Origin of the sequence: Mesobacillus maritimus, from assembly GCF_019749255.1 — a bacterium.
Taxonomy (GTDB): domain Bacteria; phylum Bacillota; class Bacilli; order Bacillales; family Cytobacillaceae; genus Mesobacillus_B; species Mesobacillus_B maritimus_A.
Genome location: NZ_JACWFH010000023.1, coordinates 1 through 84,641, shown reverse-complemented (window position 1 = coordinate 84,641; position 84,641 = coordinate 1). Strand labels below are relative to the sequence as shown.

The following is an 84,641-nucleotide window of genomic DNA, read 5'->3' as shown; positions in this document are numbered from 1 at the left end:
TTTTTCTTGTGTGTAAATACATTTTTTTGAAATTATGGGAAATTTTTAAACCCATGCAAGGCTAGTGGTCACCAAGCAAAGCAGGAGGAAAACAACAATAACGAGAATAGTAGAAGGTATATAGAGAGGAAAACATATTCCTATATTGGAATGATTGTTGGTTAAGGAAAGCATGAACAAAAGTAGGAGGGGTTTGGATGCCTGGTCCATTAGAAGGGATAAAAGTGTTAGAGCTATCAAGAACATTGGCTGGTCCGTTTTGTAGCATGCAATTGGCGGACATGGGAGCAGACGTTTTAAAAGTGGAACAACCTGATATTGGAGATGAAACTCGAAGTTATATTCCACCAGCCATAAATGGAGAATCGACTTATTTTATGAGTTTGAATAAAAATAAAAAAGCGATGACCTTGAACCTTAAAAGTGAGGAAGGCCAGGAGATTGTAAAAAAACTAGTGGCTGAAGCTGATGTGGTCATTGAAAACTTCCGCAACGGGACAATGGAAAAGTTCGGATTAGGCTATGAGGTTCTGAAGGAGATTAACCCTCGTCTCGTGTATTGTGCAGTAAGTGGGTTTGGAAGAACAGGTCCGATGAAGGATGAACCAGCCTATGATTTACTTATGCAAGGCTTCGGTGGATTAATGAGTGTCACTGGAGAAGCGGAAGGGTCGCCGGTGAAGGTTGGTTTTTCAGTAGTCGACTTGGCAACGGGGCTATATGCCTCACTTGGGGTTGTGTTAGCCTTGTTTGTGAGACAAACAACAGGAAAAGGTCAATATGTAGAATCCTCTCTTTTGGATACAATCGTGTCTTTGTCTAATTACTTAGGGCAAAGTGTGTTAAGTACAGGGAATGTACCAAAACGAATGGGGTCGGCACATCCGAACCTGGTTCCATACCAGGCGTTTGAAACAAAGGATGGGTACGTAATTATTGCAGTACCGAATGATGGGTTATGGAGAAAGATGTGTGATGCGCTAGATCTTCCTCATCTAAAAGATCATCACAAATATGCATTGAACGTGAACCGTGTTGCCCATCGGGACGAACTAGTCGAAATCCTAACAGACTATACGAAAAAGAGAGAATCAGCGGAAATCATCCAAAAATTAAAGGATGCAGGTGTGCCTAGTGGGCCAATCAATGACCTTTCGCAACTGTTTGCTCACCCACAAGTTCAAAGTCGCGAGATGATTCAAGAAGTCGAACATCCAACGGTTGGGTTGCTGAAGATGATAGGGGTGCCGATTAAACTCTCAGAAACACCTGGATCAGTTCGCAAGGCACCACCTTTGCTAGGTGAAAACACCGAAACCGTCTTAGCTGATTTAGGCTATAGTCCGGAAGAGATTGCTACTTTTAAAGAAAAAGGGATTGTTTAATGGGGAGGGACGTACCGAGACTACTGAAAAACAAATCATATGAAGACCGAAGTGGAGTGCTTAAGAAGACGAAAAGAGACTGAGGGGCATCCTAGGCAGATGAAGCCTAAATCTAGCTAGATACAACAAAAGAAATCCGCTTCATTAGACCGATGAAGCCGAAATCCAGCAAGGATACAATAAGAAACCCGCTTCATAAGGCTGATGAAGCCGAAATCCAGCAAGGAAACAACAAGAAACCCGCTTCATAAGGCTGATGGATCCGAGATCCAACTGGAAGTGACTTTTTCAGTGGGCTTGGACGTCCTTGCTTCTAATCTACTCGTGCCCGGGCACTGAATATCATTTCTTCATCGTTATGCTATTCCTATAGCCTTCGTGCTACTTGCATGTTTAGGAATGCGGTTGTTTTCGGGTGCAGCAATATGCTAAGATTTTATGAAAAAAATTTTGGAAGAAAAACAATGAGCAAGCTGGGGTCAATAATGAAAAAAGCTGAAATATACTTGGCGATACAATCACCAATGTATACTTCAGCTTTTATAAATAAATCAGTACACTGTCCTTACCAGATTACTGCCAGTTTGTATGGAAAACTCCCTCAACATCTCTGCGTTCATACGTATGAGCTCCAAAATAATCACGTTGTGCTTGTAATAGGTTAGCATTGGAAATGCCTTTACGGTAACTATCAAAATAAGTGAGGGAAGCACTTAAACATGGGAATGTGATTCCTGATTGAATTCCTTCAATAACCACTTTACGCAAGCCTTCTTGATAGCTTTGAATTTTCTCAGCAAAATAAGGAGAAATTAATAAATTCGCTAAATCAGATTGTTCTTGGTAGGCTTCGCTGATTACATTTAAAAATTCTGCACGGATGATACAACCGCCGCGGAAAATTAGGGCGATATCCTTCAATGGTAGATTCCACTCAAATAGCTCAGAAGTCATTTTATATTGAGTAAATCCTTGTGCATAGGCACAAACCTTTCCCATATATAATGCTTGTCTAATGTGATCAATCCATTCATTTTTATCCAAATTAGATTGTTCCATAGTTGGACCAGTTAGGATTTTTTCTGCAACTACTCGTTCCTCTTTTAATGCGGAAATATAACGAGCGAACAAGGACTCTGTAATAATGGATGTAGGAATTCCGTTATCAATGGCTTGAATACTTGTCCATTTTCCTGTGCCTTTTTGTCCTGCTTTGTCTAAGATGACGTCGATTAAAGGCAAGCCTGTTTTATCATCTTTTTTACGTAAAATCTCAGCTGTAATTTCGATTAAATAGCTCTTAAGCTCGCCTTGATTCCATGTTTCAAAGATGTCAGCAATTTCATCAACAGGTAACTGAAGCTTTTCTCTTAAAAAAGTATAGGCTTCAGCAATTAGTTGCATATCCGCATACTCAATGCCGTTATGTACCATTTTGACAAAATGGCCAGCTCCTTTTGGACCAATGTACGTACAGCAAGGCTCACCATTTACTTGTGCAGCGATTTTTGTGAGGATAGGTGCAACTTGATCATAGACATCCTTATCGCCACCAGGCATGATGGAAGGTCCGTTTAATGCCCCAACTTCACCGCCAGAAATCCCAATTCCTAAATACCCAATTCCATTTTCCTTCAAGTCATGATATCTACGTTCTGTATCTTCATAATGAGAATTTCCACCATCCATGATGATATCACCAGTTTCTAAATGAGGGATTAATGAAGAGATAACCGAGTCGACGGCTTTACCTGCTGTAACCATAAGGAAGATCTTCCTTGGAGTGGCCAAAGACTGAACAAAATCCTTTATTTCATAATAGGGGGAGATGGTTTGCCCATCTAATTTCTCGACAAGTTGATCTGTTAAATCTCTTGTGTAATTATAAACAGCTACATTTTCACCTTTATTCGCCATATTTAAGGCAATATTTCTGCCCATTACGCCTAAACCAATAACACCAATTGAATGATTCATTTATTCTTCCTCCAATAAAAATTAAGTTGAATGGAGCAGAAAAACCATCACCAAAAGTGATGATTTACTGCTCCTTATATAATTTATACAAATAAGCTTAGCAATAAAATAAATCCTAATCCAGCAACGGAAATAATTGTCTCTAGTAAAGTCCATGTTGCAAAGGTTTCTTTCATGCTTAAACCAAAATACTCTTTGAACATCCAGAATCCTGCATCGTTTACGTGAGAAGCGATTAAACTACCTGCACCAGTTGAAAGAACAACTAAAGCAAGATTTACGTCAGATTGTCCTAACATCGGAATGACTAAACCAGCAGTTGTTAAAGCGGCAACCGTTGCAGAACCTAAGGAAATACGTAGGATTGCAGCGATAATCCAAGCAAGTAGGATAGGAGATAAAGAGGTTCCTTCGAATAAATTCGCTACATAATCGCCTACACCGCCATCAATTAAAACTTGTTTGAAAGCTCCGCCTCCACCAATGATTAACAGCATCATGCCAATATGTGTGATAGCCGTTGTACAAGATGCCATCACAGTGTTGATCGGAATTTTTCTAGCGATTCCCATTGTATAAATAGCCACTAATAAGGAAATTAACATGGCTGTACCAGCTTCACCAATAAAGCGAATCGCCGCTAGCAAGGCATTATCGTCAAATCCCATTGTTTTTTGCAATAATGTAATAATCGTCGCGAATGACATTAAAATAACAGGAAGTAATGCGGTAAAAACACTGATTCCAAAACCAGGGGTGTCTTCAAGTTTAAACGTTTTTTGTTCACCTAAAGAAGCAATACTCCCAGTTTTCGTAAAGGAAGCAGGCACTAACTTTTTAGCGATTTTCGTGAAAACTGGCCCTGCTAAAAATACGGTTGGAATTGAAACAATAAAACCATAAAGAAGCACTTCACCAATGTTTGCTCCATATTCACCAGCAATAACGGTAGGTCCTGGATGTGGTGGCAAGAAACCGTGTGTAACGGATAAAGCCGCTGTCATTGGAATACCGAGATATAGGACAGAAACTTTTAATTCTTTTGAAATTGCAAAAACGATTGGAATTAATAACACTAAACCTACTTCAAAGAAGAGAGCGATCCCGATAATGAATGAAGCAGCAACGACTGCCCACTGAATATTTTTTTCGCCAAATTTCTTCACGAGGGTCATGGCGATACGCTGCGCGCCGCCTGAATCTGCAATTAACTTTCCTAGCATTGCCCCAAGACCAAAGATTAATGCTAAGTGACCAAGTGTTCCACCTAATCCGGCTTCAATTGTTCCAACAATTCCATTCAGTGGCATTCCAAGTGCTAAAGCTACACCGAATGAAACGACGATTAAGGAAATAAACGTGTTTAGTTTAAGACCCATGATTAAAAGTAATAAAGCTAAAATACCAATTGCTACAATGATTAACGGCATTGTAATTCCCCCAATGTTTGTCTAGTTGTCTTTGTTAATAATGCTTCTTTGATAATGCGCAATCTGGCTATATTCGTTTTCTAGTACTCTAGATAGGTTAATAAAGATCGGAAGGAGTTTCCGATAAGCGGTTACTGCCTTTTCATTAGGTGTGTGTTTGTAAGTACTGCCTATCATTTCAGATACGACTTCAAATGAATCAATTTTTCCAGTGGCATATAACCCTAAAATACAAGCACCGAGACACGAACTCTCATAGCTTTCTGGAACGATCACTTCCGATTCAAATATATCGGACATCATTTGCCGCCAAACATCCGACCTTGCGAATCCTCCAGTCGCTTGAATCCGGGTTACAGGGCCGTCCATGCATTCAGTTAAAGCTAAAAACACGGTATATAGGTTGTAAATCACACCTTCTAGTGCAGCACGAATCATGTGCTCTTTTTTATGTGACAAGGTTAAGCCGAAAAAGGAGCCGCGGACGTCTGGATTCCATAATGGCGCACGTTCTCCAGAGAGATAAGGATGAAATAACAATCCATCAGAACCAGGTCTTACCCGATCAGCGATCTTCGTTAATACTTCATACGGGTCAATGCCAAGTCTTTTCGCTGTTTCAACCTCTGATGAAGCAAATTCATCACGAATCCAACGGAGGACCATTCCACCATTGTTTACTGGACCACCAATGACCCAGTGATTTTCTGTTAACGCATAGCAAAAGATTCTTCCTTTTTCATCGGTTTGCGGTTGGTCAATAATGGTACGAATGGCACCGCTTGTCCCAATTGTGACGGCAATTTCACCTTTGTGGATTGCGTTCACACCTAAATTTGAAAGGACACCATCACTTGCTCCAATAACAAAAGGAGTGTCAGGGCTAATGCCCATCTTTTTGGCTAAAACAGGGTCACAGTCGGTGAAAATTTTGGTTGTCGGGACGAGCTCAGATAATTGATCTCGTGTGACACCCGCAACTTCTAGGGCCTCTTCATCCCATTCTAAGTTTTTTAAGTTCATCATCCCCATGCATGAGGCAAGGGAATAATCGACAACATATTGATTAAAGAGCTTTTTAAAAATATATTCTTTCATCCCGATATACTTTTTAGCGTGAGTAGCAATCTCAGGACGATCATTCACAATCCAGGCAATCTTACATAATGGAGACATAGGGTGAATAGGCGTTCCCGTTCTTTTGTAAATTTCATGCCCGTTCAATTCCGTTTTAATTGTATGTGCCCATGCTTCACTGCGATTATCTGCCCAAGTAATACAATTTGTCAGCGGCTGGTCATTTTCATCCATGGCAATTACGCTGTGCATTGCACTACTAAAGGAAACAAATGAAATGGCTTTTTCAGAATGATGTTTCGTAATCGATGAGACAGCTTGTAAGACAGCCTGGAAAATCTCTTCAGGGTCTTGTTCAGCTGTGGTTACATCCGGGGTATACAGAGGGTAGCCAATATTCTCTGTATGGATGACATCACCCTTGTCGGTAAATAACACCGCTTTCGTACTGGTTGTACCAATGTCTATGCCTAACATATAGTTACTCATTTTCTTGCACGACTCCTTTTGTTAGCACTTGTTGTGACCTCCAAAGGTCATCCACTTGGCCTTGAACATCGTCAAAGTTTTTGTGTAAAGACTCAATCATGAGGTTTCGATCTTTTTGATTAATGGCTTCAATATATAGCTTGTGATTATTCAAAATACGTGTAAAGTCTTCATACTTTTCATTGAAACGCACACGCATTGATAGGAGAATAAGGCTTTCCATTACTGGTTTTAAATTGTTCCAGATCATCAGAATATAGGAGTGCTGACTTGTACGAATAATCGTTTCATGAAATAAAACATCTTGATAGGAAAACTCATCGGCATCATGATATTTGATCGCGATTTCCATGATTTCAAGTCTTTTATGAAGGTCATTTACTAACTCATTTGTATCCATGGCTACAAGCCGTTCAAATACAAACGTTTCAATCAGTAACCGCACATCATATAGTTCTGATATTTCTTTTTCGGTTAATCCAATAACCACTGCACCCATTCTTTCTAAGCGAATCATATTCTCAGAAGCCAATATTTTGATTGCTTCACGAACGGGAGAGCGACTCACGTTAAAATCTGCAGCCAATTTGTTTTCAGAAAGGGTGGCACCGCTTTCAATTAGACCAGAGATAATGCGCATTCTAAGCTCGGAGGCGATTCGCTCTCCAGTGGAAGCTTTGGAAAGCCACTTTTCAGGATAAAGAAATTCCATTAATTCAATCAAACCACCTTCACCAAAGTTTAGGTATACTTGTATACAAGTATTATAGTATACATTTTAAAATGTTTGCAACCGTTTGAATGAAACTTATCTAGATTTATGTCGATATTTGTCGGCGGTTTTGTAGGGTTATCCCTGTTATGATGCAGGATAAAGAAGCCTCTCAATTAAAAATTTTTCTGCGAAAATTAGACATGGAATTTGTTGATAAGGTAATTTCTTTTCCATGTATTTCAGGTTCATCGACCCTGTGAGGCGGGTTTGTACCAGATTCCCACTTCGATTACGGTTCCATCGCCCCCATGAAGCGGGTTTGTACCAGAAAACCTCCATAATTACGGTTTCAACGACCATATTAAGCGAACCTTTCTAACTGCCAGAACGGATTAAGAAAAAGGGGAAAAGAATCGATTTATAATAGACAAGACATATTATTAATTGCATAATATTGAAAGAAAAAGATTTGTGTATAAAAGCGTTTTCATGCAGCAGGCTAGATGCTAAATGAAGAAAACGTTCCGCAAATCATCCTTTTATATAAATCATCGTGAAATATACAATTTGAGGGAGCATTATGTTAAATTTTATTAATCGATTTGAGCAGGCCTTTTTTTATTCTCCTATTGGAATGGCTTTAGTTTCATTAGAAGGAAATTGGCTTAAAGTAAACCCAGCGTTAACCAAAATTACTGGCTATACTGAAAAAGAGTTTCTATCGATGACGTTTCAAGATATAACTTATCCAGATGATCTGGAAGCAGATATCAGTCAGGTTGAGCAATTGGTTAAGGGGAAAAAAGATTTTTATGAAATGGAAAAAAGGTATCTTCATAAAAGCGGAAACCTTGTTTGGGCTTTGCTCTCCGTTTCCATCGTTCGAGAAGGAGATAAATCCTTATATCTTATTGCCCAAATTCAAGATATTACGGAAAGTATACGATTGAAGCTCCATTTAACCGAAAGTGAAGAGCGTTATCGACGCTTAGTGGAACATTCACCGTTAGGGATCTTGGTACACCAAAAAGGCATGATTCAATATGCCAACTCAACAGCTATAGAATTATTGGGATTCCAAGAAACAAAAGATCTTCTGGGGGTACACATTCATTCATTTGTTCATTTCGATGATAGAAGGCTTGTTTCAAGACGAATTGAAAGCATAGAAAAACATAACCAGATTGCTCCATCTATCTATATTAAGCTTATTCGGTTTGATGGTCAGGAAATCGATGCTGAAGTGATTGGATTACCGATTCAATTGAATGGTCATAGTGCTGTTCAAGTCGTTTTTCGGGATGTTACGGAGAGAAAGAAGGAAGAGGATTTAATACGATATCGAGCGTATCATGATACCTTGACGGATTTGCCTAACCGCCTTAAATTCCAAATCGACTTAGAAGAGGAAATCAACAAAGACACCACTTTTACGATTATGTATTTAGATTTGCATGGGCTAAAAACAGTGAATGATTCTTATGGCCATCAAGCTGGTGATGTTGCCCTTATAAAAGTTACAGCTCGATTAAGTGGAGTTCTCGGTTCGAATGGTTTAGTTTACCGATTAGGCGGAGATGAATTTGCGATTGTTTTGCCTGGACATAAAAATGACCAAGAAATAGCAGAAATAGCGAACAATATTGCGGAGGTCATTAAGCAACCGATTTATGTTGCTAATACCATCGTCCAAATAACAACCAGTATTGGAGTTGTTTTTTATCCTGATCATGGAGTAGAGATGGATCTGCTCCTTCGACATGCAGATATAGCCATGTATCATGCCAAGAAAATCAACACAGTCTTTAAGATTTATGATCAATAAGGACACGGGAACAAGTCCATTATCCCGAGGGCTAGAGGCGAAAATACATCGTTTTAGGACGAGGTACCTGTCCCTCTGTCCTATTGGGTCCACACATCATAAATACATAAAAAATGAGTGCCAAATTCCATTATCAATTTGGCACTCATTTTTATTAGGAAACATTTATACGCTCTAACATTATGATCCCTCGGGAAAAAAGAACAACACCCATAAAGCTTAGGGTGTTGGTTAACATGATAAAAGGTTTTTGAAAGCTATTTTTATAAAACGAATCTAGATACCACAATGTAAGAAGAAAAGATTTAAAGTCGCTTCTTCAAGGATGGAGATGAGCTAACCAGGTTGGAGTGATTTATATGAAACGAAATGGAAGGTTGGAGCGGAGGGAGATAAAGCTTTAAAGTAAAACTTCTGGAATTACTTCAAAAACCCTTTACCTTCCGATCGCTTTGCGGTTTTTATTTGTTGAACACAGGGGGCTGGTTCATACATGATTGAGAAGGGGGGATAGTATTGACACAAGTGAAAGAAATTGGGCGTTTTTGTCTAAGCGATTCAAATGGATATCTAGTAAATGATTCAAACTTAACGAATATTCAACCAGAATTTAACAAGGTGATTTTAGCGGCGATAGAAAAGTACCAAAGCCATTTAAGAGAAGACTTACATAGTATTTATATAAGAGGGTCAATTCCTCGTGGATTAGGGATAAATAGTGTTTCAGATTTAGATACAATCGCTATTACGAATAAACATCCCAATGAAATCGATTTATCATGGGTAGACGAGGCTGAGCAAGATATAAACAATCTATATAGTTGTATTAATGGAGTGGAATTAAGTTTCTATTTTATTGAAGATATAGTACAAACAACTCACTTTTCTATCATACCGTTTATGATCAAAACCCATAGTATATGTGTGTATGGAGAAGATATCAGTGGCCATTTGCCGATGTATAAACCAGATAAAACGCTAGCGAATGAACATCTTATGAACCTTAAAAAACAGATTCAACAAGCAAAAGAGGACCTTGGTGACAATGACGATCCTGAGGACATCTTGGATTGTTGTATATGGATTATGAAAATCATTGTTAGGGCGGGGCTTGCACTTGTTATAGAGGAAGAAGGCAAATATACAAGAGACTTATACCCCGCATATAACGTCTTTTCTCGACATTTTCCTGAAAAAGAACCAGATATGAAACAAGCAGTTACCTATGCGATTAGCCCGGTCGATAATCCGAGGGAAATACTTGAGTTTTTAGATGATATGGGCAAATGGATGATCCATCAGTCTGAAAAGTGGCTACAAATGTACAATCCTAACAAGATTAGGAATATGGAAATGTAGATACAAGAAGGGAGCTTTAGGTCCCGTACTTGTTAATGCATGCACGATTTTTCAATATAAATCATCTAGGCAATACGTTCTATAAAGATGATGTTCAGTTAAAATGGTTCTCATTTTTGTTGGTTGTCCAGGTATCTTGTTTTACCTATTAAAAAGACCTGTTTTGAATTAAATTTTTCCAGATTGGATAACATAAGCGAAATGCGGGAAAAGGAGATTCGTTATGACGACCGATAAAAATTTAAATCCAATGAATGTGTTGAAACCACTAAATATAAAACCGAAAATATTTGATGAGACCCAGCCTTTTACGTCTTTTGAAATGGGGAAACTATGGGCTACTTATATGGGGAACAGTATGTCGATTCAAATTTTAAGTTATTTTCTAGAGCATTGCGAGGACGAAGATGTTAAGCATCTTTTGGAAAATGGTTTAGCTTTATCAAAGGATTTTACGCAAAGGATAAAAGGATTTTTTGAAAAAGAAAATATTCCTATCCCAATTGGATTTACGAAAGATGATGTAAATCTAGGTGCTCCCCGTTTATATGCAGATCAATTTTACGTGCACTATTTAAAATATGCCGCTAAGGCAGGCATGAGTCTTTACGCTGTAGCTGTTCCCTTGATGATGCGAGAGGATGTAAGGGAGTTCTTTGTTTACTGTAATGAATGTACGGCCGTCTTTATAGGGCAAATTAATAGCGTTCTGGCGGAAAAAAAATACATTAACGTTCCCCCTAGCATCCCAATCCCAGATGGAATTGATAAAGTAGAACAACAAAGTTATTTAAATGGGTTTTTAGGAGATGTCCGCCCATTACAAGCAATGGAAATCATTCATCTTTGGGATAACATTGAGAATAACGTAACAAGTATGGCATTATTATTGGGATTTCATCAGAGCGTTCAGGATCAAAAGATAAAAGCTTTGTTTAAACGAGGGTTAGACATGACGGATAAAGCGGTAAAGCAATATAAAGAAAAAATGCATGCCGAACACATACAAACACCGGGGTATCTAGACCATTTGGTTCAACCAACTACATTTCCACCTTTTTCTGATAAAATCATGCTTTTCCACAAAGTGGACATGTTTGCCATGAAGATAAGGTCATTCGGAAACTCCATGGCGGTTACCGCAAGAAGAGATTTAAATTTCTTATATGGCAGAACACTTATGAGCATTGGCTTATTTGTTGACGACGGCATGAATATTTTAATTGAAAAAGGGTGGGTGGAATCACCTCCGACTGCGTATGATAGGGACTAAGTGCCCGATGCCGCAACTTTCGAGGGCTATGGAAACTTTGGAATGCTTTTTTTAGGATGCAGGTAGAGGGAAGGAACTTTATTTTTACTCCCCATTTGTTTCTTTAGCCCTACGAAAAAATTGTCTTTTGAAAAAGAAAAGCACCGCAACCATGTTTTTGAAGAATGAAATAATGCTACTATCTCACTCTGATAAATGGTGCATTGGCTCAATAAATTTTTTTTTATAGGATTTAGAGACGTACTTTTGAAAACGTATTAGTAGGGATAAGATCTGTTCTAACTCAGCCTGAAGGACTGGGTTTTGTTTTTGTTATTTTGATTAAGAAGATTGTATGTGTTTTTAATATGGAGGGTAAAGTGGGTTTAATGATTCCATTCTGCTTCTTTTTAAGAGTACTTTTCATTGACAAACTTCTTTTAACATGTTGCCCCAAATAGAGAGCCTTTCATGGGAAAATTCCCTTCAAGTTAGTATAACGATCTTTATTAACACACTGATGATATTCCACTTTCTTTTAATGTAGATTTAGACAATTTGTTGGTGAGAAATGAACTTCAGTGTACAAAAATGCCATTGTTATTCCTATAAGGATGCTTCTCTTTGTTTTCTTTAATTTGTAAAAAATATGGAAATTAATCGATCAAAAGGGGCAACCTACAAATAGCAAATGAGAGTAAAGGTAAATGGAGGAGACATCGTGAAGAATGGCCAACTAGAACGGATAGATCAGATTGTAAAAGCGGAAGTTGAGCAAAACAACAGATTATTTGAGTATTGGCATGAGTTCTCTAATTTCTCACATTGGCAGGTTTGGATTGTCCTTGCTATGTTGGTTATTCCACTTGTTATCCTGGTTCTCTTTATTGATCGAAGAAAAGCTTTCCATCTTGGATTTTATGGGTATAGTGTGCATGTATTTTTTGCGTACACCGATATCATTGGGACGGAAAAAGGAATATGGTTTTATCCATATAAACTTCTCGCGATCCTTCCTTCTAATTTTACGCTTGATGCTTCATTGGTACCGGTCATTTATATGCTCTATTACCAATTCATATTGAACAGAGAGAAGAATTATTATCTTTGGATGCTTCCTTTATGCTTCCTGCTAGCTTTTTTTATGAAACCACTTATGGTTGGGATTGGGTTGTTTCATTTTCCGGGAAAAGAGAATTTTTTATTGCTTTTTGCGGGATATGTGTTTGTCGCCTTAATCTCTAAATGGTTAACGGACTTTTTTATCTTCTTAAGTAAATCAACAAAATGGAGCTTTAGAGCTAAAACGGAATAGGGCATTTCCTTAGAGGCTATTAAGGGAGTAACCTCTTATAAAAAATGAATCCTATACAAGCCTTCTTGTGGGGGGAGGGGCCTAGTTTGCTAGCGTAGAGGATAGCTTTATACTTCTCGTTGCTCCTTATGGATGGATTGACACATTTCCGACAAGATGTTTTTAACAAATTGTGAACTAATTCACAATCCTAACATTTTCACCTTGGAAACTGATATATTATGAGTGTAATCAAACAAAAACAAATATTTCATTAAAAAGGGGAGCGTTCATTATGTTCGCAAATATGTTAAGAGAAAATAAAATCGCAGCTGGGATTCTAGCAGTCATTCGAATCTGGCTTGGCTATAACTGGATGACTGCAGGTTGGGGAAAATTAACCGGTGGAGGATTTGATGCATCTGGATTTATAAAAGGAGCGATTGCCAATCCTGTTACAGGTCCAGACGGAGCGCCTGTTTATAGCTGGTATGTAAACTTCCTAGAAACCTTTGCATTGCCAAACATTGAATTGTTCAACTTTATTGTCCCGCTTGGTGAGTTTTTAGTTGGCTTAGGCTTACTTCTTGGTTGCTTAACAACTGCTGCGATGTTCTTTGGACTTGTGATGAACTTCAGCTTTTTCTTAGCTGGGACTGTATCTCATAACCCAACAGATATCTTCTTTGGAGCGATCATCCTATTTGCTGGTTACAACGCAGCACATTATGGTTTAGACCGCTGGGTGGTTCCGTTCCTTCGCAAAACAGTTAACAAAAAGGGTGAAACTAACGTCAAAGCAACAGCTTAACCTTAAGAATCAAAAAATCCTGTAGGGAACCATTTCTACAGGATTTTTTTGCGTTTAGGTTTGGGACAGAGTGCCTGTCCCTATGTCCCAGCTGCAGCTGTTTTGTATCGTCTTTCTTGTAGCCATTGGTAGATCCAAATGACTGTAAACAGCCAAAATCCACTTGCTGCATAGGCAGCGATGACGTCTGACGGGTAGTGAACTCCTAGATAAATTCGACTCAATCCAATTAATAGGATCATCAAACTATTGAAAATGAGTAGTGTTCCACGGCCACCTCTAGATTTGATATGTCGCCAAAGCAGGAAGGTTAAAATACCGTATAAGGAAAAAGCGGCCATGGAATGTCCACTTGGAAAACTAAACCCTTCTTCGAAGACAAGTTGGTTGATATCTGGACGAGTTCTTTGGAAGATGTACTTCAGCAATACATTTAAGAGCGTCGAGCCTATCATTGTACTTAACAGTAGAAGAACTTCTCTTCGGTGACGGAGGACACGATAGAGAAAGAAGGCCGATAATAAGGTGATAACAATGACTGGGACAGTATCACCGATAAAACTAAAAAAGATCATAATTGCCGTTAAGTATTCTGCTTCAAAACCCTGTACAAACGAAATAATGTGATGATCAAAATGAATGAGCTTTTCCATTTCAACTAAATAGGCAATAGAGCTAAAACTTGCAATGAAAATTATAAAGACAACACCTAACCATGTTCGAATCATATATCCCTCCTAGCAGAATCTTATCTTTAGTTTTTACAGTTAGGCAAGAAATAAGACTTTTTACAAGAAAAAATCAAGGTTCCTAGAAAAACTCGGTCTATTCAAAACAACAGTGCTTGGTGCTATGCGCATTTTTCCTTATAGAATCGAAGGAACTTCATGTGTATAACAGATTCTCGAGCAGTGCCTAGCATGCGATGCCCTCGTTTGTAGTTTTTATGTGTGATTTTTGTTAAAATTTTAGGACACATGGCAAACGGGAGGCTAATGAAGTGGGGAATAGAAAAAATACGGAAGGCTGGGAAGAGGCGAAAAAGCGCTGTCGGCTAAACGAGGCTGATATTCAAATGGCGAAGGAACTGGGATTAACACCTAAGAGTCTACTTAAAAATATTCCTACACCTGATCAGAAATGGAAAGCACCAGTACATTTGTGGCTTCGAGAATTGTATGAAAGTAAGTTTGGGAAAAGAGTAACTGTAAAACCAACGCCTAATAAAGAGACAATGAAAAAGAAAAAAGTAGACAAATCGTCAATCATTCCTTTGGAGGATTTACCGTTCTGAAGAATAGATTGAGGGAGGAAATTTTCAATAGGTATAGAACGGTTAAGTAAGGAAAAAGGGGTCAGGTACATCGTCGCAGATTAGGTAGGTCTGTCAAACAATGAACCTGTTCCGCTGACTTTTAAGGAGGGGCTGTTTTGACAGAAAAGAGTCTAAGGGTCTGTGAAAAAGGACATCGGTATTATAAAAGTAGTGATTGTAGGAGTTGCCCTACTTGTGATAGAGAGAATAAACCTAAGAGTGGCTTTCTATCAAAGATAAGTTCGCCGGCCAGAAATGCCTTAGTTCACGAAGGGATTGATACTTTGGAAAAACTCTCGCAGTACACCGAAAAAGAAATTCTCAACATCCATGGCATTGGACCCGCTTCCTTGCCACCTTTGAGAACTTCCTTAGAAGAAGCAGGATTAGCATTTAAAGAGTAATCTTGTAGACAGTAAATAGTGAACAAATCAAATCAGCTAATTGTTTGTCAGGATGATTGAATAGATCAGGGCCTACTAGGCACTTAATCGATAGGAGGGTTACATGATCAATACATATGGAACGCTGCATAAAGGATTCGGTCGTTATGCTTTAAGGTTTGAACGATCTTTCACTCTTCCTCGTGAAGAGGTTTTCCAAGACATAACGAACCCTAGTATTTTCTCCCTATGGTATCCTTTTGCAACAGGTGAGATGGACCTAAGAATTGGAGGAAAGATTTTCTTTGATGACGGGGAAGGCTCCACATATGAAGGGATCATAACAGATCTTATTAGCCCCCATACCTTTGCGTTTCATGAGGTTGAGGATTTGGTCCATATTTCATTACGAGATGAGAATGAAGGATATACAATGGTTTTTACTCATACATTTGACGAAAGCGATATGGTGGTGTCTGTTGCGGCCGGATGGCATCGTTGTCTGGATGTCCTTCATCAGTTGGTCAACAAACAACCTGTTGAATGGAAGGAGAATGCACCTGAGTTAAGGGAGTATTATCGAGATGCATTTCATTTAAATTAGGTCGAAGGTATGGAATAAAATAGAGGAGGGGTGTTCATGAACAACCAAAGGATTTACACAATGAGCGTCGGAAAAGTCTATCCCCTTTATATTGCAAAGGCGGAGAAAAAAGGACGGACAAAGGAAGAAGTGGATGAAATCATCACTTGGTTAACAGGGTATAGTCAGGAAGAGTTAGAAGCTCAACTAGAAAAACAAACTGACTTTGAGACGTTCTTTGCGGAAGCTCCCCAACTGAATCCTTCGCGAGCATTGATCAAAGGTGTAATCTGCGGTGTCCGAGTGGAAGAGATCGAAGAGCCAACCATGCAGGATATTCGCTACTTAGATAAACTAATCGACGAGTTGGCAAAAGGAAAAGCGATGGAGAAGATTTTACGAGCATAATCATTCTGGAAAAAAAACTCGCCAATGCTAGCTCCTATCAAAATTAGAGGAGATAGTTGGCGAGTTTTCGTTTTTAGTGAATTGTATGCCTTTTAGTTTGAATCTATCTTCGTTCCATTACTGCAAAATAACTTTCTTCATTATCTGCAAAGTTAAATACTTTGCCAGATGGCATAGTAGTGATTTCTCCAACAGTGATATTTTTATGTGATAGGTCTTGGTGTAATTGTTCGAGGTTTTCTGTGTAAAACATTAAAGAAGGAGTGTCAAGATTTACACCAGGAGACATTTCCGCCACAAATTTCTTATCGTGCAGAATAATGCTAGTTTCGGCACCTTTCTGTGGCGTAATTTCTATCCATCTAAATCCCTGCTCGAGCTCTTCTTCAGCAATCACCACAAAACCTAATTTTTTAGTCCAAAAATCTACAGCCTCATCTTGATTATTGACATACAACATAATCTGACCGACTCTACTAAACACTTCTCTCAACTCCTTTTTAGGAGGAGTGACTCCTCACTCCATTCCTATTCATAGCTTAGAGAAAAACTTCTTCTTTTATTCCTATTTTTACACTAATAAACATAAAGAGATTGGCTATTTCAAAAGGGGAATGCATAATCGGTTTATTCTATAGGGTGGAATTAGCCATGATTGAAAGCTAAATCATACGTTTAGAGTTATTCTCGAAGTGAAGCAGCAGCAACTGTGCTCCTGATAACGATTCTACCAAATCCCAGTCATGTAGCATGATTGACACATTTCCGACAAGATGTTTTTAACAAATTGTGAACTGATTCACAAATGCAACATTTTTACCTTGGAAACTGATATATTATGAGTGTAATCAATCAAACAAACATTTTATTAAAAAGGGGAGCGTTCACTATGTTCGCAAATATATTAAGAGAAAACAAAATTGCAGCTGGCATTCTAGCAGTCATTCGAATCTGGCTTGGGTATAACTGGATGACAGCAGGTTGGGGGAAACTAACTGGTGGTGGATTTGATGCATCTGGATTTATTAAAGGGGCGATTGCCAATCCTGTTACTGGTCCAGATGGAGCGCCTGTGTATAGCTGGTATGTAAACTTCCTAGAAACCTTTGCACTGCCAAACATTGAATTGTTCAACTTTATTGTCCCGCTTGGTGAGTTTTTAGTTGGATTAGGCTTGCTTCTTGGTTGCTTAACAACCGCTGCGATGTTCTTTGGACTTTTCATGAACTTCAGCTTTTTCTTAGCTGGAACGGTATCTCATAACCCAACAGACATCTTCTTTGGATTTATTATCCTTTTTGCAGGGTACAACGCAGCACATTATGGTTTAGACCGCTGGGTGGTTCCGTTCCTTCGCAAAACCTTCAATAAAAAGGCGGAAGTAAAGGTAAAAACGGCTGCCTAACATAATCTATACAATCAATCCTGTAGGGAACAATCTCTACGGGATTTTTATTTTGGATAAAATTAGGTGGGACGGTGTTTCTTGTTCGGGAAAAAAAGAATACCATATACATAGAATGAAATAGAGTAGGGTGCCAGTGTGTCTTATCTATCCGAAAGAAGGGAACTCTAAAGAACGTAGATACTGTGTTAAGATTAAATAAACTATAAGAAAAAGCTTCTCTATCTTTTTTTCAAGGAAAAGACTTTATATTTTATTAATGGTGGTAAATAAGTAAAGGAACTTACTTTGGAGAATATAAGATTAATAGAAGGTGAAAATAATCAAAAAAGTTCTGGAGGTGGAATTATTCGGAATTCATCCTCGTATTTAATGTTTGTTGGAATATTTATGGTTGCGCTTAGTGGCAACTGGGTCTTAAATAATTATGATAGAGTGTCTGTTTATCCTAAAACTTCATACATCATCTTTGGGATCGGATTAGGTATGGTTGTTCTTGCTTATGTGATGAATAAGCTCTCGACCTACAAAGAGGTTCAAAATGTAGAAAAACGAGATAACAGAGAGTTTATCAATCTATGGGAACAACAAAGGATGCCTGTTGACAAAGTGCTAGTTGGAGTTGCGATTTTAGCATTGGTTTTCGCTGCATTTTACAGTTGGTCCCTAGTATTTCGTTTAGTTGAACTATTTCTTTTCATTGGGATTGTCTTCATCGGTTTTCTTTTTGTGATGAAAGGAGACAGAGTGGAAGAGCCTGATGATCTGGATTTTAAAGGGAAGGTGAAAAAGTTCCACGACAGGATTGATTATCGGCGTCATCCGTTTACGATTTCATTGATCATTTATGTTCTTGTGATTGGGAGCTTTTTGTTAAGTAAGCAGTGGGATATTCCACTATATATGGAAGTGAGTGGAAACCCAAGATATGTTACTTCTCTGCCAGATATAACCTTTATCATGTCAGGTTTGATGGTCATTAGTGCGTATATTTACATCATCAACAACGGCGATCTTTTTGGTATTCGTAAAGCCCAGCAAAATGGATTAAAAGTGCTGCAACTTCATTTTGCTGAGATTATTATTTGTGGTCCTACCTTTTTTATCTGGATTGTGGTTGTCATTGAGGCGCTGATCGTACATTTTTAGTGATAGAATGAACAGAAAAGGCTACTTGTTTTAAAACCAACGAAAGAAGAACCCGAGGGAAATCAATTGAAAAAAAGAGCAAAATCAAAATCAAAAAAGAGAAAAGCAGTCGACCTTTTTGAGGTAGAAACTGACGAGACCTTTTATTTTATTGCGGGGTACACAGAGGGTGGTGCACCTTTTGGAATTACTTGGGAAGAAATAATTGCCGGAGAATTGAAGCTAAGAGGTGCTGTGAAGAGTGATGCCAAGAAAGCTGTAGAACTGATTCATATCGCCATTAGCGATATTGCAGAGCAACTAACTGGAGAAACGAAAGAACAAAAAATCCGTGAAACACTATCTCAATTCTTTCGAGAGGAAAATAATCGTCTTAGTTTTCAAAATATGATGGTAGCCGATGTATTAGGCGAAGTAGCGGGAATCATCATTACCTATTCAGGAGAAGATGCTGCTCGTTTAGACCAGCCAATCTTGAAACATGTAAGAAGGAAAAGAAGCGATGAAGCAATTCTGTTTGATAAAGAAGCGGATGAACAGGATTTTTATATAGACACCTTATGTGTTGATGACAGGTTTAGGGGACATGGCATTGGCACAATGCTTTTAAAAGAAGCAGAAGAAATTGCACAGCAAAAAGGGGATTACAGAATTTCCTTAAATGTTGCGCATGATAATCCAATCGCAAGAAAACTATACGAAGGAATAGGCTACATGAAAGAGAAAGTCATTCAAATTAATCACCATCCTTATGATTATATGGTGAAGACCCTTAAAGCTGATGAAGAATAATTCCTATTTTTGTAGATGATTGTTAAAAAGATGGAGCCATTTATAAATAGAAATCAAGTGGAAGAAACGACGTTGCGATTCAGGGACGTCGTTTTTTTTGTTGAATGATTTTTTACTACTAGAACCCTCATAACCTTACGTACTCCCCCCCCTAGAAGCCTGTTCTTATCATGTTTGACACATTTCCGACAAGACTTTGTTACCGTATTGTGAACTTATTCACATTCATAACATTTTTACCTTTAAAACTGATATATTATGGGTGTAATCAATCAACCAAACAAACAAACAATCCATTCAAAAGGGGTGCGTTCATTATGTTCGCAAATATGTTAAGAGAAAATAAAATTGCAGCTGGAATCTTAGCAGTCATTCGAATCTGGCTTGGCTATAACTGGATGACAGCAGGTTGGGGGAAATTAACGGGTGGAGGATTTGATGCATCTGGATTCATTCAAGGAGCGATTGCCAATCCTGTCACTGGCCCAGACGGAGCGCCTGTGTATAGTTGGTATGTAAACTTCCTCGAAACTTTTGCATTGCCAAACATTGATTTGTTCAACATTATTGTCCCACTTGGTGAGTTTTTAGTTGGCTTAGGCTTACTTCTTGGATGCTTAACAACCGCTGCGATGTTCTTTGGACTTGTGATGAACTTCAGCTTTTTCTTAGCTGGCACAGTATCTCATAACCCAACAGATATCTTCTTTGGAGCCATCATCCTATTTGCTGGTTATAACGCAGCTCATTACGGTTTAGACCGCTGGGTGGTTCCGTTCCTTCGCAAAACATTCAACAAAAAGGCAGAAGGGAATGTAAAAGCGGCAGCTTAACCTATATTTATTACAAGATCAATCCTGTAGGGAATTCTCTCTACAGGATTTTTATTTTGTTTAAATTCTGGTGTTCTTGGTTTCCAAATAAAAGTCTCAACCTTTTTCGGCAGTTTCACCTTTTGTAGAAAATGGCTGGCTTTAAAAAAGAGGCTTTGAGAAATAGGAAGGCAACTAAGGAGGAGGCTGTTTCCATATGGATTAGAAGAATTGGTTCTGTTTTTTAAAAGTCATTTTATTGCCCTAATCAAACTATTATTTTTCAATAATATCGTTTTCATACATATAACTTAATCTGGTTAAATATACAAATGAAAGCGTTTAAACAGAAAAATATGAAAATTTAAATTGACTGAATTATAAAATTCTATTAATATTCTAATATATCTAATTTAGTTATCTGATATCCAATACAAATTAAAAGAGAAGTAGGGTGATCGTTATGTCACAGATGTTAGCTTTAGTTATTTTAACTCTTATTTTATTTATCGGAGACCTGGTCGCGGTTCGAACAAAAGCCTGGGTGCCTTCTATTTTTGTATGTGCTGTGTTGTTTTTAGTAGGATACTGGACCTTCTTCCCGAAAGACATCGTGTCGTTAGCAGGCGTACCGCCAGTTGTAGCCACGATGATGATGTACTTATTAATCACCAATATGGGGACGTTGCTTTCCCTTAAAGAATTGAAAAATCAATGGAAAACAATCGTGATTGCTCTTTCTGGAATCTTAGGAATTATCGCGATTTTGCTAACCGTTGGAACGCTTGTATTTGGCTTTGAGACGATGATTGTAGCGGTGCCACCATTAGTTGGCGGTGTTGTTTCTTCATTAATTATGTCAGAGGCAGCAAATGCAGCAGGACTAACCACTTTGTCGGTATTGGCGATTGTCATCTACGTGATGCAAGGATTTGCTGGCTACCCAATTACATCCATTGTTCTAAAAAAAGAAGGAAAACGCTTGTTAACTCTTTATCGTAACGGACAACTTGAAAAGATTGAGGATAAGCAGAGCGTCAAAGAAGAGGTCGCAGCTACAGTGGAAGCAGGTTCTAGCAGATGGAAAATGCCTGAAAAATACAATACGGAGTTTTTTAAGTTTTTCAAACTCGCCCTTGTTTCCTACCTTGCGTACCTTGTGTCGACAGCATTAGCGCCTGTTGTCAGTATCAGTCCCTTTATCCTTTGTTTATTATTCGGGGTGATTGCTTCTAGTGTGGGTTTCCTAGAGAGACAGATTTTGCAAAAAGCAAATGGATTTGGGTTTGCCCTGTTAGCGTTAATGTTGTTTATCTTTGATGGTTTGAACAAAGCTACACCAAGTATGATGGTAGAAATTTTATATCCACTTTTCGGTAGCATCGTGATTGGGATCATCGGAATGTACATCTTCTCCTTCATTGCCGGTAAATTTTTAAAGGTGAGCAAGAATATGGCGTTCGCTGTCTCACTAACAGCGTTATATGGTTTCCCAGCGGACTATATCATCACCAACGAGGTCATCAAATCATTGACAGACGATGAGAAAGAAAGAGACGTGTTAACGAGCCATATGTTACCGCCAATGCTTGTCGGAGGATTCATCACCGTAACGATAGTATCCGTTGTGTTAGCAGGGATTTTCGTTGGGTTCTTGTAATCAGAATATAATCAGCATGGATTTTTATTAAACAGAATTGAATTCCATTTTAGTAGATGTAATATTATCGGCGTAAAAGGGTTGAGTGGAAAAAGAGACCCTTTTATATAAAAATCGGACATATGCGAGGGGGTGGTTAATCCCTCGTATACGCTTTTATACAAGTACTCAGGATTAGGTGGAGGATTTCCGCTAAAAAAGGTAGATACAGGAGGGAATACTAATGAAGGAAATAAAAGAACGGATTGAACACCATATTGAAGAATTAAGTAAATATACGGCAACACCTGGAAATGGAACGACGCGATTATCTTATAGCGAAGAGGATTTAAAGGCACGAACGTACATTAAGCAACAAATGGAGGCATCTGGTCTGACTGTTCGTGAGGATGGCTTAGGAAACATCTTTGGAAAGTTGGGTGGCACAATGGAAGGAGCGCCTAGTGTATTGATTGGTTCTCACTTTGATTCGGTTCCAAATGGTGGTTCCTATGATGGTCCTGCCGGAGTGGTCGCCGCTCTCGAAGTCGCACAGCTTTTTCATCAAAACAACCTAAAACCTAAGTATCCACTTGAAGTAGTCGCACTTGTAGAGGAAGAAGGCGCTCGATTTGGCGGCGGGCTGATGGGGTCAAGGGGAATGACAGGATTGCTCAGTGAGGAAGAGTTTAAGAGTTTAACAGACAAAGATGGAATCTCAACGGTAGAAGCGATGAGGGAAATTGGTTTAGATTCATCACTTCCGAAAAGAAGAGATCCAAAAACAATGAAGGCCTTTCTTGAATTACATATTGAGCAAGGTCCGATTTTAGAAGAAAAAAACATTTCAATCGGCGTCGTGGAAGCGATTGTTGGCTTAACTCAGTATGAAGTGACGCTTACAGGGAAGGCGGGTCATGCAGGCACAACTCCGATGGACCGGCGTACGGATGCCTTAGTTGCTGCTGCGAAAGTGATTAGTCAATTCCCAGAGCTCGCGATGGAGGAAGGCAACGGAACAGTCATCACGACAGGGCGCTTGAATGTATTTCCAAACGGAGCAAATGTAATCCCAGATAAAGTAGTGTTTACCGTAGATATTCGTTCTGGAAAGGAAGCACGTGTGCAGAATGTGATTCGGAACATGCAAGAATTACTAGAATCTCACAATCAAAATGGAATAGAAATTGTAGCAGAGCAACGATTATACATGCAGCCAAAAGAGTTAAATCAAGGCATTATCTTGCTTTTAAAAGAAAGTAGCACAGAGATGAATATCCCGTACTGTTCAATCGATAGTGGGGCAGGGCATGATGCGATGGTGTTTTCTGATGTTACAGATGTGGGGATGTTGTTTATCCCAAGTAAAGCAGGTCTAAGTCATTGCCCGGAAGAATGGTCAGATAGCAGTCATATTGCTCAAGCAGTTGAAATTTTCTATGAGACAGCAAAGAAATTAACGGAGGTTGAATCAGCATGATCCATCAAAAGGTAAAAGAGGCCATCAATCAATATAGTGAAGAACTAACATCTTTACGAAGACAACTACATAGTGAACCAGAGCTTTCTTGGCAGGAAGAAAACACAACAAAGTTTGTTTGTGCGTATCTAGAGAAGCTTGGAATATCGTACCGGCGAACAGAGCCAACCGGGGTGATTGCCGAGATTAAGGGAGGCAAGCCTGGCAAAACGGTGGCGCTTCGCGGGGATATGGATGCCTTATCGGTGCAGCAACTTAACAAAGACTTAGCTTATGCGTCAAAAGAAGAAGGCAAAATGCATGCATGTGGCCATGATGCACATACTGCGATGTTATTGATTGCCGCAAAGGCCTTGAACGAGGTGAAAGAAGAGTTGCCTGGGAATGTTCGGTTGATCTTTCAACCAGCTGAAGAGGTGGCAGAAGGTGCAAAGGCACTTGTTGAACAAGGGGCAGTAGAAGGAGTGGACAATGTGTTTGGTATTCATATTTGGTCGCAAATTCCTACTCATAAGGTAAGCTGCAGCCCTGGTCCTTCTTTCGCGTCAGCGGATTTGTTTACGGTAACCTTTACAGGCAGAGGCGGTCACGGGGCGATGCCACAAGATTGCATTGACGCCGCAATTGTTGCCTCGGCGTTTGTAATGAACGTCCAGCCAGTGATTTCAAGAACCATTGACCCGCAGCAACCAGCGGTGTTAACGGTTGGCAAAATGACGGTCGGTACTCGTTTCAATGTGATTGCGGAAAATGCGGTGATTGAGGGAACCGTTCGTTGCTTTGATCCAAGTACGCGCGACCATATTGAAACACAGCTTACGCATTATGCCGACCAAGTGGCTGCTTTATATGGAGCAACAGCGAAAGTCGAATACACTCGCGGGACACAGGCAGTCATCAATGATGAATACAGTGCGAACCTTGTTCAAAAAGTCGCAGCCGAAGCCTTTGGAGAAGAAGTCGTCTATCACGAAAAACCAACAATGGGTGGAGAAGACTTTAGCTTCTATCTTGATGAAGTCCCTGGAAGCTTTGCGCTCGTTGGCTGTGGGAACCCAGAAAAAGATACAGAATGGGCACATCATCATGGCCGCTTTAATATCGACGAGGATGCCCTTGCCACAGGAGCGGAATTGTATGCACAATACGCTTGGGCTTATCTGAACGAATAGATTAAGATAAATTAAAAGGAAGGTGATAGGAGTTTCGAATAATATCGAGCGTGAAGTAAAGAGTGATAGAGGTAGTGGTATAAACGCCAAAGGCTACTCAAAGATGAACGGTTCGGGGGAATAGCCGTCATAAAAGACCGTGCCAACGCTCGGTGGTTCCATTTCTTTGCAATACATTCACCATAATAAAACTTGGGGCTAGTTTAAAAAGCCGCAGTCTAACCAATAGTAAACAAAAACTAATCCTGTAGGGAATCCACTCTACAGGATTTTTTTTGGCTGGGACAAGGGGAAGGTAGAGCTTCTCTTTTCTTTTGGTCTTTGAGACAAGGGACCTATGTCCTTATTCTATTTGTGTTTCAAGGTTTGCGGAGGTTCTTCCATCCATCCGTTCTTAATCATGATTTTCGCACCCTCGTGGGCGTATTCAAAGATATCCTTCATAAAAATAGAAAGTTTAGCTGGTAAATCGTTTCTTAAACTAAATGCAGTGCCAACAGAGTTTCCACCCATTGAAAACCCACAAAACAAACTTACACAATACATCATGATTTTATCAGAAAAAGGCGCAAGCTTAGAGTCGGTAATATTTCCTCCAGCGGTGTTCGGAACGTGGATATTATTTTGTAACATCACATCTCCCATTTCTTTAACGATTGATTTTGCCAACTCTCCGCCTTTGTTGAAAAACTTACTCACTTCTTTTTTTTCTGCGCATTGAGCAAACCCCAAAATCATTTTCATACCTACAACATTGGATTCAATCGCATGATAGATATTGGCAAGTTCTACAGTAGTTAAAGGTCTTTTCTCGCTAAAGGGATTTAAGCCACTTAAATAATTTTGGTCTTTGACAAACTCTACCTCTTTATCAATTGATACATAAGGTGACCGTGGCATTAGCCCTTTTTCAAGCAAATAGGTTGTACAGCGATGATAATACTTTTGGGTAATCATGGTAAGCTCTTTCATCATCATGACAATATCATCTCGATAGCTCACCGTAATATGTAAAGTGTGCATAGCCATACTGATTTCCTTAATCATCCGGATCATCATAATGTCGAATCCATTGTCGTATAATTTAGGGACCTCGACATTTACATCGTTAGAAGTGAATCCGACCGGAACCGGAACACCTTCAATCTTAAAAATATGAACAATTTTCTCGGTATAAGGATCGATTTCCTCATATAATTCTTTCATGATTTCCTTTGCTTTTTGGTCGTCTGCTTTTTCGATAAAATACTCTAACATGCGTAAAACCATCGTCTTTTGTTGGTATGTCATCCATAATGCCCCAATTTCAGAGGATGTAATAGATGGTGTTTCAGGCATATGTTTTCCCCCACTTTTAAGAATGAATTTCGTCGTCGTTCGATAATAAATCGGTATTAGTATGAACATCAGCCAATTATTCATTCAAAAAAATGTAAGGCATGTGTATTTAGTGGAATTACCAATTGGAAAAGGTTTGTTTATTTTTGAGCAGGGGATAGGGGTTATTGGCTAAAGAATATTTTCTTCTATTCATTTAAATGTAATATAATGGAATTATAATAAAAAGAAACTTACAGGAGGTTAGTAAAATGGCAGCTACACAAGGAATATTGGAGTGGACACTAATTTCTGAATGCCCAGTTCCAAATGATGTTCATGATTTGCTGGTAGAAGGAGAAGAAGCAGTTGCTGCTTACAAGACGATTCGGGATAGTGCTATTTTTACGAATAAGCGGCTAATCGTGAGAGATGCACAAGGGTTCACAGGGAAAAAGGTTGAAATCTATTCGCTTCCATATTCATCGATCAACATGTGGTCAACAGAGAATGCTGGAAGCTTTCTGGATGTAAATGCTGAAGTTGAGTTGTGGACAAGAGCGGGGCATATTAAAATTCACTTAAAAAAAGGCGTTGATATCCGAAAGTTTGATAAGTTAATTGCAGAAGCATTATTGTAATTCTTGAGGGGCAGGGGGGCATATCCCTAATCTTAAAATCATTAGAACAAGGAACCTTCTTGACCCAGAGGTGTAGATATAAGACTGGCAGAGCATAGTGTCCGTCAGTCTGAATATACCAATATTTTTGCCATAGCAAAAAGGGAAAGGACCATTTGGGTTCTTTCCCTTTTTTCATATAAAGCTGTTTTCCCTCAAAGATTGCTCAGAGTCCTAGAAGAAAAGGCATTCTCCAAGTTCTAATATTCTTTTGGGAAACTTCCGTTATGAATCATTGGATTGGTAGTTCAAACTAAATAATGGGAGGTGAAATCATTTCCAAAGTTTTATTTTTAAAAGTAGTAAAAGATAATGAAAAAAAGGAGTTCAATATGAAAAAAACGTTCGTTACTAAAGTATTAGAGATATTGGAAGACAAAATCCAACTGATTAAGACATCTAAAGGTGCTATTTACCTCGTAGGACCGATTAGACTTCCTGTGAATTTATATGGAGCAACGGTTGTTTTTCAGTGGTATTGCTGGCTGAATTGTGATGAGGTAACAGAAGATTATGAAAGGGTTATTGATAAATTATCTTCAGTAAACTTGGCAGAGCTACAACAATCCAGTGTCCTAGTGTATGGGGATTTTGAATATCACGATGATGCAATCATTCGATTCCACTCTATTTGTCATACAGGGGATATATTTGGAAGCAAGAGATGTGATTGTGGTTTTCAGTTAAAGCAATCAATGAAGATGATTACTGAACACGGGACTGGTGCGTTATTTTACTTAGCCAACCATGAAGGTAGAGGGATCGGCTTGTTCAGTAAGGCAATGGCATATATTTTACAAGAAAACGGTTTTGATACAGTTGAGGCAAATGAAGCACTCGGCTTTGTCGATGATTCTAGAAATTATGAGGATGCCATTCTTGTTCTGAAAGCATTACGGAAGAAACCAGTCACGCTCATCACAAACAATCCGAAAAAACTTCGAGCCTTAAAAGACGCTGGTTTAGAGGTATCAGGAAGAGAACCTTTATGGGGAGATATATCCGAATATAACGAGAAATATTTGCAAACAAAAGTAAACAAGTCTGGACATTTGGAGGAAGAAGGGACTTGTTGTAATGACTAACCATGATTTTTATCAATAATTAATCCCTTTAAATATTAAACCAACCCTAAGCTATTTGTAGGAGCGTGAGTTCTTCCTCCGTGTCGCTTTAAAATGCTGTCATTCTTTTTAAAAGAATGATCAATTGAAATTGATTAAAAATTCGATAAGTGGTAAAATAAAATTAACTTTAATGAAACGGAGGTGGGGTAGATGTTGAATCAAGCTGTTTTAGTGCGCGGATTTTGGAATGAATTCCTTTATTTTTGCCGTGCAAAATTTGCTGTTGCAGGTGTTAACGGGACACGTATGTCCTTTTTTAACAACTCAATAGCAAGCTAAAACGGTGAAAAACATCTCTTACCCCACATGTATAGGCGGTTAAAAGGAGGGCGTTTTCATGCCCTCCTTTTTTGCGTAAAAAAATGGAATGGTAATTTCAGGACGAGGTCCGATTACTTTTTCGATTAAAACCTGGCCATGGGAAGAACTGTCTTTCCATGGCCTTTTTGTATTTATTTTTAGGAGGAATATTCATGATTGTCTGTAGTGTTGATAAAATTGCGAAGATGTATGGAGGAAACTCTGTGTTTGAAGAGATCTCCTTTGAAATAAAAGAAAAAGAACGAGTTGGGTTAGTTGGCCGGAATGGGAGTGGAAAAACAACGTTAATTAAGTTGGTAGCAGGAGAAGAAACGCCTGATTCCGGACAAATCCACTGGAAAAAAGGAACAGCGATTGGCTATCTATCACAAATCCCAGATTATGAGGATAGCACTACCACCAAGGCTGTTTTAACATCTGCGTTCTCTCCATTATTAAAGATTGAAGAGAAAATGAAAAGATTAGAAACTAAGATGGGGATGGAGAACAACGCAGATACATTAGAGAAACTCATCGGCGAGTATGGAGACTTACAAGATCAGTTCACAATGAATGGCGGGTATGAAATTGAATCTAATATTGAGAGAATTGTCCATGGCTTAAACATTCAGCCATTACTTTGGCAGTCATTCTCTCGTTTAAGTGGAGGAGAAAAAACAAAAGTGGGTTTGGCGTTAATGCTCCTGAAACAACCAGACTTGTTGTTATTGGATGAACCAACGAATCATTTAGATTTAATGGCTGTAGAATGGCTTGGGAATTTTCTAAAAGAGTATAGCGGGACGGTCCTTTTGATTTCTCATGATCGTTATTTTCTTGATGAGGTTGTGAACAAGGTCATCGATTTAGAAGATGGAGAAATCACGACATACCATACCAATTTTACAGGGTTTGTCAAAGAAAAAGAGGAACGGCTGTTAAGAGAATTTCAAGCCTTTGAGGAACAGCAAAAGAAAATAAAGAAGATGAAAGAAACCATTAAAAAGCTAAGAGAGTGGGCAAACAGAGCCAATCCACCAAATGCGGGACTTCATAGACGGGCACGTAATATGGAAAGAGCGTTGGAAAGAATGGAAAAGCTCCAGCGGCCGGTGCTAAATCGGAAGAAAATGAACCTAGAAATGGATTCCACCGACCGAAGTGGAAAGGATGTAATTGTGCTTAAAGATGTTGCAAAACGTTTTGATGATAAGCAGTTATTTGAGAATGTAACTATGCATGTCACCTATCAAGAGCGAGCTGCGATTATAGGTGAAAATGGAACAGGCAAATCTACGCTGCTCAAAATGATCCTACAACAACTAGAGCCGGATGCAGGGGAAGTGCGAATCGGGAGTAATGTCAAAATCGGATATTTATCACAAAACATCTTTTCTACGATTAAAGACGAAACGGTGATTGAGGCGTTTCGAGAAGAAGTGAACGTAACAGAAGGAGAAGCGAGACAAATTTTAGCCAGATTTATGTTTTATGGCTACCACGTTTTTCAAAAAGTTTCTCAGCTTAGTGGCGGCGAGAGGATGCGGTTACGCTTAGCTCAATTGATGCATCAGGACATAAATTTGCTGATCTTAGATGAACCAACGAACCATTTGGATATTGATTCAAGAGAAGTGTTGGAAGAGGCGCTCGAAGATTTTCAAGGAGTCTAGTAGCGGTCTCGCATGACCGGTATTTTCTAAACAAACTATTTGGAAAAATTTATTGGATTGAAGCAAAGAGGCTTCATTGCTTTGAAGGTGACTATACGTGGGCGAAGGAAAAAATGGCTGAAGGAAGAGAGAAAGCTGAGCAAGTAAGTGTAGAGAAAAAGAAGGAAATGCGTCCATTGCAGAAGAAAGTGACAAAGCAAGAGCGTGAGGACAATGAAAACTTAGAAGAGGGTTTAGTCTTATTGGAGGAAAAAATATTTGAGCTAGATAAAAGGTTGTTAGAGGTCGAGGATTTAGAGGTCATGCAACAATTATATAAAGAAAAAGAAAACCTAGAGCAGAGATGGGAAGAACTTTGCGATCGGTTAGAGGCATAAAAAGGAGAGAGAAAAAAATGAAAAATAATTCTATTATTCAATTGTGGGAAGAGTATCGAAAAATGGAGCCAAATAGCCCAACAGATTATGTGGCATGGGCATTTGGAAATACAAAAGAAATGGCGGATGATCTAGCACAATTAGTGGTAGAAGGAACGAAGACCGCTACAGCGTCAAATTATCTTTTATATGAATTGGAAAATGAGGCATTACCTTATGTGGGGATGTACAATATCATCCTGGATGGAAATGGAGAAGCCGTTGCCATCGCAGTTACAACCTCAGTAGTAGTTGTTCCATTTGATGAGGTCTCGGAAGAACACGCTTATTTAGAAGGGGAAGGGGACCGTACATTAACGTACTGGCGTGACGTTCATGAAGACTTTTTTACGAATGAATTGGAAGGTGTGAATAGAGAGTTTCATCACAAAATACCCGTTGTGTGTGAGAGGTTTGAGGTAGTGTATAAGAAATAGTTTGTGCCAGGAACCATCATGGATATATGCCTAAAATAATGAAGGGAAAAAGCCGCCGACTAAATAGTTGGCGGCTTTTATACGTAGGGCATTTACACAAACATGTTACCAAGTGTGAATGGTAAGGTTTTACACACTAGAGCTTGTACAGTAAAAACTGTCCCAGATTGAAAATGTGGATTTTTACAAACTTTAACAAACTTTTACATCGTAATTAAGCTATAATTGTATTTATCATAATATTTTTATTATTCCAAAAAACCTAAGGCTTGAGTCTTTCTCAAGGCATATGGTTAGTTTTTTGGGCAGGATTTTTTGCGTTAGTCATCTTTTTTTATTAATTTATAGGGGGTACAATATGGACAAGACATTGTATAAGAAAAACGCTTTTCCTGATACAGGGATCATTTTATATGAAAGTAAGCATCAAAAAGGAACGTACTTATCGGAACATTATCATGACCATTTTCAAATTCTATATGCCTTAGAGGGCGAGGGGGTAATTACACTAGATGGGCAGTCCTATGATTTTTCAAAGGACAAAGTAGTGTTAATCAATACCCATACTGTTCATTCCATCAAGGCTACAACGAAACTAACTGTATTGGTCTTAGCCTTTTCAGTCCCAGATTTAAAACTTGGCTTACAAGAAGAATTGGTTTCATTATTACAGAGTGAGTCAAAGCACTTTGAACTTGATTTATTTACAGCTAGTGAGATAAGACCATTGTTTCGAAAGATGCTATTTGAGCAAAAGAATCGTGACTTTTTTGGGCAGCTTTCAATGCCAGTGTATTTACTAGAAATCATCCTTCTATTGTTACGACAGCGTGATTTTACCCATGTTCAAGATGCGAATGATATCCGTTCCATTCAAATAAAGGATTTTATTGATACCCATTATTTTGAAAATATTACAGCCGAAAGTCTCTCAAATCGCTTTGAGATCTCGACTCGGTATATGAATGATATTTTTAAACGGAAATTTAATGATACTCCTCTACAATACCTCCAGAAAATTAGGATTAATAAAGCGAAAGAACTGCTTTTACAAACAAATAAAGACATTGTGTCCATTTGTTTCGAAGTAGGATATGAAACACTGTCCACGTTTTATCGAACTTTTCGAAATTTAGTGGGGATCTCGCCAAACAAATTCCGGCTTTCGGGACAACCCTCCCCTGAAGGTACAGAGTTACGGTTTTAAAAATGGTTTAAGATCGAAGTTTCTCCAAAATTAAGAATTTTCTTCTCAAACTCACAAGACATAACTCATTTTAAAATTCAAAATAGAGATTAAGAGAAAGATATTTGCTAAGGAGGAGACAATGAATGAAGAGAAGTTGGGGGATTTTTGCAATCAGCATTCTATTACTTATGTCGGTTTTAGCAGGGTGCGGAAATACATCTAAAACTGAGGGTAGTGGAGATCAGCAGGGTGATGATAACAAAGAATATGTTATTAAGTTCGCTCATGTTGTAAGCGCTTCAACAGCAAAAGGGAAAGCGGCAGAGAAATTCAAAGAGTTACTAGAAGAACGGACAGATGGTCAAATTAAAGTTGAAGTATATCCAGATTCTCAGTTAGGAACGGACCGGGAGATCTTAGAGCAAATGCAATCTGGTTCCGTTCAAATGAACGCACCTTTTACCGGAGTACTTCCTTCTTTTGTTAAACAATTTGAAGTGTTTGATTTACCATTTTTATTCAATGATCGTGAACATGTTCAAAATGCCGTTAACGGAGAATTAGGAGATATTTTTAATAAATATTTAGAGTCACAAGGGCTAATGGCATTAGGTTATTGGGATGGTGGGTTTAAGCACCTGACAAACTCAAAACATCCAATTAAAAGCCCAAAGGATTTAGATGGTTTAAAAATGCGTGTATCTCAAAGTCCGTTGTTAATTTCTCAATTTGAAGCGATGGGAGCTGGAGGGGTTTCTGTTGACTTTGCGGAACTTTATACGGCACTACAAACCAAAACAGTGGATGGTCAGGAGAATCCATTGAGTAATATTGTTAGTAAAAAATTCTATGAAGTTCAAGACTATTTAACTTTAAGTGGACATGGATATATGGGTTATCCACTCATCATTAGCAGCAAATTCTATCAAGAACTTCCTGCAGACTTACAGACAGCCATTGATGAAGTATCAGCAGAGGTTACTGAATGGCAGTGGGGAGTAGCGGCAGAAGATGAGGAAGCTTACATGAAGACAATTGAAGAATCAGGAATTGAAGTAACAGAGCTATCAGACGCTGAAAAGGAAGCCTTTATTGAGGCAACAAGCAGTGTGTATGAGGATTTCAAAAAGGTAGAAGGAAGTCAAGAACTGCTGGATGCTATTGAAGAAGCCAAATAGCAAAGAGGAGTCCCAACCTGCAGTTATGAACGAACGATCATAAGGACGGCTTTATGCCGTCTCTTTTTCTTAGGAGGGGATAGAGATTGAAAAAGATCAACCATCTTTTAAACTATTTAGAAGAATATGTAGCAGGTATTTCTCTTGTATTTACTTCCTTGCTCGTGTTTGTCCAAGTTGTATTACGATATATGTTTAACTACTCACTTTCATGGTCAGAGGAAATTTCCCGATATTTAATTATCTGGTTTGTCTTTATAGGGAGCAGTATTGCAGTAAGGGAAAAAGCGCATGCGACGATGGATGCGCTCACCACCTATTTACCTCCTAAAGGAAAGCGAATCTTTTCAATTATAGCGAACCTTATCTCAATTAGTTTTTGTGTGATTTTGATTACGTCTGGGTCTACCATTGTATCAAGTGTTATGGAATTCGGGAACGTTACACCATCAATAGGATTGCCAATGTTTATTCCTTATTTAGCTCTTCCGGTTGGTGCATCTTTAATGCTAATTCGTTTCTTGCAGCTCCTTATTGATGATATTAAAAATTTTAATACTCCTTATAAGAATGAATTTCATCCTCCGATAAATGAGGAGGTAACAAAGTTATGATTCTATTAATATTATTTACCGTTCTTCTTCTGTTAGGTGTACCCATCGCGATTGCGATAGCTTTAAGTACGTTTGTCGCTATTTTGCAAGCTGGTGTCCCAATTGATACGTTAGCAAGAAGTATGTTTTCGGGTGTTGATTCTTTTTCACTAATGGCGATTCCTTTTTTCGTCTTTGCAGGAGATTTAATGCTTGCGGGTGGAACTTCTAAGAGATTGATTGATTTTACGAAAAAGTGGGTAGGGTGGACAACAGGAGGCTTACCAATCGCAGGTGTTCTCTCTTCCATGTTTTTTGCTGCGCTTTCTGGGTCAAGTCCTGCAACCGTAGCAGCAATCGGAGGAATTATGATTCCATCGCTCAAGCAAGCTCGGTTTTCAGAAAAATTTTCTGTTGGTTTGATGACAGCTGCTGGTTCATTAGGGATTATTATCCCACCAAGTATTACTTTTTTAGTTTATGGATCTGTAGCTGAGGTCTCGATTGGAAAACTCTTTATCGCTGGAATTCTTCCTGGTATTTTTATTGGTCTAGTATTGATGGTTGTGGGATACATTATTGCGAAAAAACAGGGACATACCCCTGATCCTAGACCAACAGGGAAAGAGTTATGGAAATCAACGACATCGGCTATTTGGGGAATTTTAATGCCAATTATCGTTCTTGGCGGTATTTACTTTGGGGTATTCACTCCAACTGAAGCGGCAGCCGTAGCAATTGTTTATAGCATGATTGTTGGATTCTTTATTTATAAAGAATTAACGGTAAAAACGTTATTTGAAGTGACCAAAAGGTCAATCGTTACGTCAGCCATGATTATGTTAGTGATTTCTGCTTCCAAGGTATTTAGTTGGTACCTTACTTATGAACAAATTCCATCTACTGTTGCAAGTAAAATGCTAGAATTTGCTTCAACACCAATTGTCTTTTTAATTATTGTCAATATTATCCTATTAATTGTAGGGATGTTTATGGATTCGAGTGCAGCCGTCCTCATTCTAGTTCCACTGTTCTTGCCAGTTGTAATGGAAATGGGCATTGACCCTATTCATTTTGGTGTAATCATGATAGTCAATCTAGCCATCGGAATGTTAACGCCGCCGTTTGGGTTAAACTTATTTGTCGCTTCAGGTGTAAGTAAAATGTCATTAGCAGGGGTTACGAAAGGGACCTTACCATTTATCGCTGTTCTTATTGCAGCTTTACTTGTAATAACCTATGTTCCACAGCTTTCCCTGTTCTTAGCAGAATTCGTTTACGAATAAAAAGGGTTAATCCCATCGTTTAGCTGTCACGCCAAAATCGATAAGATTTTGGCGTTTTTTAGTTATTACGAGAGTGTGGGGCTGATTAAATGGAGAAGTGGAAACCAATTTCTGATTCATCTCCGATATTGCAAAAAGCCTTCCGATTAAGATGAGATTATCCCATAAGCAATCCTTAGAATGAAGATAGAGAAAACAAATGAACTGGCTAAAAAGCCAGTGTGAAGGAGGAAACAATAGTGGCAGTGAAAAAAATCGGAATTATTATGAACGGTGTAACCGGGAGAATGGGAACAAATCAACATTTAGTCCGATCGATTGTGGCAATTCGTCAACAAGGTGGAGTTGTTCTTTCAAATGGAGATTTGATCATGCCAGATCCTATTTTAGTAGGTAGAAATGAAGATAAATTACAGGCGTTAGCAGAGAAACACGGTATTGAGAGATGGAGCACCAATCTTGAACAATGCTTGGCGGATCCACACAATGTAATATATTTCGATTCCCAAACAACAGTACGCCGTGCAGAAGCAATTAGGAAGGCAATAAAGGCGGGAAAACATATTTATTGTGAAAAACCAACAGCTACTAGTTTAGAAGAATCTCTGGAACTCGCTCAGCTTGCCTATGAAGCGGGAGTTAAGACCGGGGTTGTTCAAGACAAATTATTTTTACCAGGACTATTAAAATTAAAAAGATTGATTGATTCTGGATTCTTTGGAAAGATTCTATCGGTACGAATGGAATTTGGTTATTGGGTTTTTGAGGGAGATTGGCAGGCTGGCCAGCGTCCTTCATGGAATTATCGCAAGGAAGATGGCGGTGGAATCATTGTTGATATGTTCGCACACTGGAGATATGTTTTAGATAACTTATTTGGAAACGTGAAATCGGTCTCTTGCCTAGGCGTGACACATATTCCAAAGCGTTTAGATGAGCAGGGTCATCCATATGCTTGTACTGCCGATGATGCCGCGTATGCTACCTTTGAACTGGAGGGAGATATTGTCGTCCAGGCCAACTCTTCATGGGCGGTAAGGGTGAATCGTGAAGACCTCCTTACCATTCAAGTGGATGGTACTGAGGGGAGTGCTGTAGCTGGGTTACGAGATTGCAAAGTCCAGCATCGAGTAAACACGCCGAAGCCAGTTTGGAATCCGGATATTGAAAATCCATTTAATTTTAGTGAACAATGGCAAACAGTTCCTGATAATCAAAATTTTGATAACGGGTTCAAAGTTCAGTGGGAACTGTTTTTGAAGCATGTAGTCACAGATGAACCGTTTATTTGGAATTTATTAGAAGGCGCGAAAGGAACTCAGCTCGCAGAACTAGCAATCCAATCATGGGATGAGCGCCGTTGGATCGCCGTACCTGAATTAAGCTTGGGGGTGAAACAAAGTGACGCTGTTGAAGCTTCCAAGTAAAAATGGTGGTACATTTGAGTATCGTGCTGGAAATGCAGGTGCCTTTTCAGTTCCAGCAGGTCAATTTAAAAGCAGAGTTGCCTTTTCTGCTGCACATGTCGTAGCCGATCCGTTTGCGCATACAGATCCTCTTTTGCATTCGAAAATTGACTGGGAAGACACCTTAGCTTATAGAAGGCATCTTTGGTCACTTGGTTTATCTGTTGCGGATGCAATGGATACAGCCCAACGCGGGATGGGGCTAAACTGGGGGATGGCCAAGGAATTAATCAAAAGATCCTCAGCTGAAGCGAAGGCGGTAGGAGGACGGATTGCTTGTGGCGCAGGAACAGATCAACTTTTAGCAGGTCCTTCTGTAAACCTAGCAGATGTTGAGGCCGCTTATAAAGAGCAGTGTGAATTTGTTGAAAAGCACGATGCCCAAATCATCTTAATGGCGAGCAGAGCCTTAGCCTATTGCGCACAAGGTCCTGAGGATTATGAAAGGATTTATGCCAATATTTTAAACCAGGTATCGAAGCCTGTTATCCTTCATTGGTTAGGCGACATGTTTGATCCTGCGTTAAAAGGTTATTGGGGCTATAAGAATCTCGATGATGCGATGGAAGTTTGTCTGAATGTAATCTGGGATAACAAAGATAAAGTGGATGGGATTAAGATTTCTTTGCTAGATGCCTCACGTGAAATCGAAATGCGTAGGTTGCTTCCTCCAGAAGTGAAGATGTATACAGGGGATGATTTTAACTATCCAGAATTAATAAAGGGAGATAAAGAAGGATATAGTCATGCTTTATTAGGGATATTTGATGCAATTGCGCCTGCTGCAGCCGCAGCTCTACATGCATTAGATGACGGGGATGTTGGCCGATATGACACGTTATTGGAAAAGACGGTTCCTCTTTCACGCCATATTTTCCAAACACCAACTTATTCTTATAAAACGGGAATTGTGTTTATGGCGTATTTGAATGGACACCAGTCTCATTTCCGAATGATTGGTGGGGCTGAAAGTGCTCGGTCAATTGTTCATTTATCTGAGTTATTTGTATTAGCTGACCAAGCTGGATTGCTTGTAGATCCAGATTTAGCTAGTGATCGAATGAAATCCGTTTTAAATGTATCGGGGATCCGTCAGGAGGCACAGTACAGTGGAAAACTTTGAGAAATTAAGTTTAAATCAGATAACCACAGATCAATGGAATCTTCGCGATGCGGTTGAGGGGTGTGCACGAGCAGAAATTCCTTGGATTGCCCCCTGGCGCCATAAGGTGCAGGAAACTGGACTTAAGGAGAGCAGGAAATTAATCAAAGATGCCGGACTTAAGGTTTCAAGTCTATGTAGAGGTGGGATGTTTCCGGCAGCAACCGCTTTAGAGAGACAAAAAAGGATCGATGATAACAAAAGAGCTGTGGAAGAAGCTGCAGAGCTCGGAACAGATGTATTGGTGTTGGTGTGCGGACCATCACCCGACCGTGATATCATTTCTGCAAGGGAAATGGTTGCCGAGGGAATTACACAATTGGTCCCTTTTGCAGAATCTTATGGAGTCAAGTTAGGAATTGAACCACTCCATCCTATGTATGCAGCCGAACGTTCGGTGGTGGTTTCCTTAGACTTAGCGAATACTTTGGCGGAAGCATATAGACCTGATCAAGTGGGTGTGGTGGTCGACGTGTTCCATGTCTGGTGGGATCCTGATTTATACAACCAAATCAACCGTGCGAAAGGTCGTATCCTTGGATTCCATGTATCCGATTGGCTGGTTCCTTTACCGGATATGTTAAAGGGGCGTGGCATGATGGGGGACGGTGTAATTGATATTCAACGAATTCGAAAAGCTGTCGATGAAGTAGGTTATTCCGGTCCCATTGAAGTAGAAATATTTAATGATCAAGTTTGGAGTCAACAAGGAGATGAGACACTCCAACAGATCAAAGATACGTATTTAAAGCATGTGTAATAAGGGAGGAAGTGATTGTGATAGAACAATCACTTCTTTTTCTCTAAAATAGAGTAGGAGAACGTTGGAAGGGAGAAAAGGTTATGAAAATCGTCATTGCTCCTGACTCATTTAAAGAGAGTCTATCAGCCTACGAGGCATGCCAGGCGATTGAACGAGGATTTAGGGAAATAATCCCGAATGCCGTTTATGAAAAAATCCCGATGGCCGATGGGGGGGAGGGAACCGTCCAGTCCCTTGTGAATGCTACAGGTGGGACGATTCTTGAAACGTACGTGACAGGACCCCTTGGGGAACAGGTTTTAGCATTTTATGGTTTGCTAGGGGATGGGAAGACGGCAGTGATTGAAATGGCAGCTTCTTCTGGCTTACATTTGGTCCCAATGGATCAACGAAACCCCTTACTAACGACCACAAGGGGATTGGGTGAATTAATTTCTGCAGCATTAGATCAAGGAGCTACTTCGCTTATCATTGGCTTGGGAGGAAGTGCTACAAACGACGGTGGAGCTGGGATGATTCAGGCTCTTGGAGCGAGGCTTCTTGATATGGAAGGAAAAGAAATTCCTCCGGGAGGCGGTGGATTATCTCATTTAGTGACTATTGATCTTTCCACTTTTGACCCAAGGGTTAGAGATGTTGTAATACAAGTGGCTTGTGATGTAGATAATCCTTTAACAGGTCCAACCGGAGCTTCCGCGATTTACGGTCCACAGAAAGGGGCTACTCCGGAACTAGTGGAACAGTTAGATAAAAACCTCAATCATTTTGCGAATGTATATGAAAAGCAATTAAAAAAATATGTTCGGAATTATCCAGGTGCAGGGGCAGCTGGAGGTCTGGGCGCGGGATTAATGGCATTTTTATCTGCTGAATTAAAAAGTGGAGTAGAAATTGTGTTAGAAACCTTGCGTTTTGAGGACCAAATGAAGGACGCAGATCTAGTCATTACTGGGGAAGGGAAAATCGACTCCCAGACCATTTTTGGGAAGACGCCAATCGGGGTGGCAAAAACCGCAAAAAAATTTGGTATTCCGGTCATCGCTCTGTGTGGGAGTTATACAGAAGATAGCAAGATTGTACATAATCATGGTATCGATGCCTTATTCACGATTGTACCCGGTACCGTAACCCTAACAGATGCAATCAAAAACGCAGCACAATATATGGAACAAACCGCACGAAATATTGCAGCTGCCATTCCCATTAAGTGCTGAGATAGGCATTTTGTTTTCAGTGAGAGCCAGGGAGATAGTCACCATGTCTCAAGACGTGCCCTAGGAAATTATAATGGGTATACACCCTAAAGGTGCTGTAATTACTATTGAAGGAAAAAGCCGCCAACTAATAGTAGGCGGTTTTATTATGTGTCTTTTATTACTGTTTACGGGTGTAAGGTAAGGGTTTTTGTATGCGCGAACTAGGACAGTACAAAAGCTGTCCCTATGTCCCCTTTGTTAAGCTGAAGCTCCCTTTAGCAGTTTCCACCCCTAATTTCATAATAGCACCAAATTGTTGGGAAGCAGTCATGAATGTTATAAAGGAGCAAAGCTCACTAATCTCTGCATCAGAAAAGTACTCCTTTAGCACATTAAATTGAGCATCTGAAATATCCCCTTGTTTTTTTAAATAAACCTCTGCAAAGCCTACTGCAACAGACATTTTTTCATCGTATAATTGTGGATCAGGTTTTCCTTTTGCCTTGCAATACTCACAACCGTTCCTTTGTGCTAACGTTCGCCTGACTTGTTCTTTTAATTGAGCTGAGAGATGTCCATCTTTCTCCAGTACCTCTCCTAATACATTCCACGAATCCATAATTTCTTTGTTATGTCCTAATAGCCTTTGAAAAGGTGTAACCCCATACTGTGAGTCAATGATCCTTGCCATCATTCTCCCTCCTTTTTCTCTTTTTATCATATAAAATCATTTTGTTGTTTTACATTAAGAATTGAATTGAATATTCACTTTTCCTTTGATAAATTAACGGAAAGAGGAGGTTTACTTTTAAATATGAAAATAGACGAAATTGATAGAAGAATAATAGATGAATTAAGCATAAATAGTCGGTTATCCATGAGTGAGCTTGGGAGAAGAATTAATTTATCATCACCTTCTGTAACGGAGCGTGTTAGAAGAATGGAATCGTTTGGGGTGATTAATAAGTATACAATTGAAATAGATTACGAGAAATTAGGGCTTCCCGTACAATGTATCATCGAAGCAACGGTTAAAAATGGAGATTATAAGGCGTTTAGAAGGTATATTGAGGGGTTACCCAATGTGGAGTTTTGTTATCGAATCGCTGGGAATGCCTGTTATATGATGAAAATGCAGTTTGAAACGTTTAGAAAGGCAGAAGAGTTTATTGATCAGGTGAATCCATATGCCAGTACGGTTACACATTTTATATTTTCCCAGGTTCATACAAATGTAAATTTTAGTTCCAGTGATAACATTAAGTAACTCATGGTTTCCATAGATTACTTTTATAAGAGATATGCACCCAAATCTATAGGTGGTTACGTACATACTGTTTATTTTCTTTAGCTCCCTGCCATTCTTGTTATCATTAGTAGAAGCTATTCGTTTTCGGAACCAAGTAGAGGAATGTGCTGTCCCAGGAAATAGTCACGATTTTACATTTTTAGATAGTGTAATAAAGCCGCCAACCCATGAGGAGGCGGCTATTTTATTATTAAAAATACTCTTGAGTGGATGAATATACGAGAGCCTGTCCCGGTGCTCCGCTAAGGAATTTAATACCAACATTTATTCGTTATTAAAAGTTAGCTATGGGATAAAAAAATGTGATAGAATTCTTCGATAGGTATGTCGAAGGGTGTCGAAATACCTATTCGGTAGGCACCTATTTCAGTAAGGTAGAGATAGGGAGAATTCAAGTGGGAAAGTTGGAAAAAGAAACAATCATTTTTTTGCATGGGATCGTGGGAAATAAGAATGCTTTTAAAACCGAGATGGAAACGTTGGAAAATCGGTATCATTGCTTTGCCTATGATTTTTACAATCCTGCTAATCTAGTGGATAAGGAGTTCTCTCTAGAGTTTTTAGTGGATCAGCTTTATTCTCATTTTATAAAGGAAAAGATAGAGGAAGCTCATTTATGTACCTTAAGTTTTGGGTGTATTGTTGCGACTGCTTTTGCGAAGAGATACCCAGATATGGTGATGAGTATGACGTTTGTGGGTGGCTATTTATGCAATGTTCCATCGCAATACCATTTGAATGTAGAGCATGTGTTGGGGCAGAAAGAGCAATGGGAGTATGTGAAGTGGATTGACTATTGTGCGAGTCTGCTTAATCCGAATTCCGTGCATCTTGCGGAAGACTCAGAGAAAATTTACAGAGACTATGCTTTGCAATTGGAACCAGGTACTTTTGAACAAGCTTTGCGTATTCAACTTGAGTTTGATTCATCCTCTGCGTTAGCTGGAACCCAGCTTCCTGTATTATGGGTGATGGGGGAACATGATGAACTGTTTAAAGGTACTCTGATGAGTTTGCATCAGTTGATTCCACATGTAGAATATTGTGAACTCAACCATGCCGGACATGCGGCTCACGTCCATCAGCATGCTCAGTTTATGAGTGTCTTTCAATCCTTTCTTAAAAGAAAACTAGTACAACTAGAATACTAGAGGCTTTTTCTACTAAACAAACCAGGAGGAACAACGATGTCGATAAAGAAGAAGCTTCCTTTAATTTTTACAACGATTGTACTGTGTATTGTCATCACGAATAGTGCCTTACACTACTTTCGTTCGAAAGAGAAATTAATAGAATACAATGAACGTGAAACAGAATTGATTATTCAAGAGATTTCTTACCAGGTTGAAAACTCGAAAGACGGTGCTCTCTATGTAGAAGATATATTGGCAAGGGAACTGCGAACCGCTTCAATTATGATTCAACATGCATTGCCACCTGATTATCATGATGTCACCAATGAACAACTGGTAGAGCTGGCGAATCAACTCAATGTCTCGCATATTACCTTATTGGCGCAAACGGAAGATGACATCATTGGGGTTCGTTCCTCGGACCCGGATGAGATCAATATGTCTACGAAAGATTGGTTGTACTGGTACGATGCTTTCCAACAGCTCTTTGACTTAGAGCCAGTCACCGTTGAAGAAGGGTTAGCGCTGGAGAATTATTGGTCTGGCCCAATCGAAATTGCGGCCAGTAACCCTGACCATACGGATAAATGGGGCTATTATTATGACGGGACAACCAATTATATGATTAACCCCTATTTTCGTGATAGCCAGGTACTAGAATACGAGAAGCAATTTGGACCTGGAAATGTCATCGAACGGTTTGAACAGAATCTTGAGGGCATTCTTGAGTTAACGGTGTTTAATCCGGAGAATTTTGGCCAAGAATCGAAAATCGTTCTGAATAATGGGAATACTTTTATTCGGATTTCCGATCAACCGGTATGGTATGGCTCTTATGATTTTAAAAATCAAGCGGTAGATGCAGACATGATCCAAAGCGTGATTAAAGCAGGGGAAAGGCAATCTTATACAGAAGAGGTCAATGGGAAAATCGTGACAAAAACCTTTGTTCCTATTTTTCCGAAAAAAGAAGACCCATATGTGATCGGCTTAACCTATGACTATAGCATTATTCAGAATGAATTAGAAAATGAAATGATACACCACATATTTTCAGCCATCCCGTTTATCTTATTGGCGTTGCTGATAAGTCTCGTTTTCTCTCGTTCCATTACTAAGCCAATTGGCCATATTGTTGAAAGAGTAAATGATATTGCCCGCGGAAATTTTGGAGGGTCTATTGAACTAAAACGGAAAGATGAGTTAGGAGACCTTTCAAATAATGTAAATGCTCTATCACAATCACTCCAAAACTATGTCAATGATTTAGAGAAAAGCCAGGAAGTGATTCGTTTCCAAGCTTACCATGATCCACTTACAGGCTTATTAAACAGACGGGCTTTCCAGGAGGAATTGCAGAAGCGAATTGATTGTGCGAAAGAGACGGGTGAGACTATTGCTGTGTTGTTTATCGATATCGATCGCTTTAAAGATGTCAATGATACTTTGGGTCATGCCAAAGGCGACCAATTAATTACCTTAATCGCTGAACGTATTGAAACCTGTTTATCGGGAGGAAATAGCGTTGTTACACGGCAGGGCGGGGATGAGTTTATTATTTTATTGAACGAAAATAGCGAAGAGAACATTATGTCTGTTGCCCATTCCATTGTGACAACCATCAGTCAACCATATTTAATCGGTGAAAATGAAGTCAATATAAATGCAAGCTGTGGAATTTGTTTGTATCCGAAGCATACAGACAACCCAGAAACACTAATGATTTATGCCGACGGTGCGATGTATGCAGCGAAGAAAGAGAGTGGCAATAAAGTGGTGCTTTATAATGAAGAAATTACGAAAGAGAAGAATGATCGTTATCAGGTCGAGGACCGTTTACGAAAAGCGATTAATCATGAATTGATTGAGGTGTATTACCAGCCACAAATCGATGCGCGTGGAGATGTCTTAACAGGGGTTGAAGCCTTGTTACGATGGACCGATGAGGAGCTTGGTTTTGTCCCGCCGGAGGTGTTTATTTCTGTCGCCGAGGATATTGGAATGATTCACCGCTTATGGGAAATTGCCATGGAGCAGGCGTGTTGTCAGGTAAGAAAATGGAATGAAGACCGAGACGTTCCGCTTAGCTTGGCGGTCAACTTTTCAGCGAAACAATTCCAGGACCCAGATGCTTTGGTCCGTCAGGTTAAAGACTTTCTAAGGAAGTGTCAGCTTGACCCGGTCAACTTCGAAGTGGAAATTACGGAAAGCGCCTTGCTATATAACGTAAATGAAATAAGTAAAGCGTTAAAAGAATTACAGGATTATGGCATATCTATTTCAATTGACGACTTTGGGACAGGTTATTCATCGCTGAGCTATTTAAAGAATCTGCCGATTAATACCTTGAAAATCGACCGTTCCTTTATTCAGGATATTAAAGAAAACCATGACAACACTCAGATTCCTGAGGCCGTCATTAATCTCGCTCGAAGCCTTCAGTTACGAGTCATCGCAGAAGGCGTGGAAGAAAAATATCAAAAAGACTTTCTAGTCGATAATCAATGTACTCATATGCAAGGCTACTTATTTAGCAAACCATTAACCAAAACTCAATTTGAAGAACATTGGTTAAGGAAATAGGGGCATTCCGAAAAGTCAGGAAACTGAGTTTCTTGGAAACCTTTTGAACCGAAGCGACTCGTGAGGGGAGGAGCAGGAGCTTGTCAGGCTCCTTTGTCACTCTGCGGAAAGCGAAACGCCACTAACGTAAATTAACTTAATAAGAAAATGCACGTCCGATTTGGAAGGGCATTTTCTTATTTTTGTTTTGCAATTTCTTCTCGATTAGGTGCAAGTGGTGGTTGTTCTAACCATTTATTTTTGACCATAATGTCGAACCAGTTTTTTGTTACCTTGAGATTTTGTAAAATGATGGACTCATACGTGGTCACAAGGTCTGCTCTCATGGATGAAGCAAGACCTGCCCCGTGATAATTTTGTGCAGCTTGAAACAAAAATCCAATGTGATACATTAATAACTTATCGGAAAATGGAGTGTCCGTTGACAAGGAAACTTCTGTTTCTAAGGATTTAGGAACGGGTAAGTTATCTGCTTGCATGATTTTTGCTAAAGCTTTTATTTGACCATTAGCTGTTTTTTCAGACTTCGTTAAAAATTCTCTAACTTCTTTTGATTCTGCTACCTGGCTGAATGCAATGGAGAGGGTTTTCGTTAGAATATTTTTTTTGAGATTAAAAGAAATTACTAATGATTTCCGTCGCTGAAAGTGTTCTGCCCTTACCAAAATAACCGTCTATGAAATCTTTGCTTGAAATAAATTGAGGATAATCATATGCATAAAATAATGGGTCTCTCTGAAAGAGGCCTTTTTCAAGCAATAAATCAAGTGTTTGATGATACATCTTTTTCGCATCATTGTCGCATGAATCGTAAAAATCCCTTAAGTCTTTTCTGACAGAAATGCTGAACGCAGTGATATGCCCTAATAACCCATGTAAGGTAATGACGTGTAAATAATTCAAGCAGAAAGCATCTGTAAACAATCTCTGCTTTCCTACATACAGGTCTGTTTCATTAAATCCAATAGGAACAGGAAATCCCTCATTCTCCATAAAAGTCTTAATTTGGTTCTTTTGTTTTTCAAATGTCTGGATTGCATCATGAAAAATAGCCTTTATTGCCTCATCTTCAATTATTGAGTACATATATTGATTTACTACATCTGTCGCTGTTCCGTTAATATATTCCCCCCATAAAGAACCGATTTCAGATGATGTAAGTTTGATTTTTTCATTATCCATCTCTTCACCTCCTAAGTATTATTTCCTATTTATAGAAGAGATATGTTTTCCTTGAATTTTAAATAGGCAGGAGAGAGTGCAGATAGTTGAAGAATGAAAAAGAAGGAATTTTAATCAAAATGTATAATTTTATATTTGGTTGGATTTTCAATCATTCGTTACAAAAAAGGGAGATAAATGAATGACAAAAAAGAATTTGATACAAAAAATTGAGGAATTATCAATGAATGCGTTACCAGCCATACAAACGAATATTTATGATGGATGGATATTCCGTTTCGCTGATGGATATACAAAAAGAGCAAATTCAATCAATCCAATTTATTTTTCAACTGAGGAATTGAATAAAAAAATAGAGACTGCTGAACAAATGTATCGAAAGAGAAATTTAAAAGTTGTGTATAAAATGACCCAGCAAGTATCACCTGAACATTTAGATCGAACTCTAGAAAAAAAGGGATATTTCCTTGATGGTTTGACAAGTGTCCAAATGTTGCCCTTGAAAGACGTAGAGGGAGAAATAAAGCATCATGCCATTGTTTATAACCATTTACATGATGATTGGTTCATACATTTTTGTCATCTTAATCATGTTGATGAAAAAGACCAACAAACATTAAAAATAATGTTAAGGAATATAATCGCTAAAACTTGTTATTTCTTGTTGTCTGATGAGAATCATGAAATCCTTGCTTGTGGGATGTGTGTATTAGATCGTGAATACATAGGGTTATTTGATATAGTAACGAGCGAAAAGTACAGAAATAGAGGGTATGGAAGCAAACTTATTGAACATATTTTACAATGGGGGAAGGATAATGGAGCCCAATATGCATACCTTCAAGTAATGGTAAATAATGCTGCTGCATTAAACCTTTATTCTAAATTGGGGTTTAAAGAAGTATATAGATATTGGTATAGGATAAAAGAATAAACTCTTTGATTATTCTCAACGTTTTCTTAAAAAAGATGATGGTCACTGGGGCACATCATTCATTTGGGATATACAATAGAAATCGTGTTAGTCTAAATCGAGGTGAATGAAATGAGTTTAGCTACTTGGTTTGTTGTCGGCATTGGCACGGCTGTTGCAATAGGACTATTCGGAAAATCGAAAAGGAAAAAATAAACACGTTTTCTTCAAATATGGAGAAAATTTTCTTTTTTTTACGAGTGTAAGAGTAAATAATATTTTATTTCGTATTGTGCTAAACTTCTATACATTTGATACCTCTTTCTACCCTTTATTATTTATAATCCACAAAGTACAGCCACAAATCTGCAAAGATGAGTGGCTTCTTTTTGTACTTGTACGTTGTGGAAATCACAGTGTGACAGGTTATAAGCAAGGACAATCATGGGGCTCTGAACACATTTTTGGGGGGATTTGTAACTGAACTCAAACAACAATATTTTATGAATTCTTTAAGAGGCTATGAAAGAACATCAAAATTTTATTATCCTTAAATAGGAAGAAATATGTTACTATCATATATAATTAAGAAAATTCTATACTATTGAAGTTGAATTAAAATTCGTTAGTAAAAATGTCAATAATAATGAAACGATGCTCATGCATCTTTTACTGTAACACAAGACCAATCAGGAAAAGGAGGCTAAACTTGTGTATACAAAATACCTAGATTTGCTAGCACAAAAATATAATAATGAAGAAAAAGTTGTAACGGAAATTATTAATCTAGAAGCCATCCTTAATCTACCAAAGGGAACAGAGCATTTTGTTAGTGATTTACACGGGGAGTATCAAGCGTTTCAGCACGTGTTACGAAATGGCTCGGGGAAGGTAAAGGAGAAAATCGAAGACCTGTATAAAAAGGTATTAACGGAAAAAGAGATAAAAGAATTTGCAACCTTGGTGTACTATCCTGAAGAAAAAATCAAGTTAGTGAAGAATGGGTTTGATAATGAAGAGGAGCTGCATCAATGGTATACCGTGATCATTGAGCGGATGATGAAACTGGTTTCCTATGCCTCTTCGAAATATACCCGGTCGAAATTACGTAAAGCATTGCCTAGTCAGTTTGTTTATATCATCGAAGAGCTTCTATATAAAGCAGATGAATTCACCAATTTTAAAGAACCTTATTATACAAAAATTGTTCAACAAATTATATCCCTCGGTCAAGCGGATAAGCTGATTACGGGTCTAGCGTATACGACGCAGAGATTAGTGGTTGATCATCTTCATGTTGTCGGGGATATTTACGACCGTGGACCTGAGCCTGATAAAATTATGGAAGCCCTCATTCATTATCATTCTGTTGATATACAGTGGGGAAATCATGATGTCCTATGGATTGGGGCCTTTAGTGGTTCAAAGGTGTGTCTTGCCAATATTATTCGGATCTGTGCACGTTATAATAATTTGGATATTATTGAAGATGTGTATGGAATCAACCTTAGACCATTGCTTAATCTAGCGGAAAAGTACTATCAAGATAATCCGGCCTTTCGTCCAAAAATCCAACCAGGTGAAAGTATATCGGAGGAAGAAACATTACAGATTACGAAAATTCATCAAGCGATTGCGATGATTCAGTTTAAACTTGAAAGTCCTATCATCAAGAGACGACCTAATTTTGAGATGTCTGAACGACTTTTACTTGAGAAAGTCGATTTCGATAAAAAGGAAATCAATCTTCGTGGAACGAGATATCCACTAGATAATACTTGCTTTGAAACCGTTAATCCCTCGCAGCCTGATCAGCTCTTGGAAGAAGAAGCGCAAGTAATCGACAAGCTGTTATTCTCGGTTCAGCATTCAGAAAAGCTCGCAAGACATATGAACTTTCTCATGAAAAAAGGCAGTCTGTATCTGAAATATAACGGAAACTTGTTAATACACGGCTGTATTCCATTAGATGAAGATGGAAATATGGAAAAAATGGTGATTGAAAACAAAACCTATGCAGGTCGTGAATTACTGGATATTTTCGAACATTATTTACGTTATGCTTTTGCACATCCAGAAAAGACAGATGACCTTGCGACAGATATGGTCTGGTATTTATGGACAGGACAATATTCATCCCTCTTTGGAAAAAGAGAAATGACGACCTTTGAACGGTATTTCATTAAGGATAAAACCACCCATAAAGAAATGAAAAATCCATATTACTATTTACGTGAAAATGTGGAAACCTGCCGCAACATTCTAACAGAATTTGATCTAGACCCTGATCATGGTCATATTATCAATGGGCATACACCGGTTAAAGAAATTAATGGCGAGAATCCAATTAAAGCGAATGGAATGATGATCGTGATTGATGGGGGCTTTTCAAAGGCTTATCAATCAACAACAGGAATTTCAGGTTATACCTTACTGTATAATTCCTTCGGCATGCAGCTTGTCGCACATCAGCAATTCAATTCAAAAGAAGATGTCCTACGAAATGGCACAGATGTATTGTCCGTCAAAAGAGTAGTAGATAAAGAGCTTGAAAGAAAAAAGGTACTAGAAACCAATGTAGGCGCGGAATTATTACAGGAAATCGATATTTTAAAAAGTTTGTTGGAATACCGGTATTTGAAGCGGGAGAAGGGAACAAAGGAAAGCGTTCCGACCACATAAAAATGAGTGACAGGCGCCTCCCAGAATATGGGAGGTGCCTGTCACCTTATTTTTGCTTATATAGGTCGACAAACGCATTGAAAATCTCTATTCCTTGGTAAGAAAAAAGAGAAAGTGCAGTTAGAGAAAACATGCCGATTATAATGAATCGCATCCATATCATATTGGGAGCCTCCTTTGAGTTTTTAAAGTGCGTTTTTCAAAGGAGTTCCTTTCACATTATTAGATTGATAAAATACGGCTTGAAGAAAATAACGTTTTTTATGTGCATGGACTTGATTGAAACTAACCTTTATAAGGCTTAGAATCACTAGTACTAAGTATGGAATCGTATAAAAGGTAGCGGATTTATCATCACTATCTTGACTATTTTCGAGATAGGAAGAATCAAAACTTAAAGTCTCTAAAACATAGTTATCATGGTTGTGAAACCCAGTACCCATATCAGACTGCACGACAAATAAATGTGTAACAGTAGGCAGGGCCAATAAGATAAGCATGAGTAAAAAACGATTCATGGGTTTCACCAACCTTCCTTTAAAGGATTATTACAGTATATACAATGAAAATGATTATAACACAATAAAGATGGAGTGTATCGGAAAAAGTTTGTTTGGAGATAGAGTAATCGTTTTGTTAAGAACTGTAGGGGAGACTGAAACATAAAAATAGATTGGACGAATGTCAATTTGGTCTGCTGCTCCTTGTGCCAAAAGGCAGGATATTTGCTGGAAATGTTATCATTTTTACATAAGTCGATTCAATCCAGGGGGAAAAATGAAAATTGTATTAAAGAAAATGTCAGAACAAGAATTTACCACTTATTTCGAAGATAAGGTAGTGAGATATAGTGAGGTCCTGGCGGAAAATGCCCATGAGGTAAGTAGCGAGGACCCTTTATCGAAAGCACGTAAACAATTAAATCACTTACTGCCTAAAGGGATAGAAACCCCAAATCATCATTTATTTAACATATATAAAGATCAAAATCAATTAATTGGTTTTATTTGGGTAAAAGTTGAAAAAGAAAAGAAAAGTGCTTTTCTATATGAAATTTATCTTTTCGAGAAAGATAGAGGAAAAGGTTTGGGAACGAATGTGATGAATACTGTTGAGAAATGGTTAGCACAAGAAGGGGTATTTTACTTTAAACTACATGTATTTGGTACGAATGATGGCGCAAGAAGACTATATGAGGAACTTGGGTTTGAAATAGCGGGAATAAATATGCTGAAAACAATCCACTAACATTTACAATTAGATGTTAATCCAACGGGTGCTCATGTTAAGCTGGGATTGCTGCGGTAATGAACAACACGCAAGGATAACCGATCTCCATAAATCCATCCATTCCCTAGTGGGTACTAGGGTGTTTTTTGCTTAAGAGTATCTTTGAATCTGAAAAAAACACGACGCTTTAAAAATTGAAAGAAAAATGCAAGAAATCTAAATTCTTTATTGACTTCTTACATGAACCTTTGTATTATAAAGGACATAAATCAAATTCACACTAATTCAATAGGGATTATAGGAAATTGAACAAAATGTTTTGTTCAAAACCGACCAGTCTACTGGAGGTCTTTACGGCAAATGGAATTCATTTGCAGTAAAGGCCTTTTTTATTTCTATTGGAGATAAGCAGAGCAGGGGGAGTGGGAGAAAATGAAGGCAAAAAGTGGCAGATATCTCTGGGGGTTTTTGATCACCATATGTTGGTTGGTCCTTATGGCCGGATGCCAAAAGGAAAAAGTGGCAGGTACGGGAGATGGTGAGTATGAAACATTAAAAATGAACTATGAAGGGACAGTTGGCCAGGTAATCTATCCGGAGCTCGCAGAGGAGTTAGGGTATTTGGAGCCTCTCGAACTAGAGTGGATTGGAAATACAACAAGCGGACCAGCATCAATCCAAAATGCTGCAACAGGTCAAACGGATTTTGGGGGCGCCTTTAATGGGGCGATTATTAAACTGATTGCTTCTGGAGCTCCGCTTAAATCAGTGATTGGCTATTATGGCAGTGATGAAGAAACATTTAATGGATATTACGTTCTCGAGGATAGCCCCATTAAAGACGCTCGAGATTTTATCGGGAAAAAGGTTGGGATGAATACGATGGGCGCCCATCATGAATCGGTGTTAAAGGAATATTTACGTCAAAATGGGCTGACCGATGAGGAAATTAAGCAGGTAACGATTGTCGTCGTTCCACCAGCAAATACCGAGCAATCATTACGACAAAATCAAATTGATGTCGCAGTGCTTGGAGGAATGCTCCGTGATCGTGCGCTAGAAAAAGGAGGGATTCGCAAAGTCTTTAGCGATTATGATTTGTTTGGCGCATTTACTGCCGGGAGCTATGTGTTTACGGAACAATTTATCAAAGAGAACCCGAATACTGTGAAGAAATTTGTGGAAGCAACAGCGAAGGCGATTGAATGGGCGCGGACGACTCCGAAAGAAGAGGTGATCGCGCGTTTTGAAAAAATCATTGAAGAAAGAGATCGAAAGGAGGAAACCGAAACGATTCAATACTTTAAAAGTACTGGAATTGCAGAAAAAGGCGGCTATATCCATGAGCAGGAATTTCAAGTTTGGCTTGATTGGTTAGAAAAAAGTGGCGAGTTGAAAAAGGAAGAAATCTCCTTAGATGATTTATTTATGAATGAGTTTAATCCGTATGAAGTCGAACTGAAAAAGGAGGAGTAAATCATGACCGATAAAATTCAATTTAATCATGTTAGTAAGGTATTTACCATTCGAGATTCCAATGAAAGAAAGAATGGGATAAAAGAATTTACCGCCATTAACAATGTTCATTTTTCTGTTAAAGTAGGTGAATTTCTCACGTTGGTGGGACCATCTGGTTGCGGAAAATCGACTCTTTTAGATTTATTAGGTGGATTGACCAAACCGACTTCAGGTCAAATCTTAATCGATGGGAAACCAATTAAAGGACCGGGACTAGATCGTGGAATTGTGTTCCAACAGTATGCTTTGTTTCCTTGGAAAACGGCCATGGGCAATATTGAATTTGGCCTAGAAGCGAAAGAAATCCCCAAAAAAGAACGCACCGAAATCGCTAGGCATTTCTTAGCCTTAGTCGGCTTATCGGGTTTTGAAAATCGCTATCCTCATGAACTTTCGGGTGGAATGAAACAACGGATCGCGATTGCTCGAAGCCTAGCCTATGAACCAGATGTTCTCTTAATGGATGAACCCTTTGCAGCATTAGACGCACAAACGCGTGAAACCCTTCAAACAGAATTGCTTCGAATTTGGGAAAAGACAAAGAAAACCATCATTTTTATCACACATGGAATTGATGAGGCAGTGTATTTGGGTGAGCGGATTGCCGTCATGACCTCTCGCCCTGGAACGATAAAACAAATGATTCAAAATCCGATTCATTCAAGAAATTTGGATGAGGATATCAGGTCGACACCTGGATTTGCACAGGCAAGACACCAAATTTGGGATTTATTACGAGAGGAAGTCCATCAATCACAGGCCTTTGAGAGGAAGAATGAAACAGCTTAATCACTTGTTTCAATGACTATATAAATGAGGTGAAAAAATGGCAAATGTAAATAAATCGGTGACAGTGACGATTCCTGCTCCGGGGAGAATTCCATTTTCTTTTCATTGGCTTCAAAAATTATTGAAGCAAACAGTGGTCATGATGGTTTTGCTTTTCCTTTGGGAAGTCGCACCAAGAATGGGACTCGTAGACCAGACCTTCTTTCCACCATTTTCAATCGTCGCGGAAGGCTGGTGGGGCTTAGCGGTATCTGGTGATTTATACGACCATTTTCTAGCAAGCATCCTTCGATCATTAAGTGGATTTGGGTTAGCCATTTTAATTGGGATTCCTTTAGGTCTGGTGATAGGCTGGTATCCACTTGCGAATGAGTTATTGAATCCGGTATTAGAACTATTTAGAAATACAGCCGCATTGGCATTGCTACCCGTTTTTATTTTATTACTTGGCATTGGCGAGACGTCGAAGATTGCAATTGTCATCTTTGCTTGCTTGTTTCCAATCTTATTAAATACCATCAACGCCGTTCGTAATGTTGACCTCTTGTTGATTCGTTCGGCGAAATCAATGGGATTAGGGTCTACCCAATTGTTCTATAAAGTCATTCTGCCTGCCTCAATTCCGACTATTTTTACAGGAATACGTATGTCGGGATCCGCTTCAATTCTTGTCTTGATTGCAGCGGAAATGGTTGGAGCCAAGGAAGGGTTAGGTTATTTAATCTCCTATACACAAATGAACTTTCAAATCCCTGAAATGTATGCCGGAATCATTACAATTGCTCTTCTAGGATTGATCCTTAATTTCATGCTGGTATCGATCGAGAAGAAACTTTCAAAATGGAAGGAAAATGCAAATGGATAGAATGAAACTTCAATCAATCAGTGTGGCCCGTTTTATGAAAAAAATGAAGAAAGAAGGAATGAATATGACAAATCAAAATCGAGAAATGAAATTAGGCGCGTTCTTTATGATACCAGGACACCATGTTGCAGCATGGAGACATCCTAAGGCAGAAGCGGAAAATGTGATGAACTTTGAGTTTATCAAAAAGTTAGCACAAACAGCTGAACGAGGGAAATTTGATATGCTGTTCCTTGCTGATGGGTATGCAGTAAGAGCCAAAAATCAAACCGTGTTAGGGCAGACAGTCAATACCATGTTTGAACCCTTTACGCTTTTATCGGCTCTTTCCTCGGTAACAAAGAATATTGGCCTAGTTGGAACTGTCTCCACTACGTATAATGAACCCTTTAATGTTGCCCGGAAGTTTGCTTCGCTTGATCATCTAAGCAATGGGCGAGCAGGTTGGAATGTCGTCACTTCGAATACGGAGGAAGAGGCGCATAATTTTAACCTAGATCAGCATTTACTTCATTCCAAGCGGTATCAGCGGGCTGAAGAGTTTGTGGATGTCGTCACTCAGCTTTGGGACAGCTGGGAGGATGAAGCCTTATTAATCGATAAAGAATCTGCACAGTTTGCTGATGGTTCAAAAATTCATGCAATCAACCATAAAGGGGAATGGTTTTCAGTGCAGGGACCATTAAATATCGCGCGTCCTGTTCAAGGTCATCCAGTTGTGGTTCAGGCAGGATCGTCTGAAGCTGGAAAAGAGCTTGCAGCCAGGACAGCTGAAGTCATTTTTACCGCATGGCAAACCATCGAAGAAGCGCAAAACTTTTATGCAGATGTGAAAGGAAGGATGTCCAAATATGGTCGTTCTCCTGACGAACTAAAAATCATGCCTGGGATTTTCCCGGTAATTGGTCAGACCGAAAACGAGGCAGAATTGCAAAAACGACTGCTAGAGGAAATCATTCCTGAAGAATCTGGAGTGTCCTTATTATCGAGTATGATTAGCGTCGACCTTTCCCGCTATCCTGTTGATGGACCTCTACCTGATCTTCCTGACTTAGAGCAAATCAATGGAGGAAAAAGCCGCTTTAAATTATTGAAAGACCTTGCTGAACGGGAGAATTTAACCATTCGTCAATTGTATCAACGAATTGCGGGGGCACGAGGTCATCGGGAAGTCAAAGGAACACCTAGTGAAATTGCTGATCATATGCAGGAATGGTTTGAGAATGGAGCGGCTGATGGATTCAATATTATGCCCCCTTATTTGCCAGGAGGGCTAGAGGACTTTGTTGATCAGGTTATTCCCGTCCTGCAAAAGCGCGGTCTCTTCCGAACAGAATATGCAGGGGAGACATTACGTGAAAACTTAGGGCTAAAACGGCCTGAAAATACAATTGTTGAGAGAATCAAAGAAAGGATTTGAGGGTAAACCGAAACGTTTTCTCTTAATCTATTAAAAATAAGGAGTGGTTTCACATGACCAATATTCTCATTCTTTCAGGAAGTCCTTCGGTAAGCTCGCGTTCATCCGCGATTTCCGCCTATTTAAAACGGGAATTGGTACAAAGGGGGGGTAAAGTCGATGAACTAACGATTCGAGATTTGCCACCCGAGGCTCTTCTTCATGCTCATTTTACTGACCCAGTCATTCAAAGTGCACAGAATTTAGTTGAACATGCTGATTCAATCATCGTCGTTAGTCCGGTCTATAAAGCGAGTTATCCAGGACTATTAAAAAGCTTTTTTGACTTGATTCCTGAGAAAGGTCTAAGCGGGAAGAAGGTCTTGCCCATTGCGACAGGCGGAACATTGGCACATCTTTTATCCCTTGAATTTGCCTTTAAGCCACTGTTTTCCGTCTTAGGGGCGAAAGAAGTCCCGCAAGGCGTCTATCTCATCGATTCCCAGCTATCCTATTCGGGTAATGAAGTCACATTTTTAGATCCAGTCGTAGAGGAGAGAGTACAAGAAGCGGTTCGGAATCTGATTGGATCGTTTCGGGAGCAATCAGTATAGTCTAGTTTTGAGCTAAAACAGGTGACAGGCACCTTCCAGAAATATGGAAGGTGCCTGTCACCTGTTTAAAATGCATAAAAATAAATTAAATAGTATATTTACAATTTTGGACTATTAGAGTAAACTAACACTATTATTCTCATAAAATAATAAAATGGTTGATGAAAAGGGCAGTGATGGGAAGGATTTTGATCTTTATAAAGGAAGATGAAAGATCCGATATGCATGCAAAATGCATACTTCCTGTTACATCATGATTAGGAACGACAATAGAAAGGATGAGTGAATATGGAACATATGGGAATTGTCTCTTTAATCCCGCCGATTATTGCGGTTATTTTAGCGATGATCACAAAAAATGTAATTGTATCTTTGTTTTCAGGAGTGTTTATCGGTGTGTTGATTCTAGCAGGAGGAAACCCGCTTGAAGCTACGATGCAGACCATCGAAACCTATATCTATCCACGACTAGGTGATGGCTATAATACTGGTGTTCTCGTACTATTGTTTTTCATTGGGGGTTTTGTGGCACTGATGGAAAATTCCGGTGGGGGTGCTGCTCTCGCACAGGCGTCGATTAAATACATAAAAAGTCGTGCTAAAGCGCAAATTGGAGCTTGGATTGGTGGAATCATCATCTTTTTCTCTGACTTGGGCACGCCATTAATTGTTGGTCCCGTATTTGAGAAAGTCTTTGACAAGCTAAAAGTTTCTAGAGAGAAACTTGCATGGATTATCGATTCTACTTCCTCTCCGGTAGCGGTCTTGATTCCGTTTATCGGGTGGGGAGTCTATATTATGGGATTGATTAAAAATGAGTTTGACTTGTTAAACATAACAGATTCTGAATTTGATACCTTTGTACAAGTGATTCCTTTTCAATTTTACGCAATCTTAGCGGTAATCATGGTTCCTTTGGTCACGTTCACAAAGCTTGATTTCGGTCCGATGGCAAAAGCAGAAAGACGAATTCAAGAAACAGGTGCCCTATACTGGCCAGACTCAAAACCGCTTAGAAAGCCAGATCAAACAGAGAAGTATACCAATGGTTCAAAAGCCATCTTGATTTGGTTGCCATTATTGGTTTTGTTTTTAACTTTATTTGGTTTATTGATTTCATTTGGCTTCCCGTTTGAACAGGTTCCTGGAAATGAGTTCCGAATCTCGCTTACAACAGCTTACTTGTTTGCGGCTGTCACGATTATGATTTTAATGATTGGTTTCAAGATAAAGAAGTTTGGCGAAGCTTTTGAGATTTACACATCAGGTATGCAGAAAATGGCGTATGTCGCAGTGACTCTAGTACTTGCATGGGCGCTTGGTACGTTATTAAGTGATATGGGTACCGCAATGTTTATCGTCGAAATGGTGCAAGGAAATATCCCGGTATTCATTATTCCGGCCATCTTGTTTGTCGTTGGGGCCATCATGTCGTTAGCTTCCGGAACGTCATGGGGAACGTTCGCGATTATGATGCCAATTGCGATTCCAATGGCGGTGGGGCTTGATGCGCATTTATTAGTGTGTATTGCGGCCGTTCTTTCTGGCGGGATGTTTGGGGACCATACTTCCCCTATATCGGATACAACGCTATTGTCATCAACTGGTGCTGGAGCAGACCATATTGATCACGTTAAAACACAATTGCCATATGCCATTTTAAATGCAACTGTGACATTTATTGGATTTATTGTCGCTGGGGTTACTGGAAGTGCTTGGACACTACTTCTTGCCATTGCACTCCTCGTTTTCGCGGTCATTGTGCTATCGAAAATGGATAAAAAGCGCTTGTTGAGTAATCACTAATTGGCCATAGAAGGGGATAGTGCACTGTACTTTTTGAGCTATTAAACGACTTTATTCTTGAATCAAATCAAAAAAACCATCATTTCATACGTGAAAGATGGTTTTTTTATGCTTTTGTTAGTTGTATTGACGGTCCTCGAATCTTGCCTATAAATCTCGATATCTACCCTGAAAAGAAACGTGAAAGGGACATTCGTTTTAATCTACATCTTTTATGGTTAGTTCCTGCTGGGGGGTAAAACTAACGTATAAATAGTTTTCCTCACCATTCACAATCTCATGATAGCCAACTTCCGCTAAATAATAATCAATGGACTCTTCATTCAATTGCTGCTGAATTGTCTTTGATTGTAGTAACATTTGTTCCTTGGTCAAGTTACCTTTTTCAACTTCTAACATAATGAGAATGGGCTTTGGTGTTTTTAGCTTGGGCGTCCATACCGTGACATCGTTGTTGTATACCTCGACATCTGTTGCAACACCTTGGAGCTCTGGAACTTTTCTCTGCAGGAGTGCTAGAATATATTGCTCCGCCTGCTTATTTAATTTTTTAGAAGTAGCTTTATCCACACGAGACTTATGGATGGTATCATTGAACACTTCATTTGGTTCATAACGATAAACATCGAATGGATAAGTGGTTTCCACATCTAGTGAGGGATCCTTGACCATCACCTCAAAACGATAGCTATCATCGATCGTCACATACTTTGCTGCCCACTTAATCTTATAGTCCATGTCAGGATATGTTTCTTCTAAATAAACCTTCAGGCTCTCCCTGGCTTTGTTCATTTCATATGGATTCCCGGCCACGCTCATATAGGTGACGAGGACGATTGCGATCAGGGTGGCGGCAATTATACCGTAAAAAATTTTCTTTTTCATCATTGGTTTTCCTCCAGTATTTTACGAATACAGAAGCCGATTGCAATCCCGGTAACCGTGAAGAGCATGTGCACGACTAATGATACTAAGACAATTCCGAGAGCTTCTGACATACTTTCCGTGTAAAAGTTTCCGAGCAAATCCGTCATATACATCAAACAACTCCACAGGAAGGTTGGAACAGCCGCAATTAAAAAGGCAAGAATCATAGAACGATAGAATAAATAAGTGATGGCGCCTAAAAGGGTATACGTTAACACGAAGCCCTTACTGCCATTCATATTGCTTGTGCTCATTGCTAACAAAAATGCAATGGCGACAAAAAATATTTGGATGGATGTCACTCGCAATGTTACTTCCCGAATCATTTTTTTCGAAGAAAGTCCTGGCTTTATTTTTGGTGATAGAGGTATTTGTGATTGTTCAGCAATCTGATGACAATCATGGCAGCTTTGCAGGTGCTCATCAACAAATACTTTTGTTTCTGGTTGTAATAAATCCTCTTCATATAATGGCAATAGATCCCGCGTAATCGTACAATCTTTCTTCATATCGATAACTCCATTTCCTTTTGGATTCGCAATTTTAACCGGTGAAAGGTCACACGTGTATAGGTTTCGGACTTCCCTAATAGTTCCCCAATTTCCATAAAGCTTAGCTCTCCGTATATCCTTAAGAGCACTAATTCCCTAGCATCATCATCCAATTTCGAAATGTGATGCAACAGCCTTCTCATATCCTCATGAATCTCGGCTAATTCCTCAATGGAGTGGATATCAGCTTCCGGAATAGTAGCGAGTTTTTGGATCAAGCTTTGCTGGTACTTATTTTTGCGATAATACTTTTTTAAAATGTTATTCGCAATCGCGAATATCCACGTCGATAAGGTGGAATGTCCATTAAAAGAAGTAATGTTTTTACACGCCTCATAAAAGGTATCATGACAGAGATCTTGAGCCGTCTCCCGATTCGCTGTCTTGGCATAAAAAAAGGCATATATTTTTGGGTGAATTTTTTCATATTCTTCTTCAAGCTTATTCATGACGACCTTCTCTCTCTCACTGTTCGTAATAGTAATACCGCGACTGCAGATTTCGTTACAATCTTTTTTAAAAAATTTTTCCGTTCCGTTTCTATTAACCTTTTAAGATAATTGGATTCTAATAGATTCTATAACTATAACGGAATTAAAGATTTTCCGTTAGCTTCTTCCTCTTCACGTTTACGATTACTTATGAATACCTTCTTTTCAACTTGTATGAAGTATTAATACCATGCCTGCAAATTTCGTTACAAACTTTTTAAAAAACTTTTTTAAGAATGTTGATTTAGATTCCGATATGCGACCATTACAAGTAACACATCGCTTTACGAAAGAAAGGGAATGAGTTATATGAACAAAAGGTTGGGTTTATTTGGTAAACTAAAGGAGATAAAAAGTCGAGGTAGGATGGTGATATACCTTATGAAACATTTAATCGGTTTGTATGTAGTTATGGTCATAATGGTGATTGTTACTTTAATGGATGAATTTATTCTTAAAGGTGAGTATTCAGCTATTGCCAGTTGGCTTATCGTGATGTTATTTCTTTTTGGAACCATCTGTTTTGCAAATGCGAGGTATTTTTTATCTAAGAGGTATGATGGGTGACGTAAAATGGGTGACAGGCACATTCCATAATATGGAATATGCCTGTCGCAATGTGGAAGGTGCCTGTCACCATAGGAGGATTCAATATGAGTAGTTCCTATATTGAACACATTAAACAGGTTTACCCTGATCTTGTGATTGTAGACAGTTATCTGAATGGCCTTGGACAAAATAATGATGTGTTAATCATAAACAATTCTTTGGTTTTTAGGTTTCCAAAATATGAAAATGGCATATCACCTTTGATACAAGAAGCTGCGCTTTTGAAATATCTTAAAAATATCATTTCTATTTCAATTCCACATCCAACCTATTATTCTTTTAAACGTTTAGAGCCTGGAAACGTTTTTGCTGGGTACAACCTTATTAAGGGGGAGCCTTTCTGGAAAGAAAGTTTAGAAAAAATTGAAAGTCCTGAGATGATAAGTAATTTGGCATCGCAACTCGTAGGTTTTCTTACAGAGTTGCACTCTGTGTCAGAAGAGAAGGTACGCAATGCTTTGAACCTACAGCCCAATCACCCAAAGGTGGAAATGACCGAACTATTTGAGAAAATACAAACTAAACTATTTCCGTATATCAGAAAAGAAGCTCAAAACGAAATTAATCACTCTTTTGAGACCTTAATAAACGGGATTCTTTTAAATGTGAAAACAACACTGATTCATGGTGATTTCGGCTCATCTAATATCCTATGGACTCCGGAAAATCGCAGGATATCTGGAATCATTGATTTTGGCGGTTCAGGTATCGGAGACCCAGCCTATGACTTTGCTGGAATCCTTGCTAGCTATGGGAAAGAATTTTTTGAATTGTGTATCGACATCCAGAGCGCGTGCTATTTTACAAAAGTACATTCGCCCTACAAGAAGCATTGCATGGGATTGAGAATCATGATAGACAAGCCTTTGAAAATGGTATTAAAGATTATAGGTAGGTGTTTCGAAAGTAGGTCTGATTTAAAGGGTAGAAATACAATTTCGAATGCTGAGAGTAGGAAATATGGAGACTGCAAGATTTATCAAAAATCATAGAAGACATGAAGTACGCTAAAAATTAATTACTTTCAGTGTACAGAATATAACATACGTGTAATCATTCGCGCCCTATGAAGCACAAGAATGGTATCACACAAACAGAAATCACTAAATCGCTTCAGTAAGTAATGGGATGATATTTATATAAATATTATGTGTTTGGTTGAAGGGAGAAGGAGGTATGAAATTGTTCTGTGACTCGGAAAAATTAGATGATTATTTACTAGAGTTAGCGGAAGTTAATTATTCTAATCCAATGATCAAGGAAAAGGCAGATGAACTTTTTCATCCATTTCAAACGGAAATTGAAAAAGCAAAAATCGCTTTTGAATTTGTTCGTGATGAGATTGCTCATTCATGGGATATTCAATCGGATCGGGTTACTTGTCATGCATCGGAAGTATTAGACTTTAAAGAGGGAATTTGTTATGCAAAATCACATCTTTTAGCGTCTTTATTACGTTCACAAGGAATCCCAACTGGTTTCTGTTATCAAAGATTGATGTTATTTGATACTCCAGAAAAAGGTTATTGTATTCACGCTTTGAACGCAATCTTTCTGAAATCACTTAATAAATGGATTAGGGTTGATGCTCGAGGGAATAAAGAGGGAATTGATGCACAGTTTTCAACTGAAGAAGAAAAATTAGCTTTTCCCATTAATGAAGACCTTGGTGAAAAGGATTATCCAGTAATCCATGCCAAGCCACATCCAAAAGTTTTGGCTGTTTTAGGAGAAAATACGAATGCATTAAAAATGTATAAATACCATTTGCCTGAGAGTTTGTAGTTGTTCCCCTTAGGGTGAATTTTTAAGAATAAGCGCTTTGTTGTTAGTATCAAAATTTAAGCCATCTAGCTATTTATAGACAAATATCGACTAGAAGTAATCATTTTTTATAAAACTTCCCTCCCCCAACCTGCAAGACGCGAGTGAGGGAAGCTTTAATCGATAATGTAGCTGTTAACATCGAGTGCATTTCCGGAAAGTGCTATCTCTCAAATGGGATCTATAAAACGAATCCGGATTTGTTTATTACTCAGGCACCAAAACAAATGACTTAAAAATTCGGTATTTGGACTTTATTCAATTCACGTATTTTATCATAGGAACCTAGAAGTTCTTCGGGTACCAAAGATCTCCCATACTCCCATGCGTTATTTTCGATTTGAGTTTTAAGCTGTTCAATTTCTTCATCTTCCCCGTACATAAGAGTTCGTAAGTCATACTTGTTTTTCTTATAATCGAGATAATAACCAATCTCATGGTAAACAAGAATTTTAATCAAATTTTCAGGGGTTTCTTTCATCTTTATACGACTTAGAAAACCATTCACGTGGAGATAATTAAACTTTATGGTATTGGTGGTAACATTAAAACTCATCGGTGCTACGATGTCATGATTAAACTCATAACTTAAGTTTAATTGAAGCTCAAGTAAAGTGTTTTTTATAATTTCTTCGATATCTCTAATATAGAACATTTGATTTTCACATCCTTGTTTCTTTTTCCGTATTATTTGAGTTTAACAATTTTAAAGTGGTAACATTTTTATGTAGAAAAACAACATTCACAAGTATAGTATACGGGAAAAGGTAGAGGCAAAAAATAGGGATTAATTCTTATTAAGCACGTTTTCCTAATGTGAATAGCACTTGATATGAAACAAATTAAAATAATCAGAATTTTGGTGTAATTCCCAATCTGGTTGGTTATACTTATTTTAGAGTATATACATCCAAAAAATCAGAGGAGCTGATAATAATGCAATGTTTTCCTTATTTACAATTGAACGGAAATACAAGAGAAGCGATTGGATTTTACGAAAAGGTATTTCATGCTGAAAACTTAGGTGTAATTACATTTGGTGAAATGCCTACTACCCCAGATTCTCCTTACCCTGAAGATGCGAAAGACCTTGTTGCACACGCTACGATAAAGGTTGGAGAGTCATTAATAATGTTTTCAGATACCTTCCCAGGTCAACCAGATCAAAAAGGAAACCTGGTGACCATTTGTATTACGTTTGACGATGCAGACAAAGCCCGCCCAATTTTTGACGCTTTACAGGATGGCGGACAAGTTCAAATGCCCCTATTAGAAACAAGTTTCAGTCCTGCTTACGGGGTCATTAAAGATAAATTCGGTGTCACCTTCCAAATTTACACTGAAGGCCATCAAGGTTAGTACATACGATAATACTAGAAAAACGGCTTTGTACAAAAGGACAAAGTTGTTTTTTTATGGCTTTTTTTCATAAATAGTAACTAATAAAAAGAAAGGGAGAGGTAAAGCTAGGGGGCTTAACGTACCTGAGCAATTGTTTCACAATAGCAGAGTGACATTGTGTTCGTTCGGTGAATAAATTTGAGTTTTTATATAAACAAAAAAGACCATGTAGGTAACCCCACACAGTCTATTCCGCATCCTGTCGTTTATGAATACTCAATTTCTCTGTCTTCTCGTTTACATAAGCATAAAGAATATCTTTCACATCCAAATCATTTTTCGATAAATTCCCCATTAGCCATTCTTTTGATTTGCCAAGCAATTGAAGATTCCTGCCTTGGATTCGCCCGTCAATAATCACAGCAATCGGCAGACCTTCATCTTTAATGGGAATTTCTAAATGCTGGACAGTTACCGGTGTATTTTCTGCTTTAGGAATGATGCTGACTTCTCCGATTGGCTCGAGTATCGCATAATCAATGTCTGACAACGTAGGGTAGCCTTTGCTTCGTAAAATAGACAATAGTTGTGCATAAGACAATCTTGATTTTTCCATATTATCTTCAACTATTTCTCCATGCTTAATTAAAATCGTAGGCTCACCTAAAAACAAGCGATTGCCCCATTGCCATAAGGTCATCTTCGAAAACAAAATATGGAGAATCACAAGGATTGCTAAAGCCGAAACCGTCGGATAAAAATCCGTACTAATCAGTGGCTCTGCGGCAACGGTACCAACGATAATAATCGCAACCAAATCGTAGGGAGTCATTTGAATAATCGTTGATTTTCCCATGATTCTCATGATGGCAATGGTAATGAGATAGAGCACGAAAATCTTGAGGATCAATGTCATAGAAGTTACCTCAGGTCAATTAATAAAATTAAAATACCCTCAATGTTTGGTAGATATTCAAATGATAAAATGTTTAGATACCTGTTACACAAACGTTAAAATGCAAATGAAATAGACCATCAAATTGTAGTTAATGTTGATGGTCTATTTTTGTTGATTGGTAGGTATTTAGGTAATAGCCACGGTTGTTTTTGTAATTCAATTTGCATATAAAAACAGACTTATAGAGTTTTCTGTTAGTCCACATTATAGGGTACAATCTTATAGACAAAAATTTGTAATTTAAACCGCCTTTCAAAGGTGACAGCATAATATTAATATTCTAACAATAAATCAGAAAGATCCTGAACTCTACTGTGTCTAAATTTATAATGAAAATAATCTTGTCTGGTAGGCGTTATTTTCAATAGACCTGCGGAACGAAGCAGCAATAAGTGATGATGGATATTCCCCTTTGACATTCCCATCAGATGAACAAGGTCAGTAAATGTTTTGCTATCATCTTTCATACTACTAAGAATTTTTAACCGTTTTTCCTCAGCAAGTGCTTTCGTGATTAACAATGTTTCATGCTGAATACTCATTACACAAGGATAGGTAAGAACGACTTTATGATTGAAGATATCAATTAAAGATAAAGGGCGAAAATGCCAAGAAGGAGCAAGAACAACCTCCGTAACTTGTAAATTTTCGATATCAAATCCCTTTGTTATTTTTTCTATTTCACGAAAGGGGTAATTCTGTAGACCTGTTTTATCAAGATTCTTTATCTGATCAGTTAAGATAGTCGTTACCATTTCCTCAATATCAAGAAAATATTCCTCATACCACTTTAATAATAACGAAAGATGTTTTGTTCTCCTGGCCTCTAAATCATTGGGCATTCCTCTTTTTTCGCTAACATAAGGTGCCAATAATTCGTACAATTCCCCAAGAGGTAGTTGAGAAAGCCATAAATGATATCCTCTAAAATTGTTATACGGACAATGTTCGATTAAGTGAACTGATAAATCTTCAAATAGCAAATCCTCTAGTTCTAAGATTTCCTTATGTAAAACCTCAGATATTTTATCTTTCGTGTTTGCATACCAATCCTTTGAAATAGTCAAGTACTTCAGATGTGTTTGTCTTTTATATAGCGAAAAGCTAAGTAATACCTCATAAACAATCGAATCTAAGATTTTTATCGTCATACTATTTCTCCCTTATAGATTGTAATTTTAGTTTAACATATATTGACTTAAATTTATAGTTCAATTATTATTGAACCATAAACGAGAGGAGGGTATATATGGAAATCTATCAAACTGAGGAATTAGTAGATATTGTATACGGTCAAACGGTAGAGCGTGAGTTAAAACTTGATATCATTAAACCGGTGGCTTCAGAGGAAACCTTTCCTGCTATTATTTATGTACACGGTGGAGGATGGATGTCGGGTGATAAACGAAAAGTAGGTGGCGAATGGAATGCCTCCTTCGCCAAATATGGTTTTGTATGTATCAATATTAATTTTCGGTTGAGTGGAGAGGCCATTTTTCCTGCACCATTACTTGATGTGAAAGAAGCAATACGGTGGGTTAAATCAAATGCCAGAGACTATAATATTAACGAAGATAAAGTTGGAATTTGGGGACATTCCTCAGGAGGACATTTAGCGACTTTAGCTGCATTAAGTGCAGATCATCCTGAGTTTTCATCTAAAGAACAGCTTATATCGGAAAAAGTTAATGCGGTTGTTACATTGGCTGGCCCAGTAGATTTATTACAAATGGGAGATTGGCACAATAACCCTAATTCTCCCGAATCAAAATTTCTTGGTGGAAGTGTGCAAGAACAAAGTAGTAAAGCAAAATTAGCAAACCCCGTTCATTATATAAATGAGGACACACCACCAGTATTAATTATTCAAGGTGATACTGATGAAATCTGTCCTGTTCACCAAAGCCAACTACTACATAAAGAACTGACAAATTCATCCTATCTAGAGATTAAAGGTGCGGATCACGACTTTGTTGGCGGTGTATTAACCTTCGATGAAATATTATGTTTAGTAAGGTCGTTTTTCACAAGAAATCTTAAAACAGGACTACTAAGTAAAAATGAACTCGCAAACCATCGCAAAGAAGTTAAGAAGGTAATGAATTGGTTCAAAGAAAATAGCAAATAACCTAAAGATTTTAATAAACTAGTAAAATGACGTGTTCCAATTAACACGTCATTTTTATTGGCATTCTAAAGTTTTCACCACATCCATGACCCTAATTTCAGTGTTCTAAGGAGTTACTTGATCTGTTTTTTTATCTAAACTACATAGTTTTTGAGTTATACCTTTTTTAAGTAAACAAAGGCACCGCAAAACGCGGTGCAATTAGTTATTCGTATTAACATACATTCTTTAGAGCAAATAAAGGTCATGTGACGGGTATCAGAACCCGTTATTAAAATTATGAGTTATTTACAAAATCCTAAAGAACATCTCTAGACCTAAGCGCAATGAGGAAATTGATATTTAGGTCTAGAGCTATGGAAGGGTATGCGGGTTTTTCAAGAGCAGAAACCTCATCATTCATGGAAGGGTAGGGTTTCAAACAGCCCCATCTTTACTCAACTCGCAATTTCACCAAATTAAAAACTAATCATGCTGGATGTGTGATTAGTGCAACCTTATACGAATAATTTCCTATTCAGACGTTTTTAGCTGCTCATACCAATCTTTTGTTTCTTCTGAGGTTTCTCCATTGATAAAAATTTTCTCATCTGCTAATTCGATGTAAACGATAGGGGAGGACTGTTTTCGAACAAAAAGTAGTGATTTCCCATAGCCTTCAACGGTAAATTCTCCTTTTGATAGCGTAGAAAGTCCAAACCCATTATTTTTTCTTGTCACAGGCGGCATTTCATCTAGTAACTTTACAGTTTGGATCGTTGAGCGATCCCACTTATCGCCATACATACCGGTGATTTCAAATGTATCATCCGTAAACTTGATTTCATAATCCTGGGTTCCTAAAGTATACAGACCCACCACAAACCCCATTACAATCACAAAAAGAGAAGAAGATATTAGATAGCTTCGTTTTTGTTTCCGGGCCACTTCATATTTAGACAAATAGACGGTCCCGCCAAGCAGGAAAACGAGCATAAAGCCGAATTGCACTTCCATTGTGTAAGCAAAAGAAGTTAAGTGCAAGGGTAAGAGCACAAGCATTCCAACACCTGTTGCAATCAGAAGTTTTCCGGTGTTTTGTACAGACCCATTTTGAATCAATTCTTCCTGTTCTTCTTTAGGTCGTGTGGAAAACCCAGATATTAAATAATAGGCGTTTCTCGAGAGAACAAGCCAGCCAAGGAAGAGAAAAAGTAGAATGATAATCAGTTGGACAATAATCAAGACAATCATTTAAACTCCCCCAAATTTTCCATTTATTTATATTGTACCATTTTATGAACAATACAGATGGTTGAGACCCTTGTACGAAAGGCTCATTTAGGAGGATGTCGCAGGGACATTCTTTAATAAGTGGGAACAATTCAATTCTATGTAAGCAATAATTTATAGGAAGAATGGCTTCATGGTTTCGCCTATTTAAAAAACAGAGGCTGATTTAGAAGGGGATAAAATGACCTTTCTTGTCAGCCTCTGTTTTTATTAATGTTTCTTAAATGAAAATAACTTTAAAAGTGGATGCTTATGTTTATCGGTAATTTGAAGTTCTTCCATTACGAGTTCATTTTTGCGTGCATCCAGCCACTGATTTAATTCAAATTTATCTTTACACTGGGTCAAGTAAATCTGTCCACTCTTGCCAACAGCATTCACGATAAATCTATGCGTGGATTTACCCATTTTTGTCACCTTTTTCTAATAGGAATATTAAGTAGATACACTAAAAATGAACCCGATTTTAACAGGCCAAACGAACAGTTTGGGTTTGGGGAAAATGAAACGTCCCACAACGAGTTCATATATATTTGGTGTTTATGAAAGCTATTCTAAATGCTCAGCTTACCTTCCGTCAATAGGTTCATAAACATTTAACAATAGATTCATAAATTTAAAAATTGAAAGAAGGAAAAGGGGTAGAGGCAATCGGTTTTATGCACGAAGTTTTGAGGGAGCTAGGACAGTGAGCCCTACGTCTCTTATAGAATTTCTTAACCCTCCACTAAAACACCAGCGAAAATCTTCTTGTTATACTTGGTGATACACTTGAAAAGGAGGGGATTTCGTGACGGACACAAGCGAAATTGCTTATCTTGAAAAAACGTTAAATCAATTAACAAAGGTCTATAAGAAGCTTTCGTCAAATATTACGGATCAAGATCATCAATTTAAGGATTTACAAAAATATATGGTTGAATATAAAAGTGAACTTGATAAATTCGAGGTGTATGATTACCAGCAAACCTTAAGTATGATTGACAAGCGGGGTTTCGCACAAGTGATGGAACGTGAGCAAGTAAGAAAGCTTATCGACTCCCCATACTTTGGGCGATTTGACTTTTTATATCATGGAGACCTTCCTAGTGAGGCAGAGACAATCTATATCGGGCGCTTCGGTTTTGCTGATGAAGAAGGGACACAGTATATCTATGATTGGCGTGCACCTATTTGTAATATGTACTATGAATTCGAAATGGGTGAAGCCTATTATGTAGCGATGGATCGGCAATTTGACGGTGAGCTTATAAAGAAACGTCAGATTAAAATTGAACATTCTAAACTTCAATATGTGCTTGATAGCTCATTAACAATACAAGATGAAGTTCTACAGCAAACATTAAACCAGCATGCAAATGATAAGATGAAAACAATTGTCACGTCGATTCAGCGTGAACAAAATAAGATTGTACGGAATGACTCAGCGTATAATGTCATCATTCAAGGAGTTGCTGGTTCTGGAAAAACAGCTGTTGCCTTGCACCGTATCGCTTATTATTTATATAAATTCCGTGATACGTTACGAGCAGAACGTATTTTTATTTTGTCGCCAAATAAAGTATTCGGGGATTATATTTCTACTGTTTTGCCAGAGCTTGGTGAAGAGCCCATTCGCTCCTTTACATTGGACGAGCTTACGACAAATTTATTGCCAGCTGCTGTCACGTTTCGATCATTTGAGGAAGAAACGAAAGACATTTTATCGAATCCAAATGGAGCGTTGGCTTCACGTGCAAAAATGAAGGGGAATTATTCATTTGTTCAAAAGCTGCAATCCTTTTTATCTAACTTAGACTCAAGCCTGCTTAAAAACGAAAGCATCTCCATAGTTGGTGTGGTGCTACAAGCTGATTATTTACAAGGGCGCTTCCTTCAATATCGAAAAGAGCCGGTTGTGACACGATTAGAGCTTATGGCCGAGGATATTATTCAAGTGCTTAAATCGAAGTGGGATCGGGAAGGGAAACTACCGAGTAAAAATGAAATCATCAAGCGTTTAAAAAAACGTCTCTTGTTTTCTTCACCGTTAGCGATCTATCGTGCTTTTACCGAAACGCTTGGAGAAAACTCATTTGAGTTTTCGAAAAAACGGTTTGAATTTAATGATGTTTATCCTTATCTATTTGTCCAGTTTTACTTTAAAGGAGTTAAGCAGTATGAGCTCGTCCAGCACTTTGTGCTAGATGAAATGCAGGATTATACCCCCATCCAATATGCTGTATTATCTAAAGTGTTTACATGTAAGCGAACCATCATTGGGGATTTTAGTCAGGCTCTCTTGCCCTACGAAACGATCTCAAAAGAGGCATTTGAAGCCTTGTTTCATAACCTAGAATACGTAGAATTAACAACCACCTATCGGTCATCGTATGAAATTGCGATGTATGCAAAAAAATTCATGAGGCATGGAGAAATTCATCCAATTGCAAGGCACGGGAAAGAACCAGAAGAATGGAAGTATTCGACTCTTGAACAAATGCTGAAACACATCCATGAAAAAGCAAGAAATGACTTTCAAACTACAGCCATAATCTGTAAGACAGAGAAAGACTTACAGATCTTGCAGGACCGTTTAACCTTATCTTTTACCGTACTAGACGGCCAAACGGAAAAATTTGCATCAGGTCTCCTGTTAACAACGATTCAGTATGCGAAAGGTCTTGAATTTGATGCTGTTATCGTACCTTTTGTAAACGAAACCAATTATCGCACTGAATTTGATCGTGGACTCCTATATATTGCCTCCACTAGGGCGATGCATGAATTAACGGTATTAGTGGATAAAGAAGCACCTTCACCATTATTGTAAATCTGTTAAAATTGTGATGATGGATTTCACATCATTCATCGCAATTTTTAATTGATTGATTAAATCGTCTGTGACATGAAAAAATTCCTTAGAAAACGCGGGCGTTTGTAAAATTTGCAGAAGATCTGTGTTTTTATTTGATTGTTCTATTTTTTGAAATAGATGGGCAATGCTCGTGATCGAGAAATGGGCGCTACGCAACGTACGGATGACAAGTAACTTTTGGATATCACGTTCTGTGTAGATTCTTCGATTTTGTGCATTTCGTTTAACAGTATATAAATGATTTCGTTCCCAATTTCGTAATGTTTCTTCCGTTAATTGGAGCATTGCAGCAACAGACTTGTGGGAGTACATTTTACCTGTAATTGATTTGTTTTCTAATAAATGTTTCACCGTTTCAATTGCTTTTAAAGCATAGTCATATTCTGATTGCAAATAGTCCAAATAGGATTCTGCTGCTTGTAGGCTATCCTTGAACTGTTCACGGCCGCTAAGTTTCACAATTTGAGTTGCCTTTTTACGAAGATTATTCTGAATAAATTCCTGATTAAAAGCAAGTCTAGCAATTTTCATTTGCATGAGATGAAGATCAGAGTATTCTCTGTACCCATTTGCTCTTCTTGGTACAGGCGAAATAAACCGCCATTCTTCATATAGTCGAACTGTATTTGGATGAACCTGAACTAATTCAGCAATTTCGCTCGTTCTCATAAAAAAGACCACCTACGTTTACGATTGAGTAATTAAGAATAATCATATCAAAATGGTAAAAGCAAGTGATAAAAATAGGTAGGTAACTACTCTAACAAATTTCAAAAACAGATGAACAACGTCCACAAGTCCCGTTCCCAACCTATGGCACAAGCAATGATGAAAGATTCTTGTATGACGAGATTATCTAAACAAACAAGGGCCGGATTCCATGAGGGAACCGGCTTTTTCTATCATGAAACAGTGAAATTTACTAGAGAGGAGGGAGGAACATGCAAGAGCTCATCTCACTAATAAGTGAAGTAGGGTTTCCAATCGTAGTCACCTTATACTTGCTTCATAGAATTGAAGCCAAGCTCGACAATGTCGTCCAATCGATTCAGAACCTCCCATATCAGATGAAGGAGAGCGATTATTCGGAAAGGAAAATCATGTAGGCAGAAACGCTAGAGGTGGTTTCCTAGATGTTAGATCGATTCAAATGTATCAAAAATTGTACTGAAAAAGTAAATGGCTTAGTGAATACTGAGCTATTTACCTTTTAATCTTACTTTTTGCTTTTCCGTCCTGAGTTACGGTACTTCCATAGAACTACCAGTTTGTTTCAGTAGGCGTATTTGATGTATTCTTAGATAAGTCATTTTTTATTATTTTACATAAATTATCCATGAAATTGTTTTCGCATACTCCCCATGATATCTCAGCATATCCATACCAAATATTCCTGCTTGTTTGCTTTCCGTCAGTTGAAGTGAATGTTTCATCAAACAAAATCTTCATTGTATTCTCCCCGTTAAATTTAAATTCCTTATCATGATTATATCCGCATTATAGATTCATAAAATAGCCTACTGTTCGTCTGGAAAGACAAAGTCCAATCAATAAACAAAAAAGAGAAGGGGGTTGTGATAAACTAAACTGTCTACTTATACTTCTCTGGGAGGTTAATATGATTTATTTAGAAACGTCTAGATTGCGATTACGGGACTGGGAAGAATCCGATCTAGAACCATTCAGTCTGCTAAATGCGGATGAAGAGGTGATGAAGTATTTTCCTAAAACTTTATCAAAAGAAGAAACACTTGTGTTCTATCAATCCATTCAATCGGAGTTTAAAGAATGTGGGTTTGGGCTTTATGCTGTAGAAGTTAAAGAGAATAAGGAGTTTATAGGGTTTATTGGCTTTCATCGCGCGTTATTTGATGCTGATTTTACACCATGTATCGAAATAGGCTGGCGATTGAAAAAAGAGGCTTGGGGAAAAGGATATGCAACGGAGGGGGCGGCAGCCTGTTTACTGTATGGATGGAACGAATTGGGTTTTCAGGATGTTTACAGTTTTACATCTGAGCTTAATCATCCCTCCAAAAACGTCATGAAAAAAATCGGAATGAATTTTATCAAAACATTCGATCACCCAAAAGTGAATAGAGATATTCCTTTAAAGAAACATGTACTCTTTCATATTGTGGAGTGACATTATGGAGTGACAGGCACCATCCAGAATCTGGATGGTGCCTGTCACCTGTTCTCACTCAAGTTCACTTTTATTAGTCAAAAGGTTGAATTCCATTTGTAGTAGTGAATGTAATAGAGCATCGTGATAAATTGATAATAATTGGTCCATCTTCTGTAATTCCTTTTCATAAGCTTGATTTAAATGAAATAAACAAATTGCTTTCCGTTCAAATAGTGTGGCAGTACTTTTATAACTCATTTTTTGAAGATAGGTCGTTTCAGTTTGTTCCAATAGTTGGAAGCACTCTTCAAACTGTTTGGCTTCAATGTAAAGGACAGAAAGATTCATATGGAAGTAAATTTTTAAGTAGGTTAAATCTTCATTGTAATGGTCATAGTGTTCTAATCGTTTAAGAGCTGTGTTGGTAATTTCTTTTGCGATCTCTAATGGAAATAGAAATAAAATGGCATTTAACACTTCAAAATCAATGATGTACCAGTGGTCTAACCGCTGCATCTGCTCCCAAATGGGTTTAATCACTTCCCGCGCTTTCATAAGATTTTTCTCTAGTTGTAGGATGATAAAAGCTTTGTATATTTTACTTAAAGATTCTATTAAAGGGTCGTTTTCATTATCTAAATAGTTTTCGATTCTTTGTAAATGAGATTGTAATATTGATAAATCCCCAACCTCTAACGATGTGAAAGATTGAATAATCTCTCGTTTTTCATCTAACTTATATTCATTCATAATAAATGTAAATTCATTGAGGTTGATGTTCATTTTCAATAACAATTGAATAAACTGTTCCGCATTCACTTGCAACTGGGATTTTTCGATTTTAGAATACGCACCTTGGGTCATAATTCCTTTTGAAAGCTCATTTTGCGTGATCTGAAGATTTTTGCGAATTTTATTTAACGTTGAACCAATTTTCACATAAGCACTCCTTGAATATTCTATATGGAATAATTTGTCGTATCTTTATTAAATCACCTTATACTAAAAATGTATAGCATAGTAAGTTTAATATTAAGACAACGAGTAGTAGTGCCTATCCTGTATATAAAGGGAATGAAAAAAGAGATTATAAAAATTGACGGAAAGAGGATATCGTTATGGAGCATCCGATTACAATCATTGTGATAGGTGTAATCTTAATCACTACATATTATTTTTCAACAAGAAATCGAAGAAAACTAATAAAGTTGCGACAAGAATGGGATACTGGAACGTTTATTTCTTCACAAGACCATATCAATTCTGTGTCATCGTATTGGAACAACAAAAGGAAACATACAAACTCTAATATCGGCGTTGACGAGCTAACATGGAATGATTTATCTATGCAAGAGGTATTTGAAAGGATCAATTATACCAAAACTAGCTTGGGTTCGGAGTATTTATACAACCAATTGCATGATATTGATCCTGAACTTTTACACGTTTCGAAAAAAGAAGAGCTTTATGCACTGTTTGCGAACAATCATGAGGTAAGAGAAAAAGTGCTTCTTATTTTAGTAGCTCTAGGAAAACGTGATTACACCGATACATCTTCCTATTTTTATAAATTCAATGACCAGAAAATGAAACATACATATCTGTATATCCTTTTTTCTTCATTACCGATAATCTCGTTTATCTTCATGTTTTTTCATTTGGAGTTTGGAATTTTTAGTCTGATAGCTTCATTTATTCTAAACTTAGTAATTTACTACAAAAATAAAAGTGCGTTAGAAAATGATTTATATTCGATTACATATGTGGCAGCCATTATCCATACAGGAAAGAGTCTAGCCTCTATACAACATCCCAGATTTAACGTATTTACTGAGATTTTTAAAGGAGAAGGAAAAGGACTAAGAAAAGCTTCGTTTTGGGGCAAGATTTTATCGATGGGTGATATCAAAGGTGGAGAATTTGATGTTTTGTTTGAGTACGTTAGGATTGTCTTTTTATTAGATTTTATTGCTTATAATCAAATCATTAAGACAATGATTGCTCATCGAAAAGCGTACAAGCAATTATGGGAGTCGATTGGTGAAATCGATGCAGCGATTGCAATAGCGTTTTTTCGGAAATCCCTAACCGAATATACCACCCCGAAGTTTGTAGACAAGGAAGAGTTGTTATTTGAGAACATTGCACATCCTCTCCTCGAAAACCCAGTAACAAATAGTTCGAGACTGGATAAAAATGTTCTAATCACAGGTTCAAACGCATCAGGAAAATCAACATTTATTAAAGCCGTAGCCATTAATGCTATCTTGGCCCAAACGATCAATACTGTTTTGGCAAACAAATGGACAATGAAACCAAGTTATATTGTAACATCTATGGCCATTCAGGATAGTGTATTGGAAGGGGACAGCTATTTTATTGCAGAAATTAAATCCCTAAAAAGAATCGTTAAGCTTAGTGAAGAGAACAAACCCATGATCTCATTTATTGATGAGATTTTAAAAGGAACGAATACGATCGAAAGAATTTCAGCATCCGCTGCCATTATGGAGTGGCTTTCATTCAATCAAGGTATGACGATCATTGCTTCCCATGATATGGAGCTTACAGAAATTGCAGGTGAGTTGTATAGCAATTATCATTTCCGAGAATCAATTGAAAGTGGGAAGGTGTTATTTGATTACAAGATCCATGACGGACCTTCCATGACAAGGAATGCGATTAAACTATTGGATGTACTTTCTTATCCTGAAAGTGTCATTATCCAGGCGAATCAATTGGCTCAACATTTCACTGAAAAGCGAGAATGGAAAAGATTTGATTGAGTGACAGGCACAAAAGAAGGAGTGACAGGCACCATCCAGAATCTGGATGGTGCCTGTCACTCTCTTTTTACCAATTTTTGATAACCAACTATCATTTTTAAAATTTAATTTGACAACTAGTTTTCATCGTGATACATTTTGAATATGAAAGCGGTTATATTTTTGACCAGCTTGAAAGATACATAGAGCTCATTGAGTTTAAATTGATCACTTATCGAGAAGGTAGGAGAGGGAGAATGAAGGTTTTAGATAAAATGTACAAGAAGCTTATTGTTTCTTGTCAAGCATTGGAGGATGAGCCTCTTCATGATTCTTATATCATGAGCAAAATGGCGTTAGCAGCAAAGCTTGGTGGTGCATCTGGAATCCGGGCAAATACTGTGAAGGATATTCAAGCGATTAAGCAAGAAGTGGATCTTCCGTTAATTGGGATTATCAAGAAAGACTATCCTGACAGTGCGGTTTATATCACACCCACACTAGAAGAAGTGGACGAGCTTTACCAAGAAGGTGTAGATATTATTGCTTTTGATGCCACCATTCAGGCAAGACCAGGTGGGCAAAGTTTTCAAGACTTCTTTTTTGAAGTAAAAGCAAAGTATCCAAATCAATTATTCATGGCGGATACATCAACGCTTGAAGAAGCAATCGCTGCTGAAAAGGCGGGAGTTGACATTGTGGCAACAACAATGGCAGGGTATACGCCTTATTCCGAAGGGACGGTTCCATTGGAAGTATTAAAAGAGGTAGTGGAAAATGTGAAGGTTCCCGTTATTGCAGAAGGAAATATTGATACACCAGAAAAAGCAAAAAAAGCTCTTGAGATTGGGGCACATGCGGTTGTTGTTGGAAGTGCCATTACCCGTCCAAAACTGATTACTGAAAAGTTCGCTAAGGCGGTACATGCTCTTTCAGTTGAAGAAAGTTATACAAAATAAGTTTTATCCAAATTTAATAGAATCATAAACCAGGCAAAAAAAGTGATAAACAACTAATAGAATTAGAGGGTGAAGAGATGAAAGGGATTTTTACAGCGTTAATGTGTTCATTTGATGAAAAAGGGCAAGTCAATGAAAAAGGATTAAGAGAGATTGTTCGCCATAATCTTGATGTTTCCAAAGTGGATGGTTTATATGTAAACGGAAGCAGTGGAGAAAACTTCTTAATTTCAACAGAGCAGAAAAAGCAGATTTTTGAAATTGTAAAAGATGAAGTAGGCGATCAAGTAAAACTGATTGCGCAAGTTGGATCTCTGAATATTGATGAGGCCGTTGAACTAGCTCAATTTGTAACTGACTTAAAATATGATGCGATTTCTGCGGTGACTCCTTTTTACTACAAGTTTGATTTCGCAGAAATTAAGGATTATTACAATACCATTTTAGAAAATGTAGATAACCAAATGATTATTTACTCGATTCCTGCATTGACTGGAGTAAGCATGGACCTTCAACAATTTGGTGAGTTGTTTGAAAACGAAAAAATTATTGGCGTAAAGTTTACAGCACCAGATTTCTTCTTATTAGAAAGAATCCGCCATGCTTTCCCTGATAAGCTTATCTATTCTGGTTTTGATGAAATGCTTCTATCGGCAAGTGTGTTAAACATAGATGGTGCCATCGGTAGTACATTCAATGTAAATGGCCAAAGGGCGAAACAAATCTTTGAATTCGCACAAGATGGACGAATTGAAGAGGCAAGAGAAATTCAGAAGGTAACAAACGACTTGATTGCGGAAATTTTAGAAAATGGTCTTTACCAGACCATTAAAGAAATGTTGAAGACGCAAGGTGTAGATGCAGGATTTTGCAGGAAACCAATGAAAACGCTTCAGGAAGATAAAGTTCTAAAAGCAAAGCTGATCGCGGAAAAATATCTAAAAGTGTAGATAAGGAGGGTATTCAGAATGGATGGTAAATTTGCAGTAATTGATTATATTATCTTGTTTGCCTATTTATTATTTATCTTATATATCGGAATTGCAGTCGCTAAAAAAGAAATGAAAGGAAAAGAGTTCTTTAAAGGGGATGGTTCCATCCCCTGGTGGGTTACATCTGTTAGCTTGTTCGCGACATTATTAAGTCCCATTTCATTTTTATCCCTCGCCGGTAACTCCTATTTAGGTTCATGGGAAATTTGGTTTGCACAATTAGGACTTTTCATTGCAGTGCCAGTGGCGATTTATTTCTTCCTTCCTGTATACAGAAAATTAAATCTCGATACAGCGTATGAGTATTTAGAGCGCCGTTTTGATAAAAAAATGCGGATTTTAGGAAGCGTTCTCTTTATCATTTATCAAATTGGTCGGATGTCCATCATCATGTACTTACCTGCGATTGCATTAGCTGCAGTAACAGGAATCAATACCATCGTGATCATCCTCTTTATGGGTGTCATTGCAACGATTTACTCATCGTTTGGCGGAATCAAATCCGTTCTTTGGACCGATTTTATCCAAGGTGTTGTTTTAATCGGTGGCGGTATTTTCGCTTTGATTGTGCTTCTATTTGCCATTGATGGTGGATTTGGTGAAGTGGTCAGTAAAGGGGTAGCGGATCAAAAGTTCTTTAGTGATGTTGTCTTGTTTGACCCGAATTTTGTCAACAATAGCGTGCTTCTTCTCATCGTCGGTGCTGGATTATCAACAGCGTTTTCTTATATTTCAAGTCAAGATATGGTTCAACGGTATTTGACTACGGATGATTTAAAAGAGATGAATAAAATGACTACACTAAATGGTGTGCTTTCTCTTGGGACAGCGACTTTATTCTTCTTTATTGGAACCGCTTTATATGTCTTTTATACTCAACAAGCAGCTTCATTACCAGAAGGAAAAGCGGACTTAATCTTTGCAAACTTTATTGTAAGTGAGCTTCCTGCAGGGGTTTCAGGTTTATTGATTGCGGGCTTATTCGCTGCTGGTCAATCCACTCTTTCAACTGGTCTCAACAGTGTAGCAACAAGCTGGACATTGGATATTCAGAAAGTCATTAAACCGAATATGAGTGATGAAAAGAGTACGAAAATTGCTCGGAATGTTTCAACGATTGTTGGGATTTTCTCCATTGTGTTTGCCATCGTCCTTGCTTATTCAGATGTAAGTTCTGCTTATTCTTGGTTTAACGGACTTATGGGGTTAGTGTTAGGGATTGTTGGAGGAACCTTTACACTTGGAGTATTGACAAAGAAAGCGAATTCAAAGGGTGCGTTGTATGGTTTTATTGCAACAGCAATCGTGGCGATTTATGTCTCTTACTTTACTGACATTTCTTTATGGGCATACTCGATCATTAATTTAGTGGCATCGATTGTATTTGGTTATGGATTTAGTATCCTTTTTGGTGGGAAAAGCAAAGCTGAAAATGGAGATCTGACGTATTATGACCATAAAAAGGCCATGTAAACAGGAAAAGAAACCAAACTAGGTGGAATTATGACGAAAATCAGCAAGAAAATCAAGATTGATGTTTTAGTTGTGGGAAGTGGCTTAGCTGGGATAAAAGCAAGTAAAGAACTGGCAGATCAGCAGCATCAAGTTCTTATGGTGACAAAGATGAAGGTAGCTTCTGGTTCAAGCTTTTATCCTTTAAAGGCTTCCCTTGGGACGCAAGTAACGAAGGATGAAGACGATCAACAGACGTTTCTGCAAGATATTGAGAGTTTAAGTCACGGGATGCATCGACAAGACTTGGCTGAGGTCTATGTCAAAGACATTCCAGAAAGAGTGAAGGAATATCAAGACATCGGTGTAAACGCTAAGAAGTTGGCGGAGGAACGAAAGGCTTGCTTTGCCAATCATGCTCGGGACATTTATTTACTAAGTGACTGGGATCAGATACGTGACAATGTTAGAGGAATATTTGCACAATACGATCACCTAACCATTATGGAAAAAACCGTTGTCATCACATTGATAAAAAAAGACCAGCGGATTGTGGGAGCTATCCTTTTAGATGAAGCAAATGAGTTGGTGTTGGTCGAATGCAAAGCGGTCATTTTGGCGACAGGTGGGTTTGGAAGTATATATAAGCATAATCTCAACCCAAATGATGTGGATGGCTCAGGACATATTCTCGCTCTTGAAGCTGGCGCAAGCCTAGTGAATATGGAATATATTCAATTTATTCCGGGTATCACGACTCCCAAATATAAAACGTTATTTGGTGAACACACGCTGATGTATTGTGACGATATCATCAACGAGAATGGGGAAAGCTTGTTGGATCCTTATCTTCCTGAAGGGGTGTCGAAAGATGAGTGTTTGGAAATGAGAAGCACTCATGGACCGTTTACTCATTCGCTTGAATCCAAATACTTCGATATTGCCATGATGAAAGAAATCATTCAATCGAATAACGAAAAAGGCTTTCAGCTTCAGTATGATCCAAAACTCTATGAGAATGAAGAAGAGTTCTATACCGTTTACTTAAATTGGTTAAAAGAAAAAAACATTCATTTCATTGAGGATGAGGTGCGAATCGCACCGTTTGCCCATGCTAGCAATGGCGGCGTGGATATTGACACCTATGGTCGTACGGGAGTTGCTGGGTTGTACGTGATTGGAGAACTTTCATGCAATATTGAAGGAGCCAATCGGCTTGGGGGGAATTCCACTGGAGCTTGTATGGTGTTCGGAAAGCGAGCCGCTGCCGATTGTGGTGAGTATTTAAGAACAACAGATGTTTGTAGGGTTAGTGAAGATGAGGGAAATGCTCATCTAGAGAAGCTGTTTGATGAAAGAGGGAAAATCGAAGAGCGAGGGAATCGATTTTCCCAACATGAGTTTAAAGGGATGGAAGAACAAGCGCATGGAATGATTGATCGAATCAAAGAGATCATGTGGTATCATGGAAATGTCGTTCGTTCAGAAAAACATTTAACTCTAGCATTTGAAGAAATAAAGAGAATGGAATCACAGTTTAATCTGGGGTTGTTCTTTGAACAGCAAGCTACTCGGAAACTCGCGGTGAAAGCGAGGAATTTTATTCGGCTTTCACAAATCTTGCTACAGGTGATGCTTGAGAGAAAAGAAAGCAGAGGCGCTCACTACCGCGAAGATTATCCGCAGGAGAACCCAGAATACAACAAACGTTTATTTGTTTCGGAAGGCAATGATCGTTCGATTCAACTGATGTTTCGTAATCAATAAATCTCTTTTCTCATGGCTTTAAGAGTTTAACAACAAACTCTACTAACAGACTTTCAAAATTGTTTTACCCATAAAAAAGGAGAGAGAAAGACCTGAATAGGGGTTTTTCTCTTTTTATCATAAAAGGAGAACTGATGATGCAGCTTGGCGTTATTGACATTGGTGGGACTTCCATTAAATACGGTGTAGTGGATGGTCATGGAACGATAATCCGTCATACCTCGATTCCAACAGAGGCATCCAAAGGTGGAAGGGCCGTCGTAGAGAAAGTTTATAGAATCTGTGACCAACTCATGGAAGAACAGGATTTACCGGGGATTGCCATCAGCTCTGCAGGACAAATTGATTCCGTAAAAGGTGTGGTCGTGTTTGCGACAGACAATATTCCAGGTTATTCAGGCACACCGCTAGCTGAGCTTGTTGCCAACCACACAGGATTGCCGGTGACCGTTGAGAACGATGTGAATTGCACGGCACTTGGTGAGTATTGGCAGGGGGCAGCGAAAGGGTTCAATCATTTTCTTTGTGTAACCATTGGAACGGGAATAGGTGGGGCCTTGGTCTTGGATGGCAAGCTTTATACAGGGGCGAATTTCTCTGCAGGGGAAATCGGACATATCAATCTATACCCAAATGGGAAGCCATGTACGTGCGGAAACTGTGGTTGTTATGAAAAATATGCCTCTAGTTCAGCACTTTCAGAGCTTGTTCAACATGAATTTGGCGCTGAGATGCCGTTAATACACTTTTTTGAATTGGCGAAAGCTGGAGAGGCGAAAGCAGTTACGCTATTTAAACACTGGGTGGAAGATGTTACGACAGGATTACAATCCCTGGTTCATATCTTTAATCCAGAGCTAATCGTCATTGGCGGCGGAATTTCCGCACAAGGAGATTTTTTACGAGACGCCATCCAGTCATCGCTTGATAAAAAAATCATGCCAAACCACCGAAAGTCCTTACAAATCAAACTTGCTCAGCATGACAACAAAGCAAATCTATTAGGGGCGGCTAGGCATTTTTTATCAAGATATGAAGGGGAGGACAAAGCATTTACTGATGATACACGAAGATGAAGCGATCAATAAAGAAGATGGAACACGTAGATAGAGCGAGAGGTGTAAAAAGTGGAAAATAGACAAATCAGTGGCCCAAAGCCTTCTATTGTAATAGAGCAAAATAAGCATAATTTTACGAAGTCGGAAAACAAAATTTATGAATATATCCAGGAAAACTCAGAGCAGGTTTTGTATCATTCCTTAACGGAATTATCAGAAGCAAGTGAAGTGGCTGAAGCAACCGTGTTACGTTTCTTTCGGAAATTAGGATACAAGGGGTTTCAAGATTTTAAATTTTTATTGGCACAGGAAGTAAGTGCTGAATCGAATCAACATCATGATGAGACGTATATCGAAAAGATTCGAACAAATGTGGTTCATGCAATTGAGGATACGTATGATATTTTAGATGCAAAATCGCTCGAGGGAAGTATTGAAGCGATTGGCAGGTCGCAAGATGTTGTTATTTTTGGAATTGGTTCATCGGGAATTGCCGGCTTGGATATGCAAAATAGGTTAATGCGGATTGGCAAACATGTGAGTGTATTTACCGATCCCCATTTTCAAGTGATGCGGGCTTCTTCGTTGAATGAAAAATCAGTGGTTGTGGCCATTAGTTTAACAGGAAGCACGAAGGACATTGTCGATACAGTACAAATTGCCAAGGAAAAGAAAGCGACTGTCATTGCGTTAACCAACTATGTCAAATCCCCTTTAACGAAATATGCTGATTATATCTTACTCACATCTGCAAAGGAAAATCCGCTGGATAGTGGGTCATTGGTTTCGAAAATTACGCAACTATACTTAATTGATTTAATTTGTACCGGATTAACGATGAAAAACTATCAAGAAGCGGAAAAAGTAAAAATGGAGATTACTGAGAATATTGCGAGCAAGCTCTATTAACCTTATCTCCATTTGGGGTGAAAGGATGGATTAGAATTGAATCCAATTTTAATAACAAACGCAACCATCTATGCTGAGGGGGAAATCGTTAAAAAGGGGTCCTTACTGATTAAAGAAGGGCAAATTGCCGGGATTTTTACAAAAGAGCTAGAGGAATTGCCTGAACAACTAATCGTAATTGATGGGACAAACTTCAACCTTATTCCTGGATTTATTGATGGACACATCCATGGTGCCAATGGGGCAGATGTGATGGATGCCACAGCGGAGTCGCTTGATGTGATGGCTTCTTTCTTACCAAAGGAGGGGACCACAAGCTTCCTCGCCACGACGATCACTCAATCTCCGGAAAACATCGAGAAGGCTTTAGTAACTATCGCAGACTATGAAAATAAACCAGGACATGCGGAAGTCATTGGGGTCCATCTTGAAGGCCCGTTTGTTGAAAAAAATCGAGCGGGCGCTCAACCGGAAGCTTTTATCCTCGAGCCAGACCTCGACTTGTTTCAAAAATGGCAAGAGCTTTCCGGAAAGCAGATTAAGACTATTACGATGGCTCCCGAACATGATTCTAATGGTGCCTTTATAAAGGAATTAGTGGCATCTGGCGTGAATGTATCAGCGGGGCATACCAATACCGATTTTCGTGGGATGAAAAAGGCTGTTACTCAAGGAGTTCGCCAAGTCACTCATTTGTGCAATGCAATGAGTGGCATCCATCATCGGGATATCGGTGTGGTAGGAGCGGCGTTGCAATTGAAGGAGTTAAGAGGCGAACTGATTTCGGATGGAATTCATGTTTCTCCAGAAATGATGCAGTTGATTTTTAGTCATATGCGGAGCGAACGTCTTATTCTAATTACAGATTCCATGCGGGCTAAGGGGCTAGCGCCTGGTGACTATGAACTTGGCGGACAACCTGTTACGGTGACAGAGGATCGTGCGGTGTTAGCGGATGGTACCTTGGCAGGGAGTATCCTGAAAATGAATGAGGGTGCTCAACAGATGCTGAAACTCGAGGGTGTAACGATTTCTCATATCATTGAAATGGCTTCAATCAATCCGGCGAAACAAATCGGAGTGTTTGACATAAAAGGAAGCCTTTCGGTTGGAAAAGATGCTGATCTGTTATTGGTAGATGATGAAATGAATATTATATACACCATTTGTCGCGGTGTGATTGCCTACAAAGGGGGATGAAATTGGAAATTTTAAAAGTAAAAGATTATGAGGAAATGAGCAAAAAAGCTTGTTCCATTATGATTGAAAAAATGAACTCTCTTGAACGACCAGTGCTGGGAATGGCGACGGGATCAACTCCAGAAGGACTCTATCAACAATTAATTCGAGCTTATCAGGAGGAGAAAGTATCCTTTAAGCAGGTTTCGACCTTTAATCTTGATGAGTATGTTGGGATTGAGCGAGAGAATCCAAATAGCTATCACTACTATATGAAGGACAAGTTGTTTGGGCATATCGACCTTCTGCCGGAAAACGCCCATCTGCCCAATGGAAACGCTGCTGATTTGGATCTAGAGTGCTGGGAATATGAAAACAAAATTCGAAATGCAGGTCAAATTGATCTTCAGGTGGTAGGTCTTGGATTGAATGGGCATATCGGGTTTAATGAACCAGGAACGCCGTTTTCTAGCCGAACGCAAGTGATTAATCTAGCAGAATCAACACGAAAGGCCAATGCTCGATTTTTTGCAAGCCTGAACGAAGTGCCAACCCAGGCGATTACAATGGGAATCGACACCATTATGGAAAGCAAACAGATATTATTACTTGTATCAGGAAAGAAGAAGGCAGACCCATTAGCTAGATTGTTAAATGGGGAAGTATCTGAGGATTTTCCAGCATCCATTTTGCACAGACATCCGAGTGTTTTAATCATCGCCGATGAAGAAGCATGTCAATATGTGACTACCCAGCAGGGGTATTTTATTGAGAGTTGAAGGTGGTAATTGAAGGTGACACTTGAAGGTGACAGGCACCTCCTATATTCTGGGAGGTGCCTGTCACGTATAAATGTTCCAAATTTTGGATGGTGCCTGTCACCTACCACTAGCCTTGCATGAATGTATTTGATTTG

77 protein-coding genes and 2 pseudogenes are annotated in these 84,641 nt (G+C 38.5%); 59 read left to right on the top strand and 20 right to left on the bottom strand.

Going from position 1 to position 84,641, the window contains the following annotated elements; all coding sequences use genetic code 11:
- Positions 1-197 precede the first annotated feature (197 nt).
- Positions 198-1,385 (top strand): CaiB/BaiF CoA transferase family protein, encoded by a 1,188-nt coding sequence (locus H0185_RS16685; RefSeq protein ID WP_221874636.1) that lies wholly within the window; start codon positions 198-200, stop codon positions 1,383-1,385.
- 573 nt (positions 1,386-1,958) lie between these two features.
- On the opposite strand, the gene gnd is transcribed toward H0185_RS16685, so the two are convergent.
- From gnd to H0185_RS16665, 4 genes are all read right to left on the bottom strand, one after another.
- A complete protein-coding gene (gnd, locus tag H0185_RS16680; RefSeq protein ID WP_221874635.1) occupies positions 1,959-3,362 on the bottom strand; it encodes a decarboxylating NADP(+)-dependent phosphogluconate dehydrogenase in 1,404 nt (467 codons plus the stop codon).
- Positions 3,363-3,445: 83 nt separating this feature from the next.
- The gene (locus tag H0185_RS16675; RefSeq protein WP_221874634.1) at positions 3,446-4,792 is read right to left on the bottom strand and encodes a GntP family permease; all 1,347 of its coding nucleotides are present in this window, start codon (positions 4,790-4,792) and stop codon (positions 3,446-3,448) included.
- A 21-nt stretch (positions 4,793-4,813) separates the two neighbouring features.
- On the bottom strand, positions 4,814-6,358 hold the full coding sequence (gntK, locus tag H0185_RS16670) for a gluconokinase (RefSeq protein WP_221874633.1): 1,545 nt from the start codon (positions 6,356-6,358) through the stop codon (positions 4,814-4,816).
- Positions 6,351-7,082: a GntR family transcriptional regulator gene (locus H0185_RS16665; RefSeq protein WP_221874632.1), complete on the bottom strand. Its 732-nt coding sequence runs from the start codon at positions 7,080-7,082 to the stop codon at positions 6,351-6,353. Before H0185_RS16665 ends, gntK begins: the two co-directional genes overlap by 8 nt.
- Before the next feature lie 571 nt (positions 7,083-7,653).
- Here H0185_RS16665 and H0185_RS16660 point away from each other — a divergent pair.
- From H0185_RS16660 to H0185_RS16640, 5 genes are all read left to right on the top strand, one after another.
- Positions 7,654-8,898, top strand: coding sequence for a PAS domain S-box protein (locus H0185_RS16660; protein ID WP_221874631.1), 1,245 nt, complete (start codon positions 7,654-7,656; stop codon positions 8,896-8,898).
- A gap of 516 nt (positions 8,899-9,414) precedes the next feature.
- Complete coding sequence (locus H0185_RS16655) at positions 9,415-10,257, top strand: nucleotidyltransferase (RefSeq protein WP_221874630.1); 843 nt, start codon at positions 9,415-9,417, stop codon at positions 10,255-10,257.
- Positions 10,258-10,480: 223 nt separating this feature from the next.
- Entirely contained in the window at positions 10,481-11,530 is a 1,050-nt protein-coding gene (locus H0185_RS16650) for a DUF3231 family protein (RefSeq protein WP_246629254.1), read from the top strand.
- 700 nt (positions 11,531-12,230) lie between these two features.
- Entirely contained in the window at positions 12,231-12,824 is a 594-nt protein-coding gene (locus H0185_RS16645; protein WP_221874629.1) for a CBO0543 family protein, read from the top strand.
- Between the two features lie 274 nt (positions 12,825-13,098).
- The gene (locus H0185_RS16640) at positions 13,099-13,614 is read left to right on the top strand and encodes a DoxX family membrane protein (protein WP_221874628.1); all 516 of its coding nucleotides are present in this window, start codon (positions 13,099-13,101) and stop codon (positions 13,612-13,614) included.
- An 80-nt stretch (positions 13,615-13,694) separates the two neighbouring features.
- Here H0185_RS16640 and H0185_RS16635 read toward each other — a convergent pair whose 3' ends face one another.
- Entirely contained in the window at positions 13,695-14,342 is a 648-nt protein-coding gene (locus tag H0185_RS16635) for a phosphatase PAP2 family protein (protein WP_221874627.1), read from the bottom strand.
- Positions 14,343-14,614: 272 nt separating this feature from the next.
- On the opposite strand from H0185_RS16635, the gene H0185_RS16630 reads away from it, so the two are divergent.
- The 4 genes from H0185_RS16630 to H0185_RS16615 all read left to right on the top strand — a co-directional run bounded on the left by H0185_RS16630 (position 14,615) and on the right by H0185_RS16615 (position 16,303).
- Positions 14,615-14,908 carry a hypothetical protein gene (locus H0185_RS16630; RefSeq protein WP_221874626.1) on the top strand — a complete coding sequence of 98 codons (294 nt, stop codon included), beginning with the start codon at positions 14,615-14,617 and terminating at the stop codon, positions 14,906-14,908.
- 137 nt (positions 14,909-15,045) lie between these two features.
- On the top strand, positions 15,046-15,333 hold the full coding sequence (locus H0185_RS16625) for an RNA polymerase alpha subunit C-terminal domain-containing protein (RefSeq protein ID WP_221874625.1): 288 nt from the start codon (positions 15,046-15,048) through the stop codon (positions 15,331-15,333).
- A gap of 103 nt (positions 15,334-15,436) precedes the next feature.
- Entirely contained in the window at positions 15,437-15,916 is a 480-nt protein-coding gene (locus H0185_RS16620) for an SRPBCC domain-containing protein (RefSeq protein WP_246629253.1), read from the top strand.
- Positions 15,917-15,952: 36 nt separating this feature from the next.
- Positions 15,953-16,303: a DUF2200 domain-containing protein gene (locus H0185_RS16615; RefSeq protein WP_221874624.1), complete on the top strand. Its 351-nt coding sequence runs from the start codon at positions 15,953-15,955 to the stop codon at positions 16,301-16,303.
- Positions 16,304-16,406: 103 nt separating this feature from the next.
- Here the strand turns inward: H0185_RS16615 and H0185_RS16610 are convergent, their stop codons facing one another.
- Positions 16,407-16,787 carry a VOC family protein gene (locus tag H0185_RS16610; RefSeq protein ID WP_221874623.1) on the bottom strand — a complete coding sequence of 127 codons (381 nt, stop codon included), beginning with the start codon at positions 16,785-16,787 and terminating at the stop codon, positions 16,407-16,409.
- A gap of 405 nt (positions 16,788-17,192) precedes the next feature.
- On the opposite strand from H0185_RS16610, the gene H0185_RS16605 reads away from it, so the two are divergent.
- The 7 genes from H0185_RS16605 (at position 17,193) to H0185_RS16575 (ending at position 24,752) form a co-directional block, all read left to right on the top strand.
- A complete protein-coding gene (locus tag H0185_RS16605; protein WP_221874622.1) occupies positions 17,193-17,708 on the top strand; it encodes a DoxX family membrane protein in 516 nt (171 codons plus the stop codon).
- A gap of 288 nt (positions 17,709-17,996) precedes the next feature.
- Positions 17,997-18,857, top strand: a complete 861-nt coding sequence (locus H0185_RS16600) for a nucleotidyltransferase (protein ID WP_246629252.1) — start codon at positions 17,997-17,999, stop codon at positions 18,855-18,857.
- A gap of 66 nt (positions 18,858-18,923) precedes the next feature.
- A complete protein-coding gene (locus H0185_RS16595; RefSeq protein WP_221874621.1) occupies positions 18,924-19,649 on the top strand; it encodes a GNAT family N-acetyltransferase in 726 nt (241 codons plus the stop codon).
- 317 nt (positions 19,650-19,966) lie between these two features.
- Positions 19,967-20,482: a DoxX family membrane protein gene (locus tag H0185_RS16590; protein WP_221874620.1), complete on the top strand. Its 516-nt coding sequence runs from the start codon at positions 19,967-19,969 to the stop codon at positions 20,480-20,482.
- 442 nt (positions 20,483-20,924) lie between these two features.
- Complete coding sequence (locus H0185_RS16585) at positions 20,925-22,121, top strand: hypothetical protein (protein ID WP_221874619.1); 1,197 nt, start codon at positions 20,925-20,927, stop codon at positions 22,119-22,121.
- Between the two features lie 223 nt (positions 22,122-22,344).
- A complete protein-coding gene (locus H0185_RS16580) occupies positions 22,345-23,580 on the top strand; it encodes a Zn-dependent hydrolase (RefSeq protein WP_221874618.1) in 1,236 nt (411 codons plus the stop codon).
- Entirely contained in the window at positions 23,577-24,752 is a 1,176-nt protein-coding gene (locus tag H0185_RS16575) for a M20 family metallopeptidase (RefSeq protein ID WP_221874617.1), read from the top strand. Before H0185_RS16580 ends, H0185_RS16575 begins: the two co-directional genes overlap by 4 nt.
- 348 nt (positions 24,753-25,100) lie before the next feature.
- Here the strand turns inward: H0185_RS16575 and H0185_RS16570 are convergent, their stop codons facing one another.
- Positions 25,101-26,090, bottom strand: a complete 990-nt coding sequence (locus H0185_RS16570) for a DUF3231 family protein (RefSeq protein ID WP_221874616.1) — start codon at positions 26,088-26,090, stop codon at positions 25,101-25,103.
- 251 nt (positions 26,091-26,341) lie between these two features.
- On the opposite strand from H0185_RS16570, the gene H0185_RS16565 reads away from it, so the two are divergent.
- From H0185_RS16565 to H0185_RS16510, 13 genes and pseudogenes are all read left to right on the top strand, one after another.
- Positions 26,342-26,710, top strand: a complete 369-nt coding sequence (locus H0185_RS16565; protein WP_221874615.1) for a PH domain-containing protein — start codon at positions 26,342-26,344, stop codon at positions 26,708-26,710.
- 371 nt (positions 26,711-27,081) lie between these two features.
- Complete coding sequence (locus H0185_RS16560; protein ID WP_221874614.1) at positions 27,082-27,834, top strand: GTP cyclohydrolase II; 753 nt, start codon at positions 27,082-27,084, stop codon at positions 27,832-27,834.
- A gap of 192 nt (positions 27,835-28,026) precedes the next feature.
- On the top strand, positions 28,027-28,155 hold the full coding sequence (locus H0185_RS24335; protein WP_281427639.1) for an RAxF-45 family protein: 129 nt from the start codon (positions 28,027-28,029) through the stop codon (positions 28,153-28,155).
- Between the two features lie 194 nt (positions 28,156-28,349).
- Positions 28,350-30,226: pseudogene (gene abc-f, locus H0185_RS16555) on the top strand (ribosomal protection-like ABC-F family protein).
- 17 nt (positions 30,227-30,243) lie between these two features.
- Entirely contained in the window at positions 30,244-30,702 is a 459-nt protein-coding gene (locus tag H0185_RS16550) for an ASCH domain-containing protein (RefSeq protein WP_221874613.1), read from the top strand.
- Positions 30,703-31,060: 358 nt separating this feature from the next.
- The gene (locus H0185_RS16545) at positions 31,061-31,909 is read left to right on the top strand and encodes an AraC family transcriptional regulator (protein WP_221874612.1); all 849 of its coding nucleotides are present in this window, start codon (positions 31,061-31,063) and stop codon (positions 31,907-31,909) included.
- A gap of 125 nt (positions 31,910-32,034) precedes the next feature.
- Positions 32,035-33,069 carry a TRAP transporter substrate-binding protein gene (locus tag H0185_RS16540; protein ID WP_221874611.1) on the top strand — a complete coding sequence of 345 codons (1,035 nt, stop codon included), beginning with the start codon at positions 32,035-32,037 and terminating at the stop codon, positions 33,067-33,069.
- Positions 33,070-33,155: 86 nt separating this feature from the next.
- Positions 33,156-33,683, top strand: a complete 528-nt coding sequence (locus H0185_RS16535; protein ID WP_221874610.1) for a TRAP transporter small permease — start codon at positions 33,156-33,158, stop codon at positions 33,681-33,683.
- Entirely contained in the window at positions 33,680-34,948 is a 1,269-nt protein-coding gene (locus H0185_RS16530) for a TRAP transporter large permease (protein ID WP_221874609.1), read from the top strand. Before H0185_RS16535 ends, H0185_RS16530 begins: the two co-directional genes overlap by 4 nt.
- 239 nt (positions 34,949-35,187) lie before the next feature.
- A complete protein-coding gene (locus H0185_RS16525; RefSeq protein ID WP_221874608.1) occupies positions 35,188-36,375 on the top strand; it encodes a Gfo/Idh/MocA family protein in 1,188 nt (395 codons plus the stop codon).
- Complete coding sequence (locus H0185_RS16520; protein ID WP_221874607.1) at positions 36,350-37,537, top strand: dihydrodipicolinate synthase family protein; 1,188 nt, start codon at positions 36,350-36,352, stop codon at positions 37,535-37,537. Before H0185_RS16525 ends, H0185_RS16520 begins: the two co-directional genes overlap by 26 nt.
- The gene (locus H0185_RS16515) at positions 37,524-38,336 is read left to right on the top strand and encodes a sugar phosphate isomerase/epimerase family protein (RefSeq protein WP_343223169.1); all 813 of its coding nucleotides are present in this window, start codon (positions 37,524-37,526) and stop codon (positions 38,334-38,336) included. The genes H0185_RS16520 and H0185_RS16515 overlap by 14 nt, the downstream gene beginning before the upstream one ends.
- 83 nt (positions 38,337-38,419) lie before the next feature.
- Positions 38,420-39,553, top strand: coding sequence for a glycerate kinase (locus H0185_RS16510; RefSeq protein WP_221874605.1), 1,134 nt, complete (start codon positions 38,420-38,422; stop codon positions 39,551-39,553).
- 226 nt (positions 39,554-39,779) lie between these two features.
- On the opposite strand, the gene H0185_RS16505 is transcribed toward H0185_RS16510, so the two are convergent.
- Positions 39,780-40,226, bottom strand: a complete 447-nt coding sequence (locus H0185_RS16505; RefSeq protein ID WP_221874640.1) for a carboxymuconolactone decarboxylase family protein — start codon at positions 40,224-40,226, stop codon at positions 39,780-39,782.
- A gap of 123 nt (positions 40,227-40,349) precedes the next feature.
- Here H0185_RS16505 and H0185_RS16500 point away from each other — a divergent pair, with 123 nt between their 5' ends.
- From H0185_RS16500 to H0185_RS16490, 3 genes are all read left to right on the top strand, one after another.
- Positions 40,350-40,802 (top strand): Lrp/AsnC family transcriptional regulator, encoded by a 453-nt coding sequence (locus H0185_RS16500; protein WP_221874604.1) that lies wholly within the window; start codon positions 40,350-40,352, stop codon positions 40,800-40,802.
- Between the two features lie 437 nt (positions 40,803-41,239).
- Positions 41,240-41,995: an alpha/beta fold hydrolase gene (locus H0185_RS16495; RefSeq protein ID WP_343223168.1), complete on the top strand. Its 756-nt coding sequence runs from the start codon at positions 41,240-41,242 to the stop codon at positions 41,993-41,995.
- 36 nt (positions 41,996-42,031) lie between these two features.
- Entirely contained in the window at positions 42,032-44,560 is a 2,529-nt protein-coding gene (locus tag H0185_RS16490) for an EAL domain-containing protein (protein ID WP_221874603.1), read from the top strand.
- 176 nt (positions 44,561-44,736) lie between these two features.
- Here H0185_RS16490 and H0185_RS16485 read toward each other — a convergent pair.
- A pseudogene (locus tag H0185_RS16485) lies at positions 44,737-45,742 on the bottom strand (DUF3231 family protein).
- 181 nt (positions 45,743-45,923) lie between these two features.
- Here H0185_RS16485 and H0185_RS16480 point away from each other — a divergent pair.
- Positions 45,924-46,676 (top strand): GNAT family N-acetyltransferase, encoded by a 753-nt coding sequence (locus H0185_RS16480; RefSeq protein WP_221874602.1) that lies wholly within the window; start codon positions 45,924-45,926, stop codon positions 46,674-46,676.
- 690 nt (positions 46,677-47,366) lie between these two features.
- Complete coding sequence (gene fbp, locus H0185_RS16475; RefSeq protein ID WP_221874601.1) at positions 47,367-49,337, top strand: fructose-1,6-bisphosphatase; 1,971 nt, start codon at positions 47,367-47,369, stop codon at positions 49,335-49,337.
- A 185-nt stretch (positions 49,338-49,522) separates the two neighbouring features.
- Here the strand turns inward: fbp and H0185_RS16470 are convergent, their stop codons facing one another.
- Positions 49,523-49,855 (bottom strand): hypothetical protein, encoded by a 333-nt coding sequence (locus H0185_RS16470; RefSeq protein WP_221874600.1) that lies wholly within the window; start codon positions 49,853-49,855, stop codon positions 49,523-49,525.
- 259 nt (positions 49,856-50,114) lie between these two features.
- On the opposite strand from H0185_RS16470, the gene H0185_RS16465 reads away from it, so the two are divergent.
- The 7 genes from H0185_RS16465 (at position 50,115) to H0185_RS16435 (ending at position 57,558) form a co-directional block, all read left to right on the top strand.
- Complete coding sequence (locus tag H0185_RS16465) at positions 50,115-50,585, top strand: GNAT family N-acetyltransferase (protein ID WP_221874599.1); 471 nt, start codon at positions 50,115-50,117, stop codon at positions 50,583-50,585.
- Between the two features lie 414 nt (positions 50,586-50,999).
- Positions 51,000-52,043, top strand: a complete 1,044-nt coding sequence (locus tag H0185_RS16460) for an ABC transporter substrate-binding protein (RefSeq protein WP_221874598.1) — start codon at positions 51,000-51,002, stop codon at positions 52,041-52,043.
- 3 nt (positions 52,044-52,046) lie between these two features.
- Positions 52,047-52,874, top strand: a complete 828-nt coding sequence (locus tag H0185_RS16455) for an ABC transporter ATP-binding protein (RefSeq protein ID WP_221874597.1) — start codon at positions 52,047-52,049, stop codon at positions 52,872-52,874.
- Between the two features lie 37 nt (positions 52,875-52,911).
- Positions 52,912-53,739, top strand: a complete 828-nt coding sequence (locus tag H0185_RS16450; RefSeq protein WP_221874596.1) for an ABC transporter permease — start codon at positions 52,912-52,914, stop codon at positions 53,737-53,739.
- Between the two features lie 64 nt (positions 53,740-53,803).
- Entirely contained in the window at positions 53,804-55,159 is a 1,356-nt protein-coding gene (locus H0185_RS16445; protein WP_221874638.1) for an LLM class flavin-dependent oxidoreductase, read from the top strand.
- A 53-nt stretch (positions 55,160-55,212) separates the two neighbouring features.
- Entirely contained in the window at positions 55,213-55,752 is a 540-nt protein-coding gene (gene ssuE, locus H0185_RS16440; RefSeq protein WP_221874595.1) for an NADPH-dependent FMN reductase, read from the top strand.
- A 288-nt stretch (positions 55,753-56,040) separates the two neighbouring features.
- A complete protein-coding gene (locus H0185_RS16435) occupies positions 56,041-57,558 on the top strand; it encodes a Na+/H+ antiporter NhaC family protein (RefSeq protein ID WP_221874594.1) in 1,518 nt (505 codons plus the stop codon).
- Positions 57,559-57,756: 198 nt separating this feature from the next.
- Here the strand turns inward: H0185_RS16435 and H0185_RS16430 are convergent, their stop codons facing one another.
- The 3 genes from H0185_RS16430 to H0185_RS16420 are packed head-to-tail and all read right to left on the bottom strand — an operon-like array spanning position 57,757 to position 59,485.
- Positions 57,757-58,446 (bottom strand): YfjL-like protein, encoded by a 690-nt coding sequence (locus H0185_RS16430; protein ID WP_221874593.1) that lies wholly within the window; start codon positions 58,444-58,446, stop codon positions 57,757-57,759.
- Positions 58,443-58,994, bottom strand: a complete 552-nt coding sequence (locus H0185_RS16425) for a zf-HC2 domain-containing protein (RefSeq protein WP_221874592.1) — start codon at positions 58,992-58,994, stop codon at positions 58,443-58,445. The genes H0185_RS16430 and H0185_RS16425 overlap by 4 nt, the downstream gene beginning before the upstream one ends.
- Entirely contained in the window at positions 58,991-59,485 is a 495-nt protein-coding gene (locus H0185_RS16420; protein ID WP_221874591.1) for an RNA polymerase sigma factor, read from the bottom strand. Before H0185_RS16420 ends, H0185_RS16425 begins: the two co-directional genes overlap by 4 nt.
- A 423-nt stretch (positions 59,486-59,908) precedes the next feature.
- Here H0185_RS16420 and H0185_RS16415 point away from each other — a divergent pair, with 423 nt between their 5' ends.
- The 3 genes from H0185_RS16415 to H0185_RS16405 all read left to right on the top strand — a co-directional run bounded on the left by H0185_RS16415 (position 59,909) and on the right by H0185_RS16405 (position 61,921).
- Complete coding sequence (locus H0185_RS16415) at positions 59,909-60,094, top strand: hypothetical protein (protein WP_221874590.1); 186 nt, start codon at positions 59,909-59,911, stop codon at positions 60,092-60,094.
- 86 nt (positions 60,095-60,180) lie between these two features.
- Entirely contained in the window at positions 60,181-61,128 is a 948-nt protein-coding gene (locus H0185_RS16410; RefSeq protein ID WP_246629251.1) for a phosphotransferase family protein, read from the top strand.
- Between the two features lie 184 nt (positions 61,129-61,312).
- The gene (locus tag H0185_RS16405; RefSeq protein ID WP_221874589.1) at positions 61,313-61,921 is read left to right on the top strand and encodes a transglutaminase-like domain-containing protein; all 609 of its coding nucleotides are present in this window, start codon (positions 61,313-61,315) and stop codon (positions 61,919-61,921) included.
- A gap of 271 nt (positions 61,922-62,192) precedes the next feature.
- Here H0185_RS16405 and H0185_RS16400 read toward each other — a convergent pair whose 3' ends face one another.
- Complete coding sequence (locus H0185_RS16400; RefSeq protein WP_221874588.1) at positions 62,193-62,615, bottom strand: hypothetical protein; 423 nt, start codon at positions 62,613-62,615, stop codon at positions 62,193-62,195.
- A gap of 275 nt (positions 62,616-62,890) precedes the next feature.
- Between H0185_RS16400 and H0185_RS16395 the strand changes: the two genes are divergently transcribed.
- On the top strand, positions 62,891-63,319 hold the full coding sequence (locus tag H0185_RS16395; protein WP_425515834.1) for a VOC family protein: 429 nt from the start codon (positions 62,891-62,893) through the stop codon (positions 63,317-63,319).
- 229 nt (positions 63,320-63,548) lie between these two features.
- On the opposite strand, the gene H0185_RS16390 is transcribed toward H0185_RS16395, so the two are convergent.
- Both H0185_RS16390 and H0185_RS16385 read right to left on the bottom strand, forming a co-directional pair.
- A complete protein-coding gene (locus tag H0185_RS16390; RefSeq protein ID WP_221874586.1) occupies positions 63,549-64,217 on the bottom strand; it encodes a DUF421 domain-containing protein in 669 nt (222 codons plus the stop codon).
- Between the two features lie 314 nt (positions 64,218-64,531).
- On the bottom strand, positions 64,532-65,410 hold the full coding sequence (locus tag H0185_RS16385; RefSeq protein ID WP_221874585.1) for a winged helix-turn-helix domain-containing protein: 879 nt from the start codon (positions 65,408-65,410) through the stop codon (positions 64,532-64,534).
- A 98-nt stretch (positions 65,411-65,508) separates the two neighbouring features.
- Between H0185_RS16385 and H0185_RS16380 the strand changes: the two genes are divergently transcribed.
- Entirely contained in the window at positions 65,509-66,387 is an 879-nt protein-coding gene (locus H0185_RS16380) for an alpha/beta hydrolase (protein ID WP_221874584.1), read from the top strand.
- 513 nt (positions 66,388-66,900) lie between these two features.
- Here H0185_RS16380 and H0185_RS16375 read toward each other — a convergent pair.
- Positions 66,901-67,620 (bottom strand): DUF3784 domain-containing protein, encoded by a 720-nt coding sequence (locus tag H0185_RS16375; RefSeq protein ID WP_221874583.1) that lies wholly within the window; start codon positions 67,618-67,620, stop codon positions 66,901-66,903.
- A gap of 249 nt (positions 67,621-67,869) precedes the next feature.
- Positions 67,870-68,067, bottom strand: coding sequence for a hypothetical protein (locus H0185_RS16370; protein WP_221874582.1), 198 nt, complete (start codon positions 68,065-68,067; stop codon positions 67,870-67,872).
- Positions 68,068-68,449: 382 nt separating this feature from the next.
- On the opposite strand from H0185_RS16370, the gene H0185_RS16365 reads away from it, so the two are divergent.
- Positions 68,450-70,471: a HelD family protein gene (locus H0185_RS16365; RefSeq protein WP_221874581.1), complete on the top strand. Its 2,022-nt coding sequence runs from the start codon at positions 68,450-68,452 to the stop codon at positions 70,469-70,471.
- Here the strand turns inward: H0185_RS16365 and H0185_RS16360 are convergent.
- Positions 70,463-71,185, bottom strand: a complete 723-nt coding sequence (locus tag H0185_RS16360) for a MerR family transcriptional regulator (RefSeq protein WP_221874580.1) — start codon at positions 71,183-71,185, stop codon at positions 70,463-70,465. The two genes, H0185_RS16365 and H0185_RS16360, sit on opposite strands and share 9 nt — an antisense overlap.
- Before the next feature lie 272 nt (positions 71,186-71,457).
- Between H0185_RS16360 and H0185_RS16355 the strand changes: the two genes are divergently transcribed.
- The gene (locus tag H0185_RS16355; protein ID WP_221874579.1) at positions 71,458-71,622 is read left to right on the top strand and encodes a YvrJ family protein; all 165 of its coding nucleotides are present in this window, start codon (positions 71,458-71,460) and stop codon (positions 71,620-71,622) included.
- 512 nt (positions 71,623-72,134) lie between these two features.
- Positions 72,135-72,662, top strand: coding sequence for a GNAT family N-acetyltransferase (locus tag H0185_RS16350; RefSeq protein WP_221874578.1), 528 nt, complete (start codon positions 72,135-72,137; stop codon positions 72,660-72,662).
- Between the two features lie 54 nt (positions 72,663-72,716).
- Here H0185_RS16350 and H0185_RS16345 read toward each other — a convergent pair whose 3' ends face one another.
- Positions 72,717-73,583: a helix-turn-helix domain-containing protein gene (locus H0185_RS16345; RefSeq protein ID WP_221874577.1), complete on the bottom strand. Its 867-nt coding sequence runs from the start codon at positions 73,581-73,583 to the stop codon at positions 72,717-72,719.
- Positions 73,584-73,762: 179 nt separating this feature from the next.
- Here H0185_RS16345 and H0185_RS16340 point away from each other — a divergent pair, with 179 nt between their 5' ends.
- The 9 genes from H0185_RS16340 (at position 73,763) to nagB (ending at position 84,504) form a co-directional block, all read left to right on the top strand.
- Positions 73,763-75,430: a MutS-related protein gene (locus tag H0185_RS16340; RefSeq protein WP_221874576.1), complete on the top strand. Its 1,668-nt coding sequence runs from the start codon at positions 73,763-73,765 to the stop codon at positions 75,428-75,430.
- A 236-nt stretch (positions 75,431-75,666) separates the two neighbouring features.
- The gene (locus H0185_RS16335; RefSeq protein ID WP_221874575.1) at positions 75,667-76,368 is read left to right on the top strand and encodes an N-acetylmannosamine-6-phosphate 2-epimerase; all 702 of its coding nucleotides are present in this window, start codon (positions 75,667-75,669) and stop codon (positions 76,366-76,368) included.
- A gap of 77 nt (positions 76,369-76,445) precedes the next feature.
- Positions 76,446-77,318 carry an N-acetylneuraminate lyase gene (locus tag H0185_RS16330; protein WP_221874574.1) on the top strand — a complete coding sequence of 291 codons (873 nt, stop codon included), beginning with the start codon at positions 76,446-76,448 and terminating at the stop codon, positions 77,316-77,318.
- A gap of 18 nt (positions 77,319-77,336) precedes the next feature.
- Positions 77,337-78,833 carry a sodium:solute symporter family protein gene (locus H0185_RS16325; protein ID WP_221874573.1) on the top strand — a complete coding sequence of 499 codons (1,497 nt, stop codon included), beginning with the start codon at positions 77,337-77,339 and terminating at the stop codon, positions 78,831-78,833.
- A gap of 30 nt (positions 78,834-78,863) precedes the next feature.
- Positions 78,864-80,579 (top strand): FAD-binding protein, encoded by a 1,716-nt coding sequence (locus H0185_RS16320; protein ID WP_221874572.1) that lies wholly within the window; start codon positions 78,864-78,866, stop codon positions 80,577-80,579.
- Positions 80,580-80,713: 134 nt separating this feature from the next.
- On the top strand, positions 80,714-81,655 hold the full coding sequence (locus H0185_RS16315; RefSeq protein ID WP_246629250.1) for an ROK family protein: 942 nt from the start codon (positions 80,714-80,716) through the stop codon (positions 81,653-81,655).
- A gap of 51 nt (positions 81,656-81,706) precedes the next feature.
- On the top strand, positions 81,707-82,546 hold the full coding sequence (locus H0185_RS16310; protein ID WP_221874571.1) for a MurR/RpiR family transcriptional regulator: 840 nt from the start codon (positions 81,707-81,709) through the stop codon (positions 82,544-82,546).
- 36 nt (positions 82,547-82,582) lie between these two features.
- Complete coding sequence (gene nagA / locus H0185_RS16305) at positions 82,583-83,746, top strand: N-acetylglucosamine-6-phosphate deacetylase (RefSeq protein WP_221874570.1); 1,164 nt, start codon at positions 82,583-82,585, stop codon at positions 83,744-83,746.
- A 2-nt stretch (positions 83,747-83,748) separates the two neighbouring features.
- The gene (nagB, locus tag H0185_RS16300; RefSeq protein ID WP_221874569.1) at positions 83,749-84,504 is read left to right on the top strand and encodes a glucosamine-6-phosphate deaminase; all 756 of its coding nucleotides are present in this window, start codon (positions 83,749-83,751) and stop codon (positions 84,502-84,504) included.
- Positions 84,505-84,641 lie beyond the last annotated feature (137 nt).

Coding starts and splice junctions, on each gene's coding strand:
- H0185_RS16685 (WP_221874636.1), top strand. CDS start 198: ATGCCTGGTCCATTAGAAGGGATAAAAGTGTTAGAGCTATCAAGAACA.
- gnd (WP_221874635.1), bottom strand. CDS start 3,362: ATGAATCATTCAATTGGTGTTATTGGTTTAGGCGTAATGGGCAGAAAT.
- H0185_RS16675 (WP_221874634.1), bottom strand. CDS start 4,792: ATGCCGTTAATCATTGTAGCAATTGGTATTTTAGCTTTATTACTTTTA.
- gntK (WP_221874633.1), bottom strand. CDS start 6,358: ATGAGTAACTATATGTTAGGCATAGACATTGGTACAACCAGTACGAAA.
- H0185_RS16660 (WP_221874631.1), top strand. CDS start 7,654: ATGTTAAATTTTATTAATCGATTTGAGCAGGCCTTTTTTTATTCTCCT.
- H0185_RS16650 (WP_246629254.1), top strand. CDS start 10,481: ATGACGACCGATAAAAATTTAAATCCAATGAATGTGTTGAAACCACTA.
- H0185_RS16640 (WP_221874628.1), top strand. CDS start 13,099: ATGTTCGCAAATATGTTAAGAGAAAATAAAATCGCAGCTGGGATTCTA.
- H0185_RS16635 (WP_221874627.1), bottom strand. CDS start 14,342: ATGATTCGAACATGGTTAGGTGTTGTCTTTATAATTTTCATTGCAAGT.
- H0185_RS16620 (WP_246629253.1), top strand. CDS start 15,437: ATGATCAATACATATGGAACGCTGCATAAAGGATTCGGTCGTTATGCT.
- H0185_RS16615 (WP_221874624.1), top strand. CDS start 15,953: ATGAACAACCAAAGGATTTACACAATGAGCGTCGGAAAAGTCTATCCC.
- H0185_RS16605 (WP_221874622.1), top strand. CDS start 17,193: ATGTTCGCAAATATATTAAGAGAAAACAAAATTGCAGCTGGCATTCTA.
- H0185_RS16590 (WP_221874620.1), top strand. CDS start 19,967: ATGTTCGCAAATATGTTAAGAGAAAATAAAATTGCAGCTGGAATCTTA.
- H0185_RS16585 (WP_221874619.1), top strand. CDS start 20,925: ATGTCACAGATGTTAGCTTTAGTTATTTTAACTCTTATTTTATTTATC.
- H0185_RS16580 (WP_221874618.1), top strand. CDS start 22,345: ATGAAGGAAATAAAAGAACGGATTGAACACCATATTGAAGAATTAAGT.
- H0185_RS16575 (WP_221874617.1), top strand. CDS start 23,577: ATGATCCATCAAAAGGTAAAAGAGGCCATCAATCAATATAGTGAAGAA.
- H0185_RS16570 (WP_221874616.1), bottom strand. CDS start 26,090: ATGCCTGAAACACCATCTATTACATCCTCTGAAATTGGGGCATTATGG.
- H0185_RS16565 (WP_221874615.1), top strand. CDS start 26,342: ATGGCAGCTACACAAGGAATATTGGAGTGGACACTAATTTCTGAATGC.
- H0185_RS16560 (WP_221874614.1), top strand. CDS start 27,082: ATGAAAAAAACGTTCGTTACTAAAGTATTAGAGATATTGGAAGACAAA.
- H0185_RS24335 (WP_281427639.1), top strand. CDS start 28,027: ATGTTGAATCAAGCTGTTTTAGTGCGCGGATTTTGGAATGAATTCCTT.
- H0185_RS16550 (WP_221874613.1), top strand. CDS start 30,244: ATGAAAAATAATTCTATTATTCAATTGTGGGAAGAGTATCGAAAAATG.
- H0185_RS16545 (WP_221874612.1), top strand. CDS start 31,061: ATGGACAAGACATTGTATAAGAAAAACGCTTTTCCTGATACAGGGATC.
- H0185_RS16540 (WP_221874611.1), top strand. CDS start 32,035: ATGAAGAGAAGTTGGGGGATTTTTGCAATCAGCATTCTATTACTTATG.
- H0185_RS16530 (WP_221874609.1), top strand. CDS start 33,680: ATGATTCTATTAATATTATTTACCGTTCTTCTTCTGTTAGGTGTACCC.
- H0185_RS16510 (WP_221874605.1), top strand. CDS start 38,420: ATGAAAATCGTCATTGCTCCTGACTCATTTAAAGAGAGTCTATCAGCC.
- H0185_RS16505 (WP_221874640.1), bottom strand. CDS start 40,226: ATGGCAAGGATCATTGACTCACAGTATGGGGTTACACCTTTTCAAAGG.
- H0185_RS16500 (WP_221874604.1), top strand. CDS start 40,350: ATGAAAATAGACGAAATTGATAGAAGAATAATAGATGAATTAAGCATA.
- H0185_RS16490 (WP_221874603.1), top strand. CDS start 42,032: ATGTCGATAAAGAAGAAGCTTCCTTTAATTTTTACAACGATTGTACTG.
- H0185_RS16480 (WP_221874602.1), top strand. CDS start 45,924: ATGACAAAAAAGAATTTGATACAAAAAATTGAGGAATTATCAATGAAT.
- H0185_RS16470 (WP_221874600.1), bottom strand. CDS start 49,855: ATGAATCGTTTTTTACTCATGCTTATCTTATTGGCCCTGCCTACTGTT.
- H0185_RS16465 (WP_221874599.1), top strand. CDS start 50,115: ATGAAAATTGTATTAAAGAAAATGTCAGAACAAGAATTTACCACTTAT.
- H0185_RS16460 (WP_221874598.1), top strand. CDS start 51,000: ATGAAGGCAAAAAGTGGCAGATATCTCTGGGGGTTTTTGATCACCATA.
- H0185_RS16455 (WP_221874597.1), top strand. CDS start 52,047: ATGACCGATAAAATTCAATTTAATCATGTTAGTAAGGTATTTACCATT.
- H0185_RS16450 (WP_221874596.1), top strand. CDS start 52,912: ATGGCAAATGTAAATAAATCGGTGACAGTGACGATTCCTGCTCCGGGG.
- H0185_RS16445 (WP_221874638.1), top strand. CDS start 53,804: ATGACAAATCAAAATCGAGAAATGAAATTAGGCGCGTTCTTTATGATA.
- ssuE (WP_221874595.1), top strand. CDS start 55,213: ATGACCAATATTCTCATTCTTTCAGGAAGTCCTTCGGTAAGCTCGCGT.
- H0185_RS16435 (WP_221874594.1), top strand. CDS start 56,041: ATGGAACATATGGGAATTGTCTCTTTAATCCCGCCGATTATTGCGGTT.
- H0185_RS16430 (WP_221874593.1), bottom strand. CDS start 58,446: ATGATGAAAAAGAAAATTTTTTACGGTATAATTGCCGCCACCCTGATC.
- H0185_RS16425 (WP_221874592.1), bottom strand. CDS start 58,994: ATGAAGAAAGATTGTACGATTACGCGGGATCTATTGCCATTATATGAA.
- H0185_RS16420 (WP_221874591.1), bottom strand. CDS start 59,485: ATGAATAAGCTTGAAGAAGAATATGAAAAAATTCACCCAAAAATATAT.
- H0185_RS16415 (WP_221874590.1), top strand. CDS start 59,909: ATGAAACATTTAATCGGTTTGTATGTAGTTATGGTCATAATGGTGATT.
- H0185_RS16410 (WP_246629251.1), top strand. CDS start 60,181: ATGAGTAGTTCCTATATTGAACACATTAAACAGGTTTACCCTGATCTT.
- H0185_RS16405 (WP_221874589.1), top strand. CDS start 61,313: ATGAAATTGTTCTGTGACTCGGAAAAATTAGATGATTATTTACTAGAG.
- H0185_RS16400 (WP_221874588.1), bottom strand. CDS start 62,615: ATGTTCTATATTAGAGATATCGAAGAAATTATAAAAAACACTTTACTT.
- H0185_RS16390 (WP_221874586.1), bottom strand. CDS start 64,217: ATGACATTGATCCTCAAGATTTTCGTGCTCTATCTCATTACCATTGCC.
- H0185_RS16385 (WP_221874585.1), bottom strand. CDS start 65,410: ATGACGATAAAAATCTTAGATTCGATTGTTTATGAGGTATTACTTAGC.
- H0185_RS16380 (WP_221874584.1), top strand. CDS start 65,509: ATGGAAATCTATCAAACTGAGGAATTAGTAGATATTGTATACGGTCAA.
- H0185_RS16375 (WP_221874583.1), bottom strand. CDS start 67,620: ATGATTGTCTTGATTATTGTCCAACTGATTATCATTCTACTTTTTCTC.
- H0185_RS16370 (WP_221874582.1), bottom strand. CDS start 68,067: ATGGGTAAATCCACGCATAGATTTATCGTGAATGCTGTTGGCAAGAGT.
- H0185_RS16360 (WP_221874580.1), bottom strand. CDS start 71,185: ATGAGAACGAGCGAAATTGCTGAATTAGTTCAGGTTCATCCAAATACA.
- H0185_RS16355 (WP_221874579.1), top strand. CDS start 71,458: ATGCAAGAGCTCATCTCACTAATAAGTGAAGTAGGGTTTCCAATCGTA.
- H0185_RS16350 (WP_221874578.1), top strand. CDS start 72,135: ATGATTTATTTAGAAACGTCTAGATTGCGATTACGGGACTGGGAAGAA.
- H0185_RS16340 (WP_221874576.1), top strand. CDS start 73,763: ATGGAGCATCCGATTACAATCATTGTGATAGGTGTAATCTTAATCACT.
- H0185_RS16335 (WP_221874575.1), top strand. CDS start 75,667: ATGAAGGTTTTAGATAAAATGTACAAGAAGCTTATTGTTTCTTGTCAA.
- H0185_RS16330 (WP_221874574.1), top strand. CDS start 76,446: ATGAAAGGGATTTTTACAGCGTTAATGTGTTCATTTGATGAAAAAGGG.
- H0185_RS16325 (WP_221874573.1), top strand. CDS start 77,337: ATGGATGGTAAATTTGCAGTAATTGATTATATTATCTTGTTTGCCTAT.
- H0185_RS16320 (WP_221874572.1), top strand. CDS start 78,864: ATGACGAAAATCAGCAAGAAAATCAAGATTGATGTTTTAGTTGTGGGA.
- H0185_RS16315 (WP_246629250.1), top strand. CDS start 80,714: ATGATGCAGCTTGGCGTTATTGACATTGGTGGGACTTCCATTAAATAC.